The following is a 112,736-nucleotide window of genomic DNA, read 5'->3' on the forward strand; positions in this document are numbered from 1 at the left end:
CCCTTGGAGGCAATGTGGATGGGACCGGCAACGGTCTCCGGTTCTGGCATGACCAAAATGCGTCGCCAGGGCTCTCCAGTAACTTGAAAGGTAAAGCCATGAGCCACGCTTCTTACGAGCTCAAGGCCGTAGCACGCGAACGGGTAGGTAAGGGGTCCTCCCGCGAACTTCGCCGCAACGGTTTCATCCCGGCTGTCATCTATGGTGACAAGCAGGCCCCGATTTCGATCTCGATCAACACGAACGAGATCACCAAGCGCATCCACTCCGGCGGTTTCATGACCACCGTTGCCATCATCGATCTCGATGGCGAGAAGATCCGCGTTCTGCCGAAGGACTACCAGCTCGACCGCGTTCGTGACTTCACGATGCATGTCGACTTCCTGCGCGTCTCGGCCAACAGCCAGGTATCGGTTCAGGTTCCGGTTCACTTCATCAACGAAGAGAAGTCCGGCATCAAGACCGGCGGCGTTCTCAACATCGTTCGCCACGAAGTTGAACTGCACTGCCCGGCATCGGACATCCCGGAAGCCATCACGGTTGACCTCGCTGGCCTCAAGGTCGGCGACGCGATCCACATCTCGGCCGTCAAGCTGCCGAAGGGCGTGACCCCTGTTATCGCTGACCGCGACTTCACGATCGCAACGATCGTTGCTCCGGCCGCTGGCGTCACGGAAGAAGAAGAAGAAGGTTCGGCAGAAGCCTGATCTTTCTGATCTCTATGATCGACAAGCCCACCCTTCGCGGGGTGGGCTTTTTTAATACAATCTCTGCTCGCAGACTCTCGAATCCGACTATTTATCTTTAGTCAGATTTAAAGTATTTCGTGAAAGCCTCCGTCTCTCAATTATTGCGTGAGGGGAGCTTTGAGGGTCATGTTGCATCATCCCGCGCCGCATCTGGCGGTTCGCTGATGACACGTTCGGTCGAGAGCCGATTCCTCGCCATCGTAGGGATCACGATCTTCATTCTGGTCGTGCCGCTCTTCGCGCTTTTCCTGTCGCTGGCGACGGAACGCGCCGCAAACGAACTGCAGCAGAACCTCGACATCCTGCTCGCCGCCAATGCACAGGCACTTGCCAAGCCGCTTTGGGATTTCGACCAGGAAAGCGTCGAACAGATCACCGCAACGATCGTCTCCAATGGGCCCGTCAGCCGCGTGAACGTCAAGGACGTCTCCGGCGGCATCTCGGTCTCCATGCCAGCGCTACCCAAGTGGCCGAAGAACGGCCTGGAATCGATCACGCGCGAGATCTTCTACCGGGCGGTCGAAGGCCCGAAGCTCGTCGGCACCATCACCATCTACTATAGCCGCATCGACATCTTCTCCTCGCTGCGCCAAGCCGAGGTCATGCTGATCGGCATCTTCATGCTGGCGGTCGTCGGCGTTGTCGGCGCGGCCGTCGTCGGCAACCGGTTGATGGTCATGAAGCCGCTGCTGAAGCTGACCGCCGCCATTGAAGCCACCCGCCGGCTCGGCTCCCGCCACCATGTCGATTGGCAGTCGAACGACGAGATCGGTCGTCTGGCCCGCAGCTTCAACGCCATGCAGATCAAGCTCGAGCAGGAAGAAGGCGAGTTGCGCCTCGCTCATCGCCGTTCGACGGACATCTACAACACGACGCCGGCCATGCTGTTCTCGCTCGACGAGGAAGACCGCATCACCAGCGTCAGCGACTACTGGCTGCTCGCCACCGGCTATCAGCGCCATCAGGTCGTCGGCCGCCGGTTCATCGAACTCGTCCCGCAAGAAGCCCGCGCCGCCTATCAGGAGCGAAAGAAGACCCGCTCGATCGCCGACGTTCTGGAAGCCACGACCCAGTTCGTCTGTGCCGATGGCACGGTCATGGATGTGCTGATCGCCGAAGCAAGCCGGAAGATCGAGGGTGCCAAGGAAGACCTCTCCCTCTCCGTCATGACCGACGTCACCGCGCTGAAGCAGTCGGAAGAGCGAAATCACCGCCAGGCGATCACCGACCACCTGACCGGTCTGCGCAACCGCCAGGGCTTCGAAACCGCTCTCGACAGCGAGATCGCAGCAACCGACGCCGCCGGCGAAGAACTCGCCTGCATTTTCGTCGACCTCGACCGCTTCAAATGGATCAACGACAATCTCGGCCACCAGGCCGGCGACCTCGTTCTCTGCCGCTTCGTCGAGAGCATGAACGACCGCCTCCCCCGCGGCGCAATTGCCGCGCGTCTGGGCGGTGACGAGTTTGCCGTCCTGCTCCGCGGCCCGGCCATCGAGCCGGTCGCGAGCGACCTCAGCCGCGCGCTTTGCGATATCTTCGTCGACCCGATGAACATCGAAGGCTCGACGGTCCGCCTCAGCGCCAGCATCGGCATCGCGCTCTACCCCAATCACGCCGCCAATGCCGCCGAACTTCTGCAGAAGTCGGACATGGCGATGTACAGCAAGAAGCGCGACGGCAAGAACGGCGCGGCTCTCTACAACTCCGAGATCCAGGATCACACCCGCCGCCGCGCCGAGATCGAGCACGACATTGAGGAAGGCCTGTCGGAAGACTGGTTCGATGCCTTCTTCCAGCCGATCGTGGAGGTCGAGAGCGGCCGCACCGTCGGCTATGAGGCCCTGATGCGCCTCGTGCATCCGGAGCGCGGCATTATTCCTCCGGCCGAACTCATCTGCGTCGCCGAAGAGACCGGTGCGATCAGCCGGCTGGGCGGCCAGGTCTTGGAAAAGGCGCTCGCCAATCTCGCCCGCCTCAGCGCCATCACTGGCAATCACGACGCCTATCTCGCGATCAACTTCTCGCCGCTGCAGTTCGATCCGTCTCTGCCGGTCCGGCTTGCCGCTCTGACGGCGCATTTCGACATCGCTCCGCAGCGCATCGTCATCGAGATCACCGAAGCGACCCTGCTGCACGACAACCCGCAGATCCGCACGATCCTCGACGAGTTCAACCGCTATGGCTATCGCCTTGCCCTCGACGACTTCGGTACGGGCTATTCGTCCCTGAGCTACCTCAACCGCTTCCCCGTCGACATCGTCAAGATCGACCAGTCCTTCATCCGCTCGCTGACTGCCGACGAGCCGGAACTGCGCCACAAGAGCCGCATGCTCGTCGAAGGCATCACCGCCATTTCCCACAAGATGGAATGCACCGTGGTCGCCGAGGGCATCGAGACCGAGGAACAGCGGCGCATCCTGGAAGAGTTCGGCGTCGATTATGGCCAGGGCTACCACTTCGCCCATCCGCAGGCGCTTTCCGCACTGATCGAGCAATCCACCAGCCAGCCGGCCCGCCTGCCGAAGGTCTCAGCCGGCTGACAGCAACTGTAAGAGGGAACCGCAATGAAAGTTTTAGGCATCATGCTTTCACTTGCGGCGGCCCCGGTCGCCGCCGCAGACATCGTCCATTTCACCACGGAAGACTATCCGCCCTATAACTTCCGCGTCGGATCCGAGATCCGCGGCGCTGGGTATGACCAGGTTCTCCTGATGATGGAGGACATCAAGGTGCCCTACACCATCGAGATGATGCCTTGGGCGCGCGCCATCGCGCTGGCGGAAACCGAGAAGATGCACTGCGTCTTCACCACCGCCCATATTCCGGAACGCGACAAGAAGTTCAAATGGGTCGAGCCCGTGGCCGTCGGCCGCAACTTCATGGTTGCCCACAAGGGATCGGGCATCAAGGTTGCCAATATCGAGGAAGCCAGGAACCACATCGTCGGCACGCAGCGCAATGACTACACCCAGACGCTGCTGGAGAACGAGGGCTTCCCCAAGATCGATCTCGCGACCGACCTGAAGCTGACGCTGAAGAAGCTGCAGAGCAAGCGCATCGACCTGATGCCGATTTCCGAGCAGCACTATATCGAGCTGCAGGAAAAGGGCGAGGAACTCGAAGCGCAATTCGTCTTCTCCGAGCAGAAATTCGCCATCGCCTGCAATGCCGATTTCCCGGAAGAACTCCTCGCCCGCATGCAGGGCGCGCTCGACAAGCTGATCGAGAACGGCACGCAGGCCGAGATCTTCGAGACTTACAATCTGCGCTACTCGAACTTCGGTCTCGTCGCCGCCAATCCGTGACGATCCGACATCCGTCTTGACATTCGGGCCGTTTCCCTGTGGGGAAAGGCAAAGAACCTCAAGACGGATCTCGGGCAATGATCATCCTGGCCGGCCTCGGCAATCCCGGTGCGCAATATCAGAAGAACCGGCACAATATCGGCTTCATGGCCGTCGACGCGATCCAGCGCCGCCACGCTTTCTCGCCCTGGGCGAAGAAGTTCAAGGGCGAGATCTCGGAAGGCACGCTGGCCGGCGAGAAGGTCATGCTGATCAAGCCGCAGACCTTCATGAACCTCTCGGGCGAAAGCGTCGGCGAGGCCATGCGCTTCTACAAGCTCGGTCCTGAAGACATCGTCGCGATCTATGACGAGCTCGACCTGATGCCCGGCAAGGCCCGCATCAAGACCGGCGGCGGTCACGGCGGGCATAATGGCATCAAGTCGCTCGACGCCCATTGCGGCCTCAACTACCGGCGGCTCCGCCTCGGCATCGGCCATCCCGGCGATAAGTCCAAGGTCCACAACCATGTGCTCGGCGATTTTGCCAAGTCAGACGCCGAATGGCTGGATCCGCTGCTCGAGGCCTTGGGCGACAATGCCGACATGCTGGTGCGCGGAGAGGATTCGCAGCTGATGAACAAGCTGGCCCTGGCGACCGGGGCGAAGGCCGAGGACGAAAAGCCCGCCAAGGCACAAAAGGCCGCTCCATCAGGCCAATCACACATCCGCCAGGCCCGCAACTTCAACCAGCCGAAGAAGCTTCCAGAGACCGGCCCCATGGCCGAGATGCTGAAAAAGATGTTCGGCCCCAAGGGCGACTGACACCCCGGAGGCAGCAACTCCCCTGCCCGCAAACCGATCCCGCGCAAACGACCGGAAGACGACCATGAGCCACGATATCACCACCGACCTCGTCACCCTGCGCGACTACTGGCGTTACGCCATCTCCCGCTTCAATGCCGCAGAACTGAGCTACGGCCACGGCACCCATAACGCCGTCGACGACGCAGCCTTCCTCGTGCTCGACAGCCTCGACCTGCCGATCGACACGCTCGACCCGTTCCTCGACGCCAAGCTGCTGCCGTCCGAGCGCCATCTGCTCGCCGAGCGCATCGAAACGCGCGTCGCAACCCGCAAACCCTCGGCCTATCTCACCGGCCGCTCCTATATCCAGGGCATGCGCTTCTTCGTCGATGAGCGCGTGATCGTCCCGCGCTCGCATATCGGCGAGATCCTGTTCAACGAATACGGCGGCGAATTCGGCTCGACCTTCCTACCCGATCCCTTCGCGGTCGAAAGCGTCGTCGACATCTGCACCGGCTCCGGCTGCCTCGCGATCCTGGCTGCCAAGTTCTTCCCGCTGGCATCCGTCGATGCCGTCGATCTTTCCACCGATGCGCTCGAGGTCGCCGAAAAGAACCGCCAGGCCTATGGTCTCGAAGACCAGCTGACGCTGCACCAGGGCGATCTCTTCGGGCCTCTGTCGGGCCGCAAGTTCGACCTGATCATCACCAACCCGCCCTATGTCGATCACGAGGCGATGGATGAATTCCCGGCCGAATACCGCGCCGAACCGGCCATGGCCCATGACGGCGGCGAAGACGGCCTCGACCTCGTGCGCACGCTGCTGGCCGAAGCCCCGAAGCACCTGAACCCGGGCGGCGGCATGCTCTGCGAAATCGGCCGCGGCCGCGACATCCTCGAAGCCGAATTCCCCGACCTCGACTTCCTCTGGGTCGAGACGACGGAAGAAGAAGACGCCGTCTTCTGGATCACGGCAGAAGCGCTGGGCGTCAAGGCAAAGAAGGGCAAGTGAGGCGAAAGCCTCACCACGCAAAAGTCTCGACGCGGTACCAGAAGAGATCGATGAGCGCGACGATCGCGCTGTCGATAAAGTAAGCGCAGAGCTTCGAGACGTCAGGACCGACCATCAGGACCACGAAGCCGCTGAGCATGGTCCAGCCAACGGCAAGCCGCAGATTGTGCAGACTGTCGAGACGGTAGTAGCCGGCCTCGTCGTATTCCGTCTTGAAGATCATGTCGTGCCAGCTGTAGCCGTCGCTGATGATGAGATCCATCATCGGCCGATCTGACAGACGATCCGGCAGGATATTGAAGACCGCGCGCACGACATGGCCGAGCGCGCCCAGGAGGGCAAGAGCCACAAGCGTGACGACATAGTGCCAGGTGGCCGCTTCTGGAAGGGTTTGAGGATCCGGAACCATGCGCCGAGACTAGCGCGTGGCGGTAAGCAATTGGTTTGCGCCCTAATGCGGCGGCTTATGCCGGCGCCTTGGCGAGCAGTCCCTCGACCAGTACTCGAAACGCCTCCTGCGCTTTTGGCAACACGCGCTCCGGCTCCGCACTCGCTGCAATCCACATGGCGGCATTGAGCGCGGCCCCGCTGATGAGCCGGGCCGCGGCCTCCGCATCCACGGGCTTCAACACGCCCTCGCCCATCAGCCCTTGGATCGCCTCGCGGGTCACCTGCAGGCAGGAATTCTGGCTCGGCCACAGTGAGGGATCGCCCAGCACCGCCGGACCGTCGAGCAGCACGATGCGCTGCACTTCCGGATCGAGCGCCATCTCGATATAGGCCGCCCCCTCGGCCAGCAGTGCATCCCAACCCGCACCGGCTGCTGCACCGCGCGCCTTGGCGCGCTCGGCCATCTCCGTGTCGATCTCGTCGACCACAGCGGCGAAGAGACCGCGCTTGTCGCCGAAATTATGATAGAGCGCACCGCGCGTCAGACCGACGTCGGCGGTCAGTACATCCATGGACGCGTCCGCATAGCCCTTCTCCGCAAAAGCCCTGCGCGCAGCCGCGATCAGCTTCCTGCGGTTTTCCGCCATGCTTTCCGATCGCGTCCGTTTCAAGAGAGCCTCCACAGTTCACATACGACACGTATATAAATTTGACATACGGCGCGTATGCAACTAAACCAACATACGCATCGTATATGAAATCTTTGCACCACAGCTAAGCGGCATTTCGCCGACCCGGTCAGTCGGGCGGAACGATGTCGCATGCTCGAAAGGACCACCATGACCAAGCCAGAACCCGTTTTCCCCGCAAACCGCCATGCGCTTTACGAACAACACGGCTATTCCGCCGCCATTCGTAGCGGTGACCTCCTCTTCGTCTCCGGTCAGGTTGGCAGCCGCGAGGACGGGACACCCGAGCCGGACTTCGAAGCCCAGGTGCGCCGCGCTTTCGCCAATCTCGAAGCGACCCTCGCCGCAGCCGGCGCCACCTTTGCCGATCTGGTCGACGTCACCAGTTTTCACACCGATCCCGAAAACCAGTTCGGGACGATCATGAAGGTCAAGGCAGAGGTCTTCCCCGCCCCTCCCTATCCGAACTGGACCGCGATCGGCGTGAACTGGCTCGCCGGCTTCGATTTCGAGATCAAGGTGATCGCCCGCATTCCGCAGGCAACCTGACAAAGCGCCGACGGCACTCTAAGCCTAGCGTCTCAAGGAGAGCCCCGCTCTCCCCCCTTGTGGGGGAGATGTCACGCAGTGACAGAGGGGGGTATTCCGACATGAAGCCTGTCAAACCGACAGGAGCAAAAGTTGCCCCCCGTCCTCACTCCTCCGGTTCTGCGGTGAAGAGCAGCGGCATGCCCGCTTCCTTGGCGAGATCCATGGCCTCCGTGACCTTGGTCTCCGCAATCTCCCGCGTGCAGACCACGACGACCGCCGAGCCGAACTTGTGCGCCGTCATCATCACCCGGTAGCCCGTCTCCTCGCTCATCCGGAACACGACCTTCAGGACGATCGTGACGAATTCGCGCGGCGTATAATCGTCATTGTGCAGGAGCACCTTGTAGAGCCGCGGCTTCTCTACCTTGGGCTTGGTCACCGTCTTCGGCGTCAGTACCGTATCCTTCGCCATGGGTTCCTTCCGGATCTAGAGGCCGCAAAGGGCCGCAACACTTGACCATGCCCCTCCTATACCCCATAGGCGTGGGCAACGAAAATCCATCCCGAGCAGGTATATAGAGCCATGGGCTTCAAATGCGGTATCGTCGGGCTGCCGAATGTCGGCAAGTCCACTCTTTTCAACGCGCTGACCAAGACGGCGGCCGCCCAGGCAGCGAACTACCCCTTCTGCACGATCGAGCCGAACACCGGTGAAGTCGCCGTTCCCGATCCGCGCATGAAGAAGCTGGCCGACATCGCCGGCTCCAAGGAAATCATCCCGACCCGCATCTCCTTCGTCGACATCGCCGGCCTCGTGCGCGGCGCGTCGAAGGGCGAAGGTCTCGGCAACAAGTTTTTGGCCAACATCCGCGAAGTCGACGCCGTCGTCCACGTGCTGCGCTGCTTCGAAGATGATGACATCACCCATGTCGAAGGCAAGATCGACCCGGTCGGTGATGCCGACACGATCGAGACCGAGCTAATGCTGGCAGACCTCGAAAGCCTCGAGCGCCGCGTCGAACAGGCGCGCAAGCGCGCGACCGGCAAGGACAAGGAAGCCGCCGCCCAGCTGCCGGTCATGGAAGCCGTCATCAAGCTTCTGAACGAAGGCAAGCCGGCCCGCGTTCTGCTGAAGACCATGGCCGCCGACGAGATCGAAGTCCTGAAGGGCCTGAACCTCCTGACCTCGCATCCGGTCCTCTATGTCTGCAATGTCGCCGAGGGCGATGCCGCAACCGGCAACAAGCATACGGAAGACGTCGCCAAGATGGCCGCCGAACAGGGTGCCGAATGCGTCGTGATCTCGGCTGCCATCGAAGCCGAAGTCGCCCAGTTGCCGGAAGAGGAAGCCACCGAGTTCCTCTCGGCCCTCGGCCTCGATGAAGCCGGCCTCGACCGCCTGATCCGCGCCGGTTATCACCTGCTGGACCTCATCACCTACTTCACCGTCGGCCCGAAGGAATGCCGCGCCTGGACCATCGTCCGCGGCACCAAGGCGCCCCAGGCCGCCGGCGTCATCCACACCGATTTCGAACGCGGCTTCATCCGCGCCTTCACCATCTCCTATGACGACTATATCGCCTACAAGGGCGAAGTCGGCGCCAAGGAAGCCGGCAAGGGCCGCGACGAAGGCAAGGAATATGTCGTCCAGGATGGCGACGTCATCCACTTCCGCTTCAACACCTGAAGCGAAACGACCAGAACGACGAAAGGCCGCGATCCCCTCGCGGCCTTTTTTGTTAAATCAGCACGCCGGCCGTCAGGCCCGCTTCACCGGGCAGGTCGACAGACCCATGATCGAATAAAGCGGGCAGGTCGACATCAGGCCGGTCAGAAGCGGCACCACGCCGATCAGCGTGTAGTAGCGCCACCACGCGCCCGGATAGATGAAGAAGAGCGACAAGAGCACGAGCCCGACAACGATGCGCAGCACGCGGTCGAGACCGCCGACATTCTTGGCAAACATGGTTTTTCCCTCCGTTCGATTGACGATGGGATGAGACTAGCGCCGCCCCTCGAACCCGTCGGTGACTAAGTCACGCAATTGGGCAAGTCTCAAAGCTCGCCGGCCCTCGCCATGCGGGCGAGCTCGCCTCTCTCGATGATGCGGATCTGCCCGCGCTCGCTTGCCACCACGCCCTTCGAGGCGAGCGCCTCCAGCCGCCGCGACACGACCTCCCGTGCCGTACCGATCACGACCGCGAGCTCCTGATGCGTGAGCGTCACGCGGCCCTCGTCGTCGGCCCGCTCGAGCAGTGCATGGGCCAGCCGCTGTTCGACCTTCACGAAAGCCACCTGTTCGAGCACGAACATCAGGTCGCCCAACCGGTCGGCAAATGCCTTGAAGACGAAGGCGCGGAAGGCGGGCGAACTGGCCATCAGCCGCTCGAAGACGGCAGGTGGCACCATCACCGCCACCAGATCGCTTTCCGCCACCGCCTCGCCCGTATAGGGCGCCCCACCCAGCACACCGAGCGTGGTCTGCACACAGGTCTCGCCGGGTGTGACGGAATAGAGAAGAAGCTCCCGCCCGTTGCGCCCGGTGAGATAAACGCCGATGCGCCCGGAAAGCAGGATGACGAAGCTTTGAGCCGCATCCCCCGGGCGAAACAGGGTAGTCCGCGCCGGGACATGCATCGGCTTCAGCGCCTCGAGCGCCCGTCGCGCCTCGTCATCGATATCAGCGAGAAAGCCCGCCTGATCCGCCCAACCCACCATGGACCACCTCACGATTCCCGCTTATGACCATAGCGACTGGCAGTGCATTGGAGAACATGTTGCATGCAGGACGACAGGCTTCACTACGAGGACTTCACCGAGGGCCGAAGCTTCGCGCTCGGTCCGCGTCTGGTAACCGCCGAGGAGATCATCGAGTTCGCCACCGAATTCGACCCGCAGCCCATGCACCTGTCCGAAGAGGCAGGCAAGGCGAGCATCCTCGGTGGCCTCTCGGCCTCCGGCTGGCACACCTCCAGCCTCTTCATGCGACTGATGATCGACGCCTATGTGTTGAGGGCCGCCTCGGAAGGCGCGCCCGGCATCGAGTTCATGCAGTGGCGGAAGCCCGTGCTGGCAGGCGACACGCTTTCGGGCCAGTCGGTGGTCGAGGAAACCCGCGTCATGCGCTCGCGACCACATCTCGGCATCGTCACCTTCGGTCATGAATTGAAGAACGAGCGCGGCGAAACCGTGCTGAAGGCCCGCAACGCCGTCATGGTGCGCCGTCGCGAAGCCGTGGAGGTGTCGGCATGAAACTGCTGGACCTGTACCCCGCCGGCACCCGGCTCGAACTTGGCTCGGTCACCTTCACGGCAGACGACATCGTCCGCTTTGCCGAGAAATTCGACCCCCAGCCCTTCCATGTCGATGCAGAGGCGGCGAAAACTTACGTCTTCGGCGCACTCTGCGCCTCCGGCTGGCACACCTGCGCCAACTGGATGAAGAGCTTCATCGGCTTCATAACGCGCGAGATAACGCGGCTGCAGACCGAGGGCATCGCTCCGCCGAAGCTCGGCCCCTCCCCCGGTTTTGCTGAGCTGCAATGGCTGAAACCGGTCTATGCCGGCGATACGATCACCTTCTTCATGACTCCGCTTGAGAGCCGCACCGTTCAGGGCCGCCATCGCTATATCCTGAATTCCGCTCTCTCCGAGGGCGTGAACCAGAACGGCGAGACCGTCTTGCGCTTCAAGAGCAATCTGATTGAATTCTTCCCCGACGAGGAGCGAGCGCCGTGACCGTACACGACTTCACCATGACCACCATCGACGGCTCCGAACGCAGCCTGAGCGACTACGCCGGCAAGGTGCTGCTCATCGTCAACACCGCGAGCGCCTGCGGCCTGACCCCGCAATACGAAGGCCTGGAAGCCCTCTACGAGGCGAACCCGGATCTCGTAGTCCTCGGCTTCCCCTGCAACCAGTTCGGCGCCCAGGAGCCCGGCACGGAGAAGGAGATCGCCCTCTTCTGCGAAACCCAGTTCGCCGTCACCTTTCCGCTCTTCGCCAAGATCGAGGTCAACGGGTCGGGCACGCACCCGCTTTACGCCTATCTGAAGGCGGAAACGCCCGGCGCCGAACGGGGTGCCGAGATCGGCTGGAACTTCGCGAAATTCCTCGTGGGCCGCGACGGCAAGCCCATCGCCCGTTTCTCGCCGCGCACGGCACCCGCCGAAATCGAGGCGGATATCACCGCCGCCCTCGCCGGCTAAACGCCATGGCTGACTTCCGCTTCCACCCGACACCCCTTGCCGGCCTGGAAGCGGTCTCGGCCACGAGCGCCCATGTCTTTGCCAAACACACCCATGACACCTATGGCATCGGCTTTTTGACGGCGGGCGGCCAGATCTCGGCCTCCGGTCGCGGCCAGGTCGAGGCGGAAGCGGGCCAGCTGATCACGGTCAATCCCGGCGAGGTGCATGACGGCGCACCGCTCGGGAGGACAGCCCGCAGCTGGCACATGCTCTATCTGACGCCCGATCTCGTCGCCGACAGCGTTGGAGATCTCGTCTCGACACGCTCCGATCTCGAATTCGAATTTCCGGTTTTCACGGATCCGGCGATCCACCGCCTTCTCTCCACGCTCCATGCGCAGCTTGGAACCTCAGACACACAAGCCGACGCGAACGCCTTCCGGGAGACGCTCGTCCTTCTGCTCGGCAAGGCTCTGATCCGCCGGGCGCAGCCCCCCGCCCCCCTACCCTTAACTCTGCAGCATATCCGCAAGCGCCTCGACGAAGAGCCGGCCCAGGCAGCGGATCTTCAAACGCTCGCGAGGGAAGCCGGTCTCAGCCGCTTCCAGCTCATCCGCGCCTTCCTGCGCCACACGGGGTTGACGCCGCATGCCTATCACATGCAGCGCCGCGCGCTCCTCAGCCGGCGCCTGCTGGCGGAAGGCATGGCGCCCGCAGAGGTCGCGGCCGCCTGCGGCTATGTCGACCAGAGCCACATGCACCGCGAATTCCGCCGCCGCTTCGGCCTTACACCCGGCGTCTACCGCAGCGCCTGGCTGAGCTGCAATCCTGTACAAGACCACAAGCTCTGAGCATCACACAGTCTCTCCCGCAAACCGCAGGAGACACTGCATGACCCTCGACTTCTTTCTGACCACCCTAATCATCGTCGCGACGCCGGGCACGGGCGCGCTCTACACGCTGGCGGCAGCCCTTGGCGGCGGGCGCCGCAGCGCAATCATCGCCGCCTTTGGCTGCACGCTCGGTATCATCCCGCACATGCTGGCCGCCGCCCTCGGCCTTGCCGCCCTGGTTGCCGCCGAGCCCCGCCTCTTCGAGGCGATCCGCTATGCCGGCATCGGCTATCTCGTCTGGATGGCGATCGGATTGTGGCGCAGCGGCCTTGCGGCCGATCCCGCCGCTGAGCCGCGCCAGGAGGCCTGGCGGATCATCCGCAAGGCAGTGCTGATCAACCTCCTGAACCCGAAGCTATCTCTGTTCTTCCTCGCCTTCCTGCCGCAATTCGTCACGCCGGCGGATCCGGCACCCCTTGTCACGATGGCCCTTCTGAGCCTCGTCTTCATGGGCGTGACCTTCGTCGTCTTCGCGCTCTACGGTGTCGCCGCATCAGCCATGCGACAGGGGCTCGTGACCCGCCCCCGCAGGATGCGCGTCGTCAACCGCCTCCTGTCCGGCGGATTTCTCGTGATGGCGGGAAAACTGGTCTTGGCACAACGCTAGGCGAGCACGGAGAGCACCGGCCAAGGGGTGGCCGGTCCGTCGAGGGGCTCAGTGCCCCTCGAATTCCACCAGCGTGCGGACTTCCACCCCCAGCGCCTCGAGCTTCTTGCGCCCGCCGAGCTCCGGCAGGTCGATGACGAAGCAGGCCGAGACCACATCCGCTCCGATTTGCCTGAGGAGTTGAACGGCCCCGACGGCCGTACCCCCGGTCGCGATGAGATCATCGACCAGGATCACCTTCTCGCCCGGCTTCACCGCATCCATGTGGATTTCCATTTCGTCCACGCCGTATTCCAGGCTATAGGCGATCCGCACCGTCTCGTGCGGCAGCTTGCCCTTCTTGCGGATCGGCACGAAGCCGGCCGACAACTGATGGGCGACAGCCCCCCCGAGAATAAAGCCGCGCGCTTCCATGCCGGCAATCTTGTCAACCTTCAGACCGGCATAGGGCTGCACCAGCTCATCGACGGCCCGCCGAAACGCCCGCGCATCGCCAAGCAGCGTGGTGATATCCCGAAAGATGATCCCAGGCTTCGGGTAGTCGGGAATGGAGCGAATGGCGGCGGCGAGTTCGTGGGCAATCTTGGTCATGAAGCATCCGGATTGGATCGGGAGGAAGTTACGCGGGACCTTACCAAGAATGGTATTGCCCCCCAACAAAAAAGGCGGCCCGAGGACCGCCTTTTCCGTGAAACGTGATCCTCGATCGGATCAGTGTTCCTTGTTCGCGTAGACCGACTTCTTCGTCAGGTAGATCAGCGCGGTGAAGATCGCGAGGAACACCATGACCATGAAGCCCATGCGCTTGCGGTCTTCGAGATGCGGCTCAGCAGCCCACATCAGGAAGGCGGAGACGTCGAGCGAATACTGCTCCAGCGTTTCCGGCGAGCCGTCGTCATAGGTCACCTGACCGTCCGAGATCGGCTGTGCCATGGCAAGCGACTGACCGGCGATGAAATACGGGTTGAAGTAGGTGCCCTCGGCAACTTCAACGCCTTCCGGCGGATCCTGGTAACCGGTCAGCAGCGCATGGATATAGTCCGGGCCGCCTTGCTGGTACTGGGTGAAGATGTCGAAGACGAAGGTCGGGAAGCCGCGGGTGACGCCGCGTGCCTTGGCGATCAGCGAGAAGTCCGGCGGAGCCGCACCGTTGTTCGCAGCAGCCGCCGCTTCCTTGTTCGGGAACGGTGCCGGGAAATGGTCGGATGCAACAGCCGTACGGGTGAACATCTCACCATCGGCATTCGGACCATCGGTCACTTCGTAATTGGCCGCGAAAGCCTTCACCTGCGCTTCGGAATAACCGAGGTCTTCCAGCGTGCGGAAGGCGACAAGCTCCATCGAGTGACAGGCGGCGCAGACTTCGGTGTAGACCTTGAGGCCACGCTGCAGCTGGGCCTTGTCATACTTGCCGAAGGGACCGGCAAAGGACCAGTCCATCTGCTCGGGCTTCAGGATCGGGTAGTGACCGGTCTGCGCCGCGTGATGCGTCATCTCGGCCAGATCGCCACCTTCCGCTGCGAGCGCCTGGCCGGAAAATCCGGCCATGGCGGCGATCAGCGCGATGCTCGTGACAAGCTTTTTCATTGTTATCGTCCTCTCACGTGCTCAGGCTTGTGCGGCAGCGGACTTGCCGCTCTTTTCGAGAACCGCTTCGGTGATCGAGTTCGGGATGCGCCTTGGCGTCTCGAACAGGCCGAGTAGCGGCATGATCACGAGGAAGAAGCCGAAGTAGTAGGCGGTACCGACCTGCGACAGGACAACATAGATGCCTTCCGCCGGCATGGCACCGAGCCAGCCAAGCAGGATCGAGTTGGCAACGAAGATCCAGAAGAACAGCTTGTACCACGGACGGTAGACGGCCGAGCGGACCTTCGAGGTGTCAAGCCAGGGCAGGAAGAACAGGACGATGATCGCACCGAACATCACCAGAACGCCGCCGAGCTTCGAGTCGATCGGACCGACATTGAAGGTGATCGCACGCAGCATGGCGTAGAACGGCAGGAAGTACCATTCCGGAACGATGTGCGCAGGCGTCTTCAGCGAGTCAGCCGGGATGTAGTTGTCCGGATGGCCGAGATAGTTCGGCATGTAGAAGATGAAGTAGGCGAAGACCAGGAGGAAGACCGAGAGGCCGAGTGCATCCTTCAACGTCGCATAGGGCGTGAAGGGAACGGTATCGGTCTTGGACTTCACTTCGACGCCTGTCGGGTTGGTCTGGCCGGTGACGTGCAGCGCCCAGACGTGCAGGATGACGACGCCGGCGATCATGAACGGCAGCAGGTAATGCAGCGCGAAGAAGCGGTTCAGCGTCGGGTTGTCGACTGCAAAGCCGCCGAGCAGGAACTGCTGGATCCACTCACCGACAAACGGGAAGGCGGTGAAGAAGCCGGTGATAACCGTCGCACCCCAGAAGGACATCTGGCCCCAGGGCAGGACGTAGCCCATGAAGGCGGTCGCCATCATCAGGAGGAAGATGACAACGCCGAGGATCCAGAGGATTTCGCGCGGTGCCTTGTAGGAACCGTAGTAGAGACCACGGGCAATATGCAGATAGACGGCGATGAAGAAGAACGATGCGCCGTTGGCATGCATGTAGCGCAGCAGCCAGCCATTGTTCACGTCACGCATGATCTTTTCGACCGAATTGAAAGCGACGGTCGTTTCAGCGGCATAGTGCATGGCAAGCACGACACCGGTGAGGATCTGCACCAGCAGCATGACGGTCAGCATACCACCGAAGGTGTAGGCATAGTTCAGGTTGCGGGGAACCGGATAGGCGACAAAGCTATCATACATCAGACGCGGCAGCGGCAGGCGCGCATCGATCCACTTTTCGACGCCGGTGGACGGCTGGTAACTCGAATGGCCACTCATTGTGTCTTAATCCCCTCAGCCGATCGTGATGACAGTGTCGGATGTGAATGCGAAGGTCGGCACCGGAAGGTTCGTCGGCGCGGGACCCTTGCGGATACGGCCCGCCGTATCATAGTGCGAGCCGTGGCAGGGACAGAACCATCCGCCGAAGTCACCCGCCTGACCGAGCGGCACGCAGCCCAGATGGGTGCACGAACCGATCATGACGATCCAGTTTTCCTTGCCTTCGCCGGCCGAGCGCGCCAGGTCGGTCGCTTCAGCGGTAGCATCGACGTTTGCGTTGCGGGCAATCGGATCCTTCAATTCAGCAAGGGCAACCGCCTTGGCCTCTTCGACTTCCTGCTCCGTACGGTTACGGATGAACACCGGCTTGCCGCGCCACTTGACGGTCAGCGACATGCCAGGCTCGAGCGCCGAGACGTCCACTTCGATCGAAGCGAGCGCGAGCGTCGATGCATCCGGACGCATCTGGTCGATGAACGGCCAAGCGAACGAAGCCGCACCAACCGCACCGGCCATACCGGTCACCATGTAGAGAAAGTCGCGGCGCGTAGGCTCGGCCGCATGTTCTGTCGTTGTCTCGTGTTCGCTCACGGTCACTTTTTCCTCTCGCAATCCTGCGACATACCGCATTTGCCCCCGCAGCGGGAATCACAGTTCGGCCACTGTCCAGCCACAGATTCCCCGCCAGATTGGCGCGTTCTAAGCCCGATAATCTATTCTGTCCAGTCTCCCGCAGGCAACGAGCCACGTTGTCGCGGATTTCCTGGATACCATCCCCAATTGCTTGATTTAACGCAAGTGTGAGAGGCAGTTCATCAAGCAATGCAGCCAGTTAAAATGTCGTGGCGTCTCGATCACGCGCCTCAGACCGGAGCGAGTTCACTTCTCGTATCGAGGAAACCACCCGACTGGCGGGCCCAGAGTTCCGAATAGAGCCCGCCCAGATCGACAAGCTCCTGATGCGTGCCCTGCTCGATGATGCGGCCCTTGTCCATGACCACGAGACGGTCGAGAGCGGCGATCGTCGAGAGCCGGTGCGCGATCGCCAGAACCGTCTTGCCCTGCATCAGGCGATCCAGATTGGACTGGATCGCCGCCTCGACTTCCGAGTCGAGCGCCGAGGTTGCCTCGTCCAGCACCAGGATCGGCGCATCCTTCAGCATGACGCGGGCAATCGCGATGCGCTGCCGCTGGCCGCCGGAAAGCTTGACCCCGCGCTCGCCGACATGCGCATCGAAACCCTTGCGGCCCCGCTGATCCTCGAGCCGCTGGATGAAGTCGAGCGCTTCCGCCCGTTCGGCGGCCTTCAGCAGCATGTCCTCGCTCGCGTCTTCGCGGCCAAAAAGGATGTTGTCCCGGATCGATCGGTGAAGGAGGGCCGTGTCCTGCGTGACCATGCCGATCTGCGAGCGCAGGCTTTCCTGCGTCACCGTCGAGATGTCCTGCCCGTCGATCAGGATCTTCCCACCCTCCAAGTCGTAGAAACGGAGCATCAGATTGACGAGCGTCGACTTGCCCGCTCCGGAACGCCCGACGATCCCGACTTTCTCGCCCGGCTCGACGGTCAGCGAAAGATGATCGATCGCCCCGCTCTTGCGGCCATAATGGAAGGTGACGTTTTCGAACCGGATCTCGGGTGACTTCACCTGCAGCTTGGCGGCATCGGGTTTGTCGGTGAGCCCGATCGGCTTTGCCACCAGCTCCGCCGAATTCTGGATCGTGCCGATATTGCGCATGATGCCGTTAAGCTGGGTCATCATCCGCCCGAGCAGCATGTTGAGGCGCAGAACGAGGCCGAGCGTGAAGGCCACGCCACCGGCCGTCACGGCGCCGGCGAACCACAGATCGACCGAGAGCAGCGCCACCATCAGGATCATGAAGCCGGACAGGATGGCAAGCGAGGAGCGCACGCCCGTCAGAAGACGCGCGAAAGGCCGGAGCGTATCCTGGAAGCGATCGAAACCGGCCCGGATGTAGTGATCGTTCTGCCGCTCGCGGGCAAAGAGCTTCAAGGTCTGAATGTTGGAATAGCTGTCGACCAGACGGCCGTTGAGCATCGAAGCCGCCTCAGCGGTCTCCTTCGCGTGGTGGCGGATCTTCGGCACAAAATAGCGGGCGAGCACCAGGAAGATCGCGACCCAGGCGCCGATGATCGCGGCAAGGCGCCAGTCGAGCTGCGCCACCAGCGCCATGGTGGAAACGGTGTAGATCACCATGAACCAGACGACCTGCAGAAGCGAGGTCAGGAGATCGCCGGTCGATTGTCCGGCCGACCAGACCTTGGTGACGATGCGGCCGGCGAAATCATTCTGGAAGAAGGAGATCGACTGGCGCGCCACATGCGCATGCGCCTGCCAGCGCACGAGATTGAAGAAGTTGAGAACAATCACTTGTTCTTCGACCAGCGCACCGATCGTCACCACGATGAAGCGCCCGATCAGCACGATCAGCGCCATGGCAAGCAGTTCGAGCCCATGGGCGGCGATCAGCCCGTCCCACCCGGCCTCCTTCGGCACCGTATCGAGAAGATCGACCAGCCGTCCGACGAACCAGAAGAGCCCCGCCTCCAGCATGGCCACGGCTCCCCCGAAGACGGCCATGAGGAAGAAGGCGAACTTGGCCTGGCTGACATAGAACCAGACGAAGGCCCAGGTCTTCTGCGGCGGACGCAGATTGTCCGTGCGGGCGAAGGGATCGAGCCAGTTTTCGAAGAGGCGGGCGACAGCTTGAAACATGGCAAGCGATATAGGCCGATTGCCGCAGACGGCAAAGCCTGAAACGTGGCGCGCGGGATTACAATTTGGTCAGGTCGCGCGGCCGAACCTGCGCCGCGTCACCTTCCGGAACGCCGCAACGGGTCCCCTACCGCGTATAGCGGGTCAGGTAGATGCCCGTGAGGATCAAGGCCACGCCCGCCAGCTGACCGGGGTGAAACTGCGCGGTCCCGCGTGCCAGGTCGATCAGCAGGCCGGTGATCATCTGGCCACCGATGATCAGAAGCCCCGAACGGGCTGCCCCGATGCGCGGAAAGACATAGGAGCTGATCGCCACGAAGCAGGCCCCGATGACCCCGCCGACGAAAAAGAAGAACGGCACGTCGGAAAGCAGGGGCAGACCGACCCGGTGGAAGAGCAGCACATAGACAGTCAGCAGCAGAAAGCCGATCCAGTGGTTCCAGGCCGAGGCCGTGAAGGCCCCGCGATCCATGGTGAGCCGCCCGTTGATCGAGCGGCTCATGCCGACGGCGGCTCCGCCGATCAGGGCGATGAAGACGGCACCCAACATCTTACGCCCCCTTCGAGAATATGAGCAGCGCGCTGCCGCCGATCACGCAGATTGTGGCGAGAAAATCGAAGCGGTTCAGGCTTCGCTTCGGCGTGCCGAACAGGCCGAACTGGTCCGAGACCAGGCCGAACAGGATCTGCCCGACGAGAAGAAGCGACAGGCCGCCGGCGAGCGCCAGCTCGGAATTGACCGCAATCGAGCTCAACGCCACCGCAAAGGCACCCGGCGCGCCGCCGAGATAGGACCAAAGCGGCGCCTTGCCGCTCGCCGGCATGCGTCCGGCCCGCCGGGCCACCGCCCCGTTCGCAATCAGGAGGAAGAAGGCTGCGACACCACCCACGCCATGCACCACCCAGGAAGCAGTGAAGGGTGTCGTCAGTGCCGCCAGTCCGCTGTTGATGGTCACCATGACAGCGAGCAGCGCGCCGGCAAGCACCGCCCAGATCCAGTCGACATATTTTAGCATGGCACTCCTGAGCGGGCCTCGGGACCGTAACCGGTCTGGCTCCGCGATTTTCAAAGCGACCGCATAGCCGCCGCGCCATCAAGGCGACAAGCCAATTCGGCGAATGAACCGATCAGCGCTGTGAATGTCGGACGTTGACCGAAAGCAAAACGGGGCATCCCTGCCCCGTTTCATCAACCTGCAAATGAGGTGGTGGAAATCAGAATTCCGACCACTCCTGCGCCACCGCGGCATTGCCCTTGAAGGCGTTTGCGATCTTGCGGCCAAGCGCCCGCGCCGGAGAGGCCTGCGGCTGGCTGCCGGCCTGAGCCGGGGCCACCCGCGGGGCAACCGGTCGCTGCACCTCGGTGCCCAGGCGGAACTGGCCAAGCAGCTGCATGAGCTCCGACGCCTGCTGCGCCAGGCCATGGCTTGCCGCCGTCGACTGCTCGACCATCGCCGCGTTCTTCTGCGTGCCCTGGTCCATCTGGTTGACGGCCATGTTGATTTCCGCAAGCCCCGTCGACTGCTCGCGCGCCGAGGTGACGATTGCCGCCACGTTCTGGTTGATCTCCTGCACCTCCCGAACGATCGCTTCGAGCGCCTGGCCGGTCTCGCCGACCAGCGCCACGCCGTTGCGCACCTGCTCGCCGGAGGTGTTGATCAGCCCCTTGATCTCCTTGGCAGCACTTGCCGAGCGCTGGGCAAGCTCGCGCACTTCCTGGGCAACAACGGCAAAGCCCTTGCCGGCTTCACCGGCGCGCGCCGCCTCGACGCCTGCATTGAGCGCCAGGAGGTTTGTCTGGAAGGCGATTTCGTCGATGACCCCGATGATGTTGGAGATTTCGCTCGACGACTTCTCGATCGCATGCATGGCATCCACCGCACGACGCACCACTTCGCCGGACCGCTCGGCACCGACCCGTGTGCGGGAGACCAGGGCTCCGGCCTCCTCGGCGCGCACGGCGCTGTCCTTGACCGCCGTCGTCACCTCTTCAAGCGCAGCAGCGGTTTCCTCGACGGAGGCCGCCTGCTGTTCGGTGCGCTTCGAAAGATCGTCTGCAGCCGCCAGCATCTCGCTCGCACCGGCATCGATTGCCCGGGCGTTTTCGCCCACCGCCTGCATCGCGTCGCGCAGGCGCTCGACGGAATGGTTGAAGTTGACCCGCAACGGATCGAGATGCTCGGCAAAGCGCTCACCCAGCTCGACGGCAAGATCCCCGTCGGACAGCCTCTGCAGGCCGCCAGCCAGCCGGTCGACGGCAAACTGCACCTCTGCCGCCTCGCGCGCCTTTTGCTCTTCGCGCTGCAGACGTTCCGTTTCGCTGAGCGACCGGTTTTGCTCGGCCTGGCGTTCCAGGGCGGCACGTTCGATCGCATTGTCGCGGAAGACGGAAACGGCCGCGGCCATGTCACCGACTTCGTCGTGACGATCGGCATGGGGGATCGCCGCATCCGTATCGCCAGCCGCAAGCCGGCGCATCGAAGCGGTGATCGCCGAGATCGGACGGGCAATGCGCGTGACCGACACGAAGGCCGCACCGATCGCAACCAGAGCCGCGATGATCACGGCCGCGATCGAAAGCTGCATGGCAAGCGACGAGGAGGCGCGCGCCTCTTCTCCGACGGCTTCACCCACGCGGCGGTTGATGTCGGTGATATCGTTCAGGCTCGCATCCATGGTGTCGCCAATGGGCGCCATCTGGGCGATCGTGTCCTTGGCCTGATAGATCTTCGAGGCAAGCGCCTGCTCGACCAGGGTCTGGCCCAGAGCCTGATATTCGCTGTTGGCCGCCTTGAACGCGTCGAAACGCTCACGCACCTCGGAAAGCGTGATCCGGCCGTCGAAACTTGTAATCGACGCATTCAGCCGCTCGCGCATGGCCGTGACCTGTTCGGCGAGCGCCTTCTTCTCCGCCGACGTGCCTGCACTGAGGATCATCAGGTTCAGCCGCCGCACTTCACCGAGCTCGGACGCAACGCTCGAAATCATCGTCGAGCGATCGAGACGCTCATCGAAGGCCTCCAACTGCCCGGTCATGTCCGAGACCGAGCGCAACGCAATCGCGCCCTGGCCGAGCGAGACGATGACCATGAGACCGAAAAGCAGCGGCAGAAGTATTCTGATTTTGAGATTTTTCACGTCTGAAATCCAGGATTGAAACGGGACGGGACTGCCGGAATATGCCGACAGTCCTCCATGCCAATCTGAATTCTAACAAAGCCTTACGCCCCGAAGGACATTTCTCGCCTCGTCCACAGCGCGCAAGGTCTTACCCAATCGAAAAAGGGGGCATCGCTGCCCCCTTCCCCATGTCTTCCCGTGCGCCGCGTCAGAATTCCGACCACTCGGCTGCGACCGCCGTGTTGCCCTTGAACGCATTGGCGATCTTGCGACCGAGCGCCCGGGCAGGCGAAGGCTGCGGCTGGGCGGCCGGCGTCGCCGGGGCCACCCGAGGCGATGCATGATGGCCGCCTTCGTCCGTCTTGAACTGCGCCATCAGCTGCATCAACTGGCCAGCCTGCTGCGCCAGGCCATGACTTGCCGCCGTCGACTGCTCGACCATGGCGGCATTCTTTTGCGTGCCCTGGTCCATCTGGTTGACGGCCATGCTGATCTCCTGAAGGCCCGTCGACTGTTCGCGGGTGGAGGTCACGATCGCCAGAACATTCTGGTTGATCTCCTGCACTTCGCGCACGATCGTCTCAAGGGCCCGGCCGGTTTCGTCGACCAGGTTGACGCCATCGCGAACCTGCTCGCCCGACGTGGTGATCAGAGCCTTGATCTCCTTTGCCGCATTGGCCGAGCGCTGCGCCAATTCACGCACTTCCTGGGCAACGACCGCGAAGCCCTTACCCGCTTCACCGGCGCGCGCCGCCTCGACGCCGGCATTCAGCGCCAGGAGGTTGGTCTGGAAGGCGATGTCGTCGATCACGCCGATAATGTTCGAGATTTCGGAGGATGATTTCTCGATCTGCTGCATCGCGGCCACGGCCCGGCGCACCACTTCACCCGAATGCTCGGCGCCTTCCCGTGTACGCGTGACCAGCTGGCCCGCCTCATCGGCACGGACAGCGCTGTCCTTGACGGCGGTCGTTACCTGCTCGAGCGCTGCAGCCGTTTCCTCGACGGACGCCGCCTGCTGCTCTGTTCGTTTCGACAGATCGTCGGCTGCAGCAAGCATCTCGTTGGCACCGGCATCGATCGACCGGGCGTTTTCGCTCACGGCGCGCATGGCTTCCTTCAGGCGGGAGACGGACTGGTTGAAGTTAAGGCGGAGCGGATCAAGATGATCGGCAAACCGCTCGTTGATATGCACCACGAGATCACCATCAGACAGACGCTGCAGCCCCGAAGCCAGTTGGTCGACGGCAAACTGAACTTCGGCCGCTTCGCGCGCCTTCTGCGCTTCGCGGGCCTGACGCTCGGTTTCGCTGAGCGACCGGGTCTCCTCGGCCTGACGCTCCAGTGCTGCACGCTCGATGGCGTTGTCGCGGAAGACAGACACGGCCGCCGCCATTTCACCGATTTCGTCCTGACGACCGGCAAACGGGATTTCCGTCTGCGTGTCGCCGGCAGCCAGACCACGCATGGAGCCTGTGATCGACGAGATTGGACGGACAATTCGAGCAAAGCTGAAGAAGGCGGCACCCGCGGCAATCAGCGCACTGATGAAGACGGCAATAATCGTCGTGTTGATAGCAGTCGTGGAGACGTCGTCAGCAGTGGCGATAGCCGCATCGCTGAGTTCGGTATTGGCCTTGATGGTCTCATCCATGAGCTGAACAAGTGAGCGCGCATTCGTTGCCATGGCACCGTTGAAGAGAGCCTTCGCAGCAGCCTCACTGCCCGTGCGCTTCAGTTCGACCATCTGCGAGGCAAGGCGATCATACTCTGCGAGCGCAGCTTTCATGCTGTCGAAACGGGCCCGAGTCGCCGACATGGTGATCATCGGCTCAAAAGCGGCAAATGCTGCGTCGCGTTCAGCCAAAGCGGTTTGGGTGGCAGACACGGCCGAATCGAGCTCCGCCGGTTCCGCATTCAACAGCATCGCGTAATCACGACGAACCTCTGCAAAAGTTGAATTCATCCGCGCAACGGCCAGCGTTCTGGGCAGGCGCTCTCGGCCAATGACGTCGACTTGTTCTTTGACGTTTCCAATGAAATTTATCGCCAGGATGCCCTGGCCGATGCCAAAGGTCAGCACGACTGCGAAAAGCAGCGGCAGCACTACTTTAATCTTGAGATTGGACATGAATGTCTCCGGGGAGGAAAAATGCATTCCCAACCGGGCGTCGGATGTCGCCAGGGGAAAGGACAAGACATTGTCCGAATAGGTCGGGATGAAACTGTTCTAGAATGTAAACAATGAATAATTTACTTAAAAGACACGCAACCTTTGATAGCGCAAAAAATAGGGGATACGCGAAATGCCTGCCGCTCAACCGGCGGCGGATTACTCCGCCGCCTCCTCTGACGACTCTTCCAGCGCCTTGGCCTCCTCTTCGGCGCGGCGCTTCTTTTCCTGTTCCTGCTCGGGATCTGTCTGGTCCGGGAGGAAACCGCCGGACTGGCGGTTCCACAGGTCGGCATAGATCCCGCCGGTCTGCACCAGTTCCTGATGCGTTCCCTCTTCCACGATCCGGCCCTTGTCGAGCACGATCAGCCGGTCCATCTGTGTCAGCGTCGAGAGCCGGTGGGCAATGGCAATCACCGTCTTGTCCTCGATCAGCTTGAACAGGCTTTCCTGGATCGCCGCCTCGACTTCCGAATCGAGCGCCGAAGTCGCCTCGTCGAGGATCAGGATCGGCGCATCCTTCAGGAAGACGCGGGCGATCGCGATGCGCTGCCGCTGGCCGCCCGAGAGCTTGACGCCGCGCTCGCCGACATGCGCGTCGAGCCCCACCCGGCCCTGCATGTCGGAGAGCCCCTGGATGAACTCCCAGGCATTCGCCCGCTTCGCCGCCTCGATGACATCGGCATCGGTGGCGTCCGGCCGGCCATAGGCGATGTTTTCGCGGATCGACCGGTGCAGCAGCGACGTGTCCTGGGTGACCACGCCGACAAGCGCGCGAAGACTGTCCTGGCTGACCTGGGAGATATCCTGACCGTCGACCAGGATCTTGCCCTTCTCCAGATCGTAAAAGCGCAGGAGCAGGTTCATCAGCGTCGTCTTGCCCGCACCCGAGCGACCGACGAGACCGACCTTTTCGCCGGCCTTGATGGTGAGCGAGAAGTCCTCGATGACGCCCTTCTGCTTGCCATAGTGGAAGCGCACGCCGTCATAGACGATTTCACCCTTCGGCGCGGCGAGCACCTTCGCTTCCGGCTTGTCGACGATGTCATGCGTCTTCGTCATCATGCCCATGCCGTCATAGACCGTGCCGATGTTTTCGAAGAGCGCTGCCACTTCCCACATGATCCACTGCGACATGCCGTTGATGCGCATGGACAGACCGATCGCCACCGCAATCGCGCCGACGGTCACCGTGCCGTTCAGCCAGAACCAGATGCCGAGGGCGGCAACGAAGAACTGGACGATCGCATTGTTGATGTCAACGCAGATGTTGAGGAGCGAAATCTGCCGCATCTGCCGGTGCACGGTGCCGAGGAAGGCATCCATACCCTCCCGCGCATAGACCTCTTCGCGGCCCGCATGGGAGAAAAGCTTCACCGTCGCAATATTGGTGTAGCTGTCGACGATCCGGCCCGTCATCAGCGAGCGGGCGTCCGCCTGCTCGCTCGACGACTTGCGCAGCTTCGGGATGAAGTAGCGCAGGATCAGCGCATAGATGACCAGCCACAAGACCAGCGGCACGCCGAGCCGCCAGTCGACGGAGGCGACGAGCGCCAGCATCGAGACGAAGAAGGTCACGGCATAGATGAAGACGTCGATGATCTTCATCACGCTTTCACGGATGGACAGCGCGGTCTGCATCACCTTGGTCGAGACGCGGCCGGCGAACTCGTTGGCGAAGAAGGTCATCGAGTGCCTGAGCAGGAAGCGGTGCATCTGCCAGCGCGCGATCATCGGGAAATTGCCGGCCAGCACCTGATGCATGGTGATCGTATGCATCACGCCGAGCACCGGCAGGCCGATCAGCAGCAGGCCTGCCATCCAGGCGAGCGTGCCGCCCTCCGTCTGAAGGAAGGTCGCGCGATCGGCGGTCGACAGCCAGTCCACGATATTGCCGAGGAACTGATAGAGAAAGACTTCGGCAATCGCGATCAGTCCCGAGCAGAGACCGAGCAGCACCAGCCACCAGCCCGCGGGTTTCGTGTAATGCCAGCAGAAGGCGACCAGGCCTTTCGGCGGCAGGGTCGGCTCACCGGCCGGATAGGGATTCAGGCGGCTTTCGAACCACGAGAACATGGATAGTCTCCAGAAATGGCGCGGGAACGGCACCGGACAAAGGTGGCGCCAGCACGCGAATATTCAATGATTGAGGCCACTTGTGGCCGCAGGATGAATCAGTTTGGAAAAAGACGCGGAGGTGACGCGCTCAGGCGGCAACAGCCATAAATCGGGACTGGCGCGAAATACCGAATAGATCCATCGATGGCCCTCCCGTTTGCGTGTTGAAGAAGAGCCTCGTTCTAACGGTCGCCTGTCGAATTTTCCAGCCGGCTTTCGCGGGCGATGAGACATTGTGCCGCAACTGTTGCAGACCGACCACAGGGCGATCCTCCGGCCAGAGCTCGTCTTGAGCGCTCTTACGGGATCGCCTAAGAGGCTCGCATGTCCGACCTGCGCATCGCCCTTTACCAGCCCGATATTCCCGGCAATACCGGCACCATCCTGAGGCTTGCCGCCTGCCTCGGGCTGAAGGTGGACATCATCGAACCCGCAGGCTTCGTGCTCTCCGACAAGAACCTGAAGCGGGCCGGCATGGACTATCTCGCAAGTGTCGCCATGACCCGCCATGTCAACTGGGAGCGCTTCGACGCGTGGCGCCTGTCGGAAGGTCGCCGCCTGGTGCTCGCCTCCACCAAGGCCGCCCTGCCCTACACCACCTTCGATTATGCGCGAAACGACATCCTGCTCTTCGGCCGTGAAAGCGCGGGCGTCCCGGATCACGTCCATGACCGCGCCGATCACCGGGTGATCATTCCGATGGTTGAAGGTCAGCGCTCGATCAATGTCGCGATGTCCGCCGCCATGATCGTGGGCGAAGCGCTCCGCCAGACCGGCTTCTAAAGTCGGCTCTACAACAGACAGACGTCAAGGCAATCGGTCCGCTCCTGTTCTAGGATGCCGGCACCGCTTGGCGCGCCTCAATCCAACGGCAATTGCTAATTCATCCGGAACGCGATATGCTGCATTGCAGCACAATGGGAGATGAAGTCATGTTCGAGACAGCATTCGCCCTGGGCCTCACCCAGTTCGCCCGATCCTTGAGCTTCCCCGAGCGCGTGAGGCATCGCACGATGCGCAATGCCGCTCTCGAGCCCTGGCGGCTCCGCAACACCGGCATCGATGCGCTCTATTATGACGTCAAGGCGCTGACAGCAGACGAGACCTTCTACATCAGCGACTGCATCGCCTCGCAAGGCCTGATCATGATCGTGCCGCCCACCGGCGGTGGCATGCTGACGCTGTGCGACAGCGTCGAGGAATTCCGTTTGCGCGGTGGCCGCAACGTGCGCGCCATGGCTGTTGCCGGCATCGGCGGTTCGGCCATCGCCGCGGCCGCCTTCGCCCGCAATGTCGCGGATGCGATCGACGCTCCGGTGGCCGCCGTCGTCTCCGGTTACGGCCTCGGCGACATCGTCAACGAGGCAATCGGCGGCGCCTTCCTGTTCGGCTGGCTCGGCCATATCAGAAACAACCTCGAAGTGATCGACGACGTCGTCGGCCGCCCCAAGCTCGGCGCCTATGGCAAGCGGGATCAGGAGACCGACGGCGAGCGGAAGACCGGCCTCGATGCGGACACCGTCTCGACCCTTCTCTCCGACCCGACGCTCTCCTTCACCTTGATCGCCGGTCATTCCCGCGGCAACCGCGTCATCGCCGATGCCCTTTACGCCCTGAAGGCCTCGGATCCCGGACGGCTGGAAACACTGGCCAACACCGCCCGCGTGGTCACCTTCGGCGGTCGGATCAAGATGCCGGAGGCTTTCACCGAGGTCATCGACGTCGTCGGTGAACTCGACTGGTTCGGCGAATTGAACTCCCGGCCGCAAATCCCGACCGACATCAAGGTCCCCTTCTGCGGCCATTCGACCAACACCGATCTGCCGGCCTCGCTCCAGGTCACCAGGATCCTCGGCGAAATCCTGCACGGCACGGCGGCGCCCGCAGAAAGCTCCACGGCGAACGTTGCCACAGAAGCAAAGACGCCTGCCCCTCTGACAGAAGCAGCGGCGGAAACGGCCATGCCCGAACCGGAGACAAGCGAACCCGTGGCTCTGCCGATGATCGTTGAAGCAGCACCCCTGCCGGCGCTCGTCGAAGCCGAGCCGGAGGCTGAACCGTCGCCGCCAGCCGAACCCGAAGCGGCATCCGCGCCCGAAGTGGAGTCTCCCAGCGTCAAGGCCGCAGCCGCCGCAAAGGCGCCGCCTCCTGCGACGAAGGCCGAGCCGGAACCGAAGGCATCGACACCGATCATGGTCCCGCTGGCCCGCGGCAAGACCAAGCGCCCAAGGGCGAAGAGATAGCAGCCACCGGACGACGAAAAGGCCCGCGCGATGCGGGCCTTTTTCGATTCCGGTTCAGCGTGTTGCGCCTAGAGCTTCAACCAGGAGGTCATCGCGACATTGGCCATGTTCAGCGAAGACGACTGCAACTGATCCTGCACCTTCTCCGCCGTCAGGCGCACGCTCTGCTCGTTGAGTTCGGTTTCGACAAGCCGGCTGACGCCAAGCTCGGTGGCGCCGCGCAGGCCTTGCACCAGCACGTCGCCGCTGGTCACCTGATTGCGTGTCGCGCTCACCTCGGCGCTCGCACCCACCATGTCGATGAGCACGCGGTTCAGCGACGAGATCATGCCGTCGATCTCGTCACCGCTCGTGCTGCTGCCGATCCTGATCTCGCGCGCACCGGCTTCGTTCGGCTCGCGGGCCCCGGCTTCCATCAGGTAGTAATTATAGGGAACGCCGCCGAGCGTCGTGCCCGCATAGGCTCGCGTCAACATCCCGTCCTTCGCCTCCTGGCGGGAGATGAGCGTCGACTTGGCCGTATCGAAATCCACCATGTTGATCGACAGACTACCATCCTCGCCCATCGTCACCGAGGCAAGCAGGGAGGCGACCTTCGGCCGACCGCCCGCCTCGACGGCAAGCCAGTTGTCGCCATTGAAGCTGCTCTCGGAGACGAGAGCGCCGAGGTCGGTCTTCATATCCTGGATATCGGCATTGATCGCCTCGCGATCGGCGCCCACGGCCTTGGCCAGCACCAGCTTCTGCTGGATCCGCGCGACGATGTCGGTCGCCTGCTCGAGACCGAGTGCGGCCGTATCCGTGACCGCGGCCGCAATCTCGTTTGCCTCCTGCACGCTGCCGGCAGAGAGGCTGCCGGGCCGCATGGTGGTCGAGATGGACCAGTAACTGGAAGCATCAGCCGGCGTCTCGGCGACCGGCGCCTTGGCAGATGGCTTTGCCACCCGTTCGAGCGCAGACGCGCTCGCCATCGAAGCCGCATTGGCCAGAGACGGGTTGAGCCAGACTGAACTCATGAGAAAACCTTGTGTCGCCTATCATGTCGATCGGAAGCCGGCATCATTCCGGCTGTGTTTGCCAACACTAGCGGTGAGGTTTTGTTTTTGACTTTCTGCGAATGTTAGAATTTTAGCGAGTGGGCGCTTTCACCCGCTGATCGGTTGCAGCAGGTGCCGGATCAATCCGCAGAAGGCAGCCGCCGCATGGTGAATTCGATCTTGTCGCCATCGAGCTGGCGCCAGCTTTCCACCTCTGTCCAATAGGCAGCCTTCGGGAAGGCGTCGAACCACTCCCGCGCCTTGGCGCGCGCTTCTTCCCGCGTCAGGCAATAGGTCTCGCGCACGAATTGCCCGCCCATGCGTCCGGCAGTCCCGGCGCGATGATCGGCAATGCGCTTCTTCAGGCCGTTGAACGACGGTGGGCCAGGTATCTTCGTCATGAAATCCCTCGCATGGCCCAAGATTAATCCAGCCAAAACCGGAAGGCGAGTCGAATTTCCGGGGACACCTCCGCCCTGATATGGCCGCCCGCGGTTTCACCTGATATTCGTTTGCTCTGAAAGAGTTGCCTGACGACGTTGAGGGGGACGAGATGGAGCGACCGCTACTGCCGAAAGGCCTGCCAGAGGACATCGAGGACAAGAAGGCGGCCGCCCGTGCGTGGTTCGAAAGCCTGCGCGACACGATCTGCGCCTCCTTCGAGACCTTGGAGGACGAGGTCACGGGTCCCATGGCCGATCGCGAGCCGGGTCGCTTCACCGCCAAGGACTGGCTGCGCGAAGAGGGTCAGGGCGGCGGCGGTCGCATGTCGATGATGTATGGTCGCGTCTTCGAAAAGGTCGGCGTCCACACATCGACGGTCCATGGCGAGTTCTCTCCCGAGTTCAGAAAGCAGATGCCCGGCGCCGAGGAAGATCCGCGCTTCTGGGCCTCCGGCATCTCCCTGATCGCCCATCCGGTGAACCCCCATGTGCCGACGGTGCACATGAACACCCGCATGGTTGTCACCTCCAGCCAGTGGTTTGGCGGCGGCGCAGACCTTACCCCAGTGCTCGATCGCCGCCGCACGCAGGACGATCCCGACACCCGCCTCTTCCATCGGGCCATGGAAGTCACCTGCGAGCGCCATCCCGCCGTCGCCGATTACGCCGCCTACAAGAAGTGGTGCGACGAATACTTCTACCTGCCCCACCGCAACGAGGCGCGCGGCATCGGCGGCATCTTCTTCGACTGGCTGACCATCGATGAGGACAAGGGCGGCTGGGACGCCAATTTCGCCTTCGTCCAGGATGTCGGCCGTGCCTTCAACCTCGTCTATCCGAAGATCGTCCGGTCCAACTTCAACACGGCCTGGACGGATCAGGACCGGGAAGAACAGCTCGTCCGTCGCGGCCGCTATGTCGAGTTCAACCTGCTCTACGACCGCGGCACGATCTTCGGCCTGAAGACCGGCGGCAATGTCGAATCAATCCTGTCTTCGCTGCCCCCGCTCGTGCGCTATCCGTAATCCACAGGGCGTTACCGCTGACATGTGGATAACCTTTTTCGTTCACGAAAAAGAATGATCGGCGATTCCCGCCGCTTACGACATTGTGTGTCGTTAACTTGACAGTTTGCATTGCGCTCCGTGCTGACACGTCCCATTCTGCGGCCTCACGCAGTATCGAGGAGGAGATTGCGATGACCCCATCCAGCTCAGTATCCGTGTCCCGCGTCAAAGAACCGGCCGACCGCGCGCTCGAAGCACCTGCCCTCATCGACCGCCTGGCCGAGCAGATGCGTCAGTCGAGCGACGTCGACCTGCCCCATTCCTATTTCGTCGAGCAGGTTCGCCTCGGTCTGGCGGGCAAGGATCTCGCCGACCGGCTTGCCGCCAATGACATCGAGACCGGCGCGCATCGTGGCAAACGCCAGCCCGCCCGCTCCGTCTTCCATGCCTGGGCCATGCCCGACTAGTTTCTCCAATCCACCGCGTCGGTTGTCCCTTGCCCGCACCTCGGTGCGGGCATTTTTTTGCAAGTCTGGCCGAACAAAAGCCGGGAAGCCGGTGTTTGCTTAGACGGTCATCACACGGGAGGAGACGATCATGAAGCGCTTCGAATGTGGAACCCTGGTCCCCGGTTGCGATTGGCACACGCGTGCCGACGAGGAGGCCGAAGTCGTCAGACGCGCGGTCGAGCATCTGCGCGTCACCCATGGCGAGGAGATTATCCGGCCCTCGATGGTCGACCACATCAAGGAACGCATCCGCGACGACAACAAGACGACGGCGTGACGAGCCGGAAGCGGAGCCTGAGCAACAGGCTCCGCACGCTTTGCAGGTTAGCTGCTCGGCAGCATGACCTTGTCGATCACATGAATGACGCCGTTATCTGTGCGGATATCGGCGGTCACCACGTTCGCGCCGTCAACCGTCACGCCTGCGCCGGACTTCGTCACCGCAAGCGTGCGGTCACCGCCGCTCTTGATGGTGCGGACATGGATCGTCCGGCCCGGCAGCATGGTCGATGTCAACTCTCGGCCCACCACGTGGTAGCTGAGGATTGCCGCAAGCTGGTCCTTGTTTTCCGGCTTCAGCAGGTTCTCAACGGTCCCGGCCGGCAGCGCGGAAAATGCTTCGTCGGTGGGTGCAAAAACCGTCAGCGGTCCGCCGCCCGACAGCGCGTCGACGAGACCGGCCGCTTGAGCGGCAGCAAGCAGCGTCTTGAAGCTGCCGGCCTGCTGGGCGGTCTCGACAATATTGTTGGCAGACGCCGAGGAAGCGGCGACCGTTATGCCGGCGGCAAGAAATGCAAATGCGATGCGTTTCATGGAAGTCCCTCCTCTGAAAGGCCAGACCAACATCATGTCGATCATCTGAAGCCGACAGGGATACGGGAGGGAGGAGCACCTCAGATTGCGTCAGTCCGGACACTTCTTGTTGAGCCCGTACGCGAGATCCAAAGCCGATCCCGCACGTATTGGCTCATCTTGTTTTCATGAAGTTCACGACTTCGCCAGGGTCTCCAGCCGCGCCAGGAGATCCTCACGCGTCAGATTGAACTGCGACGCGATCCAGCCCTCTTCGAGCTTGCCGAGGATCTCGCCCACCTTGGGGCCCGCGGCGATCCCGGCCGCCAGCACATCGCTACCCTTGACCGGCAGCACCGGCCGCACGAAACCCTCGGCCCGCTTGAGCAGGGCAAAGAGCCGCGCGCTGCGCGCCATGGCCTTCTGGTCATGCTCTGCATTGACGCGTGCGGAGGCGAGTTCGAGCTTCAGCATCGAGATCATCCCGTCCTTGCCGAACCGATAGAGATCGCGGTCGAAGGCAATGTCGGTCACCGTCTCCTGTGGCTTCGGCGCCCGGGCAAACCGGTCGAGCGCCAGCGCTTCGGCATTGGAGAGCCTCAGCCGCTCCGAAAGCGTCACCAGCCGGGCCGCATCCTTCGGCACGATGGCGCAGAGACGCAGCAGCGGATCCGGCGCCCAGCCCAGCGCCTGTTCGGCAGCGATCAGCCCCGGGATCGCATCGATCCCCCATTTTTCCGTCTCCGGCAGGACCTCGGTCAACACGCCCGACTGCCGCATCCACAAAAGCGCTCGGCCCGGATCGCGCGCCGACAAGAGCTTCTTCATCTCCGCCCAGACCCGTTCGGCCGAAAGTGTCTTGAGCTGCGCCCTGGCCCGGGCAGAGGCTTTGAGGCCTTCCGCATCGGGCCGGCCACTGCCGTAATGGGCAAAGAAGCGGAAGAAGCGCAGCACGCGCAGATAATCCTCTGCGATCCGCTGCTCGGCATTGCCGATGAAGCGCACCGTCTTCGTCTCGATATCGGCCAAGCCGCCGACGAGATCGACCACCTCGCCGTCGACACCGACATAAAGCGCGTTCATCGTCAGGTCGCGCCGGTCGGCATCCTCCTGCCACGTCGCCCCGAAGGCGACCTGGGCATGCCGGCCATTGGTCTCGACATCCCGGCGAAGCGTCGTCACCTCATAACCCTTGCCGTCGATGACCAGCGTCACCGTCCCATGCTCGATCCCGGTCGGCACCGCCTTGATCCCCTTGGCCGCAGCCCGGCCGCTCACCTCTTCCGGCAGAAGCGTGGTCGCCAGATCGATATCGCCGACCGGCAGCCCCATCAGACTGTTGCGCACCGCACCGCCGACCACGCGCGTCTCCGCGCCGCCGCTGTTGAGCAGCGCCATCAGCGTCTTCAGTCCCGGATCCTGGAACCAGTCGCGGTCTGCCAGATTGGTCATGCATAGAGCCTTTCATAGAGCGTCCGGATGATGCCGGCGGTGATGCCCCAGATATGCCGTTCCCGATAGGGCATCACATAGAAGTGTCGCACCGCCCCCTGCCACATCCGGCTGTCCTGCCGATGATTGGCCGGGTCCATCAGGAAGGAAAGCGGCACCTCGAAGACGCTGTCCACCTCATGCGGGTTGAGCGTCAGCGAAAACCCAGGCTGAACGATCGAAAGCACCGGCTGGATGCGAAAGCCGGTTCCCGACAGATATTGCGGCAAGCGCCCCACCGTCTCGACGAAGCGGCGGTCGAGACCGATCTCCTCCTCCGCCTCGCGCAGCGCTGCCTCTTCCGGCGAGGCATCAGTCGCATCGATCCCGCCACCTGGAAAGGCGATCTGCCCGGCATGTTTGCGAAGCTTGCTCGTTCGCTGGGTCAGAATGATGCGAGCATCGTCACAGTCGTCGATGACGCCGATCAGCACGGCGGCGTCCTTCAGCTTGAGCTGCTCGTACTGGATGATGGTATCGCGGTTCAGCACATGGTCGCCGTGGTCGCGCCAGGCATGCTCGAGCGGCGCACCCACCTGCTCCAGCGCCCGGCGACGGAAATCATCGGCAGTGAAGGTCTTGAGGCTCATCGGGACAGGCGATCGAGTTCGTCGGCAGGCATCACCGGAAAGACAACGCCGCGCGAGCGCACGGCAAACATCGCCTTGCCATCGATCTCGACGATCTCCCCCCGTTCTACCAGATCATACATCACCGCCCGTGACACCAGCGCCTCGAGCCGGCCGCGCACGGCAAGATAGGGCTTGAGCTCATGGTTCTCGCCGACGATCTCGAACCGCAGCGGATGGTCCGGCCCCGCCTCGACGACATCGCCGACATTGGTGCGGAACGTCAGCACCGACTCACCCGCCTCCTCCGTCACGCTCATCTCTACGGCCACGAAATGCGCATCCTGGACACGTATCCCGACCTTTTCCACAGGCGTGACGAGATAGGTTTTTCCGTCCTCGTCCTTGCGCAGAACGGTCGAAAAGAGCCTGACAAGCGGCTCCCGACCGATGGGGGTCCCCATGTAGAACCAGGTGCCGTCGGCCCGGATTTCCATGTCGAGATCGCCGCAAAAGGGTGGTTCCCAGCGGTCCACCGGCGGCAGTGATGCCTTTCCGCCCGATGTTTGCGCTGACGCGCGCGAAATCAGCGCGGCAAGCCCCGCCGCATCTGTTGTCGCCTTCAGCGTCTCACCTGCCATCTTTGCGTCCCGGTTTTGTCTTTAGCCTATAACAGTCACGAGATAGTCATTCGAAACGTCCTTGTCAGCCGTCCTCTGGCCAATAAGTTAGTTTCAGTAACATGCACCTTACGCGTCCGCTCGATTCGCAGGACACGGCCAGAACCAATTGGAGCAGACCATGGGCATGATGCCAAATCCCGATGCCGCATTGGATGAAAAGGCGATCATCGCCGAGGCCGAAAAGGCGCTGGCCGATATCGCGAACATCCGCCAGGAAGTCGCCAAGGTGATCTTCGGCCAGGAAAAGGTTGTCGAAAACACCCTTCTCGCCATCCTCTCCGGCGGCCATGCCCTCCTCGTCGGTGTGCCCGGCCTCGCCAAGACCAAGCTCGTCACAACCCTCGGCACGGTCCTCGGCCTCGACGCGAACCGCATCCAGTTCACGCCGGACCTGATGCCCTCCGACATCCTCGGCACCGAGGTCATGGACCAGGACGACACCGGCCGCCGCTCCTTCCGCTTCGTCAAGGGTCCGGTCTTCGCCCAGCTCCTGATGGCCGACGAGATCAACCGCGCAAGCCCGCGCACCCAGTCTGCCCTCCTGCAGTCGATGCAGGAATATCACGTCACCATCGCCGGCCAGCCCTACCAGCTGCCCGCCCCCTTCCACGTGCTCGCGACCCAGAACCCGCTGGAGCAGGAAGGCACCTATCCGCTTCCCGAAGCCCAGCTTGACCGCTTCCTGCTGCAGGTCGACGTGCTCTATCCGGAACTGGCTGCCGAGCGGCAGATCCTGCTAGAAACGACCGGCGTCGGTGACAAGCGCGCCAATGCCGTGATCGGTGCCGATCGCCTGATGGAAATTCAGAAACTGATCCGCCAGATGCCGGTCTCCGACACCGTCGTGGACGCGATCCTTTCGCTCGTCCGCTCCGCCCGCCCCGGCCATGGCAACGACACCACCGACAAGAATGTCGCCTGGGGACCGGGCCCGCGTGCCGGCCAGGCCCTGATGCTCTGCGCCCGCGCCCGCGCCCTCTATGAAGGCCGCCTCGCCCCCTCGATCGACGACGTGCACGCACTTGCCGAACCGGTGCTCGAACACCGCATGGCGCTGACCTTTGCGGCGCGCGCCGAGGGCATGACCGTCCGCGACGTCATCGCGGGTCTCGTTTCCGACCTGCGCAAGTAAGGGAGGCCGTATCCGCGTGGCATCGATCGGCCAGATCGTCGAGCAGACAGCCGGAAGCGAGGTGCTCAAGCGCGCCCGCCAGCGCGCCGTGCTGGTGCCTGACTGCATGGTCGAGGCCAAGCGGATCGCCAACACCGTGATCGCCGGCTGGCATGGTCGCCGCAAGCGTGGCATCGGCGAAAACTTCTGGCAGTTCCGTCCCTATGCGGATGGCGAAAGCTTTTCGCGCATCGACTGGCGCCGCTCGGCCCGCGACGACCACATGTATATCCGCGACCGCGAATGGGAAGCCGCCCATACCGTCTGGCTCTGGGCCGACATGTCGCCGTCGATGATGTACAAGTCGACGCTCGCCTCGGTCTCCAAGGAAAGCCGCGCCCTCGTCCTGATGCTGGCGCTCGCCGAAATCCTCGCCCGTTCCGGCGAACGCATCGGTTGCCCCGGCATCATGGAACCGGTCTCAGCCCGCAACGCCGCCGAACGTCTGGCAGCTGCCATCATGCATGCACCGCTGACCGAAGGCCTGCCCGATACCCGCATGATCCGCGGTGCAAGCGACATCGTGTTGATCGGCGATTTCCTCGACGATGCCGACCGCGTCATGCAGCGCATCACGCCACTTGCCCGCCGCGGCCTGCGCGGCCATGTGGTCGAAGTGGCCGATCCCGCGGAAGAAACCTTCCCCTATACCGGCCGCACCGAATTCACCGATCCGGAAACCGGCGAAAAGCTGACCTCCGGCCGCGCCGAGACCCTGCGCGAGGACTATCAGCAGGCCTATCTCGCCCGCCGCGGAACGATGTCCGATCAACTCCGCCGCATGGGCTGGAGCTTCACTCATAACCGCACGGACAGACTGGCCTCCGAGGCCCTCGTCGCCGTCCACATGCACCTGTCGGGCATGCCGCCCGCTGCCATCAGGAGTGCGGGATGATGTTTGGTATTCCGCTCGCCTTCGGCGCTCCCGCCATTCTCGGTGCACTCCTCGCTCTGCCGCTGATCTGGTGGCTGCTGAAGCTGACCCCGCCGCGCCCCAAGGCCGAAGTCTTCCCGCCGCTGAAGATCCTGGCAGGCGTGTTGAAGCGTGAGGAAACGCCCTCGAAAAGCCCCTGGTGGCTCACCCTTCTGCGCATGCTGATGGCCGCGATCGTCATCTTCGCGCTCGCAGACCCCGTGATGAACCCGCGCAACGCCACCCTGTCCGGCGATGGTCCGCTGCTGCTCGTCGTTGACAATGGCTGGGCAACCGTCGGCGACTGGGACCGCCGCGTCGAGACCGCGACGGCCCTCATCGGCGATGCCGCGGATCGAAGCCTGCCCGTCTCGATCGTCTTCACCGCAGATCCGACCCATGATGCGATCCCCGGCACGCCGGCCGTTGCGCTGGAAAAGCTTGCCGCGGCCAGCCCGCAGCCCCAGCGCCCGGATCGCGCGAGAACCATCGAGTCGCTGCGCACCACCTTCTCCGCCGAGACGCCGGGCACGCTCGCCTATGTCTCCGATGGCATCGCGCGCGACGCAGACGACCCCTTCCTGTCCGACCTCGCCAGCCTGTCGCCCGCCGAGTTCCGCATCGTTGAAGGGGATGGGGCAGCGAGTGTGGCGATCACCGGTGCGAACAACGGCTCGGATGCGCTGACCGTCACGCTCTCGCGTCTCAATGCCTCCGAACCACGCAGCCTGATCGTTGACGCCCAGGATCGCCAGGGCCGTGTCATCGCCTCCGGTCAGGTCGATTTTGCCGCCGGCAGCACGGAAGCCTCGGGCGAGATCGCGGCGCCCTTCGAGCTGCGGAACGATTTCGCCCGCCTGTCGGTTGCCGGTATCGCCTCGGCGGGCGCAACCCATCTACTCGACGATGGCTTCCGCCGCCGCAAGGTCGCCCTGATCTCCGGCGACAGCGGCGACGGCTTCCAGCCGCTGCTTTCGCCGCTCTATTACATCGAACGCGCGCTCGGCCCCTATGCCGATGTGGTCAAGCCCGGCCAGACGGATCTCACGGTTGCGATCCCCGAGATCCTCAATCAGAACCCGTCCGCGCTGGTCTTGGCCGATGTCGGTCGTCTGCCAGCCGACGTTTATGACCCGTTGCAGGCCTGGATCAACCGCGGCGGCACGCTGATCCGTTTTGCCGGCCCCCGCCTCGCGGCTGCCCCGGCCGATGATCCGCTGGTCCCGGTCATCCTGCGCCAGGGCGAACGCGCACTCGGCGGCGCTCTCTCCTGGGCCGAGCCGCAGCCACTCGCCGACTTCCCGACCTTTGGCCCCTTTGCTGGCATGCCACGCCCCGAGGGCATTCTGGTCAAACGCCAGGTGCTTGCCGAGCCGACGCCGGATCTGGCCGCCCGCACCTGGGCAAGCCTGGCCGACGGCACGCCGCTGGTCACCGTCGAGGAAACCGGCGCCGGCCGCATTGTGCTCTTCCATGTCAGCGCCGAAGCCACTTGGTCGGACCTTCCGATCTCCGGGACCTTTGTCGAAATGCTCCGCCGCATCGTGCAGCTCACCCGCGTCGGTGCAGCCGAAGCCCAGGCCGGCCAGGCGACGGCACCGTCACTGCCGCCCTTCCGCCTGCTGACCGAGCGCGGTGCCCTCACTGCCGAAGCCGGCGCGGCCAAGCCGCTATCCCTTGGGCCCGAGCGTCCTGAGGCAGCCACCTTCGACAATCCGCCCGGCCTCTATGGCACGGAAGACGGTTTCACGGCGCTGAACCTCTTGCCCGCGGATGCCACGCTGCGTCCGCTGCCCTCGCCGGCCGGCCTCACCGTCACCCGCGACCCGATGGCCGGCACCGCCGCCACGCCGCTGAAGCCCGGCCTGCTGACCCTCGCCTTCCTGCTGCTGGTGATCGACAGCCTGATCGTGCTCTTCATGGGCGGCGCCTTCTCGCGCATGCCGAAGCGTGCGCCCGCTGCCGCCGCATCCATCCTGACGCTCGCCGTCGCGCTCGCGGCTGTTGCCCCATCTGGCCAGGCGCTCGCGCAGTCGGCCGATGCCAAGCCCGGCGACGAACAGATCCTCGAGCGCCTCGACAACACCCATCTTGCCTATGTCATCACGGGCGAAGCCGAGGTCGATCGCCTGTCGGAACAGGGGCTCGCCGGCCTCACCGATTTCCTCACTTACCGGACGACGCTCGAACCCGCGCCGCCTGTTGGTGTCGACATCTCCAAGGACGAGCTTTCCTTCTACCCAATCATCTTCTGGCCAATCTCGGCCTCCGCGCCCATGCCCTCGGCAGCTGCGATCAGCCGCATCGATGCCTATATGCGCGCCGGCGGCACGGTGCTGTTCGATACGCGCGACCAAGGCTCGATGCTCGGAGCGGATACGGGAACCTCGCCGAACGGCGAACGCCTGCAGGCAATCCTCGCCAATATCGACATCCCGCCGCTCGAACCCGTCCCCTCCGATCACGTGCTGACCCGGGCCTTCTATCTGCTGCAGGGTTTTCCCGGCCGCTACAGCGGAAGCCCCCTCTGGGTCGAATCCCGTCAGGAGGCCCAGTCGAGCAACAGTGCGGTCGCCTCCTCCGGCGATGGCGTGACCCCGATCATGATCACCGGCAATGATCTCATGGGCGCCTGGGCGATCGATGCCAACGGTGCAAGCGTGCTGCCCGTCGTGCCCGCAGACGAAATGCAGCGCGAGATGTCCTTCCGCTCCGGCGTCAACATCATGATGTATATGCTGACAGGCAACTACAAGGCAGACCAGGTCCACGTGCCGGCTTTGCTCGAACGACTGGGGCAGTGAGACCATGACGCTCGAATTCGCCCCCTTCATTCCCTGGATTGCGATCGGACTGCTGGCCGTTCTGGCCGTCGTCCTCTCCGTGCTCGGCTTCCTGCGCGGCGTGCGCGGCACGGCCATCCGTCTCGCCGCCTCCATCGCCGTTCTGGCAGCACTCGCCAATCCGCTGCTGCTGCAGGAAGAGCGTGATCCGCTGACCACCGTTGTGCCCGTGATCGTCGACCGCAGCCAGAGCCAGCAGATCGCCGGTCGCGCCGACGAGACCGATCAGGCGCTGCAAGGCATCCGCGACCGTCTCGGCCGCTTCGCCAATATCGAGCCGCGCATCGTTGAAGTCACCGACCCTGGCGACAGCGACGCCCCCTCGACCAAGCTTTTCGAAGCCCTGGCCGCAGCAACGACCGACGTGCCCCCGGCCCGCGTCGGCGGCGCGATCTTCGTCACCGACGGTCAGGTTCATGACATCCCGGCTGAGAACCAGCCGCTCCCCTTCGATGCCCCGGTGCATTCTCTGATCACCGGCAAGGCGGACGAATTTGATCGCCGGATCGAGATCCTGCGCGCACCGCGTTTCGGCATCGTTGACGAGGAACAGGAATTGACCTTCCGCGTCTTCGACGACGGCGAGGCCTCCAACCAGCCGGCGAACATCTCCGTGAAGATGAACGGAGAAGACCTCGGCATCGTCCCGGCCGTGCCCGGCGCCGAGACCTCCTTCGCCTTCCGCGTGCCCCGTGGCGGCAACAATGTGCTCGAATTTTCCGTCGCCGCCACACCGGGCGAAGTGACCGACGTCAACAACCGCGCCATTCACCTGATCGAGGGCATCCGCCAGAACCTGCGCGTGCTGCTCGTCTCCGGCGAACCTCATGCCGGCGAGCGCGCCTGGCGCAACCTCTTGAAGTCGGACGCCTCTGTCGACCTCGTGCACTTCACCATCCTGCGCCCGCCGGAAAAGCAGGACGGCACGCCGATCAATGAACTCTCGCTGATCGCCTTCCCCACCCGCGAGTTGTTCGTCGAGAAGATCAACGATTTCGACCTGATCATCTTCGACCGCTACCAGCATCGCGGCGTGCTGCCGATCCTCTATTACGACTACATCGCCGAATATGTGAGGAACGGCGGCGCGCTGCTGATTGCCGCCGGCCCCGAACATGCCGGCCAGGATTCGATCGCGCTAACCCCGCTCTCCTCCGTTCTGCCGGCCACGCCGACCGGCGACGTGCACCAGGCCGGCTTCTATCCGCGCCTCTCGGACCAGGGCAAACGCCATCCGGTCACCCGTGGCCTCGATGGCTCGGCCGTCGAGCCGCCGCAATGGGGCCGCTGGTTCCGCAGCGTCGATGTCGGCCGCACCGATGGCGAAACCGTCATGACCGCCGACGGCGACCGCCCGCTGCTCGTTCTGAACCGCGCCAATGAAGGCCGCGTCGCAATGCTGCTCTCCGATCAGGGCTGGCTCTGGGCCCGTGGCTTCGAAGGCGGCGGCCCGCATGTCTCGCTCTATCGCCGCATCGCCCACTGGCTGATGAAGGAGCCGGAACTCGAGGAAGAAGCTCTGAAGGCGCGCGCCACCGGCCGCACGCTGGAAGTCACCCGCCAGACCATCGGCGACGCCCCTGGCCCGGCAACGATCACCACGCCCTCGGGCGAAACGATTGCGCTGAACCTCAACGAGATCCAGCCCGGCCTCTATCGCGGCGAACGCCGCATGACCGAAACCGGCCTCTTCACCGTGACCAATGGCGACTTCTCGACCCTCGTCCATGTCGGCGCAGTCGACGCGCCAGAATTCCGCGCGATGATCTCGACAACGGACACGCTGTCGCCGATCAGCGAGGAAACCCGCGGCCTCACCGCCCGTCTCGACGACGGCGACGCCTCCGTCCGCATCCCCGACATCCTGCCGGTGCGCGGCGAAGTCCGCGTAGCCGATGACCGCCGGATGCTGATCCGCCTCACCGACGAGACGGTGCTGAAGGGCGTCAACACGCTGCCGCTCTTCGCCGGTTTTGCGGGACTTGGGATCCTCCTGTTGGCCGTCTCGGCCATGTGGTGGCGCGAGGGGCGCTGAAGCCACGCCTTCGCCTTCGCCATTGCACCGATCAGCAGACCGGTTGCTCAATAGTGACGGTAAACCAGATCGTCCGGTGACGGCCGCTCGGCCTTCGGGTCCAGCTCGGCGCCGAGCCGCACGGCAAGCCCCGCCGATCGCTTGTTGGCGGGATCGACATAGCTGACAAGGCTCGGCAATTGCCGAACCTCTTTCGCCCAGCTGAGCATCGCTTCCGCAGCCTCACGGGCATAGCCTCTGCCCTCGAATTCCGGATACACGAACCATCCCAGTTCGAACTCGGGAAACAGAGGTCCAACATTGATCCCCACCTGCCCCACGCAGGCACCAGTCACGGTCTCGTCGATCATCAGAGCGCCGCAGCCGAACAGGTCCCACTGCGCATGGTCGCCGCAGAACATGCCCCAGGCAGCGGCATCGGAAAATGGACCACCCATGTACTGGGCGCGCTCCGAACCCATCAGCCGGCGATAGGCGGCCCAGTCCTCGGAGCGCATGGGACGCAGGGTGAGACGTGCGGTGGTCAGGGTTGGAACGGAAAACATGTTTGTCCTGAGGCGATGGTCTCCAGCGTCTCTCTTTAACAATGAAACCGTAGCACTAGCCAGCCTCTCCGTAACAGCGAGCCACTCATCCCATCAACGCCTTCGCCTTTTCCTTCGCCAGCCCGCGAGAGGCTGATACCCCCTTCGGAAAGCCGCTCCTGTCGCCGAAGTCCTTGACCTCGCCGCGGCGCAAGTGTCGCCCGGTGGCAGCACCCGCGGCGATGAAGTCGAGCAGCGTCACGCCCGCCACCATGACGAGCGCGATCGCCACATTGTCCTGCTTCGGATTGTCGGGATGCATGGCCGATCCAAGCGCGACGATGTCGAGGCCGTCGCCGGCGATGCGGCTGGCAAGCCCCACCTCCTTGTCGACCGAAAGCGTCATCATGCCCGAGCCGATCTCGCGAAGCCCATAGGACCGGACCATGACTTCCTGCCCCTCCATGCCGAGCGCGCGCGTGATGCGGTGAGCGCCGAACAGTTCGACGAGGCCGAGCCCTATGCTGAACCAGCCGAGATTGCGGGCAAGCCGGTCCGAAGAGGAAAAGGAGCTCGGCCCCTTCTCCAGAACCTTCGGATCGCTCTTGGAACGTTTGAGTGTGCTGAGCAAATTCATGGCGATATCTCCGGTTACGGCTTCAGGACGACCTTGATGCAGCTGTCCTGCTTGTCGCGGAACACCTTGTACATCTCGGGCCCCTCTTCGAGGCCGACGGTGTGGGTGATGACGAAGGACGGGTCAATCTGCCCCTCCTCGATCCGGCGCACCAGATCGTCCGTCCAGCGCTTCACATGCGTCTGACCCATGCGGAAGGTCAGCCCCTTGTTCATCGCCATGCCCATCGGCACCTTGTCGATGAGGCCGCTATAGACGCCCGGAATGGAGATGATGCCGCCCGGCCGGCAGACATAGATCATCTCGCGCAGCACATGCGGCCGATCGTTTTCCATCAGCATCATCTGCTTGGCGCGATCCATCAGCGTGTCGGGATGGCTCATCGAGACATGGCTTTCCATGCCGACGGCATCGATGCACTTCTCCGGCCCCTTGCCCTTGGTCAGTTCATCGAGCCGTTCGATGACGCTCTCTTCCTTGAAGTTGATGGGGATTGCGCCGCCGGCCTCGGCCATGGAGAGACGCTCGGGAAGGTAATCGATCGCCACGACCTGCGCCGCACCGAGCAGCACGGCACTGCGGATCGCCATCTGCCCGACGGGACCGCAGCCCCAGACGACGACGGTGTCGGTCGGCTCGATCTCGCACTGGACCGCCGCCTGCCAGCCGGTCGGCAGGATATCGCTCAAGAACAGCGCCTGCTCGTCGCTCATGCTGTCGGGCACCTTGATATGCGTGCTGTCGGCATAGGGTACCCGCAGATACTCCGCCTGCCCGCCCGGATAGCCACCCGTCAAATGGGTGTAGCCGAAGAGACCGCCGGCCGTATGACCGAAGACCTTCTCGGACAGTTCCTTCTTGCGGTTGGTCGTCTCGCAGACGGAGTAATTGCCGCGGCGACACTGCTCGCATTCACCGCAGGTGATGGTGAAGGGAATGACGACCCGGTCACCCTTCTTCAGCGTGCCGTTCAGACCGGAGCCGGTCTCGACGACCTCGCCCATGGTCTCGTGGCCCATGATGTCGCCCGGCATCATCGCCGGCACGAAATTGTGGAAGAGATGCAGGTCCGAGCCGCAGATCGCGCAGCTCGTCACCTTGATGATCGCATCCCGTGGATCCTCGATCTCCGGATCCGATACCCGATCACATCGAATATCCTCCTTGCCGTGCCATACCAATGCGCGCATCCGGGTCTCCTCGCTGTCTTCGCTGTTCAGGTTGATGCCTGCCCAACAAGAACTGCGCCGAACGGTTCCGACAAAGTTTGAGAGCCACCCTCGACAGGGCCACGCTGAGCAGCGAAACTGCAGGCATGACGACACCGCTCACCCTGACAGACACTGTTCCCGAAGCCGCCCGCGAGAAGATCCTCGCCGGCATCCGCGCGCACAACGACACCCTGCTCGGCCCGACAGACCGCAGGGAGCTCTTCATCCCGATCACGGCGGAGAACGGGAGCGTCGATGGTGGCCTGATCGGCTATACCGGTCGAGGTTGGCTATACGTGGAACTGCTCTTGGTCCCCGAACGTCTGCGCGGACAAGGCATGGCCGGCAAACTTCTGGCATTGGCCGAAGAGGAAGCCAGATCCCGCGGCTGCATCGGTGCCAATATCGACACGATCAATCCCGTGGCACGTCGCGCTTACGAACGCGCCGGATACAGCGTCTTCGGCCGCATCGAGAATTTTGCGCAGGGCCATGATATCTGCTGGCTGCTCAAGCGGTTCTGAGGTTTTTTTCGCCCGGCCTCGTATCTCCTTTTCTGCGCCTTCCCTTCAAAGCCATATCGTCCGATCGCGGAACATCACGCCTGCGCAGTTGTTCCACTTGTGCGGTCACGGCGGCCGACCGCGGCCATCGACGCGAACAAGGGGCGATCAAATGACACGACAGGATATGGCACCGCACCAGCGTGTGGAGCGGGAAAGAGGATGGTCGAGACCTTCGATCTCGCTTGCGGTGCTGGCAGCGGCGTTGATCCTGTTCCTCGTCCTGCTGCCGGGTACCGTGCTGATGATCTTTGCAGGCATGCTGCTCGCAGTCTTCTTCCGCGCCGGCGGCGTCTGGCTCGCCCGTCACCTTTCGCTGCGCCCTGTCTGGGGTGTTGCCCTGTTCCTGCTGGCGATCCTGCTCGGCCTGGCGCTCGCCGGCACGGCGGCCGCCCCGGCCATCTCGACGCAGTTCGATGAACTATGGCGCCAGATCCCGGACGCGGCCGAGAGCCTCACCTCCCGCGTCGAGCAATATGCCTGGGGTCGAGAAATCCTCAATCGCATGGGCGAAGCCGACATCTGGTCGGGTGCCTTCGGCGGGGCGGCAACCCAGGCGCTCGGCTCCGCCTTCGGCTATCTCGGCAACACCGTGCTTCTGCTGTTCATCGCCCTTTACGGCGCCTTCGACCCGGGCACCTATCGCCGCGGCTTCATCAAGCTCTTCGCGCCCTCGCTGCGCCCCGAAGCAAGCGAAGTGCTGAACGAAAGCGTCGCGACGCTGCAAAGCTGGCTCTCCGCACAGCTGATCTCGATGTCGGTCGTCGGGATCCTCACCGGCCTAGGCCTGTGGCTCATCGGCATTCCGCTTGCTCTGGTGCTGGGACTGATCGCCGGCCTGCTCGCCTTCATCCCGAATGTCGGGCCGATCCTCGCCGCAATACCCGGCCTCCTGCTCGCCGTTCCGGACGGCACGAACGCTGTACTGATGGTGCTCGCCGTCTATCTCTCCGTGCAGACGCTGGAGAGTTACGTGGTCACACCTCTTGTACAGAAGGAAAAGGTCTCGCTGCCGCCCGTCCTGGTCATCTCTTCGCAGCTGATCTTCGGAACGCTCTTCGGGCTGATCGGCCTTGCAATGGCAACCCCGCTCACGGCGCTCGGAATGCAGCTGATCGACCGCGTCTATGTCGGGGCATGGCTGGAACGGGAGCGTCCGTCGTCGGAAATCATCACGGAGGCTTCAGCGAATACGAAGCCGGAGACGAGCGGCAAGGCCGCCCGCCTAAGCTCCTAGACATCAGGTCTTAGAAAATCAGCATCAGGAACAGGATCACCACGATCAGCCCGATGAGAAAGATGGCTCCGACTGTTCCACCGATGAACTTAAGCATGTCAGCGTCTCCTCTCTGGTTCAGCGCATGATCGACCGGCAAGCGGCCGATCTCTGCGGGGACAAGACAGGGGGAACAGCTCAGTTCAACCTTGGTTCCACTCAGGGCACCTGAACACCGGGAATGGTGGAGGATCAGCCTGCCGCATAGGCCTTGGCGGATGTGAAGGTGCTCAGGGCTTCCACCTGAGACGCTTCAGGATCATGCCACGCGATCACGCCCTTCAGCCGCGCATGCACATCATCCGCCAAGGGCACAACCAGCACGCGGTTTGGGTCGACCGGCCCCGGAAACTCCAGCGCCTTATAGGCGACCTTCTCGAAACCGAGCGGCATGTAATAGGGCGGGTCGCCGATCAGGATGACGCCTTCCGAGCCCTTGCGCCGTGCCGCTTCGATCGCGATCCGCACGAGTTCGCGGCCAATGCCCCGGTTCTTGTGGGAAGGCCGCACGGCAAGCGGCCCGAGCAGATGTCCCTTCACGCCACCGGCAAGCACCGGCGTCATGCGCACGGAGGCAATCGTCTCGCCATTGTCGGCACAGATGAAGGAGAGCGACCGGTCATGCGGCCCCTGCTCGCGAATGCGCGCGGCAGCACGCGTGTGCCGACCGGGACCAAAGGCTTCTTCGTTGATGACTTCAATAACCGCGTCGTGCGACGCATCCTCGGTGAGGTAGACAAGGCCGGAGTGAAACATGGATGACCGAAACCAGTAGACAGACAGCAATTAGGTTCAATCGCACGGGGCTCGTGCGTTCGAGAGCTTCAGCGTCGTCGTGGGTTCCGTGCGATGGTCATAGGGGCCTTCTAGGTTTTGAGTTTGGTTCCGATAGCAGCAAAATTTATTCCCGTCCAACGGAAAACGCAGTGTTCAACCCATCGCCCCTCGCAATCGCGGCCAACCGCCGTATCTTCCGGGTCAAGTTGAAACGACAAGGAACCGATCATGGGCAGGCTGGTAGATGGCATCTGGCAGGACGTCTGGTACGACACGAAATCGACATCCGGGCATTTCAAGCGCGCCGATTCGAGCTTCCGCAACTGGGTGACGGCGGATGGTTCGGCCGGTCCCTCCGGTGAAGGCGGCTTCAAGGCAGAGGCCGGGCGCTATCACCTCTATGTCTCCTATGCCTGTCCCTGGGCCCACCGGACGCTGATCTTCCGCAAGCTGAAGGGTCTCGAAGACCTGATCTCGGTCTCGGTCGTCGATCCCCTGATGCTGGAAAACGGTTGGGAATTTCATGAGCGCGACGGCGCGACTGCCGACCAACTCTTCGGCTCCGACTATCTCTGGCAGGTCTATGTCAAGGCCGACCCGAATTTCTCGGGCCGCGTGACCGTCCCCGTCCTCTGGGACAAGCAGAAAGGTACGATCGTCTCCAACGAGTCGGCCGAAATCATCCGCATGTTCAATTCGGCCTTCGACCACCTGACGGGCTCGACCCTCGACATGCATCCTGAGGCTCTGCATGCCGAAATCGACGAAGTGAACAAACGCGTCTACGACACCGTCAACAACGGCGTCTACAAGGCCGGTTTCGCCACGACCCAGGAAGCTTATGAAAGTGCGGTCTTCCCGCTCTTCGAAACGCTCGATTGGCTGGAAGATCGCCTGAAGACCCAGCGCTATCTCTTCGATAACAGCATGACGGAGGCCGACTGGCGGCTCTTCACCACGCTCGTGCGTTTCGACCCCGTCTATGTCGGCCACTTCAAGTGCAATATCCGCCGCATCGCGGATTACCCGGCACTATCCGCCTATCTGCGCGACCTCTACCAGACGCCGGGTGTGGCCGAGACGGTCGAGATGCGCCACATCAAGCATCACTATTACCGCAGCCACACCATGATCAACCCGACCGGCGTCGTTCCCGTTGGCCCGGACGAGGACCTGACCGCCCCGCACGGCCGTGAGACGCTTGGCGCCTGATCTTCACCAGTAATGCGCGGGGGAGGTTTCCCCGCGCAGCTCCGCGATGCGAAGCCGCGTTGCCTCGGTCGTGCCTTCCGGCAGGGCGTCGAGCGGGAAGAAGCCGGCTTCCGCGATCTCCCGGTCGGCAGGTCGCTCGGCCGTCTGCCGCACGTCGACGCGGTAGAGAAGAACATGGTCACGCCCGCTGATCCGCGCGTTGAAATAGACGTGGAAGAGCGCCGGGACGCTGATCGCCTCCAGATTGCCCTCCTCCCGCATCTCCTTGATCAGCGCATCCATCGCCGTCTCGCCGCGCTCCACGCCGCCACCCGGCAGATGCCAGCCGGGCACATAGGTATGGCGCACGAGAAAGATCCGGCCGGCCTCGTCGAAACAGGCGGCCCGTACGCCGAGCGTCATGCCGCGGCTCAGCGCGAAATAGACATGCAGCACGCGAACAAGGAACCTCTTCGGCCATCCGAGCCTTTCGCTATCGGAGCCGGTTCCGGCACCACCTGCTGGCCTCATTTTCCTTGCCCCTCGGTGTCAGCGCCGTTAAGAGAAGCGCCATGTTCAAGCTCGCCCACATCTCCGACGTGCATCTCGGCCCGCTGCCGAACCTGACGATCAGGGAATTGGCGTCGAAGCGAATTACCGGCTATGTGAACTGGCATCGCAACCGCCGCAAGCATCTTTTCCCCAATGCACTGGAAATGGTTCTCGACGCCCTGCGCGCCGAAAACCCGGACCACCTCGCCATCACCGGCGACCTCGTCAACCTCGCCTCCAAGCTCGAGGTCAAGCTCGTCTCGGAGTGGCTGAAGGAAGCGGGCGCCCCGCTCGACACCTCCGTCGTCCCGGGCAATCACGACGCCTATGTGCCCGGCGCCCATGAACGCGTCGTCCAGGCTTGGTACGACTACATGCGCGGCGACGATGACCCTCTAATCTTCCAGGACGACCACAAGCTCTTCCCCTATATCCGACGCCGTGGTCCGATCGCCCTGATCGGCTGTTCCACCTCGATCGCCACCCCACCCTTTTCCGCGCAAGGCTATTTTAGCGGCCGCCAGGCGCGCGAGACGGCAGCCCTGCTCAAGGCCGCCGGCGAAGAGGGGCTGTTCCGCGTGGTGATGATCCACCATCCGCCAATCCGCGGTGCCGCCCCCCAGCACAAGCGCATGCTCGGTATTCGTCGCTTTGCCGCGGCCATCCGCAAGGGCGGCGCCGAACTTGTGCTGCATGGCCATACCCACTTGAACACGCTCTATTGGCTGGCGGACCGCGAGAAGAAGGTGCCCGTCGTGGGCATCGCCTCGGCAAGCCAGGGCCCCGGTGCCAAGAAACCGGCCGCCGGCTACAACCTTTTCTCAATCGACGGCGAAGCGGGAAACTGGCAGCTCGACTGGCAGCGCTACAAGATAGAAAGCGAAGACGCGCCCCTCAAGCTCGACCACAGCGAGCGACTGATGGGCGAAGCGGTTCAGTCCGCCTGAACGGCTGCCGCAATCGCTGATGCCACCGCCTCCGGCGCCTCCTCGATCAGCATATGCCCCACACCATCGATGAGCGTCACCTCGGCACTCGCCCAGACGTGGCCGGCTTGAGCGACCGGGAGGATCGGATCTTCCGTCCCCCACAAGAGCCGCGTTGGAATGCAAAGCGCCTCGAAGCGCGCAAGTGGCAAGGTCCCCTGCCCGATCCGGCCGCCTAGCTCCACGAGAAAGGAGTGCAAGATCTCCATCAGGCGCTCGGTCGCGCCGGGAAGCCGACGCGCATCCGCCAGCCGCTCGATACCCGAGGCATCCGACCGGACATCCGGCGCGAACATCGCGGCCAACCCGGCCGCCAGCGCATCATGCGCCACGGCCGAGCCATAGCGCCGCACCGCATCATGATTGATCTCGAAGCCGAAGCCACCCGGCGCCAGCAGCGTCAGTGATCGCACGCGATCCGCCGCCTTGAGCGCAACCAGACTGGCAACAGCCCCGCCCATCGAATGTCCGCAGAGATGGAACGAGGACAGGCCTCGCCGGTCGAGATCCTCGAGAATGGCCTTGGCCATCACGCCGGCATGCCCGACGCCCTCTGCATCGAGCGAGGCCCCATGCCCGGGAAGGTCGTAGACGACAAGCGGCAGATCCGGATCGAGCCGCGCGACAACCGGCGCCCAACCGGATCCGATCCCGCCAAATCCGTGCAGCAGCACAAGCGGGGCCTTCGCCGAGGACGCAAGTCGGACCTCGGCGAAGAGTGTCATGGCATCAGGCCTTCTTCTGCTCGTCCAGCACGCGGTTGGCGGCAGACACGATGGCCTCAAGCGAAGCCGTCACGATATTGGTGTTGATGCCAGCCCCGAACAGCTTGCCGCCGGCATGGGCCATCTCGACATAGGCGATCGCAGCCGCATTCGAGCCATGCTGCAGCGAATGCTCGGAGTAATCCTGCACGGTGAGCTCGGTCCCGAGATAGGTCGAGAGCGCGTTGACGAACCCGTCGATCGGCCCGGTGCCCTTGCCCTCGATCCGCTTCGTCTCGCCGTTATCGGTGATCTCGGCGGCCACGACACGGATCCCCTTCTGGTCGGAGCCGGCCGGATAGGTGTGGTGATCGACGAACTTGATGCGGGCGCCGGTCTGGTCGACATAGCGCTCGATGAAGCGTTCGTAGATCGCCTTCGAAGGAAGTTCCTTGCCACCCTCGTCGGTGATCCGTTGGATATCCTCGCGGAATTCGATCTGCAGGTTGCGTGGCAGGTTGATGCCGTAATCCTCCTGCAGGATATAGGCGATGCCACCCTTGCCCGACTGCGAATTGATCCGGATGATCGCCTCATAGGTGCGGCCCACATCCTGCGGGTCGATCGGCAGATAAGGCACCTCCCAGACAGGCGAATTCGCCTGGCGGATCGCCTTCATGCCCTTGTTGATCGCATCCTGGTGCGAGCCCGAGAAGGCGGTGTAGACCAGTTCGCCGACATAGGGGTGACGCTCCGGAATGTCCATCTCGTTGGAATATTCGTAGACGGCCTTGATCCGCTCGATGTCGGAGCAGTCGAGCTCCGGGTCCACGCCCTGCGTGTACATGTTGAGCGCCAGCGTGACGATGTCGACATTGCCGGTGCGCTCGCCATTGCCGAACAGCGTGCCCTCGACACGATCGGCACCGGCCATCAGGCCGAGCTCGGTTGCCGCGATCCCGGTGCCGCGGTCGTTATGCGGATGCAGCGAGATCAGCACATTCTCGCGGTTGTCGATGTTGCGGCACATCCATTCGATCTGGTCCGCATAGATGTTCGGCGTGGACATCTCCACGGTCGACGGCAGGTTCAGGATCAGCTTGTTCTCTGCCGTCGGCTTCACCTCGGCGATCACGGCATTGCAGATCTCCAGCGCGACTTCCAGCTCGGTGCCGGTAAAGCTTTCCGGCGAGTATTCGAAACGATAACCGCCGCCAGCCTTGGCCGCCATGTCCATGATCATCTTGGCGGCATCGACAGCGATCTGCTTGATGCCGGCGACGTCCTTGCCGAAGACCACGCGGCGCTGCAGCTCGGAGGTCGAATTGTAGAAGTGGATGATCGGCTTGGTCGCACCTTCCAGCGATTCGAAGGTGCGCGTGATGAGTTCAGGCCGGCACTGCACCAGCACCTGCAGCGAGACATCGGCCGGGACACCACCCTCCTCCACGCACCACCGGGCAAAGTCGAAGTCGGTCTGCGACGCCGACGGGAACCCGATCTCGATTTCCTTGAAGCCCATGTCGAGCAGGAGCTGGAACATGCGGGCCTTGCGGTCATGGCCCATCGGGTTGACCAGCGACTGGTTGCCGTCGCGCAAGTCCACCGAGCACCATATCGGCGCCTTGTCGATCACCTTGGACGGCCAAGTGCGGTCTGAAATGTCGATTTGCGGATAGGGGCGATACTTCTGCGAAGCGTCCGGCATGCCCTGCTTGACGGTATGGGTCTTCAAAATCATCGTCTTCGTCTCTTCTCGTCCTAGTCGGCGTGAGCAGCTGATAGCAAATCAGTCTGGCTTTGACACGTCCGAGCAGGCCCTTTTCAAGGGATGGGTTGCATTACAAAGGGGGATTTCGAGGAGCAATCGCCAAACGGCTGACCCGGCCGCCGGGCGCTCCTCAATGGACCCGGCAACCGCGGATAAGGCCGAGAAGAAGAAGCGAGTTTGGCACCGACGCGACGAAGCCGGCCGCAGAGCGGGCCGTCATGTCAGTCGCAGCAATGGTCGTGCCGTTGATCTTCATGGGAGGAGGAATACCGCGACGAATTGAATCGCGCAAGAGTGTTATTCAGCTGCTGATTTTGGTGACTGTTTCAGACGCTCACGGATCCACTGCGAAACCAGTTCGTGCCGCGATACATTCAAACGCGCAGCTTCGGCATCGAGGGCCGAAAGCTCCTCCTTCGGCAATTCGAGCTGAATGAGCTGGTGACCCCAGTTAACATGTCGCGCATTGGCCCAGTCGAAATATTCGCTGACGTCCTCTCCGTCATCGAACTTCTGATCAAGCTCAGCCGCTGTGATAGTCTTCATAGTGCCGTATCTCCGCCTTTCTGGCCCGACGAACAGAAATGATCCGGATTTTGTTAAGCCGGAGCGTGAAGTACCCAACCCAGAATTTGCCTGCAATCCGCCCGATGATACCATATCGAACCTCGTCCTGCGAGCGCGCGTCGACGGTCAGGCCGTTGCCTGGTCGCCACAACTCCTGCGCAGCGACGAAATCGATTCCGTGCTTCACCTTGTTCACCTCGCTCTTGGCAGGATCGAATTCGAACTCCATGGCAATACCTAGCGCAACCATAACGATCGCGCCAGATGGGACACACGCCGATCAGCGCCGCCCGAATTAAGCGATGAGAGCCGCCGCCGCGAAGCCAAGCGCAATCACGCCCCAGACCATTCCGCCATCGGTGACATTGCTGCCGTCGGGCGTCAGGCAGCTTGATTGCGAGGCCGCGATACAGTCGCGCCAGATCCAGTAGCGCGTGTAGAAAACGTAGCCGAAGAAACCGGCTGCAAGTGCAAAGACGATCGCCCGGATGCGAAGCCTCTTCATCCCCTGGTTCTCGCAAGTTTCACCAGACCCAGCATTGCCACCCCGGCAATCAGCCCCCAGAACGCCCCGGAGATCCCGAGGATCGAAATCCCGGACGCCGTCACCAGGAATGTCACGGCCGCCGCTTCGCGCGTCTCCGGCGCCTGAAATGCCGCGACAGAGGATCCGGAAAAAGCGCCGATCAATGCCAGCCCTGCGACGGACTGAATGAGGATCGGCGGCGCGAGCGACACGAACCCGGTTACCGCACCAGCCGCCAGCCCCAGGAGCACATAGCCGATCCCGGCAATGATCGCCGCCCAGTAGCGCCTGGCAGGATCGGGATGCGCATCCTCGCCCGCGCACATCGCCGCCGTGATCGCCGCGAGATTGACCGCATGCCCGCCAAAGGGCGCAGAGAGTGCCGAGAACAGGCCGGTCACGGCAAACATCGGTCCCGGATTGGGCTCGTATTTGTTGACCTTGAGGATCGCAATGCCGGGAATGTTCTGCGACGCCATGGTGACGATGAAGAGCGGCAGCGCGATCGAAACGAGTGCCGGCAGGGTGAAGTGCGGCATCACGAACTCCACCGGCGGCGCAAGCGATGCCGCCCAGCTCGCCATGGCACCTTCCGGCAGGTCGACGCCGAAGACCAGCACCACCACGAAGGCGATGAGGGCCGCGGGCACCGCATAAAGCCGCTTGAAGGCTGCCACCACGGCCCAGACGACGAGGATTGGCAGGCCGAGTGCCGCATCGAAGGCCACCGCCTTGAACGGCGCAAAGCAGAGATTGAGGATCACGCCCGCCAGCATGGCATTGGCGATCGGTGCAGGGATTGCGGCCACCGCCCGTCCGAACGGCCGGATCAGTCCGGCGAGCACAATGAACGCCGCACAGACAAGAAAGGCGCCGACGGCCGCCGGAAAGCCGCCAAGCGGAATGCCCGCGGTCGCCATCAATGCCGCTCCCGGCGTCGACCAGGCGACCGAGACAGGCAGCTTCGTCCACACGCTCAAGACGATGCCGCAGATGCCCATGGCGACCGATAGCGCCATCAGCCCCGATGCCGCCTCGTAATCCGTGGCACCGACGCCCTTCAGCCCCTGCAGCACGACGGCAAAGGAACTGGCGAAACCGACAAAGGCGACGAGCACGCCCATGAAGGCGGCCTGGGGGGAAAAGTCTTTCAGCATGATGGACTCGCCAGAGAAAGAGGAATGACGCAAGGCCAATCAAATTCTGCCGGTGCTGGCAAGCCGCAGGCCGGGCCCAAAGGTTCCGCCCGGGCTCAAGCGAAGCTCTCGGTCAGCATAATCCGGTCGAACGCGGCAGCGCCTTCAACGGCCGCGGCATCGAGACGCGCCTCGACCACCCGGTTGCGCCCGCTACGCTTGGCGGCATAAAGCGCCTCGTCGGCCCGCGCGATCAACTGCGTCACGGACATCGGCAGCGGCGCTGTCGCGACACCCGCACTCAGTGTCACCGGGATCGTCGTGCCCTCATGTGCGATGCTGAGGCTCGCAATCCTTGTTCGCAAATGCTCGGCGGCTTGGAGGGCGGACACGTCCGACGTATCCGGCAGATAAAGACCGAACTCCTCGCCCCCCATGCGGGCCAGGATCGCCTCTTCGCCGAGCAGGTCCGTCATCGCCTGCGCCACCGCGGTCAGCACCGCATCTCCGGCCAGATGCCCGTATTGGTCGTTCACCTGTTTGAAGTGATCGATGTCGATGATGACATAGGCGCTGCCGGAGGCCGCCTGGCGCGGCAGGCGATCCATCATCCAGTGGCGATTGCGGATACCCGTCAGGCTGTCGGTTTCGGTGAGCGCGATGAGCCGCTGCTCGGCCCGCTCCTGGACCAGGATCAACACGAACATGGCAATCGCGAACTGACAGAGGATGAGGACGAGAAACGCACCCGCAGGCGTCACCTGAAACACGTCGGGCCTGAGCAGGGCACCGAATGTCGCCATGGCGGTCAGCGCCTTGAACCCGAAGGCGGCGGCAAGCCCGTAGCGGCTCGTCAGCGTCTGGCATTTCGGATCCGCAAGCACCAGCGCCCCACACGCAGCCGAGAACCCACCCATGCAGGTGAGAAACACCGCCCCGCGATACTCGCGCACCAGCGGAAACTCGGTCAAAAACGCCGCAATCGTGATAAGCGCCGGCACGGCCAGCAGCCACCAGACCCGGCCTGCCCGATCTTCCGTCACCACGTTGGTAAGCCCCGCCAGCATCAGCACATAGGCGATCGGCGTGACGATCGACGTCGTATAGGTCCAGGTCGCATAGGCGAGCACCCCCTGCTCCGATGCCCCGGCAAGCACGGAGGCTGCCGCCAGCACCAGAGATCCGATCGCCATCTTGCCGAGCCCGCGGCTGCGGCGGGAGCGAAAGCGGAGATAGAGGAAGCACAAGGCACCGACTGTCAGCGACAATGGGTGCAGGATGAGAATGGTGGCGAGGTCGAGATGCATGAGGCGTCCAGGCGGTACCGATACAACCAGGCTTAGCAACGCAAAGATTGCCGATTGCTGAACGCAGCCAGCCGCCCCGTGCATGGCTGCATCCCCCTCAACGCAGAGCGGCAACACGAAGCGCCACCGTCCGCCCGTCATCGGCATTTCACTCTTGTCCGGCAAACAGGATGTGGACGTGGAATCCCCGACCTTCCGCTTGCCTTTTGACCCCCTTTTGCCTATGGGACCCCCCGACGCATTCGGGGCGTCCCGTTCACTTCCGCCTGATATGGCTGGGTTCACGAAGGATAGAGCCTTGATCCAGACTCCCTATTACCTGATCGACAAGTCCAAGCTACTCCACAACATGGAGAAGATCGCGACATTGCGCGAGCTCTCCGGCGCCAAGGCGCTTCTGGCGCTGAAATGCTTTGCCACCTGGTCGGTCTTCGACTTCATGCGCGACTACATGGACGGCACGACCTCGTCGTCGCTCAATGAAGTCCGCCTCGGCCATGAGCGTTTCGGCAAGGAAACCCATGCCTATTCCGTGGCCTATGCCGACTACGAGATCGACGAAGTCGTCAGCCATGCCGACAAGATCATCTTCAACTCGATCGGCCAGCTGACCCGCTTCGAGAAACAGTCCTCCGGCATCATCCGCGGCCTGCGGCTGAACCCCGGCATCTCCTCCTCGAGCTTCGATCTTGCCGACCCCGCCCGCCCCTTCTCGCGGCTGGGCGAATGGGACCTGAAAAAGGTCGAGCCGGTCATGGACATGATTTCCGGCTTCATGATCCACAACAACTGCGAAAACGGCGATTTCGACCTCTTCGACCGCATGCTGGGCGACATCGAGCAGAAGTTCGGTCCCCTCTTGAAGAAGGCCGACTGGGTCTCGCTTGGCGGCGGCATTCATTTCACCGGCGAGAACTATCCGCTCGAAAAATTCGCAGAGCGCCTCAAGCGCTTTTCCGGCGAATTCGGCGTCCAGGTCTATCTGGAACCCGGCGAAGCCTCGATCACCAAGTCGACCACGCTCGAAGTCACCGTGCTCGACAAGCTTTACAACGGCAAGGATCTTGTCGTGGTGGATTCATCCATCGAAGCGCATCTCCTCGATCTCCTGATCTACCGGGAAAGCGCAAAGGTCCACCCCAACCAGGGACCGCACCGGTACCAGGTCTGCGGCAAGTCCTGCCTCGCGGGCGATATCTTCGGCGAGTTCAATTTCGAACAGGAATTGAACATCGGCGATCGCATCTCGCTGCAGGACACCGCCGGCTACACGATGGTCAAGAAAAACTGGTTTAACGGCGTGCAAATGCCGGCAATCGCCATCCGCGAACTGGATGGCAGCCTCAGGACGGTCCGTGAGTTCGACTACACGGACTACGAAACAAGCCTGTCCTGAACTCCCTCAGGAACAGGTTCTGACGATTGGACATAGGAGTTGGTCCCATTATGAAGAAGAACGTGCTCATCATCGGCGCCGGCGGCGTCGCCCAGGTGGTCGCCCACAAGTGCGCGCAGAACAACGACGTGCTCGGCGACATCCATATCGCCTCGCGCACCAAGGCGAAGTGCGACGCCATCATCGCTTCCGTGCATGAGAAGAAGGCGATGAAGCAGGAAGGCGTTCTCGAAGCCCATGCACTCGACGCTCTCGACATCGAAGCCACCAATGCCCTGATCCAGAAGCTGGGCACTCAGATCGTCATCAATGTCGGCACCGCCTTCCTCAACATGTCGGTGCTGCGCGCCTGCATGGACACCGGCGTCGCCTATATCGACACCGCGATCCATGAAGAGCCGAACAAGATCTGCGAAACCCCGCCGTGGTACGGAAACTACGAGTGGAAGCGGGCCGCCGAATGCGAGGAAAAGGGCATCACCGCCATCCTCGGCGCCGGCTTCGATCCGGGCGTCGTCAATGCCTATGCGCGTCTCGCCAAGGACGAATATCTCGACAAGGTGACCGACGTCGACATTGTCGACATCAATGCCGGCAGCCACGGCAAGTATTTCGCCACGAACTTCGACCCGGAAATCAACTTCCGCGAATTCACCGGCGTCGTCTATTCCTGGCAGGGCGGCGAATGGAAGGTCAACAAGATGTTCGAGATCGGCAAGGACTACGACCTGCCGGTCGTCGGCACCCGCCGCGCCTATCTCTGCGGCCATGACGAAGTGCATTCGCTGGCCAAGAACATGGACGGCGCCGATGTGCGCTTCTGGATGGGCTTTGGCGATCACTACATCAACGTCTTCACCGTCCTGAAGTCGATCGGCCTCCTCTCCGAACAGCCGGTCAAGCTGGCCGACGGTTCCGAAGTCGTGCCGCTCAAGGTCGTCAAGGCCTGCCTGCCCGACCCGGCCTCGCTTGCCCCCAACTACGAAGGCAAGACCTGCATCGGCGACTACGTAAAGGGCTTCAAGGACGGCAAGGAAAAGACCGTCTTCCTCTACAACGTCGCCGACCACAAGGAAGCCTATAACGAAGTGGGCAGCCAGGGCATCTCCTACACCGCCGGCGTCCCCCCGGTCGCAGCCGCGATGCTGGTCGCGACGGGCGAATGGGACGTCAAGAAGATGGCCAACGTCGAAGAACTGCCGCCCAAGCCGTTTATCAATCTGCTGAACAAGATCGGTTTGCCGACTCGCATTCAGGACGAGGATGGCGATCGGGCTGTCGAGTTCTAAGAGCGCGGGCAAGCGCTTGAGGAGTAAGGGAATACGGACCCCGCCGGAGAAATTCGGCGGGGTTTTTCGTTGACCCAAAAGCCTCAACGGGCGTCATCCTCGGGCGAAGTCCCGAGGATCTACTGCCGCCAGCGGCAGACGGCACGGTCGAGAGTGCGGACGCCGCGGCAGATGCTCGGCACAAGGCCGAGCATGACGACTGCACCCTTGGCACCCCACTCCGTCACATGTCTGTCGTGCCAAGCCCATAACGATCAGCGACATGAAACCGTGCCTCCTGATCATCGACCTCCAGAACGACTTCCTCGCGTCGCTGGATACCAGCGTCGTCACCTCCCTGGTCGCGAACACGAACCACCTCGTCCGCACCTTTCGCGCAGAGACTCTGCCCATTGTCTGGATACGGCAGGAATTCCGCGCCGACCTGAGCGACGCCTTTCTGGAAATGCGGGACAAGCACATTGCCGGCGTGATCGAGGGAACATTGGGCGCACAACTTCATCCAGACCTCGAAGCCTCTGAAAACGACGTGACCATCATCAAGAAGCGCTACAGCGCCTTCTTCGGCACCACGCTCGATCAGTACCTGCAGGAGCAGAAGGTCGATCATCTCGTCCTCTGCGGTATCAACACCCACGCCTGCATTCGAACCGCCGCCATCGACGCCTATCAACGAGACTACCGCGTTCTGCTGCCGAGGGAATGCATCGGTTCTTATGATGACGAACACGCGCGCGTGACCCTGCTTTATCTGGATCGGAAGATCGGGCGCGTTGTGGTTGTCGAGGATGTGGTGGAGATGGTTCGGGACAATGAGTGCCCAACCCGATTTCAGGAAGTGGACCTTGATCGGGCCATGGAGCTCTGAGAGCGCGGTTTAGCGTGTGAGGATTGAGGGAGACCAGGACCCCGCCGGACAGATCTGGCGGGGTCTTCTATTGGGTTACACAGACTGTTTATGCCTCAGAAGGCGACCCGCAGACCCGCCTTCACCGAATGCAGGCTGTCGCCCTCACCGAGCCTTGCGTCGTAGCTGAGGCTGAAATCCGCACCGGCGGCGATCTCGGTGGATATGCCGAACTTCAGCACGCCGGCATTTTGCGCGGCCCCCTTGCCCTCCACCCGGAAGTTATCGCTCCCGTCGAACGCAAGTACGGCCGCCGAACGATCCCCATAGAGAAGATGCTGCATGCCAAGTTGGCCATGCAGGCGGACCTTTCGCTCGCCAAGCATCAACTCGTGCCGCAGACGAAGCCCGACCATGCCGTAGGCGCTGAACTGGTCCTCGGCCGCGCCGGAAAGAGCGGCTGCGCCACCCGTCTCGGAAAACTCAGACTGTCGGCCATAAACCAGCGCCCCTCCCAGATAGGGCTCGAGCACGGTCTCGCCTATCTCTACCGCATAACTCGCTTCGGCAAACCCCTGCACGGTCGAGCCGCGATAGTCCGCTGTCAATCTTTCGTCGAGACTGGAAAAGTCGACATCACGCTCACTGTCGATGGCATGCCATGAATAGAGACCGCCGAAGCGCAGCGCTGTCGGGCCATAATCCAAAAGCCCATAAGTGCCGAGGCTGACGCTGTCGACAGACGCCTCGGATTGCCGGTCGGGGAGTGTCATGCCGAGATGGTCGTAGCCGGCCATGATACCGAGCACCAAGCCCTCGCCGTAAAGAATATCACCGCCAAACAGGACACCACCGCCCGACATACGGCCCTCGCTCGACACGGCGTCGGCCTCGAAATGGCTGTGTAGACCCTGTGCAATGCTCCAGTAGCGACCGCGTTCAGGTGCCGCGAGCTCGGAGAGGATCCCACTACGCATCACACCGGCTTGATCCGTCAGCCCCTGGCCAATCGAGGCATGGATCTCGCCCGAAAGGTCCCGCAACGCATCAGCACGCTCATCGTCCGTTACCCCGAGCAGCGCATCCGTCACCGGCCCGCTCGGCAAGCTGTCGATCGCCTCACCCACGGCCCCCTCATTGTCATTGCCCGGGTCGGTAGCGAAGGAGAGCCTGGTCAGCGTCAGGTAGATATTATTGGCATCGTAGGAGAGTGAGGAATCGAGAAAGGCGAAGCTGTCGGCAACCGACCCAAAGGTTCCGCTTACACCACCCGCGGCTGTCGCAATCGTGTAGGTGAGCGGCGAGGCATAATCGATGCCGGTATCGGTGCCGTTTTCCGGTCCGACACTCACCGTGGCATCGCTCGATACGGTGAGCACACCGCCCACATCGATCAAGTCTGCATTGCCAAGCCCATCGACCTCGACATCATAGACGGAGCCGGCGGCAAAATCCGCATCGCCGGCCACGGTGAGCGTGCCAATGGAATTGCCAGGCGCGATGGTCGCGCCCGTCAGCGCATCGAAGGCACCAACCGTTCCGGAGCCACCGAGCGCCGCCCCGTCATCGACCGTCACCAATCCGGAGAGGTTTCCGTTAACGGAGAGGAGCCCCTCCTCCACCTCGGTCCCGCCGGAGAATGTGCCTGTTCCAGTCCAGTTCAGACGGCCGGCCCCCGTTTTCACCAGCGCCCCGCTACCCGACATGGTCGAGGCATAGGTGCCGGAGGATGTCTCATCAAGGGTCACCAGCGCATCGTTGACGACATTGCCCTGAAGCCCGAGCCCATTGGTCAGCAAACCTCCGCCAAACACTTCAAATGTGCCGGAAAGCGTGTTGCTACCGGAAAGCGTCAGGATGCCTGTGCCGAGTTTGGTAAAGGTTCCGCTGCCGGAGAGTGCACCACCATAGGTGTCGTCGGCCGCCCCCAGATCGAAGACAACTGACGCATTGTTCTCGATGTCCCCCGCCGCATCCAATGTCGCGATGACGAGGGAACCCTCATCAACCCGGACATCCGCGTCGAGGCTTGAGGTTTGCCCAAGCGTGAGCGTTCCGGCCCCGGTCTTGACAAGCCGGCTTCTATTGGAACCCTCGATAAAACCATCAAATTGGCTGCTTGCACCGCCGACCCCGACGATCAGGTCTACGGCAGCACGTATGTGCCCATCACCGGTGATCGCGCCGAGGCTCCAGTCGCCAAACGTGGCCAAGACGCCGTTGATCTCCACTGGGATGCCGTCGCCCGTCATGGGAATATTGCCCCCAAAAGTCAGGCTTGCGCCATCCTCCACAATGACACTGCGTGCCGAAATGAAGTTACCGAGCCACCGGGATGTGCCTGTAAAGATTACGTCTTGTGCACTCTCTAAGGTGCCGTCGAACGAGCCTCCATTGATCGTCAGGTCTCCAATTCCTCGTACCACTCCGAGTCCCGAAAGATTGTTGAGCGTCAGATCGAAGAGCCCGAATTGCAGCTGGCTACCGTCTCCGACAGAAACGGAGGAGAGATTCCCGACCGCCTCCGCAATCGTGTTGACCACACCGGACTGGTTCAGTGTGAGGATCGACCCGTCCGCGACGGCCAGCCGATTGACATTGACCAGTGTCCCTTCGAGCGATCCGCCACCGGCAGTTAGGGTGTCGACATTCCTGATTTCGCCGAAGAAATTGGGCTCGATCACGTATAGATCGTCTCCGGATGCATCCAAGCGCCCCGATCCCTTGAGCCGATATACGTCACTTGGGCCATCCAGGACCAGAGTGGCACCCTCGTCCACGGTCGTCCCGCCTGCCATCGCGACCACGAAGCGGGCATTGTCGAACACAACGGCCGTTCCACCTGCAACACGAAAACTATTCGCTCCCGAGAGCCCACCACCCCCCACACGAGTAATTTCGACGGTACCAGTATCCACGACCGAACCGAGGGTAAGCTCGTGACCGGCAGCGAAAATCGATATCTGAAAAGTCAGGGTCGACGAATCCGTGGCGGAAATCGTACTCGACGCGTTCGCAACCAGGTTGATGGGCGAAGTCAAGGTGGCGGATGTTCCGACCGTACCGTAGCGGAGACGACTGCTGAGATCGATGACCGCGCCGCCGTATTCGTCTGCCGTATAGATAGTCGTAGGCGTCGTGATGTCGACGGCCCGAACTGCATGGCACGGCAAGAATGTCGCGCAGGCGAACGCAGCCAGAGACAACTTGGAAGCCATGATCTGAAATTTCCGATTGTAGTTTGCGGGCGAACTCGAAGATACAGCTGCAACCGAGATAGAGCATGTCCAAAAGCTGCAGACATATGACTCGGCCAGCGGCGAGTGTGACGCTGCGCACTTGGGATGCGCATCGCCATCACCCCCATATCCACCCCGCTCCCACCATGCTACGAGGCCGCACCACACACACGTCGAGACACCCAATTGATGCCCCCTGCCCTCCACACCGACCTCACCGCCACGCTGCGCCCCCTCCTCACCGAACTCCACCGATCCCCGGATCTCTTCCAGACCTGGGACGCCCATCTGGAGCTTGTCGCGGCCGGCGGGCTCGTGGTGGTGAAGTCGAAGCGGGCGAAGGGGCTGGTCGACAGCCTGTTCTGGGGCCGCGCGCCGGGATCCTCTGACAACAAGCAGCTGCCCGAGGCGACTGCCTTTGCCGCCATCGACCGTTTCCTCGGCCTCGGCGCCCATCTCGCGCTGTCGGATGCCCTGCCCGAAGGCGCCGTGCTGGACGAAGCCTTTCCCCATTGTGCGGTGAAGCTTGCTTTTCGCAAAAAGGGCGCGCCGAAGGCGCAATCGCTGTCGATGATCTTCATCGGCTTCAACGACGAGGCGGATGCGATGGCCTATGCCGAGCGCGCAGAGGGCAAGTTGCCACTGGTCATGACCCGGCCTCTGATGGCTGACCGGCTGCACGAGTGGCGCTGAAACCATTCTCATCTGCCTGAGACGACGGAACTTTCGGGCTTCCTGCGACTTCTTCCGCCACGACAGTCAAGGAGACCCCGATCATGTCCGCCAAATTGTTGCGTGCAGCCCTCGTCACCACGCTTGCCTTTGTCAGCGTTCCGCTGGCCGCCCCCTTCGCCGCGCCAGCCTCCGCCCAGGATGTCGAGCTGCGCATCGGCCCCGATGGCGTTCGCCCGATCATCCGCGATCGCGATCGCGACCGTCGTGATCGCGGCTGCAGCCCGCGTGCAGCCCAGCGCGCCGCCCAGGAAGAAGGTCTGCGCCGCGCCGAAGTCGTTCGCGTCACCGACCGCAGCGTGACCGTGCGCGGCTTCACCCGCCGCGGTCCCGAACAGCTGCGTTTCGCCAATCGCCGCGGTTGCCCGCTCATCTGATCGGCAAAGACCGCAAGCCACGAAAAAAGCCGCCGGATCGCTCCGGCGGCTTTTCTGTATCGTCATGCAAGCGGCAATCAGCCGATATCGGCATGGCTCTCGATGATCCGGCCGACGAGGCCGTAGGACACGGCGTCTTCGGCAGACAGCCAGTAGTCGCGGTCGATATCCTTGGCGATCTTCTCTTCCGACTGGCCAGTGGCCTTGGCGTAGATCTTGATCAGGCGCTGGTTCATCTTGATGATTTCGCGCGCCTGGATCTCGATGTCGGAGGCCATGCCGCGGGTGCCGCCAGACGGCTGGTGCATCAGGAAGCGGGTGTTCGGCAGCGCCAGGCGACGCTCCTTCGGCACGGACACGAAGATCAGCGAACCCGCAGACGCGGCCCAGCCGGTCGCGATGATCCACACCTTCGGCTTGATGAAACGGATCATGTCATGGATCGCGTCACCGGCTTCGACGTGGCCGCCCGGCGAGCAGACGAACACGCGGATGTCTTCGTCCGATGCGGCAGCGAGCGCGACGAGCTGCGTGCAGACCTTCTGCGCCAGCTCCATGGTGATCCCGCCATAGATGAAGATCGAACGCGACTTGAAGAGGTTCGCTTCCGTTTCCTTGCCGATCGGCAGTTCCTTGCTCTTGTCGTCTTCGTCTTCGTTCATCACAGGGGACAGTCCTCGTTGGTTTGGCTTATCCGCACATAGTGCGTCTCATGGCTTAAGACAATGCGGGAAAAAGACAAGCACGGAAGCGATGAACAGGAGGTTGACGTGAGCGCAATGGCAAGCTCCGTCCAACACGGCTTCTTAAGACAAAGCTTCTAAGCTCCCGTCCGAAGGAGCGTCCATGACCCAGACCATCAGGCTTGCCGAACTGATCGAAGCGCTCAGCCACGCGCTGGACATGACGGAGGGTCAGCCGCCCGGCCATTGCGTCCGCTGCTGCTTCATCGGCACCCGCATCGGCCAGGCGCTTGGCCTTGGCGAAGAGGAATTGCGCGATCTCTATTACACACTGCTCCTCAAGGATCTCGGCTGCTCGTCGAATGCCGCGCGCATCTGCGAGCTCTATCTCGCCGACGACTTGAAGTTCAAACACGACTTCAAGCTGGTCGACGGCTCCTTCCCGCAGATCCTCAAATTCGTGCTCTCCCATACCGGCATGCACGCGGGCCTTGCCGAACGCTTCCGCGGCATCCTCAATGTCTTCAAGAATGGCGGAGAGTTCACCACGAGCCTCATCCAGACCCGCTGCCAGCGCGGCGCCGAGATCGCCCGCCAGATGCGCTTTTCCGAGGAGGTCGCCCGCGGCATTCTCGATCTCGACGAACATGTCGATGGCGGCGGCCAGCCGCAGGGACTGAAGGGAACGGAGATCCATCTTTTCGCCCGCATCGCCCTGATGGCCCAGGTCATTGATGTCTTCTTCGTCCATCAGGGCTCGCAGGCAGCCCTGGCGGAGGTGAGAAAGCGGGCCGGCAGCTGGTTTGATCCCACGCTCGTCCAGGTCTTCGAACAACTCGCCACCCCCGTCTTCTTCGCCGAACTCGGCGCGGACAATCTGGAAGCCTATGTGCTGGCGCTCGAACCCGGCCGCCAGGCAGTCATGGCCGACGAGGATTATCTCGACGACATCGCGGCAGGCTTTGCCCGCGTCATCGATGCCAAGAGCCCCTACACGTCAGGCCACAGCGACCGCGTCGCCCTCTTCACCGACATGATCGCCGAAGAGCTCGGCATGCCCTTGGCCGAGCGCCGCCGCCTGAAGCGTGCCGCCCTGTTGCACGATATCGGCAAGCTCGGCGTCTCCAACAGCGTGCTCGACAAGCCCGGCCGCCTTGAAGGCGAGGAATGGGAGCAGATGAAGCGCCATTCGGAGTTTTCCGAGACAATCCTCTCGCGTATCGCCGCCTTTTCCGACCTCGCCCTGATCGGCGGCGCCCATCACGAAAAGCTCGACGGCTCCGGCTATCCGCGCGGCCTGAAAGGTGACGAGATCTCCTTCGAGACCCGAATCGTTGCAACCGCCGATGTCTTCGATGCCCTGACCGCCGACCGCCCCTACCGCGCTGCCATGCCGGTCGCCAAGGCGCTCTCGATCCTGTGGGAAGGTGCCGGCCGCCATCACGACGAGATCTGCATTGCAGCCTTGGAGCGGGCGCTCGACAAGGCGGAACTCGCCGCAGCCTGAGTGCAATTCGCTTAGGGAATTACCGATATGCCTGGCGCCACTCTTTCAGGCAGCAGTTCATTGCCCATCTGCAGGGTAAAGATGTCGGTGCCCTTTTCCGGCTCCTCGCTGCTCAGCCCGATTGCGACGATGGTGGAGAACTGCTCCCAGGCCGCATGGATTTCAAGGCGCCCCTCGTTGGAGGGCCGGATCTCGCCGCGCCACTCCGTATGCCTCGGACAGTCGGCCACCCCGTTTCGCCACGTGACTTGGAAGGCGATCATGCCATCGACAATGCGCCCGTCGAGCGCATAGGGAATGCCGCGGCACCCCTTGCCCGGAGCATTGTTGACGAAATAGCCCTGCAACAGCCCATCCTGCCCGCGGTCCAGAACCAGCACGGATCCGTTGCGGTTGATCCAGGTCGAAGTCCCCGGCGCAATCTCGAGCGCTACGCCTTTCTCGACGGCAGGCGTCGCAAGCAGGCCCGTCGGCCAGAGTACCGATGCAAGCAGAAATGCAACCACTCTCATCCCAACCCCCAGAACGATTTGGCACACAATAACAACATATGGTTGATTAAGGGTTTACAGATACACGGGCGCCTGCGTGTTCACCGCGCGATGCGCGTAGAGAGGATGATGGAGGACAAGGTTCTCTCCACGCCCGATAATTCGCCGATCCGGTCGATCAGCCGATCGAGCTCGGAAATGGACGGCGCAGCGACGATGGCAATCAGATCATAGGGCCCGTTGACCGAATAAAGGGCTGATACCTCGCGGATCGCGTTCAACTCGCCCGTGACCGCCGACAGCGCCTTCGGTGCGATCGTGATCATCACATGCGCCCGGATCAGCCCGCTCTGATAGGCGTCCGACAGCCGCACCTGATAGCCGGCAATCACGCCCTGCGCTTCCAGCCGTTCGAGCCTGGCCTGGACCGTGGTGCGGGAGAGATCGAGCTTGCGGGCAAGCTCTGCCACAGGCAATCGCGCGTTCTCCGAGAGAAGTGCGAGCAGTTCCCTGTCCTTGTCCGTCAGCTGCATATCGCGCATCCTGTTCGTCGATTTGCCAACAACGATACCGCAAACCGCACAGATCGTCACTTGGAATCGGCACGCATCGCCGCCACACTGGTTCAATCACAGACAACGAACCGGTCAGCCGGGCGACATGCATAAGAGGGGCAATGCCATGAAAAACGTCACCATCATCGGAGCCGGAAAGATTGGCGGCGCCATCGCCCGCATGCTGGCCGAAACCGGCGACTACCATGTTACCGTGGCCGACCGCAGCGCCGAGCAACTGGCAAAGCTCGACAGCCACCCGGCCGTGAAGACCCTTGAACTCGACATCACGGATGCGGCAGCACTCGACGCGGCGCTTTCCGGCCAGTTCGCCGTCCTCTCGGCAGCCCCCTTCCACCTCACAGGCGCCATCGCCGAAAGTGCGGCCCGCACCGCGACCCATTATCTCGACCTGACGGAAGATGTCGCCACCACCCGCAAGGTCGAAGAACTTGCCCGCGGCGCCCGTTCCGCCTTCATCCCGCAATGCGGCCTCGCCCCAGGCTTCATCTCGATCGTTGCCAACGACCTGACCAAGCATTTCGACACGCTGGACACGGTGCGCATGCGCGTCGGCGCCCTGCCGCAATATCCGTCGAATGCGCTGAACTACAATCTGACCTGGTCGACCGACGGCCTGATCAACGAATATATCGAGCCCTGCGAAGCCATCGTCGAAGGCAAGCTCACGGTCGTACCGGCCATGGAAGAGCGCGAGGAATTCTCCCTCGACGGCGTCACCTACGAGGCCTTCAACACCTCGGGCGGCCTCGGCACGCTGGCAAAGACCTTGGAAGGCCGCGTGCGCACGATGAACTACCGCACCATCCGCTATCCCGGCCATCAGGCGATCATCAAGGCGCTACTCAACGACTTCAACCTGAAGAACCGCCGCGATGTGCTGAAGGATCTCTTCGAAAACGCCCTGCCCGCCACCATGCAGGATGTCGTCGTGATCTTCGTCACCGTCTGCGGCTGGAAGGACGGGCGCTATCTGCAGGAAACCTATGCCAACAAGGTCTATGCCGGCGTGGTTGCTGCCAAGAAGATGAGCGCCATCCAGATCACCACGGCCGCCGGCATCTGCACCGTGCTCGACCTGCTCGCCGATGGCACGCTGCCGCAGGCCGGTTTCGTGCGCCAGGAAGAAATTGGTCTCGACGCCTTCCTTGCCAATCGCTTCGGTCGGGTTTACGACCCTGAAGTCATGAAGGTCGCGAAGGCCGGCTGAGAGTTCTCCGGGGGGAGGAAGGACCAGAAGGTCCGGAGGGGCGGTTCGCCACTGGCAGAACCGCCCCAACCCCGCCGAGAAGCGTTGATCTGCAGCGCCAGATCGTTGCAAATGCAATTATCACGATACACCGTTTCTTTAGCCTCCTAAGTTAGAGTATCCTGATCTGAGCCTCCCGCATGTCTGCCGGGAGTGCACCATCCGTGGCCCTGAGGGGAAGATCGGGCAGGATATGATCGGCATGGGCAGTGAAGAGCACAAAGCGGCTCGCATGATCCGCATCTACCAGGCCGTGTCGCTGACGGTGGCAGCCTTCGCCCTGTTGTGGACGGTCGTCTTCTTCGTCGACGGCCAGTATCTGATGGCGGCCGCCGAATTCTTCCCCGTCATCGCCGGCCTCGTCTGCTTTGCGCTCGTCACCAGGGGGCGGCTCGATCTCTTCCTGCTGGTCGCGCAGATGAGCTTCCTAATCTTCATCATCGGCTTTTCGCTGATGTTCGACGTGCCGCAAAATGGTGCGCCGCGCGTCACACATCTCTTCCTGCCGGTCCTCGGCATGCTCGCCTACCTCAATTATCTCCGGCGCCCCGCCCGGCTGCAGCTCGCCATCATCGCGGCCAGCCTCGTGACCTTCGTCGTCCTGCATGCGGCCGACCTGCGCCTCCCCTTTGCCCAGCCGGTCCCGCCGGAGCTCCATGCCATCGGTGTCTGGCTCAATCCGACCATGGCGGCCCTGGTCTTCTGCGGCACGATCTATGCCCTGCAGCAGCGCCTTTCCGCCCCGCGCGGCATCGCGCGTGATCTCCTGGCGGCTCTGCGTCAGGGCCAGCTTTCGCTCGCCTATCAGCCGCAGACCGACCGCGATGGCCGCGTGCTCGGCGCCGAAGCGCTCCTGCGCTGGAACCACCCGACCCGCGGGCCGATCCCGCCATCGACCTTCATTCCCGCCGCCGAGGAAATGGGCCTGATGCCGATCGTCGGCGGTTTCGTGCTGGAAGAGGCGCTCACGACCCTCGCCCGCTGGAAAGAGGATCCGCGCCTCTCGGCGCTCACGCTTTCGGTCAATGTCAGCGCCAGCCAGTTCAACGAAGGCGATTTCGAGACGACGCTCCGCCAATTGCTCGAACGCCACCCGATCGATCCGACCCGGCTGCGCCTCGAACTCACCGAAAGCGTGCTGATTGCCGGGCTCGAGCCCGTGGCGAACAAGATGAACGCGCTGAAGCGGCTGGGCCTCACCTTCTCGCTCGACGATTTCGGCACCGGGTTCTCCTCGCTCGCCTATCTGCGCCGTCTGCCGGTGAGCGAGCTGAAGATCGATCGCAGCTTTGTCGTCGCGGCCGCCGAGCATGATCGCGATGCAGCAATCCTCCGCTCGATCCGGGCGATCGCCACCGATCTCGGCCTCGAAACCGTCGCCGAGGGGGTCGAAACCCCAGCACAGCTCGCCTTCCTCGAGACGACCGGCTGCCGGACCTTCCAGGGCTATCTCTTCGGCCGACCCATGCCGCTTGCCGATTTCGAGCTGTCCGTCATCGCACCCCAGCCGAAGGCCATGCCTGCGGCTCCTGAGCCGCGCCCGGCACCCCGCATGGCCGCCGGCTGACCGAAGAGGCGCCTTGCCGTCATCCGAAGCGGCCAAGGAGTTTCAGCATCCAGTCGGAGAAGCGCCCATAGGGCGGATAGAGCAGCTTGACCGCCGACAGGCGCGACTGCTTCAGCACCGGCTTTTCCTTGGAAAGCGCGAGGAACCCCGCTTCACCGTGATAGGCGCCGTAGCCGGAGGCTCCGACACCGCCGAAGGGCAGATCGTCCTGGGCGAGATGCAGGATCGTGTCGTTGACGGTCACGCCGCCGGCGATCGTGCCGGTCAAGACCCGCTCCTGCGCCGCCTTGTCCTCGCCGAACCAGTAGAGCGCCAGAGGCCGGTCACGATGGTTGATATAGGCAATCGCCTCATCCAGCGTGTCATAGGGTACAATAGGGAGGATCGGCCCAAAAATCTCCTCCGACATCACGGCGGTCTCATCCGGCGCCCCGATCACGGCCACCGGTGAAAAGACGCGTCGCTCGCCATCATGCGGACCGGCCAGCTCGACCACCTCGGCGCCCGCCTCACGCGCTTCCTCGACAAGCCGGGTGAGCCGAGAGAAATGTCTTGGGCTGATGATCGAGGTGTAATCGGGGTTGGCCGGCAGACCGGGATATTGCCTGTTAACCTCGGCCTTCACCGCGGCGAGGAAGTCCTGGACCCGATCGCGCGGCACCAGCGCATAATCGGGCGCCACGCAGGTCTGGCCGGAATTCAGGAGCTTGCCCCAGACGAGGCGCGGCACGGCCTTGTCGAACTGCACGGAGGCGTCGAGGATGGCAGGCGACTTGCCGCCGAGTTCGAGCGTGACAGGCGTGAGATTCTTCGCCGCCGCTTCCGCCACCTTGCGACCGACGGCGGTCGAGCCGGTGAAGATCAGGTGGTCGAAGGGAGCGGATGTAAAGGCGGTCGCCACCTCGGGCCCGCCGGTCACGACGGCCACTTCGTCCTCGGCAAAGGTCTCGACCACGGCTTTCGCCAGGGCCTCGGAAAAGGCGGGCGTCAGCTCGGAGGGTTTCAGCATCGCCCGGTTGCCGGCGGCAAGCGCGCCGGTCAGCGGCGACAACATCAGGTTGAGCGGGTAGTTCCACGGCGCTACGATCCCGACCACGCCGAGCGGCTGGCGCAGGATGACGGCCGAAGCCGGCTGCCCGGTCCAGGCAAGCGACACGCGCCGCGGCCGCATCCAGCGTTTGAGATGCCTGCGCGCATGGCGGATCGCGGCGCGCAGCGGCACGATGTCGGTCAGCGTCGTGACAACGGCCGGCCGATTGCCGAAATCCGCGGAAATCGCGGCACAGAACCGCTCCTGCCAGTCAACGACCATCCGATCGAGCCGCTTGAGGCGATCGTCACGGGTGGCATGATCAGGCGTCACGTCCTTCGCCCAGGCGGCCTTCTGCGCGGCGAGCAGGGAGGCGATCCGCGCGCCGGGATCGGCCACGTCCACTTTCGGCAACACCTGCCCATCCATGCCTTTATCCTCCGGCTTCTTCTCCCTCAAGATGGGCAGTTTACGCCCATTTGTTCAAGGGAGAACAAATGATTTTTGGTGGGGGCCATCTCCCCCCTTGCGGGAGAGAACGGAAAATTGAAGGCTTGAAGTCGAGCCTGTGGCCTCTGCCCCTCACCCTACCCTCTCCCCGCAGGCGGGGAGAGGGGGGCGCAAGCGGTGGCCGTTTCGGCCTTCTCCCCGCTTGCGGGGAGAAGGTGCCCGCCCTTCGACAGGCTCAGGGGGCGGATGAGGGGCTGAGGTGCTTGGGACGAGGGGCGGTCGGTCTTGCGCGACGCCATCTCCCCCTTGGTGGGGGAGACTTCGGAGCGATGGCCGAAGGCCAGAAATCGAGCCAGTGAATCGATTTCAGCGAACGGAGGCCTGAGCGCGACGGCGCGCGAAGGCTGCGAGAGGAATTAGGCGAGCGTAAGCCGCCTAAACATCAGAAATCGCAAGTGAGGGGGTCCGTTCGTCGTGGCAACTGAACCGATCCCCTCACCAACAAAATCTGAGGTTTAGCCCTGATCGGGCTAAGCCCTCGATTTTGTAACCTCTCCCACAAGGGGGAGAGGTAAAAAAAACCGCCGGCCTCACGACCGACGGGTCCATAACCCTCCGAGCGAACCGCCCTGCCCTTTAGCTGCGCGGCTTCAAATTCTCCGGATCATACAGCGGCTTATAACCCACCGCCGCAACCTCGACCGGGAAGCTCTCGGCGAAGTATTCCACGTTCAGCTTCCGCCCCACTTCGCAATACTCCTGCGGCAGATAGGCGAGCGCGATGTTTTTGCCGATGGTCGGGCCGAAGGCGACCGAGGTCGTGTAGGAGCGGCGACCGAGGCTGTCGATCAGGACCTCGCCTGACGCGGGGTCGACGACCGGCATGGAGCCGACGGGGTAGCGGGCGACGCCCTTGCTGTCGACATTGTCGGTCATGACGAGCGTGCAGAGCATGGCCGGCTGCTGGGCGCGGGCCTTGTATTCGAGATGCTTGGCCTTGCCGCGGAAATCCGCTTCCTTGACCTTCGGGCGGGCGAGATCGGCTTCGATCAGGTTATACTGGGTGAGGAGATCGGCGTTCTGCAGACGCAGGCTCTTTTCCATGCGGCGCGAGTTGGCATAGGTCTCGACGCCGAAGGCCATCACACCCGTTGCACGAAGTGCATCCCAGACGGCCAGGCCGTCTTCGTATCTCATGTGCAGTTCCCAGCCCTGCTCGCCGACATAGGAGATGCGGAAGGCCGTGACGTGCTTGCCGGCAATCTCGATCGGCTTGATCGCGGCGAAGGGGAAGTTTTCGGGATCGAGGCCGGCGGGCTCGGCCACCGCCTTTTTCAGCGTGGCGCGGGCGTTCGGGCCCCAGATGCCGATGGTGATGTATTTTTCCGAGGTGTCGGTGATGGTGACGTCGAGGCCACGATCTTCCGCCACGCGCTTCATGTAATGGAGGTCGCGCGGGCCGGCATCGGCGCCGTTCACCAGGCGGCAGCGGTCGGCCATGCGGAAGACGGTGAAGTCGGCGCGCACCATGCCCTCGTCATCGAGGAAGTGGGTGTAGATGCCCTTGCCGATATTGGCGTCGCCGCCGATCTTCGCCGCGCAGAGCCATTCGAGCAGCTCGACATGGTCAGGACCTTCGATGTCGACCATGTGGAAGTGGCTGAGGTTGACGATGCCGCAATCCTCGCTCATCGCCAGATGTTCGGCGTTCGAAACGCGCCAGAAGTGCCTGTTATCCCATTCGTTTTCACGAACTGGAACGCGGTCGCCATATTTCTCCAACAGGTGCTCGTTGGCGGCATAGCCATGCGCACGCTCCCAGCCGCCGAGTTCCATGAAATAGCCGCCGAGCTCGACTTCGCGCTCATACATCGGCGAGCGCTTGACATTGCGACCCGAGGCATAGGGCTCGCGGGTGTGCACGGCAGGGAAATAGATCTTCTGGGCGGCCTCGTAGCAGCGGCCCTCGATGAACTTCTCTTCCAGCTGATGCGGATAGAAACGGGCGTAATCGATCGAGGAATGGTCGATTTCCGTGCGGCCGTCGGTCATCCAGTCGGCAATCAGCTTGCCGTAGCCGGGGCCGTCCTTAACCCAGATGGCGACGCAATACCAGAGGCCGCGGACCTTCTGGCTTTCGCCGCAGGACGGGCCGCCGGCAGCGGACACCTGCAGCAGGCCGTTGAATGAATGGCTTTCGTTATAACCGAGTTCCCCGAGGATCGGGGTGAGCTCCATGGCGCGCTCGAGCGGCTCGAGGATCTGCTCCATGTCGAGATCGCGCTGCGAGGGCGACAGGCGCGCCTCGTGCTTTTCGAGGAGCTCGCGCGGATGGCACATGCGCGGATTGTGCTGCTCGTAATAGCCCCATTCGATCTGGCCGCCTTCAGTGGTCTTCGGGTCGCCGGTGTCGCGCATATAGGCGGAATTGCCCTGGTCACGCAGCAGCGGATAGCCGATTTCCTTGCCGGTGCCTTCGAACTCGTTATACGGACCGAAGAAGGTCAGCGGATGGTCGACCGGCATGACGGGCAGGTCTTCGCCGACCATTTCGGCGATCAGGCGGCCCCAGAGGCCGGCGCAGACGATGACGTGCTCGGCCATGATCGTGCCGCGATGGGTGACGACGCCCTTGATGCGGCCGCCCTCGACGATGAGGGACTTGGCCGGCGTATTGCCAAACATCTTGAGCTTGCCGGACTTTTCAGCAGCATCGACGAGCTTGCCGGCAACGGTCTGGGAGCGGGGCACGACGAGGCCGGCGTCGGGATCAAACATCCCGCCCATGACCTGATCTTCCTCGATCAGCGGGAAGAGCTGCTTGATTTCGGCGGGCGAGACGTAATGGGCGCGGGTGCCGAAGGCGCGGGCAGAGGAGAGCTTGCGCTTGATCTCTTCCATCCAGGTGTCGTCGCCGGTGCGGGCGACTTCCAGGCCGCCGATACGGGCGTAATGGCCCATCTTCTCGTAGAAATCGATGGAGTATTGCGTGGTCCAGACCGAGAGATAGTCGTGGGACGTGGTGTAGCAGAAGTCAGACGCATGCGCCGTGGAGCCGATATCGGTGGGGATGCCCGACTTGTCGATGCCGACGATGTCGTCCCAGCCGCGCTCGATCAAATGATGGGCGATGGAGGCGCCGACGATGCCGCCGAGCCCGATGATGACGACTTTTGCCTTGGACGGAAACTCTGCCATGGTCTTCTCGATACCCCGATGTCTGGGAGTGGATGATGTGGCGCCGATCTTAAAAGCCCGGCGTGGGCATTTGCAGCCTGTCTGCGACATTCTGCAAGAGACCCACGACCACTGTCCACGCCCCGAACCGCGCGATTGCGCCGGGAGCCTGGGTGGAAGTGTCGCATCGAGAACGAGAAAGGGCGCCGGCAATGGCCGACGCCCTGATCTGTCAACGGTTGCGCGTCTGCGTCAGACGCGGATGACGCCGTTATCCTCGCCGTCCCAATACTGGATGGTGTCGGCATGGACCTTGATCAGCACGATGCCGGGCGTGTCGATGCCCTCGGGAAACCAGCGATCGAGATCCTTGGTCCAGTGGGCCTCGAAGACGGATTTGTCGGCAATTAGGCTCGCCCGACCTTCGACGGCGACGAAGATGCCGGGCTTGCCGAGCAGGCTGGGCGGGGCCGTGAACGTGAGCGACACCGTCGGGTCGGCGGTCAGTTCACGCACCTTGCGAGTGTCGGTATAGGAGAAGAAGTAGCTGTCGCCGTCGTAATCGACTTCGCCATTGTTGCTCATCGGGCGGCTGGCAATGGCGCCGAATTCCGATTTGGTGATCATCATGCAGAAATCGATCTTCTGCATTTTCTTGGCGAGTTCGGGAAGCGTGAGTGTCATGGCGGGTCTCCGGCTGGGGTGTCCGAGACAAGCGCCGGCGCTCGGATTTGTTCCGGGCGATCAAAAGGCTCGCCGTGGCGTTGGCGCGACGCGGCCAATGAAGCGGTGGATCGCCATTTTGCCGCCTATCTTCAGCCTCAGTTGGATCAATCTTTGCCGATAGGCGTTGTTCCATGCTGCCTGAGAAGCCGAAAACGGCCATCCCGCACCTGGCAGCCGAACATGGAAGGAGAATCGCCATGAAAAAACTGCTCACTCTGAGCCTCGCCGCCCTGCCCGTTCTGACCTCCGCCGGCATCACCGCCGCCGCCGACATGACCGCCGCAGCGCCCGCTCCCGCCGTGATCGAAAGTGACCGCGTTGGCGGTGTCCGCATCGGTTATCTGGATTGCCAGATCGGCGGTGGCTTCGGCTACGTTCTCGGCTCCGCCAAGACGGCCGACTGCGCCTTTACCTCCGTCATCGACGGTGAGCCGCTCGACACCTATTCCGGCTCGATCAAGAAGTTCGGCGTCGACCTCGGTTTCACGACCCGTAGCCGCGTGATCTGGGCCGTGTTTGCCCCGACTGCCGGTTATCACAAGGGTTCGCTCGGCGGCCTTTACGGTGGCGCAACCGCAGAAGCGACCGTCGGCGCCGGCGTTGGTGCCAATGTCCTCTTCGGCGGCACCTCCGGCTCAATCCATCTGCAGCCGGTCAGCGTGTCCGGCCAGATCGGCCTGAACATTGCCGCCACCGGCACGTCGATGACGCTGCAGCCGTCGATCTGATTGGAAGACTTGATCGAATAAGAAAAGGCGCCTCGCAAGGGGCGCCTTTTTCTGTCGCAGCCTCACGCGCTTTCCAGCACCCGCTGGCGGATCTGTTCGGCCACGGCGGGATCGACCGGCGTATAGATCATCAGGTTCAGATCGACGCGGCCATCGACGGCGAAGGAGGAAAACTCCAGATCGATGGTGCCGAAGACCGGATGCACCAGCCGCTTTTGCCCCTCGCCCGGCACGCTGATCTCGTTGTCGTTCCAGATCCGGCGGAAATCCGCGCTTTTCTCGCAAAGTTCTTCCACCAGGGCGCCGATTTGCGACACCGCTCCGGCGCGCGCGGCATCGGCCCGGAAGGCGGCGATGGCAAAGCGGGCAATCGTCTCCCAGTCATGCTGCTTGGCGCGCACCTCCGGATTGCAGAAGACGAAGCGCAGCATGTTGCGCTCGCCGGGCGGCAGCTTGCCGTAATCGGAGAGGATGAGCGTGGCAGCCCGGTTCCAGGCGACCACCTCCCAGGTGGCGGTCTTGATGACGGCAGGACAGGTCTCCAGTCGGTCGATAAAGCGCTGAAGCCGCGGGCTGACACCGTCGACCGAGGTGTAGCGCGCCTCGGGCGGACGGCCCAATCCCAGCATGAACATGTGCTCCCGCTCGGCCTCGGTCAGCAGCATGGCGCGCGCGATGCGGTTCAGAACGTCGGCGGAGGGCGCACCGCCGCGGCCCTGTTCAAGCCAGGTATACCAGGTGGGGCTGATATTGGCGCGCTGCGCCACCTCCTCGCGTCGAAGCCCGGGCGTGCGCCGCCGGCCAGCAAGGCCGAAGGTGGCGGGGTCAAGGCGCGTGCGGCGATCTCTGAGGAAGCTGGCGAGTGTGGTGGTGGCCATGACGGGGTCGCGATCCGGGAAGCAATTATACCATGATAAAGTCACTACTTTAACAGGATAACAGATCTGGCATTGCTTGTCGCGACACAACTGCAAAGGACAAGCACATGCGTATCTTCGTCACCGGCGCGACCGGCTTCATCGGCTCGGCCGTCATCCACGAACTCCAGACCGCCGGCCATCAGGTGATCGGCCTCACCCGTTCTGCCGAGGGCGCCGACAAACTCAAAGCCCAAGGGGTCGAAGTGCATCACGGCACGCTCGAGGACCCCGAGACGCTAACGCGCGGCGCGGAAAAGGCCGATGCCGTCATCCACCTCGCCTTCGACCATGACTTCTCGGATTTCCCCGGCAATTGCCGGAAGGACGCGGCAGCGATCGCAGCGCTCGGCGCCGCGTTGAAAGGATCTGACCGCCCGCTTCTGATCACCTCGGCCGTGGGAATGGGCACCCCTGCCCCCGGCGAAATGGCCCGGGAGGATGTGCTGAACCTCGAGCAGCGCAATCCGCGCACGGCCTCCGAGCGCGCCGGACAGGATCTGCTGCATGAGGGCGTCAACGTCACGGCGATCCGCCTGTCGCAGATCCATGACACGCGGCGCCAGGGCCTCGTCAGCTACCTCATCGACATCGCCCGCGCCAAGGGAGAGGCCGTCTATGTCAGCGACGGAGAGGCCCGCTGGTCGGCCTGCCATATCGATGATGCCGCCCGCCTCTATCGCCTGGCGGCGGAGAAGGCGACGCCCGGTGCGCGGTATAATGCGGTGGATGAAGAAGGCATCCGCATCCGGGACATCACCCAAACAATCGGCGAGAGCCTCAAGCTGCCGGTGAGATCCATCGCGGCCTCTGCGGCCGGCGAAGAACTCGGGGCGATGGCGCATTTCGCTGTTCTCGACATGAAGGCATCATCGGCATGGACACGCGCAGAGCTCGGCTGGACCCCATCGGGTCCCTCGCTGCTCGACGACCTCGCGGCCATGCGCCACGACTGACCCCGTCTGCAGCACTTACGTGCCGCAGAAGGTCCGCGTGACCCGCTGATCCGGCGTCGGCGGGACACGCAGATCCGCCGTCTCCGGATCCTCGACATAAGGCGTGGCAAGCGCGTCCACGAGACGATGGAAGAAGGAGTAGTCGCCGTAGATTGCTGCGGCGATGGCCTCTTCGATCCTGTGGTTACGAGCGATCAATGCCGGATTGACCGCTTCCATCGCAGCCTGCCGCTCGGCGGGTGTCCGGTCGTCGGCGATACGGGCACGCCAGCGGGTGAGCCAATCGGAGAGACCGGGCGGCGGCACCTGGAAGAGATCGATCAGCGTCTCGACCGCCGCGCCGCCGGCAACCTTGGAGAGGGTGCGGAAGGTGAGGGTAAAATCCGCCTCGCCCTGATGCATCAGCTCAAGGAAATCGCTCACCAGCTGCCGGTCGTCGGCGCCCTCCCCGTCGACGCCGAGTTTGGCCTTGAAGAGATCGAGCCACGCCTCCTGAAAGACATCGCCGAAGGCCTTCAGCACGCCGTTGGCTGCTTCGATCGCCTTTTCTTCCTCCTCGTCGAGCAGCGGCAGCAGGCATTCCGCAAGCCGCGCGATATTCCACTGACCGATGCCAGGCTGGTTGGCATAGGCATAGCGGCCGCGCTGGTCGATCGACGAGAAGACCTTGCGCGGATCATATTCATCGAGGAAGGCACAGGGGCCGAAATCGATGGTTTCGCCTGAGATCGCCATGTTGTCGGTGTTCATCACGCCATGGATGAAGCCGATCGAGAGCCAGCGGGCAATCAGCCGTGCCTGCCGTTCGGCAACCGCTGTGAGCATGGCGAGATAAGGGTTCGTCGCGCTGCGGGCCTCCGGATAATGCCGGTCGATGACATGATCGGCGAGTGTCTTCACCGCCTCTTCATCGCCTTGGGCGGCAAAAAACTGAAATGTGCCGACCCGAATATGGCTCGACGCGACACGGGTGAAGACGGCCCCCGGCAGCATGGTCTCGCGCACCACCTGTTCGCCCGTCTCGACAGCCGCGAGCGCGCGCGTCGCCGGCACGCCGAGCGCGGCGAAGGCTTCAGACACGATATATTCGCGCAGAACCGGCCCAAGGGCCGCCATGCCATCGCCATTGCGGGAGAAGGCTGTCGGGCCGGAGCCTTTGAGCTGGATGTCGCGGCGCCGCCCTTCCCGATCGATGACCTCCCCGAGCAGAAGCGCACGGCCATCGCCAAGCTGCGGATTGAAGTGACCGAACTGGTGACCGGCATAGGCCTGCGCCAAGGGCTCGGCGCCAACGGGAATGACCTGTCCGCCGAAGACCTGGCCGAGCCGCGCCTCATCCGCACCGGCCACATCAAGACCGAGCTCATCCGCCAGATCCTTGTTGAAGCGGATTAGCTTCGGCGCCGAGGCGGCAGCGGGTCTCGCCGGCCGGTGGAAGGTCTGCGGCAGGCGGGCATAGCTATTGTCGAAGGAAAACAAGATGGCACTCCTGGTCCGCGGCGGGGCGGACATGTCTTGGGCTTTTCTCTGATATGGGACCCAGCCGGTCACGAGACAAGCCGAACGACAGTTCAGCCGAGTGGTTCCGCCGCTGCCTTTTCCTGTCGCTCCGCGGCGCTTGCGACCTTAGGCAGTTCGGGCGCATCGAGACCGCTGAACGGATTTGCCCAGCTGGGCAAAGCCTCCAGCCGCCGATACCACGCGGCAACAGCGGGGTAGTCGCCAAGCGGCAGGCCGGCCACGTCGTTATAGGGCAGAAAGCTTGCCATGCGGAAATCGGCATAGGAGAGGCCGCTCTCGAGCAGGAAAGGCCGGCCCGACAGTTCCTTTTCCAGGATGGCAGCCGATTGCCGGAAGGCCTCAAGCCCCTCCGAAACGTTCGCCTGATCGACAGGGCCGATGCCATAGCGTTGCTTGGTGCCGAATTCGAAATGCACCATGTCGCAGGCCCTGACGAAATTTGCCTTGCCCCAGCTCAGCCAGCGGATCATGTCCGGCTCGTCCTCGTCGTCCGTCCGCCAGAAATTCTCACCCGAGAGCCGCGAAAGACGGCAGGCGATGGCATCCGCCTCCCAAAGGCTGCGCCGCCCCTGCTCTTCCAGGATCGGGATGGAGAGGCTGGGATTGAGGTGCCGGTAGCGCTCCGCCTGCCCCGGCGAAAAGGGCGCGGCGAAGACAAAGTCGACCGGCGATCCCAGGTGGCGCGCGACGGCCACGGCAAGCCGGGGATTGGGATTGCGACTGTAATGCAGCTTCATGACGACGACCCTCCCACGTCCGTCTGCCGGAGACAGGGCGAAGACGCTGGCAGAGCCTAGCAGATGTGCGCCCCTTCAATCCACGCTCTCCGCATCGAAGGAAGGCGCGGACTGAACTTCCTGCATCATCGGATCGAAGCCACCGATTGTCACCGCGGTTGCGGCTCTTCTCCATGGCGATGGTCCGCGCGGCGGGCGCGGATCGCCGCGGCGATGAAGTTGCGCGACAGACCGTGATAGAGCGGCTCCGGCGACAGGAGGCGCGAGGTGACGTATCCGATCATAGACACTGCCATGATCGGCAGGATTGCATGGTCGTTGCCGGTCATTTCGATGATGATGACGAAGGCCGTCATCGGAGCCTGCACGACACCCGCAAAATAGCCGGCCATGCCGAGCACGGCGCCGAGCGCGACGCTGGTGCCCATGACCTGCCCGATCGTGCTGCCGAAGCCCGCGCCGATCGACAGCGATGGCGCGAAGATGCCACCGGGAATGCCCGAAATCATCGACAGGAAGCTGGCGAGGAATTTCTCGATGAAGAAGATCATGGATGTGGGCTCGCCGGCCAGCGCCCCACGCGCCTGCACATAGCTGGTGCCGAAGGTCGTGCCGCCGGAGATGACGCCGATCAGGGCCACGCCGAGCCCGCAGGCGCCGGCAAACAACACCATGCGCTTGACAGGCGCCGGCTGCGCCCAGCGGCGGATCCGGATGCCGAGATGCAGCGCCAGACCGCTGAACACCGCCCCCAACGCGCCGCCCCCGATGCCGCAGATCGGCACGAGCACCCAGTCGCGCACCGAGACGGGAATGGCGGATGTGGAGCCGAAATAATGATAGCTGCCGGCAAGACCGAGCGCGGCCAGCCCGGAGAGAATGACGGCCGTCAGTACGATGCCATTGGCGCGGCTTTCATAGGCGCGGCTCATTTCCTCGATGGCAAAGACGATGCCGGCAAGCGGCGTGTTGAAGGCAGCCGCGATGCCCGCAGCCGAACCCGCAAGGATCAGCCCCCGCGCCTGCGCCATGCCGCCGAAGCGCGCAGCCGCCAGCATGAAGGAGGCGCCGACCTGCACCGTCGGCCCCTCGCGCCCGATGGAGGCGCCAGTAAACAGGCCAAGCGTGGTAAGCGCGATCTTGCCGAAGGCGACCTTGAGCGACAAAAGCCGCGACCGGTCCTCGTTGTCGTTCAGGTGACGGGCGGCAATCGCCTGGGGTATGCCGCTGCCTTGGGAGTTCGGAAAATAGGTGATGGCGAGCCAGGCGCAGGCGATGAAGCCGAGCGGCGTGACCAGGAGAGGCAGCAGGAAAGTCCACTCGCCGGCCATGGTCGCATGATGAAAGGTCTCCTGCGCGAAATCGGCCATCCAGGCAAAGCCGACGCTGGTGACGCCGATGGCGAGCGCCCCTGTCCAGAACACCAGCCGCGGGCGCCAGAGCCCGAGCGAACCACGAAAGACCCGCGACCGCCGGACGAGCTTCGACTTGCTGTAGGATTTTTGCATTCTCTCCACCGGTGCCAATCCGATTGCCGCGGGTTATCGACCCCGAGACTTCGAGAATCAAGCCGCAGCCGTGCTTTTGCCCGAGACCGGCCCTGCGGCCTGGAGATCACGGGCACAGTTTTGGACGAAGGGATAGCGCTGAAGTCCCGCGCCGCCTGCTTGCGAGGACGCGGACTACCAGTCTAGGATCAATCACCGAATTTTCGAGGAAAGCCATGCGAATTCAAAGCGCCCTCACCGCCGCCCTGATCCTTGGCGGCAGCATCCTTGCCGGCTGCACGACGACGGAAGACGCCAATCGCGCGCTGCAGTCTCGCTGGATCGGCCAACCGGTGGAACGCTTCTTTGCCGCCTATGGGCCGCCGATCAGCGAATATCCGCTGTCGACGGGCAAGATCTACACCTGGCGCGGCGGCGACAAGACCCGCTACATTCCGCCGACCTATTCGAGCCCCGAGCCGGCGCGCACGATCGTTCGGACGCAAACCAGGACCGATGGCGCCGGCAAGACGGTGGTGACCCAGACACGCGTGGTGACCCGCGATCCCTTCTGGGAACCCGAGATGATCAGCCCGCCGCAATACCAGCAGCTCTTCTGCGAGCTGCAGATCAACACCGACACGGCCGGCGTCATCGCAACAATCAGGGCGAGCAACGACACCGACGGCGACGGCTTCAGCCTGTCACGCTGCGCGGAAGTGCTGGGTGTGGAGAAATAGGGCTACGGTCATAGCGTCAATAAGGAATGATGGACGCTTGAGGCGTTGAGGGCCGGCGGGAAATGGTCTCCCCCGCCGCGTAAATGCCGGCGCAAATCTGTGCCCTGAGAGCCTCAATTGACGGAAGCGACCTCGGCGACCGGTGCGCGGTCATCCTGGGAAGCCTGCGGCAGAAGGGCGTCACAGGAGCCCTTGTGGCCGGTCAATTCCTTGACGAGATCATAGGTCGCATCCGCCAGCGTCCAGCGCACGGCAGCCTGCAGACCTTCCTGCGACTTGCTGCCGATCTTGATGTCGAACAGCTCGTCGGAGAAGAAGCGGAACACCGACGCGAAGACCTCGCGCCCGACTGCCTGCTTCGAATAGGACTTGGCCATGAGGATTCGCGTGGACTTCGTATCCGTGACCCGGATGTCGACGGCCGCCGTGACGGCGAACCGACGGGCACCGCCGCCGCCGCCACCCACGGTTGCTTCGAGGCCACCGGAATAGGTGTTGAAGTCGAGCTGGGTGATCACACCATCGATGACATAGTCGGAGCCGCGCAGGGCACCCTTGACGAGCGGACGGAATGGCAGACTTTCGTCACCGACGACGACATTGCCACCGTCGCCCAGGATCTGCTCACGGGCACGGGCAATTTCCCATTCCGGAACGGCTGTATTCGACCGATTGACCTGCTTCACACCGGCCTTTTGCAGAAGCGAAACCATCATGCCGGCGCTATCACGCGGCAGATAATTGCCTGTTTCCTCAGAGGAATAGCGGCCGGTCTGGTCCGTGATGACATGAACTGCAAACATCCGCGGATAGCGCTGAACTTCAGGTTGCTTGCTCAGGCATTCCAGCGCGGCATCAACCGGCGTGCGTGTTGCGATGGGAACCGGTCCCAGGAACGGCTCCTTCGGAGCCTTCTCGGCGGTCTGCGATTGGCAGGCGGCGAGCAACAACACGGGAGCGAGCAGCAGGCTGCGGAATTTTCCAGATGTCATGCCTCAGACCTCAATTGTTCAAGATCGAGTTGTTGCTGTCAGTCTGGGTGATCGTCTGCGCACCCGAATTGGTCTGGGTGACCGTGACCGTGTTGCCGGAGCCATTGATGTTGATCGTCGTTGCGTTACCGGTCTGCTGCGTGCCCAGTCCAGAGCCAGATCCGACGCCGGTGGCCGGGAATTCGCCCTGCAGTTCCAGTCGGGTCCGCTCGAGATTGAGCAGCACCTGACGCTCGTTGGCGGACCGGAACTGATAGGGGCGATCTTCACCGAGACCATTTGCAAAAGTGACTGAAGGGAACACCCCGGCCATCATGACGATGCAGATGAAGTTTCGAGCAACGATCATAATACCCCCTCAAAATCCATGAGCTTTTGGCGCATTTTCCACCCTTAGATGACCATGGGATAGCACTAAAGCCCACCTGGCACAGCGGAAATCTACTGTAAAAACAAACGAAGCGAGAAGACGCGCAGAGCTCGTTGCCGAAAGACAACACCTATACACAACAACGGCGATACAAATCGCGAGACTGGACAATAGAGAAGGGATGACGCAAGAATCCGGGAACGACAAGTGAATGTATAGGCTCATTACATGCGCGGATTTCTATCTTTGACACTTGCCATAAGCCTGGGCGCATCGGCGGCATACGCAGAGACGAACACGGTCGAAGACTTCGTGCGGGCCATGGTCGAACTGAAGCGGACCGGGGCCACTTGCGAGACCTATGTCCAGGGCTCGCCGCTCACGGTTATGTCCGGAATAGACGCTTATTTCCTGGCGCTGAAACAGCCTGTTCCCAATAGCATCGACCAACGGGCGAAGGACAGCATCGGCAAACTGATCAAGCAGCATGCCGCCTATATCTGCTCGACGAAACTCGTGAAGGCGCAGAACAATTACATCCGGGCGGCGGCCACTTACATGGAAAGCAAACCGGCAGAATGGCCGGATGCGCCGTGGATCGACTTCCCGCAATGGTGTCAGGATCCGGCCTGCGCGGAATACTGAAACTGAAATCTGTATGAGACTGGAAACGCGAGCTCGCCCGCTGTGCGGGCATGTGCTCACCGATCGATGACGACAGCGTTGCCGGTCTGCGAGACAGTGCCGGCATTGGCACCCTGGACCGTCTGTCCGTAATCGGTGGCCTGAAGCACGTCGACGATCTTGGTCGACCCGTCATCGGCTGGCGCCTTCAACACGATCATGTTGACGAAGTTGTTCGAGTTCTGCGTGATGTTCGGCGAGGTGATCTCGGTCAGGCCTTCGAGCGTCACCACCTGCACCTTGTTGTTGACGATCTGCTCCCCATTGCTGGAGGTCTGCTTCAGATAGCCGATGTTCTCAGCCTCGATATAGTTGGCGATGTTCGTGCCGTTCTGGCTGATCGAACCCCAGCGCGCACCGTCCTTCAAGGTCACCACATTGTTGATGATCTGATCGCCGGAGAAGTCACGGACGACTTCGTCGACGTCGCGGGCGACAATGATATTGCCGAGATTGGTGCCCTCCTGCACGATCGCCCCCTCGCCCCCCGCCCCGGTCACCACGACGCGGTTGTCGACCAACTGCTTGGCCTGCTTGGTGAAGTTCTGCGAGTTCAGGGCCACCGACTGCTCGGAATAGACGAGGTTCATCGTATTGGCGCCGGCCTGACGCAGCGTGCCGGGCAGATCGGGCAGGACAAGATTGTTCTTGGCATGCTGCACGGAGCCGTCGGCGAAATACTGCTCGACATTGCCGATGTCGCCGCCGATGACCGCGTTACCGGTATTCGCGGCGTCCTGCTCGATGCTCTCGAGCGCCGAGACGGCATTTAGCACGATATCGTTGATGGAGAACTGCTTGCCGTCGAAATCTTGCCGCACGCTGTCCAGAGAGCGGTCGTTGACATCGACGACATTGCCGGCATTGGCCGCGTTCTGCCGCGCGGACTTAGCGACGGACACATTCTTCCAGCCGAGCGACTGAACGGCGTCCTGTCGACCATTGAGAATCTGTACGATCTGGGCCGAGTCGAGGACCTCCTGCAACGGCGTCAGGTCAAGCGACTCCGCGGTCGAAAAACCGGGGGACACGACCAGAACCGCGCATGTGACGGCCAAGGAGACTCGATAACTCCGGGGCATAAGACATCTAACCGTGGCTCGTCATGAGCCAGGCCTCCCAACATTCAGCAAAAGAGAGAAGAGGCCAGGCTGATGAAACAGCCTGGCCAAGCTCCAGTTAGTTCAGGTCGCCGACAGAGTTGGCAACGTTGGTCGCGCTCTGGACAACCTTGTCAACCATGCCGTTCGCATCGATCAGGTTGGATGCGTTCTGCGAGACATACGCCACCTGGTCGAGTTCCAGATCTCCACCGATGGTGCCGATCGAGACCAGGTTGGCAGCGTTAACGGCCGTCTGGTTGAGGTCCCAGACCTCGGAGTAACCGCTGACGGAATCCGCTACGTTCTCTGCTTTCTGGTCGACGTTGGAGTACTGGGACAGGGTCTTGCTGATGACGGCAGCGGAGACGCTGTTGATGACGTTTGTCGCGTCCTGCGTTGCCGGGATCAAAACGCCTGCCAGTGTCGTGGCATTGCCGTCGATCTTGTATTTGAACTTGATCGTGTTGAGCGCATCCTGGTCGCCGTATGCGACCTGGTAGACCTCACCCAGACCGACTTTTTCGGACGAGATGAGGTTTGCGGCGTTCACAGCCTCCTGGGCAACGTCCTCAACAATGTTGCCGACCTCGATCTTGTTCTCGGCATACTGGTCGACACGAACTTCCTGTTCGACCTCATCGAGCATCTTGTTGATGTTGCTGGCAACATCCTCAACGTCGATTTCGCCGAGCGAAATGGAGTTCGCCACGTTGGTCGCGCTCTGCTTGACCATGTGCAGATCAGCGTGGTCATACCATCCGGTGTAGATCTTGTTCAGCGCGGTTTGATCACCCTTCGACTTCTGCGAGATGTCATCGATCACGCCGCCGTCGACTTCAAGCGTCACCAGATTGGCGGCGTTCACTGCCGTCTGACCGATGTTCTTGCCGAAATCGAGCTCCTCGATCTTGTTCATCGAGAACTGGTCGCCGTAAGAGCGCTGCTTGATCTTTTCCAGCTGCTCAGCTTCACCCAGCGCAACACCATCCGTGACTTCGCCGATGGAAATCGAGTTTGCCACGTTGGTCGCATCCTGCGTGACGTCTTCGACGGTCAGACTGTAGTATTTGTAGGATTGAATTTTGTTTTCTGCCGTCTGACCGACCTTCGAGGTCTGATAGACTGCTGTCAGATCGCCAGCATTGACCTTGGATACGAGGTTGGCCGCATTGACGGCCTCCTGGCCGGTGCTGGTGACCTTCTTGGCATCATCGATCTTGTTCAGGGCCTTCTGGACGCCCATGGCGAACTGACCGATGTCCGCGTCGATGCTTGTCGCATACGCCGAAGCGGATGTCATCAGCGCCAATACTGATGCTGCGATAACGCTTTTCATGTTCTCTCTCCTCTGTATTACCCATCGCCCCGATTTCAATCCGTACTCAACCACCTCAGACAGAGATTAGGCCGTACAAGACAACAGAGCTTCCCTATTCGCCAGACTATTCTGGAGAATTCTTGCATAACCAAGTATGTCAGATCAGACGCAGGCCCTCCCCACGCCGAAGCACAGCCAGCGTTAACTGACTGCGCGAATCTCTTACGGCTGCAATCGCTAGAACACGAAACAATACATCTATTTATTTATATAGACGCATCGCAATACTAACGATACGCACACACTTCGACTTGATGAATACAAACACCCCGCACTTGCTTCGTCAATACTGAATTAACAGAAAATTAGTGATGATTAATGACAAGAATTTTACGATAGATTTCCGTTGCGAATCAGCGATTTGGGCATCGGTCGTTGCACCGGCGACTGAATGTTCCGCTAAAACTCCCCAAATTTGGCCTGGCGAGCTTCACTGGAATCGACTTTTCGGCGCTCTCCAGCGGTTCGCGCCGCAACCGGTCGTGAAGTATTCCGCGGCGTTACTGTCGGTCCTGCGCAAGCCCCTGACGCAGACGCCAACATCTGATCCCCGGCATTCGACGTAGGTTCGGGCATCCTTTGTCGTGGACATCCGCGAATGGGTTACGCTAGGCTGAGCAATGGTTTAAGGGGACGATCGGCGGGACCGAATTCCGGCCGCCTTGAGTCGACCAAATAGAGGGACGAAAAAGACATGTTGAAGCGCCTTTCATTCACCGCTGCCTTGATGACGCTGGCCGCAAGCCCGGCCTTTGCCCATCTCGATCCGGAAGCCCATGGCTCCCTGATGGTCGGCATCTCCCACCCGCTTTTCGGCGCAGACCATATCCTTGCCATGGTCGCCGTGGGTATCTGGGCAAGCCAGATCGGTGGCCGCGCCCTGTGGGCCGTCCCGGCTGCCTTTGTCACGATGATGGCCGTGGGCTTTGGCCTCGCCGTCGCAGGTGTCGAGCTGCCCTTCGTCGAACCGGCAATCCTCGCCTCCGTCATCGGTCTCGGCCTGCTGGTGGCGGCTGCCGTCCGTCTGCCGGTTGCCGCGTCTGCTGCGGTCGTCGGTCTCTTCGCCCTGTTCCACGGCCACGCCCATGGCGGTGAGCTGGGTGCGGCCGGCGCCCTCCAGTTCGGCCTCGGCTTCCTGATCGCAACCGCCGCCCTGCATGGCGCAGGCGTTGCTCTCGGCCTCGGCGTCACCCGCCTTGGTCCGGCCGTCGCCCGCATTCTCGGCCTTGCCACCGTCGTCGGCGGCGCCGCGATCGCCTTCGGCTGATCGCAAGCACCGGACGGCGTAGCCGTCGCAATCAAGAGCCGCCGCGAGGCCCGGTTATAACCGGAACCCTCGCGGCGGCTTTGTCGTTTCAGGTCGTCAGCAGAGCAGCGTTCGGGAAGGTGGCGCGGGGTGATTTGAGTAATTTTTTCTCAACTGCCCAAATTTTTCGCGTTTTTCTCTCACTCCAACTCTCTCCTGATCTGCGATGAAGACGCTCCCAAGACGAGGCCCGCCCCTGGGCCGACCGCATGAAAGGAATACCCATGAGCTGGCTCAAGACACTGGCTGCCGCTGCAGCCCTCCAGACGCTCGTTTTCGCCCCCGCAATCGCCGGTGAAAACCTCGACCAGATCAAGTCCGCCGGCGTCATCAAGATCGGCACCGAAGGCACCTATGCCCCGTTCACCTATCATGATGCCGACAACAAGCTCGTCGGCTTCGATGTCGAGATCGGTCAGGCCGTGGCCGAGAAGCTCGGCGTCAAGGCAGAGTTCGTCGAAGGCAAGTGGGACGGCCTGATCGCCGGCCTCGATGCCAACCGCTACGATGCCGTGATCAACCAGGTCGGCATCACCGAGGCGCGCAAGCAGAAGTATGAGTTCTCCGATCCCTACATCGTCTCCAAGGCCGTTCTGGTGGTCAAGGACGGCAATGAGGACATCAAGAGCTTCGAGGATCTGAAGGGCAAGAAGTCGGCCCAGTCGCTCTCCAGCAACTTCGGCAAGATCGCCGAGGAAGCAGGCGCAGAGCTCGTCGGCACCGACGGCTTCGACCAGTCGATCCAGCTCGTCCTGACCGGCCGCGCCGATGCGACGATCAACGACAGCCTCTCCTTCCTCGACTTCAAGAAGCAGAAGCCCGATGCCCCGGTGAAGATCGCCGCTGAAAAGGCCGAGGCCGACGCCTCGGGCATCATCGTGCGCAAGGGCGATCCGGAGCTGGTCGCGGCCATCAACAAGGCGCTCGCCGACATCAAAGCCGACGGCACCTACCAGACGATTGCCGACAAGTATTTCGGCCAGGACGTTTCGAAGTAAGCTCCACCCTCCCCTTGAGGGGGAGGGTCGGACTGAAGGTCCGGGGTGGGGTGAGGATCGGGTGGGCAGCGTCACCCCCACCCGCCGCTTCGCGGCGACCTCCCCCTCAAGGGGGAGGCACCTCGCCGTTCACGCTGGGCTTCGGCCCACCGGGTCAAGATCGCTGCAATATCCTGCCGGCAGGAGCGCTCGGGCGCTCCTCCGGCTCTCTCATTTTCGGACCACCTGCCAAGGACGACCCCAATGCCGCACTGGCTCGACCTGATGCTAACCTCACTGCCGACCCTGCTCTGGGCCGGCGTGAAGTTCACCATTCCGCTAACGCTTCTCTCCTTCGCCTTCGGCCTTGCGCTTGGCCTGATCACGGCGGTGACGCGGCTGTTCGGGCCAACCCCGCTGGTTCTGATCGCCCGCTTCTATGTCTGGGTGATCCGCGGCACGCCGCTGCTCGTGCAGCTCTTTGTCATCTTCTACGGCCTGCCGAGCATCGGCATCCTGCTTGACGCCTTCCCGGCCGCCCTGATCGGCTTCACGCTGAACATCGGCGCCTACTCCTCCGAGATCGTGCGTGCGGCCATTGCCTCGGTGCCCAAGGGCCAGTGGGAGGCCGCCTATTCGACCGGTATGACCTGGGGCCAGGCCATGCGCCGGACGATCCTGCCGCAGGCGGGTCGGGTGGCGGTGCCGCCCCTTTCGAACACCTTCATCTCGCTGGTGAAGGACACGTCGCTTGCTGCAGCCATCACGGTGCCGGAGCTCTTCCAGTCGGCCCAGCGCATCGTCGCCACAACCTATGAGCCGCTGATCCTCTATATCGAGGCCGCCCTGATCTATCTTGCTCTGAGTTCGGTGCTTTCCAATCTGCAGGCCCGGCTCGAGCTGCGTTTCAGCCGCTATGGCGGCATGTTGGAGTCCATCAGATGATCACGCTGTTCAACATCGTCAAGCGCTTCGGCGAGGCGACCATTCTCAACGATATCTCGCTGAGCTTCCCGGAAGGCAGCGTGACGGCGCTCGTCGGCCCCTCGGGCGGCGGCAAGAGTACCCTCCTGCGCTCGATCAACCTGCTGGAACTGCCGAGTTCCGGCGCAGTCCAGATCGGCGACACTAGGGTGGAGTTCTCCCCCGGCCGCAAGGTGCCCTTCTCTGAGGTCCAGAAGATCCGCTGCCAGACCGGCATGGTCTTCCAGAACTTCCAGCTCTTTCCCCATCGGACGGCGATCGAGAACGTCATGGAAGGTCTCATCACCGTGCAGAAGTGGTCGCGCGACAAGGCCAGAGCCCGTGCCGCAGAACTGCTCGACAAGGTCGGCATGGCACACAAGGAGGATGCCTGGCCGGCAAACCTCTCCGGCGGGCAGCAGCAGCGCGTGGCAATTGCCCGCGCCCTGGCGCCCTCGCCCAAGGTTCTGCTCTGCGACGAGCCGACTTCGGCGCTCGATCCCGAGCTTGCGGGCGAAGTGGTGGACGTTCTCGGCCGGCTTGCCTCGGAAGGCACGACCATGGTGATGGCCACGCATGACCTGCGTCTTGCCTCGAAGATCGCAAGCCAGGTGGTGTTTCTGGAGGCTGGCCAGGTGGTGGAGACCGGCAGCGCCGACGAGATCTTCCGCACGCCGCAGCGTGAACGCACCCGCCGTTTCGTCTCCTCGATCAGTGCCGCCCAAACGGTTTAAAGTCGGCAGGGGCGAGCCGCGAGAAAGACGCGCGGCTCACGGAACCTGCAGGGGTTTCTAGAGGTCGGGATCGGTCACGAAGGGCATGATGTCGACGCCGTCTCCAGGAAAGACGGTGATATGCGGGTGATCCTGGAAGAGCCGGGCGGCAGCCTCTGCCGTCGGCGCTTCCACGATCAGATAGCCGCAGATCGGATTGGACGCGGCGGCGATACCGTCACGCGTCACCCGCGTGGTCTTGCCCACCATCCCGCCGCGATTGAGGATATGGGCGGCATTGCGCTCCTCCCATTCGACCCATTTCGGAATGCCCTCGGCATCGATGGCATCCTGCTCGGCCTTGGACAGGTTGCGAAAGCGCGCGAAATCCTCGGCTTTCATCGTATAGACGGCGAGAAACTTCGGCATGCAGCACCCCTGGTTGATGTTGAACCCCTGGGAAACTAGGGCAGCGGAGGAGCGAAGTCACCCGCGGCCGGGTGATTACCCGCGGCCGCGATAGGTTGCCACCCCCTGATCCGGCAGCCAGACACCCTTCGGCGGCTCGCCGGTCTGCCAGAAGACGTCGATCGGGATGCCGCCCCGCGGATACCAATAGGCACCGATCCTGAGCCATTTGGGATCGAGGAGCTCGACGATCCGCTTGGCGATATAGACCGAGCAATCCTCGTGGAAGGCGCCGTGATTGCGGAAGGAAAACAGGAAGAGCTTCAAGGACTTCGATTCCACCAGCCAGTCGCCGGGGATGTAGTCGATGACGATATGGGCGAAATCCGGCTGGCCGGTCATCGGGCAGAGCGAGGTGAATTCGGGCGCGGTGAAACGCACGACATAATCCGTGCCGGCATTGCCGTTCGGAACGCGCTCCATCACGGCGGTTTCCGGGCTGGTGGGGGCTTCCACGCTCTGGCCGAGCTGGGTGAGCCCGGAGGTATCGGTCTTGCTCATGATCTGTTCCTTTGAGTTCAACGGCCAAGCTCGACGCCGGCGCCATGCGCCATCTCGTTTTCGGGCTCGACATGGATGGTGACGCGGGTGCCGGGCACGGCCTTGTGCACGGCCATTTCCAACCGGTCGCAGATGACATGGGCGTCCCTGACGGTCATCTTGGAAGGAACCACCAGATCGAAAGCGACGAAGGTGGCGGCCCCGGCGCGGCGCGAGCGCAGATAATGCACGCCGAGCGAACCTTCCGAGTTTTCCTTGATCGCTTCGCGGATGGCTTCCGCTTCGTCCGGCGAGACCGCAACATCCATCAGGCCAGCGACCGACTGGGCGATCACCTTCCAGCCCTGCCAGATGATGTTGAGCGCCACGAGGATGGCGAGGATCGGATCGAGGATCGCATAGCCGGTGGCGAGCACCAGAACGAGGCCGATGATCACGCCGACGGAGGTCACGACGTCGGACATGATGTGCTGGCCATCGGCCGACAGCGCCGGCGAGCGATGGCTGCGCCCGACGCGGATCAGAAGCGTTGCCCAGGCGGCATTGATCACGGCAGCGGCGCCATTGATCGCCAGCCCGAGGAAAGGCGCATCCGGCAGCGTCGGGGTCTGCAGCGCCGGGATCGCCTCGCGGATGATCAGAAGCGCCGCGACCACGATCAGCACACCTTCGAGAACGGCGGAAAGATACTCCGCCTTGTGGTGGCCGTAAGGATGGTCGTCATCGGCCGGCTTCTGCGCATAGCGAATGACGAAATAGGCAAGGAAGGCGGCGATCACGTTGACGGTCGATTCAAGCCCGTCGGAGAGCAGCGCGACGGAGCCGGTAACCCACCAGGCAAGCAGTTTCAGCCCCATGACCCCGAAGGCAAGCGGTATGCCCCAGAACGCGATGCGCCGGACGAGCGTGTTGTCTTCAGCCACCATGGCCTCTTCCCTGCAGATGCGAGTGAATTGCAGACGCAATTCCAAAAACGACAAAACCGCCCGGCAAGAGCGGGCGGTTCGGTTGGATGGGAGGGTAATGCCGAAGGGTTGAGGAAAGGTCAAGGCTGGAGGTGGGGGATGCACAGGCGTCGTCTGACGAGAACTGAGCCAGTCCTTGCAGCAACACAGTGATTTTGAGATACTGCCGACATCAACCTGCGGAGACGGCCATGTCGACGATCACCATCGCGATTTCCGACACCATGAAGGACTGGATCGACGCGAAGGCGCAAAGCGGTGACTTCAAAGATCCGGCTGACTATGTCGTTGATCTCATCCGGCGGGAGCAGGAGCGCGCCAATAAGATCACATCAATGCAGGCTCTGGTGGACGAAGGTCTAGCCAGTGGCATTGGCAACCGATCCAAGCAAGAGTTGTTCGACGCCGCACTCACCAACTTCCGGGCAAGGCGCGACGGATAACATGGTTTATCGGCTAACATCAAAAGCCGAAACTGACATCATCGCCATTGCGGAAGTGGGCCTCTCCCGATGGGGCCGGGCACTGGCCGAAGAGTACATAGATGGGCTCTATGCACTCTTTGACCGGATTGCCCGATCACCGCATATGGCGAGACAGCGCAACGAACTGACTCCGCCAGTTCGGGTCCAGCGTTACCGAGCGCATCTGGTTCTCTATCTGATCGAAGGCGACGACATTCTCATTGTACGCCTTCGCCACGGTCGGGAAGACTGGCAGTCAGACCTGTAGAGAAGCTGCTTCAGCGCGGCCCTTTCAAGCCGCGCCCCGCCCAAGCTCCTCAAGCGGCCTTCACCTTCGCGCGTTTCGCCAGATGCGCCACCACGTTCTCGATCATCCGCATGCCGGCGTCGCCGCCGAGCGTCATGATCGATTCCGGGTGGAACTGCACCGCGGCGACCGGCTCCTTGGCGTGTTCGATGCCCATGATCGTGCCGTCTTCGCTTTCGGCCGTGATCATGAATTCGCGCGGCAGCGACGAGGGATCGGCGAAGATCGAGTGATAGCGGCCGACGGTGACTTCGCGGCCCAGCCCCGAGAAGACAAGGCCCGGTTCGAGCACGCGGATGCGCGACGGCTTGCCATGCATGGGAACGGCGAGCTGGCGCAGCTCCCCGCCATAGGCTTCGGCCAGCGCCTGCAGGCCGAGGCAAACGCCGAAGATCGGCAGTTCGCGGGCGCGTGCCTTCTTGATCGTCGCCTTGCAGTCGAAATCGGTCGGCGAGCCCGGACCGGGCGACAGCACGACGAGGTCGGGATTGAGGCGATCGAAGATCTCTTCCGGCACCGGCGTGCGAACCGTGTTCACGGTGGCGCCCGTCTGGCGGAAATAGTTGGCGAGCGTGTGGACGAAACTGTCCTCGTGGTCGACGAGCAGGATGTTGACCCCCTCGCCGACGCGCGCGACACCGCGCTTGGAGGACGGATCATTGCCGCTCTTGGCGTCACGGATCGCTGCAATCATGGCGGAGGCCTTCAGTTCGGTTTCGGCTTCTTCTTCCTGCGGGTCGCTATCGTTCAGAAGCGTCGCACCGGCACGCACCTCGGCAATGCCGTCCTTAATACGGACCGTACGCAGCGTCAGACCGGTGTTCATGTCGCCATTGAAGCCGACCATGCCGATAGCGCCGCCATACCAGGCGCGCGGACTTTTCTCATGCTTTTCGATGAAACGCATGGCCCAGAGTTTTGGGGCACCTGTCACGGTGACGGCCCAGGCATGGCTGAGGAAACCGTCGAAGGCGTCCATGCCGTCGCGCAGGCGACCTTCAATGTGGTCGACGGTATGGATGAGGCGTGAATACATCTCGATCTGGCGGCGCCCGATGACCTTGACCGAGCCCGGCTCGCAGACACGGCTCTTGTCGTTGCGGTCGACGTCGGAGCACATGGTGAGCTCGCTCTCGTCCTTCTTGGAGTTGAGGAGCTTCAGGATCTGCGCCGAATCCTCGATCGGATCGGCACCGCGGCGGATGGTGCCGGAGATCGGGCAGGTCTCGATGCGCCGGCCATTGACCCGCACGAACATCTCCGGCGATGCGCCGACGAGATATTCCTGGTTGCCGAGATTGATGAAGAAGGAATAGGGCGACGGATTGATTTCCTTCAGCCGCTTGGAGATCTGCGACGGCTTGCTATCACAGCGCTCCATGAACTTCTGCCCCGGCACGACCTCGAAGAGATCGCCCTTGCGGAAGCTCTCCTTGGCCTTGGTGACGAGTTCGGCATATTCGCCCGGGCGATGATCGCCGCGCGGCGGGATGGTGTCCGTATGCTGGAAGGGTTCGGGCGCAATCTCTTCCGCCTGACCGATCGTGGTGAGGTCACCCTTGGTGAAGTCGTAGCGGTCGATCCAGGCCTTGGCGGAATAGTGGTCAACGACGAGGATCTCGTCCGGCAGGAAGAGCACCATATCGCGCTGATCGTCGGGACGGACAAGCTTCAGATCGATCGCGTCGAACTGGAAGGCGAGATCGTAGCCGAAGGCGCCGAAGAGGCCGATGGCGCTGTCTTCCTCGGAATAGAAGAGCTCGGTGACCGCGCGCAGCACGGTAAACACCGTCGGCATCTTCGAGCGTTCTTCCTCGGTGAAGACCCGGGACGGCGGCTTGACGTCGAGATCGAGCCGGGTGGCCGTCCGGGCGCCGAGCGCCAGATCTTCGACGGTCGCAAGCTTGTTCGCGATCATCGACAGCAGCGCTTCGCCGCGGCCGTTATAGGCCTCGATCCAGACCTTGCGGCCGAATGAGGAGATGCCGAGCGGCGGATCGACGATGGCCGTGTCCCAGCGGGTATAGCGGCCCGGATATTCGTAGTTCGACGAGAAGACCGCGCCGCGCCGTTCGTCGAGCTTGTCGACATAGGTGGAGATGGCATCGCCATAAGGCGTCGGCCGGCGCTTGCGCGTGACGGTCACACCACCGCGCGTCTGATAGGCTTCCGAGCCGTCTTCCTGCAAAATCGTCGACATATCTGTCCTTCTCCACTCTTCAGGGCCCGTCTCCTGCAGGCCTTGAATACGAAAAAGCCGCCTCAGGAGTGTTTCCGGGCGGCTTTGGGGTCAATCGTCTAAAGACATGACTGGTCAAGGCCGCGTCAGCGTGCCCACCACCAAGCAATGTTCTTCGAAACGATCTTCATGGCGACAGGAATACCGTGGAGCCCACGCCTTAGCAAGGGCGTTTTGCGGTGCTCCTATCATGAACTTTTCGGCGGCTCGCGCCTTATCGACCCGGTGGCTGGGGAGACGGAGACGAGATGACGAAGACCAAACTGCCGGCCCGGTTCGCCCTGCTGCCCGCCTTGCTGTTCGCCTTGCCGATCGCAACGGGGCTGACGCTCCCTGCCCGCGGCCCGCAACCGGCACCTCGCCCCGAACCGTCGGCCCCTGCCTCGGACACCAATGCGGACCCGGCAAGCGACGAGGCCAGCCCCGCTGACCAAGCGGCGGTGCCGACACCGGATCCCAAGCCGGCACCGCCTGTGGCAGACGAGACGGAGGGCGACGGCGACACTAAAGCCTTGGAGACAAGGGACGAAGAGCCAGAAGTCGGCAATCCGTCCGAGGCAGCGGACGAGACGCCGGGCACTGAGAAGACCGAAGGCACGGGCACATCCAAGCCGGAGCCGGAGGAAAAGGCTGAACCTGCAGACCCGCCGCCAGCAGCCGAAGACCCGAAGGCGCTGGCCGCCTGCCTGGCCGATCTGCGGGAGATCGGCGCCCGTTTCGAACCCGCCGCCCCCATCGACGACGACGGCGGCTGCGGTATCGCAGCCCCGGTCACGCTGACGAAGATCCTGCCCGATGTGGCGCTGGAGCCGGAGGCGACGCTTCGCTGCGAAACGGCGCTGCAGCTTGCAAAAATGACCCGCGAAATGCTGAAGCCCGCAGCCGAAGCCGCCTTTCCCGACAAGCCCGGGCTCACCGCCATCCGCCAGGCATCCGGCTATGTCTGCCGCAACCGCAACAGCGCCGAAAATGGCAAGGTCTCGGAGCATGCCTATGGCAACGCGATCGACATAGCCGCCTTGCGTTTCGGAGAGAGGCAAGAGCCGGTGATGATCGCGAAGCAGGATGACGGCACGGCCGAGGCCGCCTTCCAGCGCGCCTTCAACGCCATCGCCTGCCTCTACTTCACCACGGTGCTATCCCCCGGCAGCGACCCGACACATCAGGATCACATGCATCTCGACGTGATCGAGCGGAAGAGCGGGTACCGGTATTGCCGGTAAAACGCAAAGCGGCGGCGCCCCGATGGGACGCCGCCGCAGGCGGTGGAAATGGGCGTTCGATTTAGAACTTCTGCGAGATCGACACCTTAAAATAGCGACCGGCTTCGGAATAGATGTCGGAGGCGTTGGACACGTTTTTGACTTCCAGCGCATCAAAGTACTTTTTGTCGAAGAGGTTGTAGACCCCTGCCTGAACACGGAGCCCCTTCAACTGTTCAGGCTCCCACCATCCTGTCAGGTTCACAACTCCGTATCCGTCCGGCTTGGTCAGCGCAGCCGAGTCATCCGAGACGGCGCTGGCCGCAACCAGGCTGACATCGGTTCCCCAAGTTTCCTGTTCATAGCCGAACCCGACAATGGCCTTGAGCGGCGGTACAGATGCGAGGAGTTCGTCGTCGTCCAGATCGGTGCCGCGTGCATAGGCCAGCGAGCCATGCAAGTTGAAGCCATTCGCGAAGGTCTTGTGCGCCTCCAGCTCGACGCCGCTGATCCGGACATTGTCGCGGTTGATATACTGCGCCGTGCCGGTACTGTAACCAGGTGTGCTGATCCAGTCGGAGGTATCGATGAAATTCTTGTAGCGTGTGCTGAAGGCGCTCACGCGGCCGCCGAAATCCTCGTCCCCAAGATTTGCACCGACATCGAAGCCCCAGCTTGTCTCGGGCTCAAGATCTGGATTCCCGATCGAGCGATAGCGCGGCGCATTGTCATAGTCGACATAGAGCTGGTAGGCGTTCGGAGCCTTGAAGGCCGTGACGAACTGCGCATAGAGCTCGACGTCCGGACGCACCTGCCACGCGGCGCGGAGCTTCGGCGAGAGACGTGTGCCGCTCTGGCCTTCCGGCATGTCACCCTCGAAACTATCTGTGGACTGCGGATCTTCCTTGTACCAGTCGAATCGCAGACCAGGCGTGACCGAAAACGCGCTATCACCAAGCGTGATCTTGTCTTCGGCATAGGCTCCGAAGCGGTAGGAATTTACATCCGGTGAATAAGACTGGTTCGTATGATAATTGGCGCAAGCCGAAACATATGTGACCGAGCAACTGTCGACGCCGGATAGGTAATAGCTGCTTTGCGTGAACCGGAAGTCGGTACCGATGGTGAGCTGATGGTTCAGGGCACCGGTTGCAAACTGTGAATTGGCATAGCCAGAAAAGCCGATGTCGCGCTGTTCGCTCTCCATCAGGCGGTCGTATTCGCCGATCGGCGCCGTCAAACGATAGGAGTCCTGCCCTTCCGTCCGCGCTGAACGCTGCCAGTAGAGTGTTGCAGCAGCTGAATCGATCAGGCCGTCATCGCCTTCTGCTTCATAGGCATAATCGAGCGAAAGCCGGTCGCGATCCTTTTCTTGGACCAGGTCATAATCACCGGCGCGATAGGTCGTGTCATAGGAGCTGGACGACATGTAGTCCTGGCGGGAATTGTAACCGTAGTGCTCGGCCGTCAGGCCGATCCGGTGACCGCCCTCCAGATCCTGACGGATCTTGAAAAGGAAATTCCGCTGGTTGTAGTCCATCGGATCGGCTTCTGTGCGCGTGCTACGTGTGCCGCCGACATCGCCCCCGGTCTCAGTTTCGTGCCCCTTCTTGTAAGAGGACTGGAACATGATCAAGGTGTTTTCCACCTTCTTAGCGACAGCACCGGACGCGGTAAACGAATGGTCCGAGCCATCATAGCCGAGCTTTCCGATACCCCCGAAATTCGCGCCATCAGCCAGAAGATCGTCTGGCTCGAGCGTGTTCAAGAGAAGGGCGCCGCCCAGCGCGCCGGAACCCGCACGGCTGGAGTCTGCGCTGTGCAAGACGTCAACGGACGAAAGAGAGTTGAAGTCGTAGGTATCAGCGCCACCGCCATAGTTGTAGACGGTGTCGAAGAAATACGGCACCGGAATTCCGTCGATCGTTGTCAGGACCCGATCGGCCTCCAAGCCGCGGATGTTGACGCTTTTCGACTGCCGGACATAGGTAACGCTGGGCTCGACCGTGTTACCGAGATCATCGACATCATCCACCTGCTTCTTTTGCAGCGTCTTGGAATCCGTCGTCGTTGCAGTAGGCGTATCCGCGACCGATCCGGCCGGCACGCGCTTGCCTTTGATGACGATGGTCTGCAGCCGGGTCTCGTCGCCATTGGTGGTCGTGGTCGAGGTCGTGGTATCCTGGGCGTGCGCGGGGAGAATGGCGGAAACCGCGATCAGGGCGGTGCATGCAAGCAGGAGGGGTCTGGCGGACCGGGAGCCCATGCGAATGTCCTTTCAAAAGGCCAGCCAAAAGCAGTCCCGCAACCGAAAAAGGCTGCAGGCTGGCCGAATGTGTTTGCGTCAAAACTGGGGCGGCGTTGAAATTTCGCCGCAATCACGCCGTATAAAACATGATTACGTGAGTCAACATATTAAACGTGATAATTTTAATCATGATTTGTGATGACCGTCACCGTGACAGAAATATCACAATTTCCCAGTGATTTTTGGGGGCAAAGATACTCGGGGCTTAGAACAGCCCCTCAATGGCGCCCTCGCCATTCAGCCGGATTTTCTCCGAAGAGGGCACGCGCGGCAGGCCGGGCATGGTCATGATTTCGCCGGTGATCGCCACGATGAAGCCGGCGCCGGCGGAAAGACGGACCTCCCGGACATGCACCACATGGTCTTCCGGCGCACCGCGCAGCGTCGGATCGGTGGAAAAGGAATATTGCGTCTTGGCGATGCAGACCGGCAAATGGCCATATCCCTGCCGCTCCCAGTCGGCGAGCTGTTCGCGCACCGCCCTGTCCGCCGTCACCTCTCCAGCCCTATAGATCTCGGTGGCGATGCGCTCGATCTTGGCGAAGAGCGGCAGGGCGTCCGGATAGAGCGGATGGAAACCGGAGGGTGTCTCGGCGACCCGCACGACGGTTTCGGCAAGTTCGGTAATGCCATGAGAGCCATCCGCCCAGTGGCGGCAGAGCACGGCTTCCGCCCCCAGTCCTCTGGCCACCGCCTTGACGGCTGACACTTCAGCCTCGGTGTCCGTGGTGAAATGGTTGATGGCAACGACCGCCGGCACACCGAACTTGGCGAGGTTTTCTAAATGCCGGGCGAGATTGACCGCGCCCCGCTCGACGGCGGCCACATCCTCGCGGGAGAGATCCTCCTTGGCCACGCCACCATTCATCTTGAGCGCCCGGACCGTTGCGACAATGACGACGGCGGAGGGCGCAAGCCCAGCCTTGCGGCATTTGATGTCGAAGAATTTCTCAGCCCCCAGATCAGCCCCGAAGCCCGCTTCCGTCACCACGTAATCACCAAGCTTCAGCGCCGTCCTCGTCGCCACGACCGAATTGCAGCCATGGGCAATGTTGGCGAACGGGCCGCCATGCACGAGCGCCGGATTGTTTTCGAGCGTCTGCACGAGGTTCGGCTGCATCGCTTCCTTGAGCAGCACGGCCATGGCGCCATCGGCATTGAGGTCGCGGGCATAGACAGGGCTCTTGTCGCGGCGATAGCCGATGATAATGGCGCCGAGGCGCTTTTCGAGGTCTTCGAGATCGGTGGCGAGGCAGAGGATCGCCATGACCTCGGAGGCCACGGTGATATCGAAGCCGGCCTCGCGCGGAAAACCGTTGGAGGCGCCGCCGAGCGAGGTCACGATCTGGCGCAGCGCCCGGTCGTTCATGTCCATCACCCGCCGCCAGGTGATGCGGCGCGTGTCGATGTTAAGCTCGTTGCCCCAGTAGATGTGATTGTCGATCAGCGCCGAAAGCAGGTTATGGGCCGAGGTGATCGCGTGGAAATCGCCGGTGAAATGGAGGTTGATGTCCTCCATCGGCACGACCTGCGCATGACCACCGCCGGCCGCACCGCCCTTCACCCCGAAACAGGGCCCGAGCGAAGGCTCGCGGATGCAGATGACGGCCTTTTTGCCGATCCGGTTCAAGCCGTCACCGAGCCCGACGGTCGTCGTCGTCTTGCCCTCGCCTGCCGGTGTCGGATTGATCGCAGTCACCAGGATCAGTTTGCCATCGGGACGGTCGGCAAGCCCCTTGATGAAGCTGGCCGAGATCTTTGCCTTGTCGTGGCCGTAGGGGATCAGGCTTTCGGAGGGAATGCCGAGCTTGCAGCCGATCTCCTGGATGGGCCGCTTGGACGCCGCGCGGGCGATATCGATGTCGGATGCCACGGTCATGTTTCCCCCTGTCTTCTGTTGGCCGGAGGATCGGACGGCACGGCTTGGCTTGCAAGCGGGCGACAGGACTTTTTTCACAGCGAAACAGATCTGCCCAAAACCGACATCCGCCTGACCTGCCTCTTGCGTGAAAATGAAGCGATGTATTATTTGCGCTGCACCATTTGCCCTCGAAAGGCCGCCTTGATGAAATCGCTGGAATTGCTCGTCGAGAAGATCATCCTGTCGAGCCGCTGGATCCTGGTAGCTTTCTACCTCGGCCTGGTCGCCGCTCTGGCTGTCTATGCCGTCTCGTTCGGCTATAAGTTCATCAAGGTCGCGCAGAACGTCTTTGTTTACGAGGATTTCGAGATGATCCTCGCCATGTTGGCACTGATTGATGCAGCACTGGTCGCGAGCCTGATAGTCATGGTCATGATCTCCGGCTACGAGAATTTCGTCAGCCGCTTTGACGAAGCGGATGACCAGGTCTCCTTCCTTGGCAAGCTCGATTCCGGTAGCCTGAAGATCAAGGTCGCCTCCTCGATCGTCGCCATCTCTTCGATCCACCTGCTGCAGGTCTTCCTCAACGCCAACCAGTATACCGATGGCAAGCTGATGTGGCTGACCATCATCCACCTCGCCTTCGTGGTCTCGGCGGTGATGCTGGGATACCTGGAAGTGATGATGAACGGCAAGAAGAAGGGTGGAGACGCCGACAAGATTTGAGGACACCACCCTCCCCTCGAGGGGGAGGGTCGGAGCGAAGCTCCGGGGTGGGGTGACGGGTGCGGCGCTCGCCCGAAAACGTGGGCCTAACTCGCGGGGGTGTTCACCCCCACCCGCCGCTTTGCGGCGACCTCCCCCCTCAAGGGGAAGGTAGGTACTCACCCCTCCCCGATCGCAATCAGGCTGGCATTGCCGCCGGCAGCTGCCGTGTTGACCGAGATCACCTGCTCCAGTGCAAAGCGGCTGAGGTAAGCGGGCCCGCCCGCCTTGAAGCCGGTGCCCGACATGCCAGAACCGCCGAAGGGCTGGGTGCCGACGACGGCTCCGATCATGTTGCGGTTGACGTAGATATTACCGGTGTCGAGCGCTTCGGTGACGGTGCGGATCGTCGCCTCGATGCGGCTGTGCACGCCGAGTGTCAGGCCGTAACCGGTGGCGTCGATCGAAGCGATCACCTTGTCCAGCGCCTTCGCCTTCCACCGAACGACATGCAGCACGGGTCCGAAGATTTCCTTGGTCAGCGCCTCGGGACGATCGAGCTCGATGATGTGCGGAGCAAAGAAGTTACCGGTGGCTGGCACCTTGCCGGCATAGCGCACCTTCTGGGTCCGCGTCATCTCCGCGACATGGCCTTCTAGCATCGCCTTCTGCTTTTCGTCGATGACGGGGCCGATATCGGTGGTGATCTCGAGCGGATTGCCGAGGTTCAGCTCGCGGGCCGCCCCTTCGATCATCTCCAGCATGCCGTCGGCGATGTCTTCCTGCAGATAGAGGATCCTGAGCGCCGAGCAGCGCTGGCCGGCCGAGCGGAAGGCGGACATGACGACATCGTCGGCCACCTGTTCGGCAAGCGCGGTCGCGTCGACGATCATCGCATTCATGCCGCCGGTTTCGGCAATCAGCGGCACGATCGGGCCGTTTTTGGCAGCAAGCGTCCGGTTGATCGCCTGCGCCGTCGCCGTCGAGCCGGTGAAGGCAATGCCGGCAAGCTGCGGATGGGCGGCGATCGCCGCCCCCACGTCGCCGGCGCCCGGCAGCAGCATCAGCACGTCTTCCGGCACACCCGCCTTGTGGAAGAGCTTGACCGCCTCAAAGGCGATCAAGGGCGTCTGCGGCGCGGGCTTTGCGATGACGGCATTGCCGGCAACGAGAGCTGCCGAGACCTGGCCGAGGAAGATCGCCAGCGGGAAATTCCACGGCGAGATGCAGGCGAAGACGCCGCGGCCGCGCCAGGACAGGCGGTTGAGTTCGCCGGTCGGGCCCGGCATGACCTCGGCCTCGCCGAACTGCTTGCGCGCCTGAACGGCATAGTAGCGGCAGAAATCGACGGCCTCGCGGATTTCGGCAACGCCGTCATCCAGCGTCTTGCCGGCTTCGAGCGCGAGCAGGCTCAGGAGACGGTCACGATCGGCTTCCAGAAGGTCTGCGAGCTTCTCCAGCGTTGCAGCACGCTCCTCCACCGAGACTCGCGACCAGCGGACAAAGCCCTGGCGTCCCGCGGCAAAGGCGCGGTCGACATCTGCCGGGGTGGCGTTGCGCACGGTGCCGACCCTGCGGGCGCGGTCGGCCGGCGACAGCACGGCCTCGTCGCTCGTCGCACCCGTTGCACCCGGAACCAGCGGACGGGCGGCAATCTCGCCGAGCGGCTGGGAAATGCGCACCATCAGCCGCTCCAGATTGTCGCGATGGCCGAATTCGAAGCCGGCGCTGTTCTTGCGGTCGCCATAGAGGCCAAGCGGCATCGGGATCTGGCTGTGGCGGGCGCTCTGGCCATTGCCGATGCCGAGTTTTTCGGTGGGGCGCTCGAGCAGCGCCTTGACCGGGATGTTCTTGTCGCCGGCGACGGCGACGAAGGAGGAGTTCGCGCCGTTTTCGAGCAGGCGGCGAACGAGATAGGCGAGCAGATCGCGGTAGCCGCCGACGGGCGCGTAGATGCGGCAGGCAATGCGGTCATTGCCCGAAAGCAGCGTGTCATAAAGCGCCTCGCCCATGCCATGCAGGCGCTGGAATTCGAAGCCGGAGCGATCGGCACCGGCAAGCTCGATGATGGTCGAGACGGTGAGCGCATTGTGGGTGGCAAACTGCGGGAAGATGCGCGCGCGCTTCTCCATGAGCTTCGCCGCGCAATGCAGATAGGAAAGGTCGGTTGCAGGCTTGCGGGTCCAGACCGGGTAGTCGTCGAGGCCGCGCTCCTGGGCGCGCTTCACTTCCGTGTCCCAGTAAGCGCCCTTGACGAGACGCACCATCATCCGGCGGCCATACTGCTGGCAGAGGCTGTCGATATAGTCGATCACCTGCGGCGCGCGCTTCTGATAAGCCTGGATGGCAAGACCGAAACCGTCCCACCCGGCAAGCGACGGATCGGCGAAGACGGCCGCGATCACGTCGAGCGAGAGCTCGAGCCGATCGGCCTCTTCGGCATCGACGGTGAAGTTCAGCTGATGAGCCTTGGCCATCTGCGCAAGCTTCAGGAGATCAGGCACGAGTTCGCGCATCACCCGGTCGCGATGGGTGGCGAGATAGCGCGGATGCAGCGCCGAGAGCTTGACCGAAATGCCCATGCGGTTCGGCAGCTGCTGGCTCTTGCCATGCTTGGCCATGAAGGCGCCGATCGCCTCGATGGCGCTCGCATAGGACTGGAAGTAGCGCTTCGCATCCTCGGCGGTGCGGGCGCCCTCGCCCAGCATGTCGAAGGAATGGCGATAGCCGCGCTCCTCGCTCTTGGCAGCGCGCGAGAGCGCATCCTTGATGGTTTCGCCGAGCACGAAGTGATGGCCGAGGAAACGCATGGCCTGTTTGGTGGCCGAGCGCACGGTGGGCAGGCCCAGCCGCTTGACGAGACCGCGCATGACGCCTTCAGGCGTTTCACCCGGACGGATGACGCGGGCGGAAAGCCCCAGCGCCCAGGCAGACGCCGAGACGAACCAGCTCTCGCCATGCGCCTCGTGTTCGCTCCAGCCGCCCTCTTTCAGCTTGTCCTCGATCAGGCGGTCCTGGGTGAGTGCATCCGGCACGCGCAAGAGCGCTTCGGCGAGCACCATCAGCGCCAGACCTTCGCGGGTCGACAGACCATATTCACGCAAGAAGTCCTCGACGCCGCCGACCGAACCGGAATTGCTGCGGATCGCCTCGATATAGGTCGTGGCGCGCCGGTCGATGGCGCCGTTCTGGCTTTCCGACAGGGAAAGGCGCGAGGCGAAATGGCGGATGAGCTGGTCGTCGTCACCCGCATAGGGGGCTTCGAAACGCGGGAAATCGGTCGTGGCTGGCTTGATCATGATCACCTCCGTGGTATCGCATACATATCTGCGGATTTGCCGCGTTTCCCACTATTCTTACGCCACATATCTGCGATATTATCTACAAAAATGAGAGAAGATAGAGAATGAGCAAAGAACTGGACCGTCTCGATCGAAAGATCCTCCGCGCGCTACAGGCGGAGGGTCGATTGACCAACATCGAACTCGCTGAACGGGTCAATCTGTCGCCGACCGCGACGGCGGAGCGGGTACGTCGCTTGACGCGTGAAGGCTACATCACCGGCTACATGGCGATGCTGTCACCGCAGAAGCTCGGACGCAACCTGCTGGTCTTCATCGAGGTGAAACTCGACCGGACGACAGCGGATGTCTTCGACACCTTTGCAGCGGCGGTAAAGCGCTCGGACGACGTCATGGAATGTCATATGGTGGCCGGCGGGTTCGACTATCTCGTCAAGGCGCGCGTGGCCGGCATGGAAGCCTACCGGCAATTCCTGTCGGAAGTGATTCTGCCTCTGCCCGGCGTCAGGGAAACACACACCTACGCGGTCATGGAAGAGGTGAAGGCAGGTTCGGCCTTGCCCGTATGAAGGTCACGCTAACAGGCAAATGCCATTTTGATCGGCAGCGGTCAGACATTAGTCATATTAATAGTGACAACCCCTGAAAAACTGCTAGCTTTTCGACCGGACTGATATATTGATCATAAACTTCAGAATGATTGTCAACTTTCGAAATTGATAAAATGTTGTCAGAACGCCAGACGCTCTTGAGCCAGGACATCGGGGGCTGTCAGAACCGCGCCGAGTTGATGGATTGCTGGTCACGGGCGACGCGTGAATACGGCCTGGACTATGTGAGCCTCGCCGCGGCCCCGACTTCGCATGACAGACTGGTCGCTCCCCTTGTTCGGGAGACGACTTTGCCACTTGAATATTGCCGCGAATTTGACCGCCTGGAATTTTTGAGACATTGCCCGACCGTGCCGCATATCAGCCGGTCGATCATGCACAATCAATGGACGATCGGGCCTGACGGCAGCGACCCATCCTTCGACTGCCCACCAGAATTTGCGGCCCTGATGCTAAGATTCCGGCTGATCACCGGCATCATCTTCTCCGTGCACTCCGTCGACGGCAGCCGCTATGTCGTGCGCTACGACGGCGACCGCGGACCGCTTGCGATGCCGGAAATCAACGAACTGTCGATGTTGAGCATCCAGGCTTTCGACGTCTTCGACCGGCTGCGTCGGACGGCCAGCAACACCAACGTGCTCTCGGCCCGCGAGCTGGAAGTCGTCCGCTGGACCGCACAAGGCAAGACATCACTGGAGATCGGCCAGATCCTCTCGCTCTCCGATCATACGGTCAATGCCTACATGACCAATGCGATCCGCAAGCTGGACTGCGTCAACCGCACCCAGCTGGTTGCGAAGGCCATCCGGATGAAGATCATCAGCTAAGGCTTCGACACTCAGTACAGTGTCTGGCGATAGGCGGCCTCGGGATCCTCGTCCATCTTGCTCATGACCGCCTTATCAGAGGGCGCGCCGGTCGTATCGTCGAGGATCATCTTGATCAGGGACGGCATCTCGCTCCTGTCCTGCCGATGGGCGGGATCCCAGAGATGCGAGCGGCGGAATGCCTTCGCACAATGCAGGAAGACCTCATCGATCTCCACGACGATCGCGAGCCTCGGACGTCGGCCGTCCACGGCCATGCTCTCGAGGAGGTCCGGCTGCGTGCTGAGCCTTGCACGCCCGTTGACGCGCAGGGTCTCGTCGTAACCGGGGATCATGAACAGCAAGCCGACCACCGGATTGACCATGATGTTCTCGAGCGTATCGAGCCGATTGTTGCCGGGTCGGTCGGGGATCGCCAGAGTGCCGGCATCGAGGATCTGCACGAAACCCGGCGCATCGCCCCGCGGGCTGACATCGGCCCTACCCTCCGCCCCCTGCGTCCCGATGCAGAGAAAGGGCGACCGCCGGATGAAGGCCTCGGCATGAGGGCCAAGTGTCGAACGCTGCTTCGTCACCGCAAGCGCATGCACCGGCTCATAGAGACGCCGCAATGCCGCCACGTCCTGCACCATGAATTCCGGCTTCACGTCAACCCTGTTCATCGTCTGGCCCTCCCTTGCACGACGAATCTGAGGTACGTACCTCATTTCCGACCATACGACATCTCGGGAGTATGAACAAGCAGAGATGCGCTGAGGTATCAGTGCGCAAAAAGGGCGGCCCGCACAACCGCGAACCGCCTCCCGATAATGCGATTGCCCGGATGTCAGCGATCGAGGATCGACTGGATCTCCACCATGTTGGAGCGCACACGCAGGATGTAGAATCCCATGGTGGCGAGATGCGTCGGCATGATCCAGCCATCCTCGCTGCCGTTCGAAATGATCGCCGGCTGGATTCTGAGCGCGGCCTGCAGCTGACGCTCCATCTCCGTCCAGATGGTCGTCAGGTTGCGCTCGCGGATAACGCCGCTGAAGTCTGCACGGGTTGCCTGCAGCAGGGCATATTGCGCATAGAGCTGGCCATAGGCGAACCAGAAGCGGTCATCGGCGCGGGTGTCGAACCAGCCGGCATTGAATTCCTCCGAGCGGCGGCGAAGGATGTCGGACGTGTTGCCGAGGTCGCTCGCCATGCCGTCGAGGAACTGCAGCAGGTTGTCGGAACGCGTATCGAAGACGGCGTCGCAGCTGACGAGAGAGGTATTGAACTTGTTCCAGCTTTCGACCGCGGCGCGGTAGTAGCTCGGTGTCGGCGTCTTGAAGCCGAAGGGATCGGTGCCGAAATACCAGGTGCTTTCGTCGAACTGGATATTGCCGCGCGCATTCTGCAGGTCATTGTTGATGCCGGACGTTCCGCGGACGCGGCCGAGATTGTCGGCGAGCTGGATGGCGGTCCGGCGCACGACCTGGTTCACGCCGCGCTGGAACGAGGCCTTGTTGTCCATGAAGGGCGTGTTGTCCCAATCGAGACCGAAAAGCCCGAGCTTGTAGAGAAGGGTCGACGAGACCCAGGCGTTCTGGTTGACATTCTGGTCCGTCAGCGCCGCGCTGATCGCGACGACGGCGGAATCCTGGCAGCGGTTCGCCTCGCCGGGCAGCGGATTGCCGGCCGGGACCGTGCGCTCATCGAACTTGTAGGCCTCGACGAAGGCGGGATCGAAGCCATGCCAGAGCTGGGTCCGATAGATGAACTGGCCGTAGAAGATCACGAGCAGGACGAGGATGGCGAGGATCGGGCCCCGGATGATCCAGCTGCGTTCGCGATACCAGCCATGGGCGGCAAGGAACGGCCAGAGCAGCCACGCGACCACCATGCCGATGCCGCGACCGATCGCGGCAAAGACGCGCTGGAAAAACGCGATGATCGGGTCAAGCATGGTCATCTCCTAGTCCGTAGAGGCGTTTGCGGAAGGCAGCCTTGTCTTTCAGATAAGTGTCGGACAGGCGGGATACAACATAATCACGATAGGCTTCTGGGTAGCGGTCATAGGCGCGGTAGAAGCCCTGCTTGTCGAAGACGAAGCGCGAGACGAAGTCCTCCGGCGTCAGATGCGCAATGAGCCGGTTCGTCAGCCACTGGTCGGGATGGCGAGGCTCGGCGCGCACCAGCCAGAGCCTGAGTTTCGGATCGATATCGGCCATGCGCAGATTGCCCGTGCGCGACAGCGTCCGCAGCGCCTCCTGCAGCAGCGGATAGACACCCCGCTCGTTGATCGCCTTGGCGTGCCGATGCAGGAAGGTCTGCATCCACACGGCGTCGATGCGGGTGAGATCGGGCACCGGATCAAGCGTGGCGGCAACCGAGAGCAGCGCCATTTCCAGCCGATGGGCGAAGAGGCCTGAGCTTTCCACCCAGCTCGCCCGCGGCAATTCCAGCCGGCCGGTGCGCGCGAGGAAATCGCCGACCTGTGCCCTGTCCTCGATCGAGATGTAGCTCACCTGCCAGGGCCGCGAGCGACGGAAGCCGGGGGCCTCGGGATCGCAGATCACGGTGGTGATTTTCTCATCGACGAAGACGAAGACACCGCCGAAGTGGTCGGCCCAGAAGGCGTCGTGGCGAAACACGAGCTTGTCCGGCACCAGGGTGTTCTGGCGGATGTCGCCGGTCTCCTTGGCGAGCGCCACCATCTGCTCCAGCATGGTATTGTCCCGCCAGGCATCCGGGCTCGTCACCAGCGCGTCGCAGAGCTGGCGCAACTGCCCTGCTTTGCCGAGCAGGTCCTCTGCCGACAAGACCTTGAACTTCACCTCGTTGATGGACAGCAGATCCTCGAGCGTCCTGACCTCGGAAACGCTGTCCTCGATCTCGCCATAGAGCGTGTCCTTCAGCGTGATCGCGTGGATCGCCCGCGCATTGGCGGCGAAGAACTCGTGCATTAGGCCGGCGGTGTTGGAGAAGCTCGTATGCACCACCGGCAGGCTGTCCTGCTCCGGCGTCAGGATGATGAAGCGCCGGTTGACCTTCAGCGGGTCGAGATAATCGGGGTCCCCCAATTCCTCCGCCACCTGTGGCGAAAAGCCGGTGATGTCGATGTCGAATTCGGCAAGCTTCGTTTCGTGAAGCCCGAAGGCGACGAGCGCCTTGTTGTAGCGGGCAATCAGATGCGGCTCACGGATGGGCAGGAGACGGCCATAGATGAGCTCGGCTTGAAGGAGGCGGTTCATGCGGGCCGCTCCGCCGGCAGATAGGTCAGGTCGCGACTGAGAACGGCTTCGTTGATCCGACCATCGAGGATGGCGATCAGAGTTTCGAGCACGGCTTCGCGTTCTCGCAACACATCTGCGTTCCAGAATCTGACGACTGACCACCCATTCCCATTCATGAATGCATTCCGTTTCGCATCATATTCACTGTCCGCATGCTGACTGCCATCGACCTCCACGACCAAGAGCGCCTGGCGGCAGGCAAAGTCCGCGAAATAGGGCCCGATCGGAAGCTGCCGGACGAACTTGTACCCTCCGAGGCGCCGGGCCCGCAGTTCGCTCCACAAGGCCGCTTCGGCATCATTCTCGACCTTCCGCAGGTTTTTCGCCCTTGCTGTCCTTTTCTGGTTCGCACCCCGCATCTGTGCCCCCTTGACCACATCGCGATCTGCAAATGCCCCTTACCCTACCCTCTCCCCGCAAGCGGGGAGAGGGAGGAGCGCGACGCTGGCCACCCGGCCTCCTCCCCGCCTGCGGGGAGAAGGTGCCCGAAGGGCGGATGAGGGGCAAGCGAGGCGCTCACTTACCATCTCCCCTCCCCCTTCATCTTCTCGATCTCCCCGATTGCGCGCTCGCGCTGCCGCTCCCTTCGAATGATCTCGCTGACCGCTGCATCATCAGACTTGTCGGCATAGCGGAATTCGCTGTCAGCGTAGCGGTTGATCTCCTGCAGGATCATCTCCATGGTCACGGGGCCGCGGAGTTCGGCGATCATCGCCTTCTTCTCGTCATAGCTCTTGTGGACGAAAGCCTCGGGGCTTTCGAACCAGGCGTCGGGCAGCTCGACATCCATCGCCCGCATCTTGATCGCATCGGTGATGTTCTTGATGGCGCGGCCGGTGAAGCGCGGTTCGGCGAGCTTGATCGCATGCAGATAGGCGCCGACATCGGCGAGCGTCTCGATTCTACCCTCGCTCTTCTCGAAGCGTTCCCAGACGGCCACAAGCCCGTCTTCCTTGGGGCGGTCATGCTCGCCATAGGAGCGGCTGACGGCCTTCTGGATTTCCTGACCGGCAAACAGCTGGTGGTCGCCGAGCGGGATCTGATGGTTCTTGCCGACGAGCAGCGAGAAGATGTCGATATAGTCCTCGCGCGTCTGCGGCCCATCGACCAGCCAACGGGCACCGGCGCGCTGGCGCAGCGCATCGTCGACATTCTCGGGGTAATTGGAGAACATGCCGAATGTGGCATTGCCCCGCACCACGGTCGAGGCGCCGGCAAAGCTTTCCATCAAGACGGCGGTCACCTCGTGCTGGCCGGCCGAGGCCCGGTCGTCGGAGCGCTTGGCGGTGACCTGATCGATGTCGTCGATCGTGCCGAAGCCGATGACGCGCGGGTTGAGCACGTTGTTGACGAAGGCTTTGCAGTTCTGGCCCGACTTCCCCTGATAGGACGAGATCTGGTCGACGCCGAAATTCTCGTAGTGGAAGGCATAACCCGCCATCTTGCAGTAGTCGTTGAGCAACCCTGCCAGCATCTGGATCAGGATCGTCTTACCCGTGCCCGGCATGCCATCGCCGATGAAGGTGAAAAGGAAGCCGCCGAGCTCGACGAAGGGGTTCATCTGACGGTCGAAGTCATAGGCCATCAGCATCTTGGCGAGCTTCAGCGCCTGGTACTTGGCGATGTGGTTGCCGATGATCTCTTCCGGCTTCTTGAAGGTCATCGTGAGCGGCTTCGACTTCGCGCCCGGCACGCCATCGAAACCATCGAGCGTGAAATCGTCCTGGTCGACGCGGATATGGGCGTTTTCGAAGACGCCGAGATGTTCGAAGCGCGCCTTGCGGGAGAGAAGCCCGTCGAGCGCGAGATCGGCGAGACCACGCACACGCCCGATCAGCGTCGCATCGTCACCCGCCCCCTGCACGGCGGTATCGATACCGACGACCATGCTCTTCAAGGCATCCTGGGCCGTATCGAAGAGGAAGTCGGGCTCGCGGATACCGTCGAGCTGCTCGCCCTCTCCCGCCACGGTGGACTTGAGATAGGCAGCAAAGGCAAAGGCCGCGACATAGGCCTGGGAGGCAAGTAGCGCCTTGAAGCGGGCGGCGTCCTCGCCCTGCAACGGCGCGCTGATATTGCGGGCCTGCAGCGGCTCGAGCTCGCTCTGCCGGGCAAAAACATCCGATATCGCAAGCGCCACCTGCGCGCCACGCCGGACACGATAGAGCACGGTGTGCTGGGCCGGTGTCAGCAGCGGATCGGCAGTGCCGGTCGACTGGATGGTCTTGGCAAGCTCGATCTCGCGCGTGCGGCGGACTGAAGCTGTCGAGACCGTCGAGACGAAGCGCCGCCCCGTGCCGGCGATCGGGGCGCCAGAGGCGCCCTCGCCTTGGTCAAGCACCACGACCCGCGTCACCAGCCCCTGGGCGACCGCGAGATGTTTGGCGATATCGTCTTCGCGAAGTGTGGTCAGTCCCGCCGTCAATTCGCTCATGCTCAGACCTCACTCACAATCTGATGTCCTGAAATCACATGCACTTTGAAATTGCCGAAGATCGCCTGGACCTCGTTCGCCGCATAGAGCGCCTGATAGGCGTCATGCGGCACCAGCGCGTGTTTCTCGTAGGTCGAGACACCCATGCGCGCGGCTTCCAGATCATGCGTCTCGATATGGAATTCCTGGGACGCCGGGGTCGAGGAAAAAAAGCCCTTCACCGCCGGCTGCTCGCGCTTGGAGAAGACCTCCTGCACCGTCCAAGTCATCACCCAGGCATTCTCAGGCTTGCGCACACGATCGAGGATCTCGGTCACCCGACCAGAATTCTCGGTGAGCCCCGTCGAGTAGAGCGGGCCGAGCACGACGCGCCGCACCGACTTCGGATGAAGGTTCGGGAAATCGCGGTCCATATTGGTCGCGATCGTTGCCGGCGTCAGGGAATAGTCGGAATTCTTCGCGCAGAAATCATCGAAGCTGCGGGCAAGCTCCGGATTGAGCAGACCGCCGACCGGAAGCGGGATCTCTACCTCCTCGTTCAGCCTGCCGTCCTCGGTCACGAGGATCTTCGTGACGTTTTCGGAGGAATCCTCGACCGTCGCCAGATAGATCATCGGCAGCGTGCTGACGCCGTCGAACGCCGCCCAGCTGACGAGATAGGATGGACGGCGCGACTGCGGATTGACGCTGACGGCAACGGTCGTCGGCAGGACGAAAGGC

Annotated in this window: 109 protein-coding genes (1 of these 109 running past the window's edge); 47 read left to right on the forward strand and 62 right to left on the reverse strand. The window is 62.5% G+C overall.

Going from position 1 to position 112,736, the window contains the following annotated elements:
- Positions 1-98 precede the first annotated feature (98 nt).
- From M1E12_RS11120 to prmB, 5 genes are all read left to right on the forward strand, one after another.
- The gene (locus tag M1E12_RS11120; protein WP_136541049.1) at positions 99-707 is read left to right on the forward strand and encodes a 50S ribosomal protein L25/general stress protein Ctc; all 609 of its coding nucleotides are present in this window, start codon (positions 99-101) and stop codon (positions 705-707) included.
- Between the two features lie 206 nt (positions 708-913).
- Complete coding sequence (locus M1E12_RS11125; RefSeq protein WP_479564755.1) at positions 914-3,292, forward strand: EAL domain-containing protein; 2,379 nt, start codon at positions 914-916, stop codon at positions 3,290-3,292.
- A gap of 24 nt (positions 3,293-3,316) precedes the next feature.
- A complete protein-coding gene (locus M1E12_RS11130; RefSeq protein ID WP_136541053.1) occupies positions 3,317-4,057 on the forward strand; it encodes a substrate-binding periplasmic protein in 741 nt (246 codons plus the stop codon).
- A 77-nt stretch (positions 4,058-4,134) separates the two neighbouring features.
- Positions 4,135-4,860 carry an aminoacyl-tRNA hydrolase gene (gene pth, locus M1E12_RS11135; RefSeq protein ID WP_479564756.1) on the forward strand — a complete coding sequence of 242 codons (726 nt, stop codon included), beginning with the start codon at positions 4,135-4,137 and terminating at the stop codon, positions 4,858-4,860.
- A 64-nt stretch (positions 4,861-4,924) separates the two neighbouring features.
- A complete protein-coding gene (gene prmB, locus M1E12_RS11140) occupies positions 4,925-5,854 on the forward strand; it encodes a 50S ribosomal protein L3 N(5)-glutamine methyltransferase (RefSeq protein WP_479564757.1) in 930 nt (309 codons plus the stop codon).
- A 10-nt stretch (positions 5,855-5,864) separates the two neighbouring features.
- On the opposite strand, the gene M1E12_RS11145 is transcribed toward prmB, so the two are convergent.
- Together M1E12_RS11145 and M1E12_RS11150 are read right to left on the reverse strand one after the other, a co-directional pair.
- The gene (locus tag M1E12_RS11145; protein WP_479564758.1) at positions 5,865-6,263 is read right to left on the reverse strand and encodes a hypothetical protein; all 399 of its coding nucleotides are present in this window, start codon (positions 6,261-6,263) and stop codon (positions 5,865-5,867) included.
- A 55-nt stretch (positions 6,264-6,318) separates the two neighbouring features.
- Positions 6,319-6,915 carry a TetR/AcrR family transcriptional regulator gene (locus tag M1E12_RS11150; RefSeq protein ID WP_479564759.1) on the reverse strand — a complete coding sequence of 199 codons (597 nt, stop codon included), beginning with the start codon at positions 6,913-6,915 and terminating at the stop codon, positions 6,319-6,321.
- Positions 6,916-7,083: 168 nt separating this feature from the next.
- Here M1E12_RS11150 and M1E12_RS11155 point away from each other — a divergent pair, with 168 nt between their 5' ends.
- A complete protein-coding gene (locus M1E12_RS11155; RefSeq protein WP_310242073.1) occupies positions 7,084-7,482 on the forward strand; it encodes a RidA family protein in 399 nt (132 codons plus the stop codon).
- Between the two features lie 145 nt (positions 7,483-7,627).
- Here M1E12_RS11155 and clpS read toward each other — a convergent pair whose 3' ends face one another.
- A complete protein-coding gene (gene clpS / locus M1E12_RS11160; RefSeq protein ID WP_006725606.1) occupies positions 7,628-7,936 on the reverse strand; it encodes an ATP-dependent Clp protease adapter ClpS in 309 nt (102 codons plus the stop codon).
- 111 nt (positions 7,937-8,047) lie between these two features.
- Here clpS and ychF point away from each other — a divergent pair, with 111 nt between their 5' ends.
- Positions 8,048-9,151: a redox-regulated ATPase YchF gene (gene ychF, locus M1E12_RS11165; protein WP_479564760.1), complete on the forward strand. Its 1,104-nt coding sequence runs from the start codon at positions 8,048-8,050 to the stop codon at positions 9,149-9,151.
- A 72-nt stretch (positions 9,152-9,223) separates the two neighbouring features.
- Here the strand turns inward: ychF and M1E12_RS11170 are convergent, their stop codons facing one another.
- Both M1E12_RS11170 and M1E12_RS11175 read right to left on the reverse strand, forming a co-directional pair.
- Positions 9,224-9,430 carry a YgaP family membrane protein gene (locus M1E12_RS11170; protein WP_113458733.1) on the reverse strand — a complete coding sequence of 69 codons (207 nt, stop codon included), beginning with the start codon at positions 9,428-9,430 and terminating at the stop codon, positions 9,224-9,226.
- Positions 9,431-9,519: 89 nt separating this feature from the next.
- Entirely contained in the window at positions 9,520-10,182 is a 663-nt protein-coding gene (locus tag M1E12_RS11175; protein WP_479564761.1) for a Crp/Fnr family transcriptional regulator, read from the reverse strand.
- Positions 10,183-10,245: 63 nt separating this feature from the next.
- Here M1E12_RS11175 and M1E12_RS11180 point away from each other — a divergent pair, with 63 nt between their 5' ends.
- Genes M1E12_RS11180 through M1E12_RS11200 form a run of 5 tightly spaced genes read left to right on the forward strand, consistent with a single transcriptional unit; the run spans position 10,246 to position 13,156 of the window.
- Positions 10,246-10,716, forward strand: a complete 471-nt coding sequence (locus M1E12_RS11180; RefSeq protein WP_479564762.1) for a MaoC family dehydratase — start codon at positions 10,246-10,248, stop codon at positions 10,714-10,716.
- A complete protein-coding gene (locus M1E12_RS11185; RefSeq protein WP_479564763.1) occupies positions 10,713-11,201 on the forward strand; it encodes a MaoC/PaaZ C-terminal domain-containing protein in 489 nt (162 codons plus the stop codon). Before M1E12_RS11180 ends, M1E12_RS11185 begins: the two co-directional genes overlap by 4 nt.
- On the forward strand, positions 11,198-11,674 hold the full coding sequence (locus M1E12_RS11190; protein WP_479564764.1) for a glutathione peroxidase: 477 nt from the start codon (positions 11,198-11,200) through the stop codon (positions 11,672-11,674). The genes M1E12_RS11185 and M1E12_RS11190 overlap by 4 nt, the downstream gene beginning before the upstream one ends.
- Positions 11,675-11,679: 5 nt before the next feature.
- On the forward strand, positions 11,680-12,507 hold the full coding sequence (locus tag M1E12_RS11195; RefSeq protein ID WP_479564765.1) for an AraC family transcriptional regulator: 828 nt from the start codon (positions 11,680-11,682) through the stop codon (positions 12,505-12,507).
- A 40-nt stretch (positions 12,508-12,547) separates the two neighbouring features.
- Positions 12,548-13,156: a LysE family translocator gene (locus tag M1E12_RS11200; RefSeq protein ID WP_479564766.1), complete on the forward strand. Its 609-nt coding sequence runs from the start codon at positions 12,548-12,550 to the stop codon at positions 13,154-13,156.
- A gap of 48 nt (positions 13,157-13,204) precedes the next feature.
- On the opposite strand, the gene M1E12_RS11205 is transcribed toward M1E12_RS11200, so the two are convergent.
- The 10 genes from M1E12_RS11205 to M1E12_RS11250 form a co-directional block, all read right to left on the reverse strand.
- A complete protein-coding gene (locus M1E12_RS11205) occupies positions 13,205-13,747 on the reverse strand; it encodes an adenine phosphoribosyltransferase (RefSeq protein ID WP_113458726.1) in 543 nt (180 codons plus the stop codon).
- Between the two features lie 120 nt (positions 13,748-13,867).
- Positions 13,868-14,743 (reverse strand): cytochrome c1, encoded by an 876-nt coding sequence (locus M1E12_RS11210; protein ID WP_479564767.1) that lies wholly within the window; start codon positions 14,741-14,743, stop codon positions 13,868-13,870.
- Positions 14,744-14,764: 21 nt separating this feature from the next.
- Complete coding sequence (locus M1E12_RS11215) at positions 14,765-16,033, reverse strand: cytochrome b (RefSeq protein ID WP_479564768.1); 1,269 nt, start codon at positions 16,031-16,033, stop codon at positions 14,765-14,767.
- A gap of 15 nt (positions 16,034-16,048) precedes the next feature.
- On the reverse strand, positions 16,049-16,627 hold the full coding sequence (gene petA / locus M1E12_RS11220; RefSeq protein ID WP_136541081.1) for a ubiquinol-cytochrome c reductase iron-sulfur subunit: 579 nt from the start codon (positions 16,625-16,627) through the stop codon (positions 16,049-16,051).
- A 272-nt stretch (positions 16,628-16,899) separates the two neighbouring features.
- Positions 16,900-18,771 (reverse strand): ABC transporter ATP-binding protein, encoded by a 1,872-nt coding sequence (locus M1E12_RS11225; protein ID WP_479564769.1) that lies wholly within the window; start codon positions 18,769-18,771, stop codon positions 16,900-16,902.
- Positions 18,772-18,898: 127 nt separating this feature from the next.
- Positions 18,899-19,321, reverse strand: coding sequence for a DMT family transporter (locus tag M1E12_RS11230; RefSeq protein ID WP_479564770.1), 423 nt, complete (start codon positions 19,319-19,321; stop codon positions 18,899-18,901).
- 1 nt (position 19,322) lies between these two features.
- Positions 19,323-19,787, reverse strand: coding sequence for a DMT family transporter (locus tag M1E12_RS11235; RefSeq protein ID WP_479564771.1), 465 nt, complete (start codon positions 19,785-19,787; stop codon positions 19,323-19,325).
- 199 nt (positions 19,788-19,986) lie between these two features.
- Positions 19,987-21,909 carry a HAMP domain-containing methyl-accepting chemotaxis protein gene (locus M1E12_RS11240; protein ID WP_479564772.1) on the reverse strand — a complete coding sequence of 641 codons (1,923 nt, stop codon included), beginning with the start codon at positions 21,907-21,909 and terminating at the stop codon, positions 19,987-19,989.
- 190 nt (positions 21,910-22,099) lie between these two features.
- Positions 22,100-24,022, reverse strand: coding sequence for a HAMP domain-containing methyl-accepting chemotaxis protein (locus M1E12_RS11245; protein WP_479564773.1), 1,923 nt, complete (start codon positions 24,020-24,022; stop codon positions 22,100-22,102).
- A 201-nt stretch (positions 24,023-24,223) separates the two neighbouring features.
- Positions 24,224-26,140 carry an ABC transporter ATP-binding protein gene (locus M1E12_RS11250; RefSeq protein ID WP_479564774.1) on the reverse strand — a complete coding sequence of 639 codons (1,917 nt, stop codon included), beginning with the start codon at positions 26,138-26,140 and terminating at the stop codon, positions 24,224-24,226.
- A 366-nt stretch (positions 26,141-26,506) separates the two neighbouring features.
- Between M1E12_RS11250 and M1E12_RS11255 the strand changes: the two genes are divergently transcribed.
- Positions 26,507-26,965 (forward strand): tRNA (cytidine(34)-2'-O)-methyltransferase, encoded by a 459-nt coding sequence (locus tag M1E12_RS11255; protein ID WP_479564775.1) that lies wholly within the window; start codon positions 26,507-26,509, stop codon positions 26,963-26,965.
- A 149-nt stretch (positions 26,966-27,114) separates the two neighbouring features.
- A complete protein-coding gene (locus M1E12_RS11260; protein WP_479564776.1) occupies positions 27,115-28,425 on the forward strand; it encodes a cell envelope biogenesis protein OmpA in 1,311 nt (436 codons plus the stop codon).
- 68 nt (positions 28,426-28,493) lie between these two features.
- Here the strand turns inward: M1E12_RS11260 and M1E12_RS11265 are convergent, their stop codons facing one another.
- The gene (locus M1E12_RS11265) at positions 28,494-29,441 is read right to left on the reverse strand and encodes a flagellin N-terminal helical domain-containing protein (protein WP_479564777.1); all 948 of its coding nucleotides are present in this window, start codon (positions 29,439-29,441) and stop codon (positions 28,494-28,496) included.
- A gap of 161 nt (positions 29,442-29,602) precedes the next feature.
- Positions 29,603-29,863, reverse strand: a complete 261-nt coding sequence (locus M1E12_RS11270) for a hypothetical protein (RefSeq protein WP_479564778.1) — start codon at positions 29,861-29,863, stop codon at positions 29,603-29,605.
- Between the two features lie 152 nt (positions 29,864-30,015).
- On the opposite strand from M1E12_RS11270, the gene hemF reads away from it, so the two are divergent.
- The 3 genes from hemF to M1E12_RS11285 all read left to right on the forward strand — a co-directional run bounded on the left by hemF (position 30,016) and on the right by M1E12_RS11285 (position 31,698).
- Positions 30,016-30,930 (forward strand): oxygen-dependent coproporphyrinogen oxidase, encoded by a 915-nt coding sequence (gene hemF / locus M1E12_RS11275; RefSeq protein ID WP_113458713.1) that lies wholly within the window; start codon positions 30,016-30,018, stop codon positions 30,928-30,930.
- 173 nt (positions 30,931-31,103) lie between these two features.
- Positions 31,104-31,379: a hypothetical protein gene (locus tag M1E12_RS11280; protein ID WP_113458712.1), complete on the forward strand. Its 276-nt coding sequence runs from the start codon at positions 31,104-31,106 to the stop codon at positions 31,377-31,379.
- A gap of 130 nt (positions 31,380-31,509) precedes the next feature.
- Positions 31,510-31,698 (forward strand): DUF1059 domain-containing protein, encoded by a 189-nt coding sequence (locus M1E12_RS11285; protein WP_113458711.1) that lies wholly within the window; start codon positions 31,510-31,512, stop codon positions 31,696-31,698.
- A gap of 47 nt (positions 31,699-31,745) precedes the next feature.
- Here M1E12_RS11285 and M1E12_RS11290 read toward each other — a convergent pair whose 3' ends face one another.
- From M1E12_RS11290 to M1E12_RS11305, 4 genes are all read right to left on the reverse strand, one after another.
- Complete coding sequence (locus M1E12_RS11290) at positions 31,746-32,234, reverse strand: fasciclin domain-containing protein (protein WP_479564779.1); 489 nt, start codon at positions 32,232-32,234, stop codon at positions 31,746-31,748.
- A gap of 174 nt (positions 32,235-32,408) precedes the next feature.
- On the reverse strand, positions 32,409-33,665 hold the full coding sequence (locus M1E12_RS11295) for a CCA tRNA nucleotidyltransferase (RefSeq protein WP_479564780.1): 1,257 nt from the start codon (positions 33,663-33,665) through the stop codon (positions 32,409-32,411).
- Positions 33,662-34,294 carry a CoA pyrophosphatase gene (locus M1E12_RS11300; protein ID WP_479564781.1) on the reverse strand — a complete coding sequence of 211 codons (633 nt, stop codon included), beginning with the start codon at positions 34,292-34,294 and terminating at the stop codon, positions 33,662-33,664. The genes M1E12_RS11295 and M1E12_RS11300 overlap by 4 nt, the downstream gene beginning before the upstream one ends.
- Complete coding sequence (locus M1E12_RS11305; RefSeq protein WP_479564782.1) at positions 34,291-34,914, reverse strand: DUF1285 domain-containing protein; 624 nt, start codon at positions 34,912-34,914, stop codon at positions 34,291-34,293. Before M1E12_RS11305 ends, M1E12_RS11300 begins: the two co-directional genes overlap by 4 nt.
- Positions 34,915-35,074: 160 nt before the next feature.
- Between M1E12_RS11305 and M1E12_RS11310 the strand changes: the two genes are divergently transcribed.
- Genes M1E12_RS11310 through M1E12_RS11325 form a run of 4 tightly spaced genes read left to right on the forward strand, consistent with a single transcriptional unit; the run spans position 35,075 to position 41,918 of the window.
- On the forward strand, positions 35,075-36,088 hold the full coding sequence (locus M1E12_RS11310; RefSeq protein WP_113458706.1) for an AAA family ATPase: 1,014 nt from the start codon (positions 35,075-35,077) through the stop codon (positions 36,086-36,088).
- Positions 36,089-36,104: 16 nt separating this feature from the next.
- The gene (locus M1E12_RS11315) at positions 36,105-37,022 is read left to right on the forward strand and encodes a DUF58 domain-containing protein (RefSeq protein ID WP_479564783.1); all 918 of its coding nucleotides are present in this window, start codon (positions 36,105-36,107) and stop codon (positions 37,020-37,022) included.
- Complete coding sequence (locus M1E12_RS11320; protein ID WP_479564872.1) at positions 37,022-39,844, forward strand: DUF4159 domain-containing protein; 2,823 nt, start codon at positions 37,022-37,024, stop codon at positions 39,842-39,844. Before M1E12_RS11315 ends, M1E12_RS11320 begins: the two co-directional genes overlap by 1 nt.
- 4 nt (positions 39,845-39,848) lie before the next feature.
- Complete coding sequence (locus tag M1E12_RS11325) at positions 39,849-41,918, forward strand: hypothetical protein (RefSeq protein WP_479561837.1); 2,070 nt, start codon at positions 39,849-39,851, stop codon at positions 41,916-41,918.
- 47 nt (positions 41,919-41,965) lie between these two features.
- On the opposite strand, the gene M1E12_RS11330 is transcribed toward M1E12_RS11325, so the two are convergent.
- From M1E12_RS11330 to M1E12_RS11340, 3 genes are all read right to left on the reverse strand, one after another.
- Positions 41,966-42,463: a GNAT family N-acetyltransferase gene (locus tag M1E12_RS11330; protein ID WP_479561838.1), complete on the reverse strand. Its 498-nt coding sequence runs from the start codon at positions 42,461-42,463 to the stop codon at positions 41,966-41,968.
- Between the two features lie 85 nt (positions 42,464-42,548).
- On the reverse strand, positions 42,549-43,079 hold the full coding sequence (locus M1E12_RS11335) for a hypothetical protein (RefSeq protein ID WP_479561839.1): 531 nt from the start codon (positions 43,077-43,079) through the stop codon (positions 42,549-42,551).
- A 14-nt stretch (positions 43,080-43,093) separates the two neighbouring features.
- A complete protein-coding gene (locus M1E12_RS11340) occupies positions 43,094-44,269 on the reverse strand; it encodes a zinc-dependent alcohol dehydrogenase (RefSeq protein WP_479561840.1) in 1,176 nt (391 codons plus the stop codon).
- A gap of 125 nt (positions 44,270-44,394) precedes the next feature.
- Here M1E12_RS11340 and M1E12_RS11345 point away from each other — a divergent pair, with 125 nt between their 5' ends.
- Both M1E12_RS11345 and M1E12_RS11350 read left to right on the forward strand, forming a co-directional pair.
- Positions 44,395-44,814, forward strand: coding sequence for a GNAT family N-acetyltransferase (locus M1E12_RS11345; protein WP_479561841.1), 420 nt, complete (start codon positions 44,395-44,397; stop codon positions 44,812-44,814).
- A 151-nt stretch (positions 44,815-44,965) separates the two neighbouring features.
- A complete protein-coding gene (locus M1E12_RS11350; protein WP_479561842.1) occupies positions 44,966-46,090 on the forward strand; it encodes an AI-2E family transporter in 1,125 nt (374 codons plus the stop codon).
- A 10-nt stretch (positions 46,091-46,100) separates the two neighbouring features.
- Here the strand turns inward: M1E12_RS11350 and M1E12_RS11355 are convergent, their stop codons facing one another.
- Together M1E12_RS11355 and M1E12_RS11360 are read right to left on the reverse strand one after the other, a co-directional pair.
- On the reverse strand, positions 46,101-46,229 hold the full coding sequence (locus tag M1E12_RS11355) for a small membrane protein YohP (protein WP_479561843.1): 129 nt from the start codon (positions 46,227-46,229) through the stop codon (positions 46,101-46,103).
- A 92-nt stretch (positions 46,230-46,321) separates the two neighbouring features.
- On the reverse strand, positions 46,322-46,885 hold the full coding sequence (locus tag M1E12_RS11360) for a GNAT family N-acetyltransferase (protein WP_479561844.1): 564 nt from the start codon (positions 46,883-46,885) through the stop codon (positions 46,322-46,324).
- A 249-nt stretch (positions 46,886-47,134) separates the two neighbouring features.
- Here M1E12_RS11360 and M1E12_RS11365 point away from each other — a divergent pair, with 249 nt between their 5' ends.
- Positions 47,135-48,118, forward strand: a complete 984-nt coding sequence (locus tag M1E12_RS11365; RefSeq protein ID WP_479561845.1) for a glutathione S-transferase family protein — start codon at positions 47,135-47,137, stop codon at positions 48,116-48,118.
- A gap of 3 nt (positions 48,119-48,121) precedes the next feature.
- Here M1E12_RS11365 and M1E12_RS11370 read toward each other — a convergent pair whose 3' ends face one another.
- Positions 48,122-48,520: an NUDIX domain-containing protein gene (locus M1E12_RS11370; protein WP_246035071.1), complete on the reverse strand. Its 399-nt coding sequence runs from the start codon at positions 48,518-48,520 to the stop codon at positions 48,122-48,124.
- A gap of 149 nt (positions 48,521-48,669) precedes the next feature.
- Here M1E12_RS11370 and M1E12_RS11375 point away from each other — a divergent pair, with 149 nt between their 5' ends.
- Positions 48,670-49,596: a metallophosphoesterase family protein gene (locus M1E12_RS11375; RefSeq protein WP_479561846.1), complete on the forward strand. Its 927-nt coding sequence runs from the start codon at positions 48,670-48,672 to the stop codon at positions 49,594-49,596.
- Here the strand turns inward: M1E12_RS11375 and M1E12_RS11380 are convergent.
- The 7 genes from M1E12_RS11380 to M1E12_RS11410 form a co-directional block, all read right to left on the reverse strand.
- Entirely contained in the window at positions 49,584-50,360 is a 777-nt protein-coding gene (locus M1E12_RS11380; RefSeq protein WP_479561847.1) for an alpha/beta fold hydrolase, read from the reverse strand. The genes M1E12_RS11375 and M1E12_RS11380 overlap by 13 nt on opposite strands.
- A gap of 4 nt (positions 50,361-50,364) precedes the next feature.
- Positions 50,365-52,080 carry a 2-isopropylmalate synthase gene (leuA, locus tag M1E12_RS11385; protein ID WP_479561848.1) on the reverse strand — a complete coding sequence of 572 codons (1,716 nt, stop codon included), beginning with the start codon at positions 52,078-52,080 and terminating at the stop codon, positions 50,365-50,367.
- 327 nt (positions 52,081-52,407) lie between these two features.
- Entirely contained in the window at positions 52,408-52,656 is a 249-nt protein-coding gene (brnA, locus tag M1E12_RS11390; RefSeq protein WP_479561849.1) for a type II toxin-antitoxin system BrnA family antitoxin, read from the reverse strand.
- Positions 52,634-52,906, reverse strand: coding sequence for a BrnT family toxin (locus M1E12_RS11395; protein ID WP_479561850.1), 273 nt, complete (start codon positions 52,904-52,906; stop codon positions 52,634-52,636). The genes brnA and M1E12_RS11395 overlap by 23 nt, the downstream gene beginning before the upstream one ends.
- A 66-nt stretch (positions 52,907-52,972) precedes the next feature.
- A complete protein-coding gene (locus M1E12_RS11400; RefSeq protein ID WP_479561851.1) occupies positions 52,973-53,182 on the reverse strand; it encodes a hypothetical protein in 210 nt (69 codons plus the stop codon).
- Positions 53,179-54,360 carry a benzoate/H(+) symporter BenE family transporter gene (locus tag M1E12_RS11405; RefSeq protein WP_479561852.1) on the reverse strand — a complete coding sequence of 394 codons (1,182 nt, stop codon included), beginning with the start codon at positions 54,358-54,360 and terminating at the stop codon, positions 53,179-53,181. The genes M1E12_RS11400 and M1E12_RS11405 overlap by 4 nt, the downstream gene beginning before the upstream one ends.
- A 95-nt stretch (positions 54,361-54,455) precedes the next feature.
- Positions 54,456-55,646, reverse strand: coding sequence for a GGDEF domain-containing protein (locus M1E12_RS11410; RefSeq protein WP_479561853.1), 1,191 nt, complete (start codon positions 55,644-55,646; stop codon positions 54,456-54,458).
- Between the two features lie 298 nt (positions 55,647-55,944).
- On the opposite strand from M1E12_RS11410, the gene M1E12_RS11415 reads away from it, so the two are divergent.
- The 3 genes from M1E12_RS11415 to M1E12_RS11425 all read left to right on the forward strand — a co-directional run bounded on the left by M1E12_RS11415 (position 55,945) and on the right by M1E12_RS11425 (position 59,199).
- Positions 55,945-57,042, forward strand: a complete 1,098-nt coding sequence (locus M1E12_RS11415; RefSeq protein WP_479561854.1) for a carboxynorspermidine decarboxylase — start codon at positions 55,945-55,947, stop codon at positions 57,040-57,042.
- Between the two features lie 50 nt (positions 57,043-57,092).
- Positions 57,093-58,331 (forward strand): saccharopine dehydrogenase family protein, encoded by a 1,239-nt coding sequence (locus tag M1E12_RS11420; protein ID WP_479561855.1) that lies wholly within the window; start codon positions 57,093-57,095, stop codon positions 58,329-58,331.
- 262 nt (positions 58,332-58,593) lie between these two features.
- Positions 58,594-59,199, forward strand: coding sequence for a cysteine hydrolase family protein (locus tag M1E12_RS11425; protein WP_479561856.1), 606 nt, complete (start codon positions 58,594-58,596; stop codon positions 59,197-59,199).
- A gap of 95 nt (positions 59,200-59,294) precedes the next feature.
- Here the strand turns inward: M1E12_RS11425 and M1E12_RS11430 are convergent, their stop codons facing one another.
- Entirely contained in the window at positions 59,295-62,396 is a 3,102-nt protein-coding gene (locus M1E12_RS11430; protein ID WP_479561857.1) for an autotransporter outer membrane beta-barrel domain-containing protein, read from the reverse strand.
- A gap of 210 nt (positions 62,397-62,606) precedes the next feature.
- Between M1E12_RS11430 and M1E12_RS11435 the strand changes: the two genes are divergently transcribed.
- Together M1E12_RS11435 and M1E12_RS11440 are read left to right on the forward strand one after the other, a co-directional pair.
- Positions 62,607-63,110 carry a hypothetical protein gene (locus M1E12_RS11435; RefSeq protein WP_479561858.1) on the forward strand — a complete coding sequence of 168 codons (504 nt, stop codon included), beginning with the start codon at positions 62,607-62,609 and terminating at the stop codon, positions 63,108-63,110.
- An 83-nt stretch (positions 63,111-63,193) separates the two neighbouring features.
- Positions 63,194-63,526, forward strand: a complete 333-nt coding sequence (locus M1E12_RS11440; RefSeq protein ID WP_479561859.1) for a hypothetical protein — start codon at positions 63,194-63,196, stop codon at positions 63,524-63,526.
- 77 nt (positions 63,527-63,603) lie between these two features.
- Here the strand turns inward: M1E12_RS11440 and M1E12_RS11445 are convergent, their stop codons facing one another.
- The gene (locus tag M1E12_RS11445; protein WP_113458061.1) at positions 63,604-64,188 is read right to left on the reverse strand and encodes an ATP-dependent Clp protease proteolytic subunit; all 585 of its coding nucleotides are present in this window, start codon (positions 64,186-64,188) and stop codon (positions 63,604-63,606) included.
- A gap of 184 nt (positions 64,189-64,372) precedes the next feature.
- On the opposite strand from M1E12_RS11445, the gene M1E12_RS11450 reads away from it, so the two are divergent.
- Entirely contained in the window at positions 64,373-65,716 is a 1,344-nt protein-coding gene (locus M1E12_RS11450) for an HD-GYP domain-containing protein (protein WP_479561860.1), read from the forward strand.
- 11 nt (positions 65,717-65,727) lie between these two features.
- On the opposite strand, the gene M1E12_RS11455 is transcribed toward M1E12_RS11450, so the two are convergent.
- Both M1E12_RS11455 and M1E12_RS11460 read right to left on the reverse strand, forming a co-directional pair.
- Entirely contained in the window at positions 65,728-66,228 is a 501-nt protein-coding gene (locus tag M1E12_RS11455) for an avidin/streptavidin family protein (protein WP_479561861.1), read from the reverse strand.
- Positions 66,229-66,308: 80 nt separating this feature from the next.
- The gene (locus M1E12_RS11460; protein WP_113458064.1) at positions 66,309-66,740 is read right to left on the reverse strand and encodes an Lrp/AsnC family transcriptional regulator; all 432 of its coding nucleotides are present in this window, start codon (positions 66,738-66,740) and stop codon (positions 66,309-66,311) included.
- Positions 66,741-66,888: 148 nt separating this feature from the next.
- Between M1E12_RS11460 and M1E12_RS11465 the strand changes: the two genes are divergently transcribed.
- Both M1E12_RS11465 and M1E12_RS11470 read left to right on the forward strand, forming a co-directional pair.
- Complete coding sequence (locus tag M1E12_RS11465) at positions 66,889-67,992, forward strand: saccharopine dehydrogenase family protein (RefSeq protein ID WP_479561862.1); 1,104 nt, start codon at positions 66,889-66,891, stop codon at positions 67,990-67,992.
- A 241-nt stretch (positions 67,993-68,233) separates the two neighbouring features.
- Complete coding sequence (locus M1E12_RS11470; protein ID WP_479561863.1) at positions 68,234-69,598, forward strand: EAL domain-containing protein; 1,365 nt, start codon at positions 68,234-68,236, stop codon at positions 69,596-69,598.
- A gap of 19 nt (positions 69,599-69,617) precedes the next feature.
- Here M1E12_RS11470 and M1E12_RS11475 read toward each other — a convergent pair whose 3' ends face one another.
- The 3 genes from M1E12_RS11475 to M1E12_RS11485 form a co-directional block, all read right to left on the reverse strand.
- Positions 69,618-71,057, reverse strand: coding sequence for a coniferyl aldehyde dehydrogenase (locus M1E12_RS11475; RefSeq protein WP_479561864.1), 1,440 nt, complete (start codon positions 71,055-71,057; stop codon positions 69,618-69,620).
- 657 nt (positions 71,058-71,714) lie between these two features.
- Complete coding sequence (locus tag M1E12_RS11480; RefSeq protein ID WP_479561865.1) at positions 71,715-74,276, reverse strand: GcvT family protein; 2,562 nt, start codon at positions 74,274-74,276, stop codon at positions 71,715-71,717.
- Positions 74,277-74,507: 231 nt separating this feature from the next.
- Positions 74,508-74,939: a pyridoxamine 5'-phosphate oxidase family protein gene (locus M1E12_RS11485; RefSeq protein ID WP_310241988.1), complete on the reverse strand. Its 432-nt coding sequence runs from the start codon at positions 74,937-74,939 to the stop codon at positions 74,508-74,510.
- Between the two features lie 239 nt (positions 74,940-75,178).
- Here M1E12_RS11485 and M1E12_RS11490 point away from each other — a divergent pair, with 239 nt between their 5' ends.
- Positions 75,179-75,709: a DUF992 domain-containing protein gene (locus tag M1E12_RS11490; RefSeq protein WP_113461832.1), complete on the forward strand. Its 531-nt coding sequence runs from the start codon at positions 75,179-75,181 to the stop codon at positions 75,707-75,709.
- A 62-nt stretch (positions 75,710-75,771) separates the two neighbouring features.
- Here M1E12_RS11490 and M1E12_RS11495 read toward each other — a convergent pair whose 3' ends face one another.
- A complete protein-coding gene (locus M1E12_RS11495) occupies positions 75,772-76,587 on the reverse strand; it encodes a helix-turn-helix transcriptional regulator (protein ID WP_479561866.1) in 816 nt (271 codons plus the stop codon).
- A 107-nt stretch (positions 76,588-76,694) separates the two neighbouring features.
- Here M1E12_RS11495 and M1E12_RS11500 point away from each other — a divergent pair, with 107 nt between their 5' ends.
- On the forward strand, positions 76,695-77,582 hold the full coding sequence (locus M1E12_RS11500; RefSeq protein WP_479561867.1) for an SDR family oxidoreductase: 888 nt from the start codon (positions 76,695-76,697) through the stop codon (positions 77,580-77,582).
- Positions 77,583-77,597: 15 nt separating this feature from the next.
- Here M1E12_RS11500 and M1E12_RS11505 read toward each other — a convergent pair whose 3' ends face one another.
- From M1E12_RS11505 to M1E12_RS11515, 3 genes are all read right to left on the reverse strand, one after another.
- Positions 77,598-79,061 (reverse strand): protein adenylyltransferase SelO, encoded by a 1,464-nt coding sequence (locus M1E12_RS11505; RefSeq protein ID WP_479561868.1) that lies wholly within the window; start codon positions 79,059-79,061, stop codon positions 77,598-77,600.
- 92 nt (positions 79,062-79,153) lie between these two features.
- Entirely contained in the window at positions 79,154-79,840 is a 687-nt protein-coding gene (locus tag M1E12_RS11510; protein WP_479561869.1) for a glutathione S-transferase family protein, read from the reverse strand.
- Positions 79,841-79,989: 149 nt separating this feature from the next.
- Positions 79,990-81,348: a chloride channel protein gene (locus tag M1E12_RS11515; RefSeq protein WP_479561870.1), complete on the reverse strand. Its 1,359-nt coding sequence runs from the start codon at positions 81,346-81,348 to the stop codon at positions 79,990-79,992.
- 215 nt (positions 81,349-81,563) lie between these two features.
- Between M1E12_RS11515 and M1E12_RS11520 the strand changes: the two genes are divergently transcribed.
- Positions 81,564-82,067, forward strand: a complete 504-nt coding sequence (locus M1E12_RS11520) for a hypothetical protein (RefSeq protein ID WP_479561871.1) — start codon at positions 81,564-81,566, stop codon at positions 82,065-82,067.
- A 113-nt stretch (positions 82,068-82,180) separates the two neighbouring features.
- On the opposite strand, the gene M1E12_RS11525 is transcribed toward M1E12_RS11520, so the two are convergent.
- Together M1E12_RS11525 and M1E12_RS11530 are read right to left on the reverse strand one after the other, a co-directional pair.
- Complete coding sequence (locus M1E12_RS11525; protein ID WP_136541173.1) at positions 82,181-83,059, reverse strand: CsgG/HfaB family protein; 879 nt, start codon at positions 83,057-83,059, stop codon at positions 82,181-82,183.
- Positions 83,060-83,069: 10 nt separating this feature from the next.
- Positions 83,070-83,408 carry a hypothetical protein gene (locus M1E12_RS11530; protein ID WP_479561872.1) on the reverse strand — a complete coding sequence of 113 codons (339 nt, stop codon included), beginning with the start codon at positions 83,406-83,408 and terminating at the stop codon, positions 83,070-83,072.
- A 267-nt stretch (positions 83,409-83,675) separates the two neighbouring features.
- Between M1E12_RS11530 and M1E12_RS11535 the strand changes: the two genes are divergently transcribed.
- Positions 83,676-84,074: a hypothetical protein gene (locus M1E12_RS11535; RefSeq protein ID WP_479561874.1), complete on the forward strand. Its 399-nt coding sequence runs from the start codon at positions 83,676-83,678 to the stop codon at positions 84,072-84,074.
- Between the two features lie 56 nt (positions 84,075-84,130).
- Here M1E12_RS11535 and M1E12_RS11540 read toward each other — a convergent pair whose 3' ends face one another.
- Both M1E12_RS11540 and M1E12_RS11545 read right to left on the reverse strand, forming a co-directional pair.
- Positions 84,131-85,171: a hypothetical protein gene (locus tag M1E12_RS11540; protein WP_479561875.1), complete on the reverse strand. Its 1,041-nt coding sequence runs from the start codon at positions 85,169-85,171 to the stop codon at positions 84,131-84,133.
- 121 nt (positions 85,172-85,292) lie between these two features.
- On the reverse strand, positions 85,293-86,552 hold the full coding sequence (locus M1E12_RS11545) for a hypothetical protein (protein ID WP_479561876.1): 1,260 nt from the start codon (positions 86,550-86,552) through the stop codon (positions 85,293-85,295).
- A gap of 736 nt (positions 86,553-87,288) precedes the next feature.
- Between M1E12_RS11545 and M1E12_RS11550 the strand changes: the two genes are divergently transcribed.
- The 4 genes from M1E12_RS11550 (at position 87,289) to M1E12_RS11565 (ending at position 90,574) form a co-directional block, all read left to right on the forward strand.
- Positions 87,289-87,861, forward strand: a complete 573-nt coding sequence (locus M1E12_RS11550) for a HupE/UreJ family protein (protein WP_479561877.1) — start codon at positions 87,289-87,291, stop codon at positions 87,859-87,861.
- A gap of 263 nt (positions 87,862-88,124) precedes the next feature.
- Entirely contained in the window at positions 88,125-88,898 is a 774-nt protein-coding gene (locus M1E12_RS11555) for an amino acid ABC transporter substrate-binding protein (protein WP_310241970.1), read from the forward strand.
- A 243-nt stretch (positions 88,899-89,141) separates the two neighbouring features.
- Positions 89,142-89,822 (forward strand): amino acid ABC transporter permease, encoded by a 681-nt coding sequence (locus tag M1E12_RS11560; protein ID WP_479561878.1) that lies wholly within the window; start codon positions 89,142-89,144, stop codon positions 89,820-89,822.
- Positions 89,819-90,574, forward strand: coding sequence for an amino acid ABC transporter ATP-binding protein (locus tag M1E12_RS11565; protein ID WP_479561879.1), 756 nt, complete (start codon positions 89,819-89,821; stop codon positions 90,572-90,574). Before M1E12_RS11560 ends, M1E12_RS11565 begins: the two co-directional genes overlap by 4 nt.
- A 57-nt stretch (positions 90,575-90,631) precedes the next feature.
- On the opposite strand, the gene M1E12_RS11570 is transcribed toward M1E12_RS11565, so the two are convergent.
- The 3 genes from M1E12_RS11570 to M1E12_RS11580 all read right to left on the reverse strand — a co-directional run bounded on the left by M1E12_RS11570 (position 90,632) and on the right by M1E12_RS11580 (position 92,448).
- Positions 90,632-90,982, reverse strand: a complete 351-nt coding sequence (locus tag M1E12_RS11570) for a hypothetical protein (RefSeq protein ID WP_113462456.1) — start codon at positions 90,980-90,982, stop codon at positions 90,632-90,634.
- A 75-nt stretch (positions 90,983-91,057) separates the two neighbouring features.
- Positions 91,058-91,522, reverse strand: a complete 465-nt coding sequence (gene queF / locus M1E12_RS11575; protein WP_113462455.1) for a preQ(1) synthase — start codon at positions 91,520-91,522, stop codon at positions 91,058-91,060.
- A 17-nt stretch (positions 91,523-91,539) separates the two neighbouring features.
- Complete coding sequence (locus tag M1E12_RS11580; protein WP_479561880.1) at positions 91,540-92,448, reverse strand: cation diffusion facilitator family transporter; 909 nt, start codon at positions 92,446-92,448, stop codon at positions 91,540-91,542.
- A 230-nt stretch (positions 92,449-92,678) separates the two neighbouring features.
- On the opposite strand from M1E12_RS11580, the gene M1E12_RS11585 reads away from it, so the two are divergent.
- Together M1E12_RS11585 and M1E12_RS11590 are read left to right on the forward strand one after the other, a co-directional pair.
- The gene (locus M1E12_RS11585) at positions 92,679-92,930 is read left to right on the forward strand and encodes a ribbon-helix-helix domain-containing protein (RefSeq protein ID WP_479561881.1); all 252 of its coding nucleotides are present in this window, start codon (positions 92,679-92,681) and stop codon (positions 92,928-92,930) included.
- A gap of 1 nt (position 92,931) precedes the next feature.
- Positions 92,932-93,219, forward strand: a complete 288-nt coding sequence (locus M1E12_RS11590) for a type II toxin-antitoxin system RelE/ParE family toxin (RefSeq protein WP_479561882.1) — start codon at positions 92,932-92,934, stop codon at positions 93,217-93,219.
- A gap of 49 nt (positions 93,220-93,268) precedes the next feature.
- Here the strand turns inward: M1E12_RS11590 and M1E12_RS11595 are convergent, their stop codons facing one another.
- A complete protein-coding gene (locus M1E12_RS11595) occupies positions 93,269-95,458 on the reverse strand; it encodes an anthranilate synthase (protein WP_479561883.1) in 2,190 nt (729 codons plus the stop codon).
- A 287-nt stretch (positions 95,459-95,745) separates the two neighbouring features.
- On the opposite strand from M1E12_RS11595, the gene M1E12_RS11600 reads away from it, so the two are divergent.
- Complete coding sequence (locus M1E12_RS11600; RefSeq protein ID WP_479561884.1) at positions 95,746-96,720, forward strand: extensin-like domain-containing protein; 975 nt, start codon at positions 95,746-95,748, stop codon at positions 96,718-96,720.
- Positions 96,721-96,781: 61 nt separating this feature from the next.
- Here the strand turns inward: M1E12_RS11600 and M1E12_RS11605 are convergent, their stop codons facing one another.
- Positions 96,782-98,965 carry a TonB-dependent hemoglobin/transferrin/lactoferrin family receptor gene (locus M1E12_RS11605; protein WP_479561885.1) on the reverse strand — a complete coding sequence of 728 codons (2,184 nt, stop codon included), beginning with the start codon at positions 98,963-98,965 and terminating at the stop codon, positions 96,782-96,784.
- Positions 98,966-99,212: 247 nt separating this feature from the next.
- Positions 99,213-100,886, reverse strand: coding sequence for a formate--tetrahydrofolate ligase (locus M1E12_RS11610; RefSeq protein ID WP_479561886.1), 1,674 nt, complete (start codon positions 100,884-100,886; stop codon positions 99,213-99,215).
- A 186-nt stretch (positions 100,887-101,072) separates the two neighbouring features.
- Between M1E12_RS11610 and M1E12_RS11615 the strand changes: the two genes are divergently transcribed.
- Entirely contained in the window at positions 101,073-101,594 is a 522-nt protein-coding gene (locus M1E12_RS11615; protein ID WP_479561887.1) for a TIGR00645 family protein, read from the forward strand.
- 158 nt (positions 101,595-101,752) lie between these two features.
- Here M1E12_RS11615 and putA read toward each other — a convergent pair whose 3' ends face one another.
- Positions 101,753-104,872 (reverse strand): bifunctional proline dehydrogenase/L-glutamate gamma-semialdehyde dehydrogenase PutA, encoded by a 3,120-nt coding sequence (gene putA / locus M1E12_RS11620; protein ID WP_479561888.1) that lies wholly within the window; start codon positions 104,870-104,872, stop codon positions 101,753-101,755.
- A 107-nt stretch (positions 104,873-104,979) separates the two neighbouring features.
- Between putA and M1E12_RS11625 the strand changes: the two genes are divergently transcribed.
- On the forward strand, positions 104,980-105,444 hold the full coding sequence (locus M1E12_RS11625; RefSeq protein ID WP_113458635.1) for an Lrp/AsnC ligand binding domain-containing protein: 465 nt from the start codon (positions 104,980-104,982) through the stop codon (positions 105,442-105,444).
- A gap of 155 nt (positions 105,445-105,599) precedes the next feature.
- On the forward strand, positions 105,600-106,316 hold the full coding sequence (locus tag M1E12_RS11630) for a helix-turn-helix transcriptional regulator (RefSeq protein WP_479561889.1): 717 nt from the start codon (positions 105,600-105,602) through the stop codon (positions 106,314-106,316).
- An 11-nt stretch (positions 106,317-106,327) separates the two neighbouring features.
- On the opposite strand, the gene M1E12_RS11635 is transcribed toward M1E12_RS11630, so the two are convergent.
- From M1E12_RS11635 to M1E12_RS11660, 6 genes are all read right to left on the reverse strand, one after another.
- Positions 106,328-106,978 (reverse strand): pyridoxamine 5'-phosphate oxidase family protein, encoded by a 651-nt coding sequence (locus M1E12_RS11635; RefSeq protein ID WP_479561890.1) that lies wholly within the window; start codon positions 106,976-106,978, stop codon positions 106,328-106,330.
- Positions 106,979-107,142: 164 nt separating this feature from the next.
- The gene (locus M1E12_RS11640) at positions 107,143-108,252 is read right to left on the reverse strand and encodes a DUF2333 family protein (RefSeq protein WP_479561891.1); all 1,110 of its coding nucleotides are present in this window, start codon (positions 108,250-108,252) and stop codon (positions 107,143-107,145) included.
- Positions 108,245-109,540 carry a DUF6638 family protein gene (locus M1E12_RS11645; protein ID WP_479561892.1) on the reverse strand — a complete coding sequence of 432 codons (1,296 nt, stop codon included), beginning with the start codon at positions 109,538-109,540 and terminating at the stop codon, positions 108,245-108,247. Before M1E12_RS11645 ends, M1E12_RS11640 begins: the two co-directional genes overlap by 8 nt.
- A complete protein-coding gene (locus M1E12_RS11650; protein ID WP_479561893.1) occupies positions 109,537-109,941 on the reverse strand; it encodes an endonuclease domain-containing protein in 405 nt (134 codons plus the stop codon). Before M1E12_RS11650 ends, M1E12_RS11645 begins: the two co-directional genes overlap by 4 nt.
- Positions 109,942-110,102: 161 nt before the next feature.
- Positions 110,103-112,016, reverse strand: a complete 1,914-nt coding sequence (locus tag M1E12_RS11655) for an AAA family ATPase (protein ID WP_479561894.1) — start codon at positions 112,014-112,016, stop codon at positions 110,103-110,105.
- 2 nt (positions 112,017-112,018) lie between these two features.
- Positions 112,019-112,736, reverse strand: the 3' portion of a protein-coding gene (locus M1E12_RS11660) for a hypothetical protein (protein ID WP_479561895.1). It continues 434 nt past the right edge of the window; only the last 718 of its 1,152 coding nucleotides appear in the window; the start codon falls outside the window, past its right edge — the gene reads right to left on this strand; its stop codon occupies positions 112,019-112,021.

Source organism: Rhizobium sp. K33, assembly GCF_056501445.1.

Excerpts from the sequence above, each read along its gene's own strand:
- M1E12_RS11120 (WP_136541049.1), top strand. The coding sequence starts at position 99 with ATGAGCCACGCTTCTTACGAGCTCAAGGCCGTAGCACGCGAACGGGTA.
- M1E12_RS11125 (WP_479564755.1), top strand. The coding sequence starts at position 914 with ATGACACGTTCGGTCGAGAGCCGATTCCTCGCCATCGTAGGGATCACG.
- M1E12_RS11130 (WP_136541053.1), top strand. The coding sequence starts at position 3,317 with ATGAAAGTTTTAGGCATCATGCTTTCACTTGCGGCGGCCCCGGTCGCC.
- pth (WP_479564756.1), top strand. The coding sequence starts at position 4,135 with ATGATCATCCTGGCCGGCCTCGGCAATCCCGGTGCGCAATATCAGAAG.
- prmB (WP_479564757.1), top strand. The coding sequence starts at position 4,925 with ATGAGCCACGATATCACCACCGACCTCGTCACCCTGCGCGACTACTGG.
- M1E12_RS11145 (WP_479564758.1), bottom strand. The coding sequence starts at position 6,263 with ATGGTTCCGGATCCTCAAACCCTTCCAGAAGCGGCCACCTGGCACTAT.
- M1E12_RS11155 (WP_310242073.1), top strand. The coding sequence starts at position 7,084 with ATGACCAAGCCAGAACCCGTTTTCCCCGCAAACCGCCATGCGCTTTAC.
- clpS (WP_006725606.1), bottom strand. The coding sequence starts at position 7,936 with ATGGCGAAGGATACGGTACTGACGCCGAAGACGGTGACCAAGCCCAAG.
- ychF (WP_479564760.1), top strand. The coding sequence starts at position 8,048 with ATGGGCTTCAAATGCGGTATCGTCGGGCTGCCGAATGTCGGCAAGTCC.
- M1E12_RS11170 (WP_113458733.1), bottom strand. The coding sequence starts at position 9,430 with ATGTTTGCCAAGAATGTCGGCGGTCTCGACCGCGTGCTGCGCATCGTT.
- M1E12_RS11175 (WP_479564761.1), bottom strand. The coding sequence starts at position 10,182 with ATGGTGGGTTGGGCGGATCAGGCGGGCTTTCTCGCTGATATCGATGAC.
- M1E12_RS11180 (WP_479564762.1), top strand. The coding sequence starts at position 10,246 with ATGCAGGACGACAGGCTTCACTACGAGGACTTCACCGAGGGCCGAAGC.
- M1E12_RS11185 (WP_479564763.1), top strand. The coding sequence starts at position 10,713 with ATGAAACTGCTGGACCTGTACCCCGCCGGCACCCGGCTCGAACTTGGC.
- M1E12_RS11195 (WP_479564765.1), top strand. The coding sequence starts at position 11,680 with ATGGCTGACTTCCGCTTCCACCCGACACCCCTTGCCGGCCTGGAAGCG.
- M1E12_RS11200 (WP_479564766.1), top strand. The coding sequence starts at position 12,548 with ATGACCCTCGACTTCTTTCTGACCACCCTAATCATCGTCGCGACGCCG.
- M1E12_RS11205 (WP_113458726.1), bottom strand. The coding sequence starts at position 13,747 with ATGACCAAGATTGCCCACGAACTCGCCGCCGCCATTCGCTCCATTCCC.
- M1E12_RS11210 (WP_479564767.1), bottom strand. The coding sequence starts at position 14,743 with ATGAAAAAGCTTGTCACGAGCATCGCGCTGATCGCCGCCATGGCCGGA.
- M1E12_RS11215 (WP_479564768.1), bottom strand. The coding sequence starts at position 16,033 with ATGAGTGGCCATTCGAGTTACCAGCCGTCCACCGGCGTCGAAAAGTGG.
- M1E12_RS11225 (WP_479564769.1), bottom strand. The coding sequence starts at position 18,771 with ATGTTTCAAGCTGTCGCCCGCCTCTTCGAAAACTGGCTCGATCCCTTC.
- M1E12_RS11230 (WP_479564770.1), bottom strand. The coding sequence starts at position 19,321 with ATGTTGGGTGCCGTCTTCATCGCCCTGATCGGCGGAGCCGCCGTCGGC.
- M1E12_RS11235 (WP_479564771.1), bottom strand. The coding sequence starts at position 19,787 with ATGCTAAAATATGTCGACTGGATCTGGGCGGTGCTTGCCGGCGCGCTG.
- M1E12_RS11245 (WP_479564773.1), bottom strand. The coding sequence starts at position 24,022 with ATGTCCAATCTCAAGATTAAAGTAGTGCTGCCGCTGCTTTTCGCAGTC.
- M1E12_RS11250 (WP_479564774.1), bottom strand. The coding sequence starts at position 26,140 with ATGTTCTCGTGGTTCGAAAGCCGCCTGAATCCCTATCCGGCCGGTGAG.
- M1E12_RS11255 (WP_479564775.1), top strand. The coding sequence starts at position 26,507 with ATGTCCGACCTGCGCATCGCCCTTTACCAGCCCGATATTCCCGGCAAT.
- M1E12_RS11260 (WP_479564776.1), top strand. The coding sequence starts at position 27,115 with ATGTTCGAGACAGCATTCGCCCTGGGCCTCACCCAGTTCGCCCGATCC.
- M1E12_RS11265 (WP_479564777.1), bottom strand. The coding sequence starts at position 29,441 with ATGAGTTCAGTCTGGCTCAACCCGTCTCTGGCCAATGCGGCTTCGATG.
- M1E12_RS11270 (WP_479564778.1), bottom strand. The coding sequence starts at position 29,863 with ATGACGAAGATACCTGGCCCACCGTCGTTCAACGGCCTGAAGAAGCGC.
- hemF (WP_113458713.1), top strand. The coding sequence starts at position 30,016 with ATGGAGCGACCGCTACTGCCGAAAGGCCTGCCAGAGGACATCGAGGAC.
- M1E12_RS11280 (WP_113458712.1), top strand. The coding sequence starts at position 31,104 with ATGACCCCATCCAGCTCAGTATCCGTGTCCCGCGTCAAAGAACCGGCC.
- M1E12_RS11285 (WP_113458711.1), top strand. The coding sequence starts at position 31,510 with ATGAAGCGCTTCGAATGTGGAACCCTGGTCCCCGGTTGCGATTGGCAC.
- M1E12_RS11290 (WP_479564779.1), bottom strand. The coding sequence starts at position 32,234 with ATGAAACGCATCGCATTTGCATTTCTTGCCGCCGGCATAACGGTCGCC.
- M1E12_RS11295 (WP_479564780.1), bottom strand. The coding sequence starts at position 33,665 with ATGACCAATCTGGCAGACCGCGACTGGTTCCAGGATCCGGGACTGAAG.
- M1E12_RS11300 (WP_479564781.1), bottom strand. The coding sequence starts at position 34,294 with ATGAGCCTCAAGACCTTCACTGCCGATGATTTCCGTCGCCGGGCGCTG.
- M1E12_RS11305 (WP_479564782.1), bottom strand. The coding sequence starts at position 34,914 with ATGGCAGGTGAGACGCTGAAGGCGACAACAGATGCGGCGGGGCTTGCC.
- M1E12_RS11310 (WP_113458706.1), top strand. The coding sequence starts at position 35,075 with ATGGGCATGATGCCAAATCCCGATGCCGCATTGGATGAAAAGGCGATC.
- M1E12_RS11320 (WP_479564872.1), top strand. The coding sequence starts at position 37,022 with ATGTTTGGTATTCCGCTCGCCTTCGGCGCTCCCGCCATTCTCGGTGCA.
- M1E12_RS11325 (WP_479561837.1), top strand. The coding sequence starts at position 39,849 with ATGACGCTCGAATTCGCCCCCTTCATTCCCTGGATTGCGATCGGACTG.
- M1E12_RS11330 (WP_479561838.1), bottom strand. The coding sequence starts at position 42,463 with ATGTTTTCCGTTCCAACCCTGACCACCGCACGTCTCACCCTGCGTCCC.
- M1E12_RS11335 (WP_479561839.1), bottom strand. The coding sequence starts at position 43,079 with ATGAATTTGCTCAGCACACTCAAACGTTCCAAGAGCGATCCGAAGGTT.
- M1E12_RS11340 (WP_479561840.1), bottom strand. The coding sequence starts at position 44,269 with ATGCGCGCATTGGTATGGCACGGCAAGGAGGATATTCGATGTGATCGG.
- M1E12_RS11345 (WP_479561841.1), top strand. The coding sequence starts at position 44,395 with ATGACGACACCGCTCACCCTGACAGACACTGTTCCCGAAGCCGCCCGC.
- M1E12_RS11350 (WP_479561842.1), top strand. The coding sequence starts at position 44,966 with ATGACACGACAGGATATGGCACCGCACCAGCGTGTGGAGCGGGAAAGA.
- M1E12_RS11360 (WP_479561844.1), bottom strand. The coding sequence starts at position 46,885 with ATGTTTCACTCCGGCCTTGTCTACCTCACCGAGGATGCGTCGCACGAC.
- M1E12_RS11365 (WP_479561845.1), top strand. The coding sequence starts at position 47,135 with ATGGGCAGGCTGGTAGATGGCATCTGGCAGGACGTCTGGTACGACACG.
- M1E12_RS11370 (WP_246035071.1), bottom strand. The coding sequence starts at position 48,520 with ATGACGCTCGGCGTACGGGCCGCCTGTTTCGACGAGGCCGGCCGGATC.
- M1E12_RS11375 (WP_479561846.1), top strand. The coding sequence starts at position 48,670 with ATGTTCAAGCTCGCCCACATCTCCGACGTGCATCTCGGCCCGCTGCCG.
- M1E12_RS11380 (WP_479561847.1), bottom strand. The coding sequence starts at position 50,360 with ATGACACTCTTCGCCGAGGTCCGACTTGCGTCCTCGGCGAAGGCCCCG.
- leuA (WP_479561848.1), bottom strand. The coding sequence starts at position 52,080 with ATGATTTTGAAGACCCATACCGTCAAGCAGGGCATGCCGGACGCTTCG.
- brnA (WP_479561849.1), bottom strand. The coding sequence starts at position 52,656 with ATGAAGACTATCACAGCGGCTGAGCTTGATCAGAAGTTCGATGACGGA.
- M1E12_RS11395 (WP_479561850.1), bottom strand. The coding sequence starts at position 52,906 with ATGGAGTTCGAATTCGATCCTGCCAAGAGCGAGGTGAACAAGGTGAAG.
- M1E12_RS11400 (WP_479561851.1), bottom strand. The coding sequence starts at position 53,182 with ATGAAGAGGCTTCGCATCCGGGCGATCGTCTTTGCACTTGCAGCCGGT.
- M1E12_RS11405 (WP_479561852.1), bottom strand. The coding sequence starts at position 54,360 with ATGCTGAAAGACTTTTCCCCCCAGGCCGCCTTCATGGGCGTGCTCGTC.
- M1E12_RS11410 (WP_479561853.1), bottom strand. The coding sequence starts at position 55,646 with ATGCATCTCGACCTCGCCACCATTCTCATCCTGCACCCATTGTCGCTG.
- M1E12_RS11420 (WP_479561855.1), top strand. The coding sequence starts at position 57,093 with ATGAAGAAGAACGTGCTCATCATCGGCGCCGGCGGCGTCGCCCAGGTG.
- M1E12_RS11425 (WP_479561856.1), top strand. The coding sequence starts at position 58,594 with ATGAAACCGTGCCTCCTGATCATCGACCTCCAGAACGACTTCCTCGCG.
- M1E12_RS11430 (WP_479561857.1), bottom strand. The coding sequence starts at position 62,396 with ATGGCTTCCAAGTTGTCTCTGGCTGCGTTCGCCTGCGCGACATTCTTG.
- M1E12_RS11435 (WP_479561858.1), top strand. The coding sequence starts at position 62,607 with ATGCCCCCTGCCCTCCACACCGACCTCACCGCCACGCTGCGCCCCCTC.
- M1E12_RS11440 (WP_479561859.1), top strand. The coding sequence starts at position 63,194 with ATGTCCGCCAAATTGTTGCGTGCAGCCCTCGTCACCACGCTTGCCTTT.
- M1E12_RS11445 (WP_113458061.1), bottom strand. The coding sequence starts at position 64,188 with ATGAACGAAGACGAAGACGACAAGAGCAAGGAACTGCCGATCGGCAAG.
- M1E12_RS11450 (WP_479561860.1), top strand. The coding sequence starts at position 64,373 with ATGACCCAGACCATCAGGCTTGCCGAACTGATCGAAGCGCTCAGCCAC.
- M1E12_RS11455 (WP_479561861.1), bottom strand. The coding sequence starts at position 66,228 with ATGAGAGTGGTTGCATTTCTGCTTGCATCGGTACTCTGGCCGACGGGC.
- M1E12_RS11460 (WP_113458064.1), bottom strand. The coding sequence starts at position 66,740 with ATGCAGCTGACGGACAAGGACAGGGAACTGCTCGCACTTCTCTCGGAG.
- M1E12_RS11465 (WP_479561862.1), top strand. The coding sequence starts at position 66,889 with ATGAAAAACGTCACCATCATCGGAGCCGGAAAGATTGGCGGCGCCATC.
- M1E12_RS11470 (WP_479561863.1), top strand. The coding sequence starts at position 68,234 with ATGGGCAGTGAAGAGCACAAAGCGGCTCGCATGATCCGCATCTACCAG.
- M1E12_RS11475 (WP_479561864.1), bottom strand. The coding sequence starts at position 71,057 with ATGGATGGGCAGGTGTTGCCGAAAGTGGACGTGGCCGATCCCGGCGCG.
- M1E12_RS11480 (WP_479561865.1), bottom strand. The coding sequence starts at position 74,276 with ATGGCAGAGTTTCCGTCCAAGGCAAAAGTCGTCATCATCGGGCTCGGC.
- M1E12_RS11485 (WP_310241988.1), bottom strand. The coding sequence starts at position 74,939 with ATGACACTCACGCTTCCCGAACTCGCCAAGAAAATGCAGAAGATCGAT.
- M1E12_RS11490 (WP_113461832.1), top strand. The coding sequence starts at position 75,179 with ATGAAAAAACTGCTCACTCTGAGCCTCGCCGCCCTGCCCGTTCTGACC.
- M1E12_RS11495 (WP_479561866.1), bottom strand. The coding sequence starts at position 76,587 with ATGGCCACCACCACACTCGCCAGCTTCCTCAGAGATCGCCGCACGCGC.
- M1E12_RS11500 (WP_479561867.1), top strand. The coding sequence starts at position 76,695 with ATGCGTATCTTCGTCACCGGCGCGACCGGCTTCATCGGCTCGGCCGTC.
- M1E12_RS11510 (WP_479561869.1), bottom strand. The coding sequence starts at position 79,840 with ATGAAGCTGCATTACAGTCGCAATCCCAATCCCCGGCTTGCCGTGGCC.
- M1E12_RS11515 (WP_479561870.1), bottom strand. The coding sequence starts at position 81,348 with ATGCAAAAATCCTACAGCAAGTCGAAGCTCGTCCGGCGGTCGCGGGTC.
- M1E12_RS11520 (WP_479561871.1), top strand. The coding sequence starts at position 81,564 with ATGCGAATTCAAAGCGCCCTCACCGCCGCCCTGATCCTTGGCGGCAGC.
- M1E12_RS11525 (WP_136541173.1), bottom strand. The coding sequence starts at position 83,059 with ATGACATCTGGAAAATTCCGCAGCCTGCTGCTCGCTCCCGTGTTGTTG.
- M1E12_RS11530 (WP_479561872.1), bottom strand. The coding sequence starts at position 83,408 with ATGATCGTTGCTCGAAACTTCATCTGCATCGTCATGATGGCCGGGGTG.
- M1E12_RS11545 (WP_479561876.1), bottom strand. The coding sequence starts at position 86,552 with ATGAAAAGCGTTATCGCAGCATCAGTATTGGCGCTGATGACATCCGCT.
- M1E12_RS11550 (WP_479561877.1), top strand. The coding sequence starts at position 87,289 with ATGTTGAAGCGCCTTTCATTCACCGCTGCCTTGATGACGCTGGCCGCA.
- M1E12_RS11555 (WP_310241970.1), top strand. The coding sequence starts at position 88,125 with ATGAGCTGGCTCAAGACACTGGCTGCCGCTGCAGCCCTCCAGACGCTC.
- M1E12_RS11560 (WP_479561878.1), top strand. The coding sequence starts at position 89,142 with ATGCCGCACTGGCTCGACCTGATGCTAACCTCACTGCCGACCCTGCTC.
- M1E12_RS11565 (WP_479561879.1), top strand. The coding sequence starts at position 89,819 with ATGATCACGCTGTTCAACATCGTCAAGCGCTTCGGCGAGGCGACCATT.
- M1E12_RS11570 (WP_113462456.1), bottom strand. The coding sequence starts at position 90,982 with ATGCCGAAGTTTCTCGCCGTCTATACGATGAAAGCCGAGGATTTCGCG.
- queF (WP_113462455.1), bottom strand. The coding sequence starts at position 91,522 with ATGAGCAAGACCGATACCTCCGGGCTCACCCAGCTCGGCCAGAGCGTG.
- M1E12_RS11580 (WP_479561880.1), bottom strand. The coding sequence starts at position 92,448 with ATGGTGGCTGAAGACAACACGCTCGTCCGGCGCATCGCGTTCTGGGGC.
- M1E12_RS11585 (WP_479561881.1), top strand. The coding sequence starts at position 92,679 with ATGTCGACGATCACCATCGCGATTTCCGACACCATGAAGGACTGGATC.
- M1E12_RS11590 (WP_479561882.1), top strand. The coding sequence starts at position 92,932 with ATGGTTTATCGGCTAACATCAAAAGCCGAAACTGACATCATCGCCATT.
- M1E12_RS11595 (WP_479561883.1), bottom strand. The coding sequence starts at position 95,458 with ATGTCGACGATTTTGCAGGAAGACGGCTCGGAAGCCTATCAGACGCGC.
- M1E12_RS11600 (WP_479561884.1), top strand. The coding sequence starts at position 95,746 with ATGACGAAGACCAAACTGCCGGCCCGGTTCGCCCTGCTGCCCGCCTTG.
- M1E12_RS11605 (WP_479561885.1), bottom strand. The coding sequence starts at position 98,965 with ATGGGCTCCCGGTCCGCCAGACCCCTCCTGCTTGCATGCACCGCCCTG.
- M1E12_RS11610 (WP_479561886.1), bottom strand. The coding sequence starts at position 100,886 with ATGACCGTGGCATCCGACATCGATATCGCCCGCGCGGCGTCCAAGCGG.
- M1E12_RS11615 (WP_479561887.1), top strand. The coding sequence starts at position 101,073 with ATGAAATCGCTGGAATTGCTCGTCGAGAAGATCATCCTGTCGAGCCGC.
- putA (WP_479561888.1), bottom strand. The coding sequence starts at position 104,872 with ATGATCAAGCCAGCCACGACCGATTTCCCGCGTTTCGAAGCCCCCTAT.
- M1E12_RS11625 (WP_113458635.1), top strand. The coding sequence starts at position 104,980 with ATGAGCAAAGAACTGGACCGTCTCGATCGAAAGATCCTCCGCGCGCTA.
- M1E12_RS11630 (WP_479561889.1), top strand. The coding sequence starts at position 105,600 with ATGTTGTCAGAACGCCAGACGCTCTTGAGCCAGGACATCGGGGGCTGT.
- M1E12_RS11635 (WP_479561890.1), bottom strand. The coding sequence starts at position 106,978 with ATGAACAGGGTTGACGTGAAGCCGGAATTCATGGTGCAGGACGTGGCG.
- M1E12_RS11640 (WP_479561891.1), bottom strand. The coding sequence starts at position 108,252 with ATGCTTGACCCGATCATCGCGTTTTTCCAGCGCGTCTTTGCCGCGATC.
- M1E12_RS11645 (WP_479561892.1), bottom strand. The coding sequence starts at position 109,540 with ATGAACCGCCTCCTTCAAGCCGAGCTCATCTATGGCCGTCTCCTGCCC.
- M1E12_RS11650 (WP_479561893.1), bottom strand. The coding sequence starts at position 109,941 with ATGCGGGGTGCGAACCAGAAAAGGACAGCAAGGGCGAAAAACCTGCGG.
- M1E12_RS11655 (WP_479561894.1), bottom strand. The coding sequence starts at position 112,016 with ATGAGCGAATTGACGGCGGGACTGACCACACTTCGCGAAGACGATATC.